Genomic DNA, 115,343 nt, shown 5'->3' on the forward strand with positions numbered 1-115,343 from the left:
GTGGAGCTGCATGACAAAGTCATCGGGCATTATCTGAACATAAAACACTATCAATAAGTTGGAGTCATTACCGCTTATTTTTATTTTTAAACAATGGACATCTATCCGGTGATAACGAACACTGGAAAATGGTTCTTTCAATAACTGGGCTTGATGGTTTTTTCTTGTATCGCATGCACAATTACTACCTTGTCGGCGAATGGTACACTGGGTATATTTTACTCACCTATCTTTTGTTTCCCTTCTTATTAATAGGTATTCGGTTTAACCCCATCATTACGTTTATAGTAGTTATGCTTATATTTGTCGGGCTCTATGTAAATTACAACAATCTATTTAAAGTGTATATAAATTGCAACCCTCTAATGCGTTTACCAGATTTTTTGTTTGGAATGTTATTCTCTCGCTTTATTTACCCTGTTCAAAAGCGATTCACTTATTGTGGAATTATCTCATGCATCACCTTTATTATATTGATCACTTTTTTTTAAAAATCTTCCTTCTCAATTATATATGCTTATCTTTGGATGTTGCCTGTACTCTATTCTGGCAATGTTATTTAACTTCTTGAAAGATGTAAAATTATTGGTTGCACCTGTCAATGAACTTGCAGGATTGACCTTTATTGCATTCCTGCTACATCACCAGATTATTTATTTTTTGTTTGCGAAGTTAAATTACAGCCAAATGAGCGCTATAGAAGCAATTTACTTTTTTTCCTCAATATGCATTTTAAGTTTAGGATCAGCTTATATTATTAAACCTTACATAGCCAAACTAGAGAATTCCTTTAGAAAAATGCTATTGAGATAACAAAATCCTGATCATTTTTATAAGCCATGGCTTTTTAATGCTATGGCTTATAACCAAAAAGCCAGCCTGCCCAATTAAGATAAAAATTATTTATAAAAAATAAAAATACACAACCAAGCAAATCTCATAATATCTTACGATATAAACTAAATGCTTTCACAAAGAATATGATAGAGACAGCTATATCTTGCTGGCAATAGATGCCCTATTGCCAGCATAACTATTTCCCAAGTAGTTTATATTAAATCCACTCGGTGTGGAACACACCTTCTTTATCGGTACGCTTATAAGTATGCGCGCCGAAGTAGTCACGCTGTGCCTGGATCAGGTTGGCAGGCAATACCGCTGCACGGTAGCTGTCGTAATACGCAATCGCAGCAGAGAAAGTCGGCGTAGGAATGCCGTTCTGTACTGCATAGGAGACCACATCACGCAGCGCCTGCTGGTATTCATCAGCAGCTTTCGTGAAGTAAGGCGCCAGTAGCAGGTTAGCAATGGAGGGGTTCTCTGCGTAAGCATCGGTGATTTTTTGCAGGAACTGGGCGCGAATAATACAACCAGCGCGGAAGATCTTCGCGATTTCGCCGTAGTTCAGATTCCAGTTGTGCTCTTGCGAAGCTGCGCGCAGCTGAGAGAAACCCTGAGCGTAAGAGACGATCTTACCGAGATACAGCGCGCGGCGTACTTTTTCGATAAATTCAGCTTTATCGCCAGCAAAAGGTTTTGCCTGCGGGCCACTCAGCACTTTAGAAGCGGCCACACGCTGCTCTTTCAGTGAAGAGATATAACGCGCAAAGACAGACTCAGTAATCAGGGACAGCGGTTCGCCCAGATCCAGAGAACTCTGGCTGGTCCATTTACCGGTGCCTTTGTTTGCCGCTTCATCTAGAATGACATCGACCAGGTATTTACCTTCTTCATCTTTTTTAGTGAAGATGTCTTTAGTGATATCAATCAGGTAGCTGCTCAGTTCGCCTTCGTTCCACTCAGAGAAGGTCTTCGCCAGCTCTTCGTTGGAAAGGTTAAGGCCATGCTTCAGCAGAGAGTAGGCTTCGGCAATAAGCTGCATATCGCCGTATTCAATGCCGTTGTGAACCATCTTAACGTAATGACCTGCGCCATCCGGACCGATATAGGTCACGCATGGCTCGCCTTCTGCCACTGCTGCGATTTGCTTAAGAATTGGCGCGACCAGTTCGTACGCTTCCTTCTGACCTCCAGGCATAATGGAAGGCCCTTTTAACGCCCCCTCTTCACCGCCTGAAACGCCAGTACCGATAAAGTTAAAGCCTTCTTCAGAGAGTTCCCGGTTGCGACGAATAGTGTCCTGGAAGAAAGTGTTGCCGCCATCAATGATAATGTCGCCTTTATCAAGATAAGGCTTCAGGGAATCGATGGCTGCATCAGTACCCGCGCCTGCTTTCACCATTAACAGGATGCGACGGGGCGTCTCAAGAGACTCAACAAATTCTTGCACCGTATAGTAAGGAACCAAGTTCTTGCCAGGGTTCTCAGCGATAACTTCTTCCGTTTTTTCACGGGAACGGTTGAATACGGAAACGGTATAGCCACGGCTTTCGATGTTGAGCGCCAGATTGCGCCCCATCACGGCCATACCAACAACACCGATCTGTTGCTTAGTCATTATCTACTCCTGTTAGGTTACGTTCGATACATTCATCGAAGTTACCATTAACATTATCATAATTTTCCCGCCCGGTAATCAACGGAAATTCATAAAAAGAGCTTTATCTGGAATATTTATTAAGGTATCGAAAATTTTTAAAATATAACAGGAATATGCTTTTAATATGCCACACTAAATGTCTATTTAGAATATTTCTATTTTGATGTTGCGTAAAATGTATCGCTTTAATGCTAGGCAAATAATATGCTTTGAAACCTTTCTTGTGCGCTCTCAAACAAAGGTCTAAATCTTCGCAGTACATAAAATATGATTCATCAAAACCCCCTATCGCTTCAAAAACATTACATTTAATGGCAATAAATGAACCAGCAAACCAATCAACTTTAGTAGGTTGTGTTATTTTGCTTCTATCCACTACACTTTTATTGACATTAAATAAAAAAGAAGAAATAAAATCACCTATTTTAGGAAACGAACGTATAGAAGGGTCTCTATTAATATATTTTTCGTCCGTATAAAGATCTATACTAAACAAATCGTATTTATTCTGCTTATGTATATATACAAGCTCCATTATTGATTTTTCAGTAATGATGACATCTGGGTTCAGAAAAATATAATAATCGCCTTGCTTTACAAAGTTATTGTTACGTAAATAATTAACAATTTCATTATTATTAGCAGAAAAACCCTTAGGTACACCTGAGAAGAAGTAGGGTATTTCCCTTTCAAAGCAATAATTTTTTAGAGCTGATGAACCGAGATTATCTTTGATATAAAATTTGTAATCTTGCGAATTAAGGACTCCTATGCCTTTTAGTAGATTTAAAATATAATCATCATGTCCATGACTGACTAAAATAAAATGAATCATGATTTTTTAAAGGCATCTCTAATTGATTTGACGTAATTATTCAAATACCTTTTATCTTTGGTGTTCAAGAATAGTATTGCCTGATGAATTAAAGAAAAAAGTATTTCCCTTAGAGACATTAATAATGGGACATGATGCATTCCCAGTAATCTAAAACCATTTCGGACTCGATAATAACGTCTCCATGGTGAATGCACGGGTATTCGATAACTTAAAAAACTGAAGTTAGCATCACCAATTTCATGTTCTAATTTAACATTAGGAGCCATAAAAATAGCATAACCTAGTGATTTACTTCTTAGACACCACTCAGTATCCACATAATCGATAAAAAGTTCCTCGTTCATTAAACCAATTGTGCTAATGCTGGCATTATTGATAAGCATCCCAGACGCAATTAGACATGATACTGGAACTGGACTCTTATGTGTAACATCAGGCACAAATTTTTTACGGAAGCCGTATTTATTCAATATTACAAATGAATAATTGAAATCATATCGTGAATCATACAGATTAGGGCCAATTGCACTTACTTTTCTAAATTCATTGATCTGATAATAACTAAAAACCAATTTCTCAATAAAATCATCTTGAGGCAAGCTATCCTGATCAAACAATAATGTAAATGAACAGCCCGAAGCTATTGATAATTTGATACCTTGATTCTGGGCCGCAGCTATTCCTAAATTGGTCTTATTAAATATGGGAGTGACCGTATCCTGGCTTGCCGAAATTTGCATTATTTCAGCTACATTATTACTATTATTGTCGACAAGATAAATTTGATTGCATTTATTGTTCAATGCAGCCAATAACAACTTTAACTTAACAAGTTCTGGATTAAAAGTAACAATCACGACAGCAACATCAATGCCGTGATTTTTGATAGAATTATTAAACATTATGCATTAATTCATTGATAATTCTGGAGCTACCCCACACTGCCGGTGAGTCATATTCTCGTGAAGGAAATACATTGTATTGTGGTTTGATTTTTAAATCATTATCTTTTATAAATTTCTCAACGGTAGTTTTCAAACTAATTGGTTTGCCACTACAGCAATTAATTACACCCGTAACTTTTTCTTGAGTAGCAGCTACAACAATTTGTTGTGCTAAAGTATCAATATTAATGAAATCGTAAAGCATTTCGCCACTATTCAATGGAAAAGTTTCTTTATGATCCTGCTCAGCTTTAAGGATTTTAGAAAATATAGAATTACTATTTATATCATCTCCTAATATATAATACATACGAAGCCATTTAATTTTGACATCGTATCTCTCTGCTAGGTATAAGCTTGCCTGACGAAGAAAATTTTTTGCTATTCCATATGGATTAATAGGATTACATGGCGTTGTACTATCTATTTCACCTACATAATAACCAATTTCATGCATAGTTCCAGCAACAGAAATATTCTTAACGCCAGCCATCATGAGATATTCAAGGAATTTAAGATGATGAATTACATTATTTAGATGGCAATCATCATGATGATTAAATCCCGACTGCCAAGCAAGATGGATCACCGCATCTATATTAGAAAATGTATTTATAACATCTTCTTTGGTGGCAGAAAGAATATCCATATCTATCAATTTTTCATTTTTCTCAATAAACTTATTTGGATAAACAACGCTTATTGGTTGATGACCATTTGCAATAATGGATTTGACTACATGTTTACCAATATATCCAGAGGCACCAGTAACTGCAATTTTATTCATCTTCAACGGTTCCATTTATAAGCAATTTTATAGAGTTTCAGTGCTACTTTATATGGCCATTTGAGAAGTTTACCACCGCGTGGATACCGACTCATAATTTTGTCTTTGAGAATGCTTACGGCCATTGCCATACATCCATGCAATGATCTCAGGCGCATATTGGCGAGGTTAGCTGTTTGATAACTTACATCCCCATTTGGAAGTTGAGACATTACACTTTGATATTTGAATTCTAATTTAGAATAATTCTTTTCTGCTGAACGCGTCGTCATAAAACAATAGTAGAAATAACCTGAACTGGCAGTAGCATAACCGATTAAGCGCTCGAGAACATGTGCCAGACCACCATCTACATGCGCCGGTTCTTCATTGAAATCTTCCCATTTCCATGGATAATTAAATATAGGTTCTAAAGCCTCCGGCTTAAACCAAAACATAGTGCCATAGGGCGCTACGGGCGTGTTATCATCAAACGGAATTTTAATTTTTAATTTATCTGCCCAATATTCGCAATTAGGTCGATTCGAGAACCAAGAGTGACCATGTGTAGGATATGAAATATGGACTACAGGTGGCATTGCTAACCCAATCTTATTCTTATCCATAAAGCTTATCAAATTACTAACATATTCTGGGCTTGCCAACAAGTTATCATAAAGATGTTCCTTAAAATGGTTAGCAGAGTTAACGCCATTTTGAGGAGATTTTTTTGAATGTAAGCGGCATATATAGTCGTAGATTCCGGGTTTGCAAATATCTTTAAAGGTTATGAACAGCGCAGACATATCACGTCCGCGATTCTTTTCGACTACCCTGACTTCACTTTTTTTAATAAAAACCAAATTCTTTAAGGCTTCTTCAAGAATAACCTTATTGGCTTTTGTTGCGGTAGATATATATATATCAAAAGGAACGGGAATGTTTCTGATATGTTTTTCAATCTCCGCAAACATTTCCGGATAATAAAGATGCGCAACTACGGCAATTCTTTTATCTTTTATTTCATATAATTTGCCATCTGTAGGTAATATTTTCAACAATTCCAAGTTTGTATATAGCGTCCTGGGCTTAACAGTTCTTAAAATGTTATCATTAATTAGATTGACATCATAATATCCACCATCTTGAATTTTTGAATATACTGCGTTTAAATCTATTGCGTTTATATCCAACCATAGCGGGTCATGAAAAAACAATCTTCTTTTAAGAATAGGACATCTATTTTCCAGCGCTTTATTAATATCTATGAAAGTTGCATAAGGTGAGGGATAATGCTCAGCTGGCAAATAACTGTAGGATTTAAAACCTTTATCTTCAAAATATTTAGTAAACCTGGACTCATGCTGTAAAATTGATTCCGTATAACTGTTAATCATTGGCATTGTTTGCCAATAATTAGAAAACTCTGGCGATGAAAGTAATTTCTTTTTTACAGCAATAAAATGCGATTGTATATGTTTAGGCAGTACACCATGTCCCGTGAAAGGGTTAGGTACCATTTTGTCATGCTCACTGATGCCCCAAAAATCGCAATCAGAGTTTCCGGCTGCTTCAAAAAGCTCTGCAAAAGGATATATTGGGCCAAAAAAAGTATAATTTAAAAGAATTAATTCATCATATTCTTCAGCAAGTTGCTGATAGCCATACAGCTCCATGCCTTCCTTATAGCCCCATACATCAAAACCGATATTTTCTCGACAAAATATTTGGTCAGCTACTTTTTCTAACTTATTACGTCCTTCGTATGTTAATGACGAGTTAGAAATAACAACGATCTTATCTACAAATTCACGTAGCGCAGACAACTTATATGGTATGTAATCATCAACTATACCATCCTGATCGTAAAATAAATAAAAAGCGATCCTTTTAGTCATTTATTGAAATTCCTTATTGAGATATCTTGTGATAATAATTTGGGGTTCACCATCTGCAATCAAATTCCCATGATCAAGCCAAATGACCCTGTTACACAATTCAAGAAGAAGATCTGTTTGATGGGATACAAAAACCATAATATTTGAATCCTCAATCATTGACTTCATTCTCGCCTGAGCTTTACTTACAAATTCTGCATCGCCACCAGCAAACAATTCATCCAATATCAATATATCAGGTTGCACTGCTGTAGAAATGGCAAACGCTAATTTTAAATACATACCTGTTGAGTAATATTTTACTGGAGTATCGATGAACTCTGCCAGTTCCGAAAAAGTGATAATCTCTTCTTCTATGCTTTTCAAATATTTTTTGTTATAGCCAAGGATGGCGCCATTTAAATAAATATTTTCTCGCCCACTTAATTCCGGATTAAAACCTGCCCCAATTTCCAAAAGCGGTGCTACATTTCCTTTTATCGATACCGAGCCTTTTGTTGGTTCATAGATCTTACATAATAACTTCAGTAAACTGCTTTTCCCTGCTCCATTATGCCCTACGATACCTATGCGATCCCCATGATTTATTTCTAAGCTTATATTATTGATTGCAGTGAAATTTTCAGTCGTACTGCCATGATATTTATCCTTAAAGGCATTAGCAAACATTTCCTTTAATGAACTCTGTTTATTCTTATGAAGATCAAATACAAGAGACACATTATTAAGAGTGATTTTAGAATTCATTTTAAAGCCTAAAAATAACTTTTGAACTATTTTTGTTAAAAAACCATACGCCTATAAATAAAGTTATAATACTTATACTAATGCATAGCATAAAGTTATCAAAACTCGGCAATTCACCATTATATATAGGCTTTCTAAACATTTCTAAGAAGTAGTAAAGTGGATTACATGTAAATACTTCATGAAACATTTCAGGAATAGCCGTTATAGGGTAAATAATAGGAGTTGCGAAGTATAGCGCTTGTAATATGACACCGATTAAATATTGCATATCACGGAAATATACTGACAATATAGACAATATCAGAGATATCCCAAGGGTAAACATCGTAAGAACTAAAAGTGAGATTGGCAAAAACAATAATGAAGATGTAAGCTTAGCACCTAAAAACAATGCTATTATAAACAAGCATATAGTACTTAAAAAGGAGTCGATTAGAGTAGTGGTTACTGTAGCAATTACAAAAATTTGTTTAGGAAGATATATTTTTTTAAAAAGCGATTCATTTGCTATTAAAGCTGAGGAGGATTGATTAAGTGAATTTGAAAACACTGCCCATGGTATCATTCCAGAAAAAAGAAATATAGCATAATCATTGATTTGAAACTTCATTACCATTGAAAATACTACCGCTATGATTGCCATATTCAGTAGTGGATTCAACAATGTCCATAAAAAACCAAATACTGTTCTACGATAACGCAGCGTAATCTGTTGATGAATCAACTGCAATAAAACTGTTCGAAATGCTATTGTTTCCCTAAAGAACTTCATACATTATCTCTCAACAAGTTCTAGATTATGAATTGCCAATTGAACTCCTTTTTCCAGGTTTGATAATTGAATACCTAAGTTTAATATTTTAGTGCAATCCATTACACTAAATTGTGGCCTTTTAGCTACACTTTGAAATTCATTCGATGAAACCTTCTGTATTATCGCATCTCTTTTGTTCATTGCGCTGGCTATCATTTTGGAAAAATCATACCAACTTAAGGAAGTATCTCCCGAATAGTGATAAATACCGCCAGGCAAGTTTTTAATATAAGAGAGTTGATATAACACCTTAGCGATATCGTTTGCATAAGTGGGACAGCCAATCTGATCAGCAACTACTTTAATTTCTTTTTCTTGATCTATTAGATTACTGATCGTCTTAAGAAAGTTTTGCCCATATTCACTATAAACCCAAGAAGTACGAAGAACTATAGCATCACCATTCTCTTCTAAAACTGCGATTTCGCCTTTCCTTTTACTATCACCATAAACATTAATAGGACAGCATTCGTCTGTTTCTTTATAGGGTAAAAATGATTGCCCATCGAAGACATAATCAGTAGACATATGAAAAAAACTAGCGCCACATAGCTTCGCCGCTCTTGCCATCAAGCGCGCGCCATTAACATTTACTGAGTAAGCTTTTTCTTTTTCGTTTTCTGCATTATCGACCAAGGTATAAGCGGCAGCATTGATAATTATTGTGGGCTTGAAATTACAGACTATTCTTTCAATATCGCTCTCACGAGTGATATCGAGCATAACCTTATCGGCAAAAAGCGTCTCCCACCCAGCGGGAGTATACTGGGTGAGACTATGACCTAACTGCCCTTTTGCTCCCGTAAGCAGCAATCTCATTTATAAAGATTCACCAAACTAATACCGTTTTTATCTTTTTCTGACAAAATAGGGTTTTCAATAGGCCAATCAATATTTACTGTTTTATCATTCCAGATAAGACATGCCTCATGCCGAGGATTGTAGTAATCGGTACATTTGTATTCAAAATCAGCAGAATCTGAAAGCACAACAAAGCCGTGTGCTAAACCAGGCGGGATCCAAAATTGTTTTTTATTTTCTTCCGAAAGAATGACACCTTCCCATAAACCATAAGTGGGCGAGTCTGGACGAATATCAACAGCAACGTCAAAAACTTTTCCGCTGACGACACGAACCAATTTCCCTTGCGGATTGATTCGTTGAAAATGTAAACCGCGCAAAACATTTTTTTGTGAGCGAGAATGATTGTCCTGGACAAATTCCAAATCAGTTTCTAACATTTCTTTATAACGAAGTCTTTCATAGGTTTCCAGAAAGAAACCACGTTCATCACCATAAACTTTTGGTTCAATTATTTTTACATCGGCTATTTTTGTATTCAGAACTTTCATTAATATCTACCTTTTGCCAAAAACTGTAAGTATTTCCCGTATGATGTTTTTTTAAGTTCTTCTGCTCGGGATAATAACTCGTCAATTCCAAGCCAACCATTACGAAATGCGATCTCTTCTAAACAAGCGACTTTAAGCCCTTGTCTATTTTCAATAGTATGTACGAAGTGAGATGCTTCTAATAAACTTTCATGTGTACCAGTATCAAGCCATGCGAAACCACGCCCCAATAATTCGACTTTCAAGGTTCCATGTTCTAAGTACATTTGATTAATGCTAGTAATCTCTAATTCTCCACGCTCAGAGGGTTTTACTTCCTTAGCATAATCAACAACATTTTCGTCATAGAAGTATAAGCCTGTCACAGCCCAATTTGATTTTGGATGGACAGGTTTTTCTTCAATTGACATGGCATTATAGTTTTTATCAAATTCAACAACACCAAATCTTTCAGGGTCCTGAACTTGATAACCGAATACTGTTGCGCCAGTGACAAGATTAGCTGCGGCTTCGAGTTTTTGACCAAAACTTTGACCAAAGAAAATATTGTCTCCAAGTATCAGGGCCGACTTGTCCCCACCGATGAAAGCCTCGCCTATTAAGAAAGCCTGAGCTAAACCATCAGGAGATTGCTGTATGGCATAGGAAAGGGAAATACCAAACCTGGAACCATCACCTAACAAACGCTGAAAACCCGATATATCCTCAGGCGTACTTATTAGAAGTATATCTCTGATGCCTGCTAACATTAACACAGAGATCGGATAATAAATCATCGGCTTATCATAAACAGGCAGTAACTGTTTCGATACACCTTGGGTGATAGGATACAAACGTGTTCCCGACCCGCCAGCCAATACAATTCCTTTCATATTTATAATCTCAGTTCGTTAAGCCTAAGCGTTCGCCTGCGTAAGAGCCATCCAACACACGCTGCCACCATTGTTTATTATCGAGGTACCAATGCACAGTTTTCTCGATACCGGTTTCAAAGGTTTCTTCTGGAACCCAACCGAGATCATTTTTGATCTTGGTTGCGTCAATAGCGTAGCGCATGTCGTGACCGGGACGATCGGTCACGAAGGTGATTAAATCAGCGAAGCTTGAAATACCGTTGGGTTTATTCGCGATCAGTTTATCGAGGATTGCACAGATGGTTTTAACTACGTCAATGTTTTTGCGTTCGTTATGACCACCAATATTATAGGTTTCACCGATTTTGCCCTCGGTGGCTACTTTGTATAGCGCCCGTGCATGATCTTCAACATATAACCAGTCACGGATTTGTGATCCATCTCCATACACAGGTAGAGGTTTACCAGCTAACGCATTCAATATTACTAGTGGAATGAGCTTCTCTGGAAAATGGTAAGGGCCATAGTTATTTGAGCAGTTCGTTATCACTGTCGGCAGGCCATATGTGCGATTCCACGCTCTTACCAGATGATCGCTGGATGCTTTTGATGCCGAATATGGACTACTCGGTGCATAAGGTGTCTCTTCCGTGAATAAATCATCGGTGCCATGCAGATCGCCATACACCTCATCAGTGGAAATATGATGAAAGCGAAAAGTGGCTTTCTTATCTGCTGCCAATTTTGAATAATAATTACGAGCAGCGTCTAAAAGCACAAAAGTCCCAATAACGTTGGTATGAATAAAATCGGCCGGACCATCGATTGAGCGATCAACATGGCTTTCTGCCGCGAGATGCATCACGATGTCTGGGGCATATTCATCAAATAATTGAATGATTTTTTTGCTATCTGTAATGTCTGTATGGGAAAAACGATAGCGTGAATCTTGTTCGATAGGTGCCAGCGATTCAAGATTGCCAGCATAGGTAAGGCTATCAACAACTAAAACCTCATCCTTTGTGTTATTGATAATGTTACGTACAACTGCGGAACCAATGAATCCCGCCCCACCTGTAACCAAAATCTTCATAGTATCGCTTGACCTGTGTAATTTTGCTTATTGATTTGATATTTAAGGTTAAATTTCCGTGCTAGCATGCCTGTTTAAGCACGCTACCGCCCCTGGCTATCGCAGCCAGAGCGCGTAAGGCTTCGTCGTTTATAAGTACACTTGGTAAAAATACCGATATTGCCTTAAATTAAGGCAAATAGGCTATGAAAAGTCACGTCAGGTATTTTTTTACGAAGGGCACTGTACCCACACATAATGAGTAGACATTAGAATCGGTGTCTTTGATCAGGAGAAACATAAATTTCACTTTCATGCAATAAATTTTTACACCAAAATATCACATCACTAACTACAGCTTTAGCGTTATGCAAGCTGGACGCCATTAGAATATCTCAAAACAAACGGTCGCCCCATAATTTCATGAGCAACCGTTTTTTCCATCCATGCTTATCAATTAAGCAAGCAGCTTCTTGATGCTTTCGCGGAACTTCTGCCCTTCTTTCAGATTACGAAGGCCATAGTTCACAAACGCCTGCATGTAGCCCATTTTTTTGCCGCAGTCGTAGCTTTCGCCCGTCATCAACATGGCTTCGACCGGCTGTTTTTCATTGATACGCGCGATCGCATCCGTTAACTGGATACGGCCCCACGCGCCCGGCTCGGTTTTCGCCAACTCTTCCCAGATATCTGCGGAAAGCACATAGCGCCCTACCGCCATCAGGTCGGAATTCAGCGTCTGCGGCTGATCGGGTTTTTCGATGAAATCAACGATACGGCTGACTTTGCCTTCGCTATCCAGCGGATCCTGAGTCGTAATAACCGAGTATTCGGACAGATCGCCCGGCATACGCTTCGCCAGAACCTGGCTGCGGCCGGTTTCGTTGAAACGCGCCACCATAGCGGCAAGGTTATAACGCAGCGGATCGGCAGTCGCGTCATCAAGAATGATGTCAGGCAGCACAACCACAAACGGATTATCACCGACAACCGGACGAGCGCAAAGGATAGAGTGACCAAGACCAAGCGGCTGCGCCTGGCGGACGTTCATGATAGTTACCCCAGGCGGGCAGATTGACTGCACTTCCGCCAGAAGCTGACGCTTAACACGCTGTTCGAGCAGCGCCTCAAGTTCATAAGAGGTGTCGAAATGGTTTTCCACTGCATTTTTCGAAGAGTGGGTCACCAGTACAATTTCTTTGATGCCCGCAGCTACAATCTCATCGACAATGTATTGAATCATTGGCTTATCGACGATCGGCAGCATTTCTTTCGGAATGGCTTTTGTGGCCGGCAGCATGTGCATACCTAAACCAGCCACCGGGATTACCGCTTTCAAATTAACCATTTACTTTGTCACCTCAAAATTGGGTTGATGAATTATAGACTTTTGAAATCTCATTACCAGCATGAAATGTCAAAAGTTGACGCTTTACCGAGGTGTGACTCATTTCTCTTTACTTAAAATATGATGCTTTCTTTTGAGCAGGTCTCAGAATCTTCGCAAAGTGGCGAAATGGCTATTTTTGCGCTACCGATAGCTTAAAATTCAGCCTTTGCGCGCTGACATGCTGCTGATCCACCCGGTCGATATCCACTGACTCTTGCCCTCTTTCGTTAATTGCATGAATATTCGCCAGTGAGAGCAGCGTGTCTTCCTTCGCCATGAAACGCCCCCGCACATCTTTTCGCAGGTCAAAGTGCATTTTCAGCGCCGGCCCCACGGCAGAGTCCTGCATAACGCTAATATTTCTCAGGAACAGGTGCTGCGGCTTATTGTGCAGCTCAAGCGTAGCGCGCTTCATCGTCACGTTAGTGATAGCGACGAACGAGGTGGCGTTGCCGGAAGAGATTTGGATGCCCCGGCTTTTATAGGGCATGTGGGTGTTGTCGAGATGGATATCGTTAAGCTTGAAGTTTTGCGGTATCGAAAGGTAGTTGCCTTTAATCACGCCATAGCCAATCAACATACCGGCGCTGTTAGTCATATTTACCTGATCGATAATAAAGTTATCGCAGCCGTAAATAGCCACGGTTGCGTTATCGATGCCCGCTTTTTTACTGAAGGTGTGGTTTATATTTTTGGCATTGATGTTACGAATCACGAAATGCTTGCCGTTTTCAACATGCACCAGTTGCCGGCAATTGCTGCCGGTAATATTGGCAACCACAAAGTTTTTTACCGCCTGGCTCTCCGGGTAGTCGTTGTCATAGGTGCTGCCCGCAAGGCCAATGCCGATGCCCCAGTTAATTTTGCCGTTCGTACAGTCAATATGGTCGATAACATGGTCGGAGATCAGGATGTCGCTGTCGTTGATAGCCACGTTCCACTCAATCGCGTCGCCCTGTAAGTGCGTAAAACGACCGTTGGTAATGCGCACCCCTTCCATCTTGTCGCGAAACCCCTGGCGCAAAATGCCGTAGTTCGCATCATGCACCGTGATGTTATCGATAAGAAGGTTACGCATCGTGACCGGCTCTTTCTGGCCGATATAAATCTGCGCCACCGGGCCAAAGCCGCTTAAATCGACCCCTTTAATAACGCAGTCGGAGCCGCGCACATCAAGGGTGATATTGTGCAGACGGCCGCCCTCTTCTCCCACCACCTGGCTGCCGTCCTGTAAAACAAAGCGGCCTTTACCGTTACCCTTTATGCCGCCGCGCACCAGCAGGGTTTTACCTGGTGGAATAAACACCGCGCCGTTAACGTTGTCACATACCGTATCGGCAGGCACTTCTACCGTCTGCGCCTGCGCAAAAGCCTGTTTAAAGGCGGCGATCATATCGGTTTTGTCATAGCGGGCGATGCTGACGCTATCAGCACGGGTTTGCGCACGGGCGGCAAGCGGGAAGAGCGGCAGGATAGCCAGCGCGGAGCTGGCTTGCAGAAGGGTGCGGCGGGAAAGGGAAGGTGACAATTTTATCTCTTTACGCATAGTACCTCAGGCTCTATAGCGCTTGCAGCAAACCGGCAAGCTCTCGATAAATGACCTGCTGATTGAAGTCGGTTTCTACTTTTTGTCGGGCATGGCGTAGCATGGGCCGAAGCTCTTCTTCGCGCAGGCTGGCGAATGTCTGTAAACGCTCCGCCAGCGCTTCGGCGTCGTTCTCCGGCACCAGCCAGCCCGATTTCCCCGCGTCGATAAGCTCAGGAATGCCGCTGTGCAGCGTGGAAACCACCGGAATGCCGACGGCCATCGCTTCCATTAACGCAACCGGGATGCCTTCCATATCGCCATCGGCGCCCGTTATGGAAGGGAGCAGGAAGAGATCGGCCTGGTCCAGCAGCGCCTTGACCTCATGGCTTGGCTTAAAGCCCGGCATAAAGACCTGGTCTTCCAGACCATGCTGCTGGATCAACGCGCGAAGGCGCTGCTCCCAGGGGCCGATGCCCAGAATGTTGTAACGAAAGTTCACCCCGCGCGCCTTCAGCAAACGGCAGGCCTCTATGGCCACATGCAGCCCTTTTTTCTCGGTCAACCGCGCAACAGAGATAATCTCAAGCGGCGAACCGGGCACCTTCAGCGGACGCAGGGAAAACTTATTCATGTCCACGCCCATGCGCGATACCACGATTTTTTCATCCGGGCAGCCCATCGCTTTCAGGCGGCTTGCCCACAGTTCGCTGATGGGCAACATCAGGTCGCCGCGGCGAAAAAGCTGTTGATACTCCGGCGTATAGCGCGCCAGCGCGTCGCGGTGAGAAATATCGATGCCGTGAAAAACAGTGGCGATTTTGCCGCGCAGAATGCCAAGCTCTCGCAGTTTGGCGGCCGTCACGCCTGCCGGGCCAAAATGTGCGATAAAAACATCGGCAACCACAGGCGCTTTTACTCGCCCGCAAATGGCGGAAAGGATCAGGTTACGCGCTTCGTCGCCGTAGCGTTTTTTATCAAGCGCCTTCCAGGTACGGGGGCGCAGCGCCCCCTTCAAGGTGTTGCCCGCCCGCGATTTCAGTTTCGCCAGTTTGCCTTCGGGCTCGTCCAGCAGCCAGGTGGTTTTTTGTGCAAGCCCATACTGCGTAAACGCCGCGTGGGTGTTCTGCATATCCCCTTTTTGCAGAGCGACAATCTCTACCTCGTACCCCATGTCGATAAAACCGACAATCTGATTAAGTACAAAGGTTTCAGATGCCAGCGGGAATTTCAGCAGAAAGAAACCGACCTTCATTTTCCCTCCCCGGCCCGCTGCAATACGTCCTGCACCATTCGCAGACCGTGTTCGCGCTCGGCCTGCACCGCCTGATCCAGGCGCTGGTTGATTTCCGGCAGTTTCTCCAGCGTTTCGCTAACCTTCTGCTGTAGCGAACCATCAAGCAGATTACGGATCTCAACCGCCATCTCCGGCATGCCGAGCTGTTTCATGATGCCGGCGGACTTGTGCTCGTAGTTGATGGCGATAGCCGGGGTGCCGAAATTCATTGAAATAATGGCCGAGTGCAGGCGGGTGCCTACCGTCAGCTGGCAGGCGCCCAGCAGCTTGCCCATTTCCAGGTCGTTAAGTTCGTCCATCACCACATGATAATGCTCTGGCTGTTCAATCATCGACTTCAGGTTGAGCGCCACCATCCGGTCATCTTTGTTATAGCTGCCGATGCCGGTGCAGGTAGAAAGCGCCAGCACCTGGTAACCGTCGGCGATCAGCTGGTTAACCATGATGGCAAAGGCTTTTTCGTAGGCCTGCTGCGTCGTACCCAGACGCTTGTCGAAAGGCGCGAGATTGCGAAGGGTGATGGCGACAGTTTTACGCTGGCGAATAATGTCCAGCCAGTGATTGACCGCGTATTCCAGCGTCAAATCGTTCGCGTCGCGATCCACCAGCCAGGCGGTATCCACGCCCTGCTCTACCTTTTGCGTACTGATGCCCGCTTCTTCCATTAAGTCGCGGCTCACCGTTTCGCGCAGCACCAGCGCATCGGCATTGCTGAAAACATGATTCGCCACTTCATTAAACTGCGGGTCGTTAAACGGGCCCACGCTGTGGCCAATCATGTAAATGGGTTTTTTCGCCATAAAGCTGCACAGCGCATGTTCAAACTGCGAAACACCGTAGAGATCGACAAAGAACGAGCCGCCCACCTGGATAATGGCGTCATACTGCTCAAGCGTATCAACAAAATCGGTAAAGGCTTTCGGTACGGAAACATTGCTGAGCCTGCCGCGCTGCGTCACTTTCGCCAGCAACACCTTATGCTGGTACTTACGGCGCAGCACTTTTTTTACCCGGCCCATGACGCCTGCGGCGTTATTAGCCTGTTTCATATGTTCATAGAGGCCATCTTTCATCACCGGTCGGCCCAACAAACTTGCGGAACTTACCGGATAGCGGCTCATCACATCGATGTCGACGCGCTTATCCAGCGTATGGATAGCGTCGATAAGGCCGCGGAGAATGGCGCTATCGCCGCGGTTGCCGCAGGTATGATTACCCAAAATTAAAATTTTCATTATGACCTCGTCATCTTAACTACAGCGCGCTTTGCCATTCAGCTCACGCGCAATAAGGCTTTCAACTTGTCGCTACGGCACAGCTGACGCTTAATCTCCAGCACCAGAGGTTCACGAGAAAAAAGCAAAGTCAGCGCAAACGCCGCGACGCCAGCAACCACCTGAAGGATCAGCAACGCCGCAAAAGGGAGTTGCCCTGGGAAAAAATATCCCAGTCCGCCACTCACCAGCACGGTGGGTATAGATAAGCGGAACGGTAACCAGATGCTGTAAATGTAGTCACGATAACTGGGTCCAAGTATCGGTTTGATAAGGACAAAATAGGTCAATACGGTATTTATTATCTGCACCGACAAAAAGCCGATGGTCACGCCCAAAACGCCGCCCCAATGGCCGCCAAGCACAATGGCGGGCACAAACAGCAACGTTTTAAACAGGTTGAACTTAAAGCTAATATCCATGCGCGCTTTCGCCATCAGCAGCGAACCGATAGGGTTGCCAATCGCCCGCAGCAGCCCAACGATGCACAGCAGTTGCAGCACCGGCGTTATAAACAGCCAGCGCTCGCCGAACACCACCCGCACGAAAGAGTCGGCAACCACCATCAGCCCCAGCAGCGCCGGGAAGTTAATAATGCCGACCATGGAGATAAGCTTGTAGTAATTCACCCGCAGCTTTTCCGTGTCGTCCTGAATTTTGGCGAAAGCCGGAAACAGCACGCGGGTAATAATCGGGTTGAGTTTGGCAGGCGGGATCACCGCCAGGTTATAGGCGAGGTTAAAGCCCCCTGCCGCGCCGGCACCGAGAATACGCGCCAGCACAAGCGTTGAGAGGTTGGTATTGATGTAGTTCACCACGCTGTCGGCTGTCAGCCAGGCGCCGAACTTCAGGTTCGAGGCGACGGAAGGCAGCGAGAAATGCAGGCCGGGCCGATAAATTTTGCGCCCGGCGAAACCAAACAACGCCGTGCGCACCACCGTATTGACCAGGTAACCAATAATCGCGGTCAGCGCCACCGGCCAGTAATGGGCGCTGATAACGGTAAAGGTGAAGCCCGACAACACCGCCAGGGTTTCAATCATGCCGATTTTGTTAAATTCCAGCTCCTTTTGCATCAGGGCGCGGAACTGCTGGCCGTGTGGGATCACCACAAACGCGAAGGCCAGCGTTTTAATCAGCGGTGAAAGATCGGGGTTGTGCAAAAGCGTAGCGATAACCCCGCTCAGCGAGAAAACCACCACGCAGACCAGTATGCCAAGCCCGACATTCAGCCAGTAGAGCGTCGTCAACTCAAGATGACTGATCTCTTTACGCTGGATAATCGAGTTGGCGATGCCGAAGTCGGAAAGCGTATCGGCCAGGGCGATGATCACCAGCGAAATAGTCAGCAAGCCGAACTGGTGGTTATCCATCAGGCGGGCCAGCCACGTCATCTGTAAAAGTCCAAGAACGATGATGATGACGGTGGAGATAGCGGACCATTTGGCGCCGCTGATGGTTTTTTCTCTAAGGCTCATGACAAATCCTTAATATGCCGCTTTGTTCACAAAGCCTTTGAAGATAGTGAGAAAGACGATTTTGATATCGAGCCACAGGCTCCACTCGCGAATGTACTCAAGGTCAAACTCGACGCGTTTCTCCATCTTCTCCAGAGTATCGGTCTCGCCGCGCCAGCCGTTGATCTGCGCCCAGCCGGTAATGCCAGGTTTCACTTTATGGCGCAGCATGTAGCCTTCAATCAGCGCGCGGTACTGCTCGTTATGCGCTACCGCATGCGGACGCGGGCCGACAATCGACATCCCGCCGGTCAGCACGTTGATAAACTGCGGCAGCTCATCAAGCGAGGTGCGGCGCAGGAAGCTGCCCACTCTGGTGACGCGCGGGTCGTTTTGCGTGGCCTGAACAACCACCGCATCGTTTTCCATCACCCGCATGGAGCGGAACTTCCACACTTTAATCGGCTTGCCGTCCATCCCGTAGCGGGTCTGGCGGAAGATAATCGGGCCGGGCGAGCTGGCTTTCACGGCAATGGCGATACACAGCAGCACCGGTGAAATCAGCAGCAGGATCAGCGAGGAGAGAATGATGTCCTCAATACGCTTGAGCACGCGGTTAATGCCGGAAAGCGGCGTATCAAACAGCGGCACCACCGGCACGCCGTTCACCTCATCCAGACGCGAATGCAGAATGTTGAAGGTGAACACGTCGGGGATCATCATCACCGAGCAGGTGGTGTCGGAAAGATCGCGCACCAGCTTTTTAATGCTCGCGGCGTCGTTCATCGACATGGCGATATAAACATTATGAATTTTGCCCGCTTTCGCATCTTCCACCAGCTGTTCGGTGGTGCCCGCCCACTGCGGCGGCACGCCGTCCGGCAGCGGATCGTGGTAAACGCCCATCACTTCAAAGCCAAGCCACGGCTCATTGCGAAAGCTTTCCGCCAGCTCCTGGCCCACAGGCAAGGTTCCGGCGATAGCAACCCGACGCGTGTTGTAGCCCAGGTTGCGCAGCCAGCCTGCGCCAAAGCGAATAAAGCTGCGACAAACCACCATGCCGACGCTGGAAAGCAGATACCAGGCAAGATAGGTGCCGAAACTGATATTGAAATCATCGTTAAACGCCAGCAAGCCCGAGCTAAAGACCAGCGCCAGCGTCCAGTTTTGCAACAGCAGCATCAGCTCAGTCGAAATCTTCACACCGCGCCATGAGCGGTAGAAATCGGTGATGCCGCCGATCATCTGAAACACCACCAGCGCAATCAGGGCCATCAGCAGATGCATATAAAAGAAAGGCAAGCCGCTGAGCTGACACACCAGCCAAAGCCCGGTAAACATAATGGTGATATCAGAGAGCCGTTGCACCATGGAGATTAACGATGCATTCGTTTTAGCTCGTTCGCGCTTTTTTAGATTTGCCATCGTTGTACCTGTAGGGCGCCCAAAGGCGCTGTTAAGCGATCTCACCTTAATGCCCCTCCTGCCCTCCCCGCGCCGGGGAGGGTTCCGTTCCTGGTTCCTGAGAAACCGTTTTTCTTTTTTCCCTCTCGACAGAAGGCGCTCTCCCCTTTTACCTGCCGGGGCGAAGGTTGTGGCCGCCTGGTTACTGGTTCAGCAGCGCCAGGATCTCCCGTGTTTTAACCTGCATTAATTCCGTATTGCCGCGGGATTCCACGTTCAGCCGCACCACCGGTTCGGTGTTCGAGCTGCGCAGGTTAAAGCGCCAGTCGATAAATTCCATGCTGATGCCATCGGTGCGGTCGACAGAAAGCGCTTGCGAAGAAAAGTGGTTTTCCACACGCCCGATAGCCTGCGCCGGTTCAGCGAGCTTGCTGTTGATTTCGCCGCTCGCCGGGAAGGCGGCCATGCGGTCGCGCACCAGTTCGCCAAGCGTTTGTCCTTTCAGACACAGCAGTTCGGCGACCAGCAGCCAGGGGATCATCCCGCTGTCGCAATAGGCGAAATCGCGGAAGTAGTGGTGCGCGCTCATCTCGCCGCCGTAAATGGCATCTTCGTGACGCATACGCTCTTTAATGAAAGCGTGACCGGTTTTCGACATCACAGGCGTGCCGCCTGCGGCCTTGACCACGTCTACGGTGTTCCAGGAAAGGCGCGGGTCATGAATGATTTTCGCGCCGGGGTGTTTTTCGAGGAAAGCTTCCGCCAGCAGGCCGACAATGTAGTAGCCCTCGATAAACTGCCCGGTTTCATCGAACAGGAAGCAGCGGTCGAAATCGCCGTCAAAGGCGATGCCCATATCCGCGCCGTGCTCAATCACCGCGTTGCGGGTGTCGTCGCGGCATTCCGGCAGCAGCGGGTTAGGAATGCCGTTAGGGAAATTGCCATCCGGCGTGTTGTGCACCTTAATAAAACTCACCGGCGCGTTGAGCGCCTTTAAGCGAGCTTCCAGCGCATCCACTACCGGGCCTGCCGCGCCGTTGCCTGAATTAATAACCAGCTTCAGCGGCTTGAGGTTGTTTACATCAATGTAAGAGAGCAGGTGATCGATGTAAGCATCGCGCAGATCGATACGCTTGTAGCTGCCGCGCTTCGCCTCGTTGACAGGCGGGAAGTCGTTAGCTTCCGCCAGACGCTGTACGTCGCGAAGGCCAGTGTCGCCGCTAATCGGACGCGCGCCCTCGCGCACCAGCTTCATACCGTTATAGTCCATCGGGTTGTGGCTGGCGGTCACTTCGATGCCGCCGTCCACGCCCAGGTGGAAGGTGGCGAAATAGATCTCTTCGGTGCCGGAAAGACCAATATCCAGCACATCGACGCCCGCGTCCTGCAACCCTTTTGCCAGCGCAAGCTTCAGCGCTTCGCTTGTCAGGCGCACGTCGCCGCCCAGTACAATGGTTTTCGGCTTGAGGAATTCGCCATAGGCGCGACCGATACGCCAGGCGATATCTTCGTTCAGCTCCTCGCCCAGGCGGCCGCGAATGTCATAGGCTTTAAAACAGGTTAACTTTTCCATTTTTATCTCTTGATTCGTCTTTTTTTCGGAAAACCGTAATGCGCAGGTCTGCGAACTTCACGTTGCAAAAAGGGGTTAGCCCGTCTGCAACGTGAAAAACGTTGCAGAATCAGACGCGGCCGTAGCGGTCGGCAAACCGCACCACGTCGTCCTCTTCCAGATAAGCGCCGGACCGCACTTCAATCAGGTCGAGGGGAATTTTCCCCGGGTTTTCCAGGCAATGGGTGGCGCCGAGCGGAATGTAAATCGACTCGTTTTCGCCCAGCAGCGTGATCTCGTTATTGATGGTGACCTTCGCGGTACCCGCCACCACAATCCAGTGCTCGGCGCGATGGTGATGCATTTGCAGCGAAAGCCCCTCGCCCGGCTTCACGGTGATACGCTTCACCTGATAGCGTTCGCCTTCGTCGATAGAGTCATATTTGCCCCACGGGCGGTACACTTCGCGGTGGATATGGTGTTCGCGGCGGCCGTCATGCTTTATCTGCTCCACCACCTTTTTCACATCCTGCACGTGGTTGCGGTCGGCGATCAGCACAGCGTCTTTGGTTTGCACCACCACCAGGTCTTTCACCCCTACGGTGGTCACCAGGCCCGATTCGGCGTAAACGTAGCTGTTCTCAGTGTTGTGGCTGATAACATCGCCGTGATGCACGTTACCTTCCGGCGTGCGGTTTGAGATTTCCCAAAGCGACGACCAGGAGCCGACGTCGCTCCAGCCCGCGTCCATGGGCACCACGACCGCGTCAGCGGTCTTTTCCATCACCGCGTAATCCACAGACTCATCCGGGCAGGCCAGGAAAGCGGCTTCGTCCACGCGGATAAAATCGAGATCCGGGTCGACGACGCTCATCGCCTTCTCGCACGCCTGCAAAATATCCGGGCGGTATTTGGCAAGCTCTTCCAGATAACGCCCGGCGCGGAACAGGAACATGCCGCTGTTCCAGTAATATTCCCCGGTATTCACGTAAGCGCGGGCGGTCTCGAGGTTCGGTTTTTCGACGAACTGCGCCACGCTGAACGCCACGGCGTCCACGTTCTGTTCCGGGTTCACTACCTCGCCGCGGCGAATGTAGCCATATCCTGTTTCCGGTTGATCCGGCACGATGCCGAACGTGACAAGCTTGCCGCTTTCGGCAAACGGCATCGCCGCGCGCACCGCCTCGCGGAACGCCTCTTCGTTCTGGATAACGTGATCCGCCGCCAGCACCAGCATCAACGGATCGGCGTTCGGGCTGTTGCGCTGCGCCGCCAGCGCCGCCAGCGCAATGGCTGGCGCAGTATTACGCCCGGCAGGCTCAAGAATGATGTTTTCGGTCAGCTTGTTCAGCTCGCGCAGCTGTTCGGCGACGATAAAACGGTGCTGCTCGTTGCAGATAACCACCGGGCTTTCGCATTGCACGCCGTTTAAGCGGCAGACCGTCGCCTGCAACATGGTCAGATCCCCTTTCAGACAGAGGAACTGTTTTGGGTAAAGCACGCGGGAAAGCGGCCACAGACGGCTGCCGGAGCCGCCCGCCATAATGACTGGATAGAGTGTCGACTGACTCATGCTTAACCCCGAATATCAGCGATAAATTGACTTAACACGTTCTCTTTTTCGAGCGTGCGTTCGGCATATTCACGTGCCACCGTGTTGAATTTGGGCAGTTCCAGACAGGCTTCGATGCCCTGCACCAGCGCGGGCGTCGATTCCGGCTCAACGCAGACGGCGATGCCCGGGTAATTCAGGCAAAGCTGGCCCAGCTCGGTTTCGCTCTCGGCGGTGATAACCGCATTGCCGCCCACTGCCAGAATATTGGTGAGTTTGGAAGGCAATACCGCATCCGCCGCGCCGCGCTTCTGGATAACCAGATGGCAGTCGGCCATCTTTAACAGCGCCGGCAAGGCCTCGTAAGGCTGAAGCGGGAAGAAGCGCACGTTCGAGAGGCCGCGTTCCGCCGCCATTTTCTCAAGCCGCGCTTTGCCGCCGCCCTGGCCGACAATCACAAATTCCCAGGGCTTGTCTTTCAGGCGTTCCGCCGCTTCGATGGCGGTTTCCAGCCCCTGCTTTTCTCCAATGTTGCCGGAGTAAAGAATGATTTTTTTATCCGCCGGCAGGCCAAGCTGCTGGCGAAGCGCCGCCGCTTCCGCCTGCGTGACGTCGCGAAAGCGGGAAACTTCCGACCAGTTGGGGAAGAAAATAACGCGATCGTCCGGTACGCCCTTCTCTCTGGCTTTATTCATCATTGAACGAGAGATGGTCGAGACGTTATCGACGTTATGCAGACCGCTGCGCTCAAAGCGGCTAGCCAGGCGAGCGACTTTGCCGCCTTTGCCCTTGCCCGCCATGCCAAGACCGAGCATGGCGTCCACTTCGTAATCCTGAATGTGCAGCAGCGTTTTCGCGCCGGAAAGCTTCGCCAGCAGGCGCATGCCCGGCGTGCAGAACAGCGTCGGCACAACGCCGATAATGCGGTCCGGCTTCCAGCTTCGCTGCGCCAGCAGCGGGAAAAACGAGCTCGCCGCAAAGCTGCCTAAATGAATTAAACGTTTCAGCGTTGAAGGCTGCTTCGGCACATAGAGCGGGCAGCGCCAGACGGTGGCGGCGCCCTGCTCTTTTTTCCAGCGCCAGGCGGAGTAATTTTCCCCCACCTGCCACTGCGGGTAATAAGGAGGTGCGGTGATGACCCGCACCTCATGGCCCTGACGGGCCATCCATTCCACCATCTCGCCGGTGTACTTACCGATACCGGTCAGCTCCGGCGAGTAGTTGATGCCATAGACCAGAATCTTCATAGTCCCGGCGCCTCCGCCTGGCGTTCGGCAAGGAAATAGGCGCGGCTGTTGTCATGCACCTCTTCGCTTGCCGTTAGCTGTTCGGGCTTCATCCAGCGGTACGCATTGTGCTGGTCTGTCGGCAGGCTTAACGCCTCCTCGTTCACCCGCAGGCGAAAGCCCAGCACGATGTAGTGCGTGGAGAAATCCGTACCGGAGAAGTTGTCGTCATAAAAGTGCTGCCAGACGCCATAAAACTCCCCTTCTCCCATAGCGAAACGCTTGCCAAGCTCGGCCTGAGTCAGGCGCTCGAAGGCGTGCGCGAGCGGTTCGTCCTTCTGCACGCGCCCGCCCGGCACAAACCAGTAACCCTGCGCCGGACGGTTGTTGCGCTTGCCCAGCAGAAACTCCCCGCGCTCGTTCTCCACGATAAGATCAATGGAGATAAGCGGCGTGGAACGCACCACGGTGGCAAAGTCTTGCTGGCTTAAAAACATCGCTTACCCCCGGAACCGTTGCTGGTTTTCAAGGAACCACTGATAGGTGCTGGCAAGACCGGCTTCCAGCGTTACCTCGTGATACCAGCCCAGGCTGTGCAGGCGCTGCACATCCAGCAGTTTGCGCGGCGTGCCGTCCGGTTTGGTGGCGTCGAACACCACGCGGCCTTTGTAGCCCACCACTTTAGCGATGGTCTGCGCCAGTTCGCGGATGGTGCAGTCCACACCGGTGCCGACGTTAATGTGGGAAAGCATCGGCTCGGTGTTTTCCAGCCACACTTCATGCGCCAGCTCCATAACGTGGATGCTGGCTGCCGCCATGTCATCCACGTGCAGGAATTCACGCATCGGCGTACCGCTGCCCCACACCACCACATCCGGCGTATTGTCCTGCGTCGCCTCGTGAAAACGGCGCAGCAGCGCCGGGATCACGTGCGAATTGCTTGGGTGAAAGTTATCGTTCGGCCCGTACAGGTTGGTCGGCATCACGGAGCGATAGTCGCGGCCATACTGGCGGTTGTAAGACTCGCACAGCTTAATGCCTGCAATCTTAGCGATGGCGTACGGCTCGTTGGTCGGCTCAAGCGTTCCCTGCAACAACTCGCTCTCTTTAATCGGCTGGTTCGCCATCTTCGGATAAATGCATGATGAGCCGAGGAACAGCAGCTTATTCACGTCGTTCTTATGCGCCGCGTGAATGATGTTGCTCTCGATCATCATGTTTTCGTAGATGAAATCCGCCGGATAGGTGTTGTTGGCGACAATGCCGCCCACTTTCGCCGCCGCCAGATAAACCTGGTCGAGCTTCGCGTCGGCGAAGAAGGCGTCGACCGCCTTCCCGTCCAGCAGGTTTAGCTCATCGCGGCTTTTCAACACCAGTTCAACGTCGTCGCGCTGCTCAAGCTGGCGGACGATGGCCGAGCCCACCATTCCGCGGTGGCCGGCGACAAAAATACGTTGTTTTTTCATCCTCAGGACTCCAGCGCGATGGCCACCTCGTAGCCGTGAGATTTGAGCAGCGAGTGTTTTTTGGCTGCTTCAAGATCTTTGGCTACCATCTCAGAAACCATCTCCTGGAGAGTGATTTCCGGCTTCCAGCCCAGTTTTTCGTGCGCTTTGGTCGGGTCGCCAAGCAGGGTTTCCACCTCTGCCGGACGGAAGTAGCGCGGGTCAACCTGAACGATAACGTCGCCCGGCTTCACGCCCGGCGCGTCGTGACCGGTTACGGAAACCACGATGCCTTTTTCTTCCACGCCTTTGCCTTCAAAGCGCAGCTTAATGCCAAGCTGTGCGGCGGCCATTTCGACGAACTGGCGAACGGAGTACTGCACGCCGGTCGCGATAACGAAATCTTCCGGCTGCTCCTGTTGCAGCATCATCCACTGCATTTTTACGTAGTCTTTGGCATGACCCCAGTCACGCAGGGAGTCCATGTTGCCAAGGTGCAGGCAAGACTCGAGGCCCTGGGCGATGTTGGCGATAGCGCGGGTAATTTTGCGGGTTACGAAGGTTTCGCCGCGGCGCGGGGATTCGTGGTTGAACAGAATGCCGTTGCAGGCATACATACCATAGGATTCACGGTAGTTAACGGTGATCCAGTAAGCGTAAAGTTTTGCCACTGCATACGGTGAACGCGGGTAGAACGGCGTGGTCTCTTTCTGCGGAATTTCCTGCACCAGACCGTACAGCTCAGAGGTGGACGCCTGGTAGAAGCGGGTTTTCTTCTCAAGGCCCAGGAAGCGGATGGCTTCCAGCAGGCGCAGGGTGCCGATGGCGTCTACATCTGCGGTGTATTCCGGGGATTCAAAAGAGACCGCTACGTGGCTCATCGCGCCCAGGTTGTAGACTTCATCCGGCTGCACTTCCTGAAGGATACGGGTCAGGTTGGACGTATCGGTCAGGTCGCCGTAATGCAGGTGGAATTTCGGGTTGCTGGTGTGCGGATCCTGATAGATATGGTCCACGCGCTCGGTGTTGAATGACGAGGCGCGACGCTTGATGCCGTGTACTTCGTAGCCTTTCTCAAGCAGGAACTCAGCCAGATAAGAGCCGTCTTGTCCGGTTACGCCGGTAATGAGAGCAACTTTACTCATAATGTCTATTTCCTCTGTTTAAATCGGACCTTGCCTGCTCGCCAGGCTGTTTCATAATCCAGGGTTCAGTAACCTGTTCCCCTCGTTCAGGCCCTCTCGCCCGGAGAGGGGAAAATCTTTTCGTTATTGCGGTTGCGAAGGCGTTTCCACGCGTTCGCGAATGACTTTTGCCGGGTTGCCGCGACAAATCGCATTGGCTGGCAGCGGTTTAAATACGCTGCTTCTTGCGCCTACTACCGTGCCGTCGCCAATGGTGACGCCAGGGGCGACAAACACATCGGTGGCCAGCCAGCATTTCTCGCCAATCACAATCGGCGTGGCGTTAATATCGAAATGGTCGGACAGATAATCGTGGCTGCCGGTGCAGAGATAACATTTCTGCGAAACCACCGAATTGGCGCCGATGGTAATATCGCCAAGGGTATATAAAACGGCCTCATCGCCGACCCAGGCATAATCCCCAAGCGTTAATTTCCAGGGGTAGGTTATTTTTACCGAAGGGCGAATAACCACCCCTTTGCCGATGCGTGCGCCGAAAAGTCTTAATAAAAAAGCGCGCCAGCGATAAAGCACTTGCGGAGACCAGGCAAATAATGTCGCCTGAACCGCCCACCACAGTTGAACCTTAATAGGGTGCCCGCCCCGGAAGCCTTTCGGCACCGAGAATCCGCTTAATTCCTGCATAGTTTTTCCTTATGCTTCAGGCGTTATGCTTTGTGATACATCGCCTTAGCTTTGCCGGTCGTGCGCAGGCGTAATAAATAAGATATTTCTGCCCAGAAGCCGGGCACGCCTAATATTTTGCGTTGTACGTTTTTTGCATCGCGGCATAATTCCAGATTATTCGAGGTTGACACGCCACCCATCGAAAATTCCGAAACCAGGCCTTTTAATTTTTTAAAACCGTAGCCTGCTTTGTAAAGGCGAGCGGTTAATGCGTAATCGGATGAGACTTTATATTGCAGATCGTAAGGATAATTGCGCAGCCCTTCCACCGGGAAGAAAATAGCCTGATGGCTGGCCGGGAGGCTGTGATAAATATACCAGCCATGCTTAGCGCCGCGGCGTACTTTGTTGCCATCGCCAAAATCAAGCAGCGCATCGCCAATATACATGGCGTGTTCGTCGGCAGGCGTAGCGGCGAGCTGGTGAGCAACGTCCGCCACTTCCGAATGAAACACATCGCCGGAATTAAGAAAAATAGCGTAACGGCCTTTGGCCATGGCGATGCCTTTATTCATTGCATCGTAAATGCCTTTATCTTTTTCGCTAACGTAGCGTAAATTATACTGGCCTTGCAGATTTTTCAGAAATTCCTCAGTGCCGTCATTAGAACCGCCGTCCACCACAATCCATTCAAACTCAATGTTTTTCGCTTTCGCCAGATGGGCCAGCGACTGCCAGGTTTTCACTACCCCTTCGTAATTGCGCCAGGCGACAGTAATTACACTCAAAAGCATCATGGCTGACCTCATCAGGAAGCTGTAATGTTTAACGCTTTACGCAGAATAAACGGACATACAATTAAAAAAGCATATTCCGGGCTGAATATCGAACCGGTAAAAAACAGCGACACCGGCGTGAAAAGCCACAGCTGAACGCGAAAATTCTGATTATTACCAAACGCGTTAAGCATCATTTTTACAACCCGGTACATATACCAGCAGGTTAATAAAACCGCGAACCAGGAAAAATAAATGATTAGCAGATACAGCCCATTGTCTATGGTTTTACCGACGTCCGCACCGTTAAAAATTCCGAATGATGCGACATATTCGTAAAGCGAACCAAAACGCACAACGCCGTCAATGTTTGTTAATGAATACCCCACCATCGCCAGCGGACCGATAATACGGTAATAAGATGACGATCCTTCGGTGCCGAGATCGCCCAGGCGGGTCGCGATATAGGGGAAAGCAAACACAACGCCGACAATAAAGACCGCCAGTGAAATAATTGCCAACGGTAACTTTTTACGGATCGCATTTTTGTTGAGGTACTGAAACGCCCATTCCAGCAAATAGAAGAGAATAAACGTCATTACCCCTGAAAACGACCCGGATAAAATTATCCCCAGCAGAATCATACCATCCGTCTTCGGCGTTTTGATACCAAACTGTTTGATACTGAGCCAAATTGAGATTAACGCCAGAGCGAAGAAGGCAGGTTCAAAATAAAGCGCCGTGGTGCGCCGCCCGCCAAACTTGATAAAATTCAGTACATAGCTGTTGCTGTAGATAAGAAATTTAGAAATATTCTCCATCAGGCTGCTGCCGCCAGTCAGAATAATCTGAGCCATTTCCATTGCCGCGAGCGCCACAATAATCCCAACCACAATGTAAAATATCCGTAATATTTTACGATAATTGCGCGGCGAAATGGTTTTGAAGCGGATACTCCAGGTCATGCCGATAATGATAACGATATAAACAAAGAGCATCGTCGACGTAACATACTTGCTGGCATCCAGCGACTTACCAAAAACGAAGTTGAAAAGCGTAAGCCCGGCGCCTACTCCCAGCGCAATAAGTAATTTCTTAACGCTTATTTTTTCCACGTACAGCAGCAAAATAAGCGGCAGAAACGTTACGATGGTAATGGGGAAGCTTTCGCCGAGTTGCAGAAGCTTCACGTTCACCACAAGGTAGATGAACGGCAGCAGCAGATAGCTACAGACTCTGATAGAACGAGACATATTCCTCCAGCATCTGTTCGCCGCTGTATGCCGCCCGGCTGCGCGCGGTAAAGTCTTCAAGGGAGGCGCCAAATACCGCCTGCGCTATGTCCGCTTTCCCCTGCTGCGCCAGTTGCAATGCGGTTTGCTCATCCACCGTCTGGCCGCCCGATTTTTGCAGCACTTCCCGCGCCGCGTCGCTGTGGGTGGCGATAACCGGCACGCCGATGGAAAGCGCTTCGCATAAAATCAGCGGGTAGTTATCCACGCGCGACGTAAACAGCAGCGCGTCCATTTGATTTAGCTCGCTCATTAACTGGCGCTTGTCGGTCAGGAAACCGTGGTTAACGACATTGCTTGCTTCAAAGGGCGAAAACTTGCCGAAGGTATGCACCTCCACCTTCTCGCCAAGCGACACCAGCTCGCGCACCAGACGCTGGTTAGTTTTGCCGTCGTAGCGCAGGTCATGGGCCACCACGGCGATTTTCGGCTTCGCCGACGCCGCCTGCCGGGGCGGCAGCTCCGCCAGGATAGCCTCCGTCGCCACATCGATACCGTTGTTAATAATGTGGCAGCGCCCTGCCCCGTACAGCTCGTTGAAGGCGTCCGCGACGTGCTGGCTTGGGGAGATAAAACGGCAACCCAGGGCCAGCATTTCACGAAACAGCTGGCGTTTGCCTGCCACCAGGCGGTGGGCGCGGTCAATCTTCACCGGCGGGTAATTACTCAGCGTCGGGCATTTGCCGCAGCCGCTCTTCCAGCCTTCGCAGCCGTCAAGAAAGGCGCAGCGGCCGGTTACGCTCCAGTGATCGTGCAGCGTCCAGACAAAAGTGACGTCCGCTTTATGCGCTTTCAGGCGCTGGCAGAAATCCACGACTTCTTGCAGATTCAGCCAGTAACTGTGCAGAACGTGAAAGTGCAGCACTACCGGCCCTTCGGTGCGCGTTACGCGACGGTAAAGCCCGTTAAGGTTGCCGAACAGGTCGCGGTTAAAAAGCCGGAACAGCGCAATATTGGCAATGGAAGTCAGGCGCGGGGTATGTTTTTCCACGTGTGCGAAGCGGTCATGGCTGACGCTTTTCTTGCCGCCCTTGCCATAGCCATAAATAAAGCGCGAACGCAGTCCCTTTTGCAGCGCGCGCTGGTGAAGATCCAGCGCCACGCCCGCCGCCCCGCCTTCGGCAAGGCGAACATTAAATTGCAGAATGTTCATTTAATTACCTTTACTCGCGCTTTTTCACCCACCACCAGCGCGTTGTCCGGCACGCTGTCCAGCACCACGCTGCCTGCGCCGACGGTAACGTTGTTGCCGATGGTGATATCGCCAATCATCACCACGTTCGCCCCCAGCTCAACGCCGTTGCCGATAACCGGACAAGCCAGGCTGTCGGCGCCGCGATTGCCGATGGTGACGCCGTGGCGAATAACAAAATCGTCTCCCGCCACCACGTTTTTATTGATGACGACCGCATAGCCATGATGAATAGTGAAACGGCGGCCGATGGTGGCGGCGGCCTGGATTTCATAACCAAACAGGCATTCGGTTATAAAGCGATAGAGCAGCAGCACGGGCGCCGCCCAAAGGTTGTTCAGGACATTTTTCTTGCGCCAGACCGAGCAAAAATGGGCCACGCGATAAGCGATTACCATGCAGCAGGGGCGAAGGTTCCATGAATTGGCGCGCAGATCCTCAAGCAGCATTATTTCCCCCGCAGTCCGTCAGCCAGTCGCTTGGTGTTGCGAACAGAAAGCAGCGTAAGCAGCGTGCGCCAGGTCATGCGTTTGTTGCGGATCTGGTAGAGCGTGAAGAGCTGATACTTCTTGCTTGCGCGGTCGAATTTGTCTTTGTGCTTGCGATAGAAGTGAAAATAGCCGGCAAACTTTTTCGCCGATTTGGTTATCTGCATTTCGCCATGGTTGATGTGCAGAATTTGCGTCGCCTCTTCCACTTTCCAGGGTTCGCCGTACTCCACAACCATGCGCAGGAAGATATCGTAATCCTGCGCCGCCGCGAGTTCGGTATCGAACAGGCAGCTTTTAAAGCGCCAGGCATAGGTAAAGACCTGGTTGCCGACAATATTGCGTTTGTAGAACAGCTTCAGCGACCAGGGCGATTTCGGGTAAAGCGGCAGGCTCGCGGGCTGGGAATAGACCTGGCCTTCGCACAGGTAGTCGTTGGCATACAAAAAGGCGTGCGTGACCAGCTGGTGTTTGTGCTCAAGAAAGGTTGAGAGGCGATCCGGCATCCATTCGTCATCGTCATCAATACCGGTAATAAACTCCCCTTTCGCCTGCAATATGGCCTGATTGCGCACCGCGCAAGCGCCGGAGTTGTAGTCGTTGCGGGTGTAACGCACGCGCGGATCGTTCAGTCCCTCAACAAAGCCTTGCAGTTGCTCATAAGAGGATGAACAGTCATCGACAATGATCATCTCCCAGTGTTCATAGTCCTGGCGCAGCACCGAGTTAATGGCGCGAATAGCCAGCTGTTGGCGATTCCATGTCGGCATATAAATGGAAATTAATGGGCGCGCTGTGCGGTTCATTGTTGTTTCTCCGAATGCAGATGGACGTTATGCACGTTAGCGGCGACTGCTTTTGGCTTCGGGCTATCGTTGGCAATGACAGCCCGAAGCATTCTCTTTTTTATTCCTCGTTCCGTGGCGAGGCGCATCTCGCCCTCCTCTCAGGAAGAGGGCTGGAACAAGGGCGGCCAGGTTATTTGTGGTCCGACTTATATTCGTACTCGTAATAGCCGTAATCCTGATAGCCCGTGGCACGACGGAAGATAGAGTTCAGGATCACCCCTTTCACCTGGATGCCGTTCTGCTCGAAGCGGCTCAGGCTGGTTTCCACCTCTTTAAGGGTGTTGACGGCGTAGCGCGCCACCATCAGCGTGGTGCCGGCGTGGCGGCCTACTACCGCCGCGTCGGTCACCGCCAGAATCGGCGGCGTATCAATCAGCACCAGGTCATACTGGCTGCTGGCCCACTTCACCAGTTCAGCGAAACGCTCGCTCATTAACAGCTCAGATGGGTTCGGCGGGATCTGCCCGCGCGGCACCAGGTCAAAACCGGGAATCGAGGTTTTTTGCGCGCAGCGGGCGATATCGCCCTGCCCGGAGAGCACATCAGACAGACCATTTACATTCGTGGTGCCAAGCAGCTCATGGGTGTAGCCCTTACGCATATCGCAGTCGATAAGCAGCACGCGTTTATTGGTCTGGCTGATCACCGCCGCCAGGTTGGCGCAAACGAACGTTTTACCGATGGAAGGGCTGACCCCGGTCATCATCAGCACGTTGTTTCGCGCCTGCATCATGGCGAAGTGCAGGCTGGTGCGCAGGCTGCGGATAGCTTCAACGGCAAGGTCGGTCGGGTTACCCACCGCCAGCAGTTGGCTCTGCTTGTAGCGCTTCACCCCTTTAACGGTTTTCACGCTGTCACGCTCTTTTTGCCATTCAGAAAGCGGGATGCTGGCGTAGACGTTGATGCCTGCCTCTTCCAGCACCTGCGGGCTTTCAATGCCGCGGTTAAAGAGGGAGCGCAGCAGCACAATCACCACCGAAAGCAGCAGGCCGAGAATAATGCTGCCAAGAATAATCAGCGCTTTTTTCGGCTTCACGATCCCCGGCTGGGTAATCGCCGGGTCGACGATGCGCACGTCGCCGACGGTGCTCGCCTGGGTGATTTTCAGCTCCTGCTGTTTATTAAGCAGCTGCATGTAGACCTGCTGGCCTGACTCGACATCACGCGTCAGACGAACGATCTCCTGCTGCGTTTTCGGCATGGCGGTAACGCGGTTATTCAGCTTCGCCTTTTCATCTTCCAGCGCCTGGCGCTTTTCCAGCAGCGTGCGGTAAGCCGGGTGCGCTTTGGTATAGAGCTTGGAAATTTCCGCTTCTTTGAAGGTCAGCTCGTTAAGCTGGGCGTCGATGTTAACCATCGAATCCAGCACCGATTTGGCTTCAAGCGGCAGGTCGACCGAGTCTTTTTCCTGACGGTACGCGTTCAGCTTGTTTTCGGCGTCATCCAGACGCGCGCGCACTTCGGGCAGCTGCTTGTCGAGGAAAGCCAGGCTTTTCGCCGCCTCTTCCGACTTGCGCTGCACGTTCTGCTCAAGGTAATTGCGGGTGATGCTGTTCAGGATGTCGCGGATTTTGTCGCGATCTTCGCCGGTAAAGGTAAGGCTTAACACGCCGGTGTCTTTACCGTTTTCGGTCACGGTCAGGTTGCCTTGCAGCTGATTGATCATGCCGAGCGTGGAGTATTTCGTGACGGTAAACTCGCTGCCTTCTGCGGCGCGAATGTCGCTTACCACCATTTGCACGCCCTCTTTCGACAGCGGCTGGCCGACGGTGCCGCGCGCGCTAAAGCCCGCGTCGCTGGTCAGCTGATACTGCTGCGGCCCCAGCACCTCAAGGGTAAAGACATCCTGGGCCATGCCTTTCGGCAGGTTGAAAGTCGTGACCTTCACCGTATCGTTGGCATGGCCGGTCAGGCGGTCCCAGCCTGCGCCGAAAATCGGGAAGTTGTTTTTTTCGACCGCGATATCAAGGTCAAGATCGTCGACCGTTTTACCCAGCACCAGACGCGACTGAATGAGCTGGATCTCCGCTTCAGAAGCGGGCGGCTTGTTGGTTAGCGCGCTGTTGATATCCTGCACCAGCGAATTGCCGGCATCCTGTTCTATCTGCACCAGCGCGTCGGCGCTGTAAATGGGCGTGGCGAACAGCACATAGATAAGCGCCAGCAGGCCGAAAAGCGCGGTGATGCCAAGCACCCACCACTTCGCTTCAATCACCGTGCCGATAAGGCGCCCGATATCAATTTCGTCACTGCCCTCGGACGAGGCGGCGGAGTGTCTTACTTTCTCTGTCATCGTTATCCCTGCTGCGTATTCAGTGCCTGCGCCCACTTGCGGGCCGACCGATCGAGAAGTGAATAGACCGCTTCAAACGCTTCGCGGCTTTTACGGTAAGGGTCCGGGATTTCGTTCTCGCCATCCCAGTGGCCAAACAGCATGACTTTGCCCCGCATTTCCGGCGCGATGTCGCACAGCGCGTGAATATGCCGCCGCTCCATAGTCAGAATCAGATCGTATTCACGGCACATGGCGGCGGTAAGCTGACGGGCGCTATGCCCGTCCAGCGACAAGTCATTGGCCTGCGCCACGCTTACTGCATTCGCGTCCGCGGGTTTTCCCACCAGCGCGCCAAGGCCCGCTGAGTGGACAGTCAATTCCGGCTGGTAGCGCTTAAGCAGGCGCTCCGCCGTGGGGGAACGGCAAATGTTCCCCACACACACCACAAGAATTTTGTTAAACATAGGCCGTTACCAGTTGTGGACGTCGCTTGCCGTATCCGTCATATAACGGACACCACTGATGGTCGGCAGCAGTTGGTTGATAAGGCGGTTCCAGCGGGCCACCGGCGCGGTTGTGACGTAAACCACATCGTACGGTTGCAGGCGGAACTCGGTCGCCATCACCAGCGACGTGGCGTCGGACATATCAAGCTGGTAGATGTTGGCAATCTTGCCGTTGCGCTGGCCTTCGCCTCTGAGCGGACGGATCACGAAGATGCCGCTGGCATTGGAGGTGTTGAGGTCGATGCCCTCTGCCTGGCCGAGCGCTTCGGTCAGCGTCATGCCGCTGAAGTCCATCTTGAGCGTGCTCTGTTTTTTCACTTCGCCCATCACGAAGACTTTAAGGTCGTCGTTACGCGGCACGAAAAGAATGTCGCCCGGATAAAGCAGGCGGTTTTGGCTCAGATCGCCGTTTTGCATCAGCGCCTGAAGAGAAATGCGATTTTCGCGCCCGTTATGGGTCAGCACTACGTTGCGCCAGTCGGCGTCTTCCGTCAGGCCGCCTGCGGCGTTAATGGCATCCAGCACCGTAAGCGGTACGTTGGTGATCGCCTGCTGACCCGATTTTTGCACCTGGCCTGAAACGTAGGCTTTTTGCGAGCGGAATGCGGCGATATTAACGTCCACCTGCGGATCGGCGATGTATTGCGCTAAACGGCCGGTAATATCACTACGAATTTCCGAAAGGGTTTTACCCGCTACGTGGACTCTGCCGATATAGGGATAGAACATGGAGCCGTCCGGTTGCACCCAGTTGCCGGTGTCGCTGGAGCTACGATACTGGCCTGCCGGCGTGGTCAGTTCAGGGTGATCCCAGACGGTGACGTTAAGCACGTCGCCCGGCCCTACCCGGTACTGATAATTAGAGATTTCCTGATCCAATGACATATTGGGCTGCGCGACATTGGGTCGGGGTCTTAATTGCTCAACCAGCCTTGGCGTAAGCGGATAAACATTTACCATCCGGTCAAGGTCAAAGTCTGCATCCTGTTGTTTGATCACATCTTTGCCCATCGTGGACATATTACTACCGGGAAAGACGGTGCAACCACCTAGCAAGGTTACAGACACCAATAAAGGCATCAATTTCAGTCTGGATCTCATCATTGAATATTTATCACTTAGGCAAAGTTATTATCCAGGATGTTTTAAATAAGCAACCCTGTTTTTCACTGCCCGCAATAGTGATACCTGCGGGCAAAGTTAATAAACAGAATCAATCCTAAAATTGCTTATTTAACCGCATATCGTTGACAGAAAAATTATCGTCGCATCTCTGTGCGCGGGCATGCTACCGCCCTTGGCTCACAGCAACCAACCCACTGAAATTACGAAAATAATGTAGAGTGTATGAATTAAACCAGAATTATCTTATTTAACGATTTCATCAGTAAAACAGCGCTGCCCAGCCCCACAAAGCGTGCGGAAGAAAAAAGAATAGCCGGAGCCTGATAACGAATATCGAAAGTTAGTTTTACAGTTCCTGACCCTCCAGGCAAGGCGCGTGACCGGGAACGATTCATTTTAAGAAAATCCCGGTAAATACCCCTCAGCTTTTAGGATTATCCTCAACTTGACGAAATAGAGTTCATAAATTAAGGCAGGTTTATTGCCGAAGACGCCACATGCGGAAAATCTTAAAATAATGTACGCAGCAACGCGCGCTGCGAAATAATAATTAAAGGTTAATGGCAGAGAGGTGATTAAATAATGACAAATTTATCTCGCCGCGAAATTAATAAGATAAATCTCAGTAATGATTGATTTTCAGCGCGCCATTAACCATGATCATGACAGACATTTGTCATACAACACAGGTAAATAACCCCTTATGGAATGGATTGCCGATCCGTCAATCTGGGCAGGGCTTGCGACATTGATAGTGCTTGAGCTGGTGCTCGGGATTGATAACCTGGTGTTTATCGCCATTCTCGCCGAGAAACTTCCGCCCGCCCAGCGCGACCGCGCACGTATCACCGGCCTGCTGCTCGCCATGGGAATGCGTTTGCTTTTGCTGGCCTCAATCTCCTGGCTGGTCACGCTTACCCAACCGCTGTTTACCCTGTACGGCCACGCTTTCAGCGCCCGCGATTTGATCATGCTTATCGGCGGACTCTTTCTGCTGTTTAAAGCCACGGTCGAGCTTAATGAAAGGCTGGAGGGAAAAGACACGCACGGGCCTACGCAGCGGCGCGGGGCTAAATTCTGGGCGGTTGTGACCCAAATCGTTATTCTTGACGCCATTTTCTCGCTCGATTCGGTTATCACCGCAGTGGGGATGGTGGATAAACTCGCGGTAATGATGGCGGCGGTGGTCATCGCCATCTCGCTGATGATGCTCGCCAGCAAGGCGCTGACCCGCTTCGTCAACAGCCATCCGACAATTGTTATTCTCTGCCTGAGCTTTTTGCTGATGATAGGCTTCAGCCTGATTGCCGAGGGCTTTGGCTATCACATCCCAAAAGGCTACCTCTACGCCGCTATCGGCTTCTCCATCATGATTGAAGCGCTTAATCAGCTGGCTATCTTCAACCGTCGGCGGTTTCTTTCCGCCACCAGCCAGAACCTGCGCCAGCGTACGGCGGAAGCGGTGCTGCGGTTGTTGAGCGGCAATAAAGAAGAAGCGGATTTGGACGCGCAGACCGCTTCGCTGATTGCCGATTACGACAACACGCCGGTGTTTGATCCGCAGGAGCGACGGATGATCGCCCGCGTGTTGCACCTTAACCAGCGCCGCGTTGGCAGCATCATGACGCCGCGTCATGATATCGAACATATCGAACTCAGCGCGCCGGAAGAGCAGGTCCGCGCCCTGCTGGATAAAAACCAGCACACCCGCGTGGTGGTTACGGGCGGTGAAGAAGACTTGCTGGGCGTGGTGCATATTCTCGATCTGCTACAACAATCCTTGCATGGCCGCCCGCTGGATTTGCGCGCGCTGATTCGCCAGCCGCTGGTCTTTCCCGAATATCTGCCGCTGTTGCAGGCGCTTGAGCAGTTTCGCAATGCGCGAACGCACTTCGCTTTTGTGGTGGATGAATTTGGCTCGGTGCAGGGAGTGGTGACGCTCAGCGACGTGATGGAAACCATTGCAGGCAATCTGCCCAATGAGGTCGACTCGCTGGACGCGCGTCATGATATTCAAAAAAACCAGGATGGCAGCTGGACTGCCAACGGGCATATGCCGCTTGAGGATCTGGTGCAGTATGTGCCGCTGCCGCTGGAGGAGAAACGCGATTACCACACGCTTGCCGGGCTGATTATGGAATATTTGCAGCGCATTCCTGAAGAGGGGGAAGAGGTGCAGGTAGGCGACTACCAGCTTAAAACGCTGGAGGTGGAACACCACCGGATACAGAGAGTGCGAATTGTGCCGCTTGCCCAGCCGGAGCTGGATTACGAAGTGTAACGCATAAAAAAACCGGGAGTCAGGCTCCCGGTTTTTCATCACAGTTTATCAAGCAGCTTTTTCAAATCCTTGCCTTTACTGCTCTCCTGATGGCGATCCGCCCAGTCGTTCAGCCGACGTTTAGCTTCATTTTGCAGTCGCTTACGCAGCATGTCGTCAACCTCAAGGTTGTAGTTGAGCTGCTGCCACGGACCGTAAACCCGCAGCGGCACCGGCGTTTCTTTCAGCCAGGCGACCAGTTTGTCGTCGCCCTGCCAGCCGCCGCTAACCTGCACATTAAATCGCGTATCGCACTGCTCGCGCACCAGATCAAGCGTTCCTTCGCCGGTCAGCGCCAGCAGCGACGAGCGCCCCTGCATCGCTTTCAGCGTTAGCGCGCCGTTATCCAGCGTGGCTGCCGCGCTGAACTGCTCAAGCGTGGTGGCGTTGTCATAATCCTGCTGCGCTTTTACGCCGCCGTTGCTGCGCGCCACCGCCTGCTGGATAAGCTGCTGGAAGTTCATGCCTTCAAGCCGGGAATCGGTCATCATGACCGAAGCCTGTCCAGCCCAGCGCTCGCGAAAAGCCTTCGCGTCTATTCTGTCGCCCTCAAATTCGCCGTTAAGCGAAAGTTTGCCGGTTAAGGCAATGGGGTAATCGAACGCTTTAAGAATCGACCCGACTTCAATGTTTTCAATCTGCGCGCTAAATGCGGCATGGGGTACATCGTTTCGCGCGTCCAGGCTGCCCGGCAGCGAAAGCTTGCCGTCGCCCAGCTGGCCTTCAAGTTTTGACAGGGTTAATAACCCCGCGTCGTTGGCAAGCTGCGCGTCGACATTTTTAAACTCCAGCCCGCGCCAGCGCACCGAGCGCGCATGAACCGTGGCTCTGGCGGTAAAACCGCGCAGTTCGCTGTATTGCGCCTCTTCCACCTCGCTTGCCACCACCGGGCGCGGCAGCGAAGGCTGCCCCTGTCCCTGCTGGCGAACCCGGCTATCGGTCGCCGCATCGGCGACAACCAGGTTTTCAAAATTAAGCAGATCGGCGTGCAGATCCAGGTTCCACTGCGGCTCATCCGTCAGCACCACGCTACCCTGCCCGCTCAGCGTACTGTCATTAGCTTTAAGATTAAGCTGCGTAAAAGAGAGGGTTTTTGACGGTTCCTGCCACTGCGCCTGGAACGTCGCCTGCCCGCTGATGCCCTGACGCGGGAGATCGGCGCCCTGCAACTGCCAGTTGAACTGCGAAACCGAAGCCAGAAGCCGCTGCGGGTAATCCGCGGCGTTAAGGTTTGCGGTGAGCGAGAAGGTCAGATCGCGCTGATCGCGATTGACGCGCGCGCTCATCTCAACCGTCGCCTGATGCTTCTCGTCCTGCTCCATTTGCAGATTAAGGCTGCGTACCGTTACCTGTTCTTCATCCTCATGCTGAAAAACCAGCAGGCTGTCGGCCACCTTCAGGCGAGAAATATCAAACGACCAGCCGCGCTCCTCTTCCCGCGGCGCGACGCCGCCTTTCGGCCCTACCGGCGCGCCTTGCGGATGGCGCTCTTCGCTTTGCGGCGTAAGCTGCACAACGGCGCCTTTAAGCATCACCTGACGCACTTCCAGACGGTGCGAAAGCAGCGGCAACAGCGCCACGTCAAGGCGCATATTGTCGGCGCTGACCACCGGCACGCTCGCCCCCGGCGCCGTCAGGCTCATCCGGTTTGACAGAATGCTAAGCTGGGGCCAGACGTGCCAGCGCAGCGGGCCGTCAAGCTTCAGCTGATAGCCGCTGCGCGCTTCCACCTGGCGAACCATATAGGCGCGAAAATCGTTAGGATTGACCAACAGGACAAGCGCGGAGAGACCGGCGAAAAATACCACCAGCAGAATCATCAGCGCGGTCAGAAGTCGTCTCATGGCATCCTCAGTTGACTGTCCCGCCAGGCTCAGTCTTTATCAATTCGACTGGCGACCGCACCCTGCTGATCGCGATATTTGGCATCCTGGCGGCGGTTATAAGGCCGCGCAGCCGGGCCTGAAAGCGGCTCGAAGCTCAGCGCGCCGATGACCATACCAGGGCGCAACGCCAGCGGCAGCTTACCCGAGTTATAAAACTCCAGCACAATGCAGCCCTGCCAGCCGGGATCGATACGGTGCGCCGTAACATGCACCATCAACCCGAGGCGCGCCAGCGACGAGCGGCCGTCAAGCCAGCCGACCAAATCCGCAGGCAGCGTGACGGATTCATAGGTTACCGCCAGCGCCAGTTCGCCCGGATGAAGGAAAAATGCCTCGCCGTCGTTAAGAACGATTTCATCGCTCATGACGCGATCGAGCGCGGCGCTTACTTCATCTTTCGGCCCGCTGAGATCGATATACGCGGCGGTATGGCCGCTGAAAGTACGAAATTTATTGCCAAGGCGCACATCCACGGTCGCGCCATTGATGCGCTCCACCGGTGGACGCGGGGTGATCGACAAACGGCCTTCGTCAAGCCAGGCTTCTATATCGCGGTCACAAAGACGCATCGCACGCTCTCCTGTTGTGCTGTTGTCCCGGTCTGCGGACCGGGAGCGGAGGTAACTCTTTGAACGTTACACGCAAAATCTGCGTTATTCAAAAAACTGGCTGATTTTTGCCTTAAGAATATCAATCGCGATACGGTTTTTCCCGCCGCGCGGCACGATGATATCGGCATACTGTTTAGAAGGGTCGATGAACTGCAAAAACATCGGACGCACGGTTTTTTGATACTGCGCCATTACAGAATCCATTGAGCGTCCGCGTTCGTTCACGTCGCGCTTGATGCGGCGCATCAGGCAGATATCCAGCGGCGTATCGACGAAAATGGAAAAGTTCATCTCCTCGCGCAGGCGCGCGTCAGTCAACAGCAGGATCCCTTCCAGAATGATGACTTTTTTCGGTTCGATATGAACGGTTTCTTTCATGCGGGTGTGTTCAACATAGCTGTAAACCGGGAGTTCAATAGGTTTCCCCGCCTTAAGCATTTGCAGATGCTGAAACAACAGGCTGTGATCCATCGCGCTCGGATGGTCGTAGTTGGTTTTTACCCTTTCTTCCATCGACAGATGACTTTGATCTTTGTAATAGCTGTCTTCCGGAATAACACCAATGTGTTCATCACCTACCTGTTCACGTAACTCCCGATAGAGCGTACTGGCGATCAAACTCTTACCTGAAGCCGATGCGCCGGCGATACCGATAATGACGCATTGATGGGACTTGTCAGTCATAAATTAGCGACCTGGTTTACTTAATTGTTAAGGAAGGAAGACGCGGGGGGCGTCAAACGCCGCAATTATAGGGATTTCCCCGGGGTGATACCAGCAAGAGCTTATGACCGGCAGGACAACTGCAAAAAATGTACTGAAAAAACAATAGTCCCAAAGTCGCAAATGTAGAAAAGCGACTACGAAATATTTATCAAGGCGAAGCGTTAATTTCTGAGCGTACGCCATAGGAATTGTAAATTGTTTGTACTAGCATACCGAAAACACTTTTTTAGATGCGTCCGGGCCTTGCTCCTGACGGCAATGCTTTCGCGGATTATGCGGTAATGACTAATAAAAAGAATAAGCGCGCTTTAGTTGCTACGCCACGGCCCCTGCTGCGCTGCCTGACGCTTGGGTTGCTTTCCTTTATTTTGACCCTGTTTTCCCTTGAATTAACGTTGCTCGGCACCATGCTGGCCCCGGTGTGGTTTCCTACCGCCCTGATGATTGTGGCGTTTTATCGCCACCCGCTGCGGCTGTGGCCCGGCATTGCCGCCGCCTGTTCGCTTGGCAGTATTGCCGCCACTATTACGCTTTATTCCGCAGAACATGTATTGCTCAGTTATACCTTTATTAATTTGTTTGAAGCGTTAATCGGGGCGGTTTTGCTGCGTAAGCTGCTTCCCTGGTACAACCCGTTGCAGAACCTGAACAACTGGCTGCGTCTGGCGCTTGGCAGCGCCGTTATTCCACCGCTTATCGGCGGCCTGGTGCTGATTACCTTTACCCACCCGGTTAACCCGCTGCGCAGCTTTTCCGTCTGGGTGCTTTCTGAAGCTATCGGCGTGTTGTCGCTGGTGCCGCTGGGGCTGCTTTTTAAAAGCCATTATCTGTTACGCCACCGCAACCCGCGCCTGTTGCTGGAAACGCTGGGCACGCTCGCAGCAACGCTTTTTTTAAGCTGGCTCGCCCTGCATTACCTTCCCTGGCCTTTTACCATAATCATTGTTCTGCTGATGTGGAGCGCCATCCGGCTGCCGCGCCTTGAAGCCTTTGTGGTTTTCCTTGCCACGGTCATGGCCGTTTCTTTTATGCTGGCCTCCCAGCCAGACATGGTGCGCCTGCCTAATCCTGGCGTGATGTCCAATGCGCCCTGGCTGCCGTTTTTGATGATCCTGCTGCCCGCTAATATCACGACAATGGTGATGTACGCGTTTCGCGAAGAACGAAAGCATATCTCTGAAAGCGAGGCGCGCTTTCGCAACGCCATGGAATATTCCGCCATTGGCATGGCGCTGGTTTCAACCGAAGGGCAGTGGTTGCAGGTCAATAAAGCGCTCTGTCATTTTTTAGGCTATACCCCGGAGCAGCTTCGCTCGCTGACGTTTCAACAGCTAACCTACCCGGAAGACCTGCACGCCGACCTGGAACAGATTGATATGCTCACCCAGGGCGCCATCAACAGCTACTCCCTTGAGAAAAGGTATTACACCAGCAAAGGGGATGTGGTCTGGGCGCTGCTGGCGGTTTCAGTGGTACGGCACACGGACGGCTCGCCGCTGTATTTTATCGCCCAGGTGGAAGACATAACCGATCTCAAGCATACCGAGTGGGTGAATAAGCGCCTGATGGAGCGCATTACGCTCGCTAACGAAGCAGGCGGCATCGGCATCTGGGAGTGGGAGCTTGGACCCGATCTCATCACCTGGGATAAGCGCATGTTTGAGCTTTACGACGTGCCGCCGCATGCGAAGCCGACCTGGCAGCTCTGGCGAGAGAGAGTAATAAAAGAAGATCGTCCACTGGCTGAAAAGACCATCCAGGAAGCGCTGCGCAACCGCATCCCGTTCAAACTTGAGTTCCGTATTCAGGTTCAGGGCGGTATCCGCCATATCCGCTCGCTCGCCAACCGCGTACTGGGCAAAAACGGCGAAGTGGAGCGTCTGCTTGGGGTCAATATGGATATGACCGAAGTGAAGCAGCTTAACGAAGCGCTGTTTCAGGAAAAGGAGCGGCTGCATATTACGCTGGATTCTATCGGCGAGGCGGTTATCTGCGCCGATCAGGAGCTTAACGTTACCTTCATGAACCCTGTCGCGGAAAAAATGAGCGGCTGGACGCAGGAACAGGCGCTGGGGCAACCGCTCGCCAGCGTGCTGCGCATTACGGTGGGAGATAAAGGCCCGCTGCTGGACGATCTCCATAACGGCGACTCTTCCCGCATCAGCGCCATTGAGCAGGATATCGTTCTGCACTGTCGCAGCGGCGGCGCTTATGATATTCACTACACTATCACGCCGTTAAGCACGCTGGACGGGCAAAACATCGGCTCCGTGATGGTAATCCATGACGTGACAGAGTCGCGCAAGATGCTGCGCCAGCTAAGTTACAATGCCTCCCACGATGCGCTGACCCATCTGTCCAACCGCGTCAGCTTTGAAAATCACCTTAAGCGCCTGCTGCAAAGCGTAAACGACAATCATCAACGCCACGCGCTGGTATTCGTCGATCTTGACCGCTTTAAAGCGGTCAACGACACCGCAGGCCACGCCGCTGGCGACGCGCTGCTGCGGGAACTTGCCTCCCTGATGCTCGGCATGCTGCGCACTACCGATATTCTCGCACGCCTTGGCGGCGACGAATTTGGCCTGCTGCTGCCCGATTGCAGCGTGGAGAATGCGCGCACGATTTCTGAACGGCTGATTGCCGCGGTTAACGACTATCACTTTATCTGGGAAGGCCGCCTGCACCGCATCGGCGCCAGCGCTGGCATCACCATGATCGACGCGTCGAATAACCAGGCTTCCGAGGTGATGTCGCAGGCGGATATCGCCTGTTACGCCTCTAAAAACAGCGGCCGTGGCGTGGTAACGCTTTATGAACCGCAACAGCAGCGGTTGCAGCACAGCCGCGACGCGCTGCCGCTTGATGAACAGTGGCGGATGATAAAAGAAAACCCAATGGCGCTGGTGGCCCGCCCTGTCGTTTCGCCCCGCGTGCCGGAAAGCACCAGTTTCCTGCTGCTTTCCGTTCGCCTGTGGACCAGCGAAGGAACGGTTATGGAAGAGCAGGCGTTTCGCGCCACCATCAACGAAGCGGAGCTGCTGCATGCGCTTGACCGCCGCGTCGTGCACGATTTCTTTCGCGACCATGCCGCTGATGTCGCGCGTAAAGGGTTTGGCGTCGCGCTGCCGCTTTCCGCAGGGATCACAGGGCCGCGCCTGGTGGACGAGCTGCTGGATTTTCTTGATGCCGGCCCCTTCCCGCCTCGCCTGCTGCACCTGGTCATTAACAGCGACGCGTTTGAAAAAGATGCCCGCATGACAAGCCGCCAGCTCGACAGGTTGCGCCAGGCGGGTTGCCATATCATCCTCAGCCACGTCGGCCGCGATCTGGAAATATTCAACCATATCAGCCGCGCCGTGGCGGACTACGTCATGCTTGACCCGGAAGTGGTGACAAACATTCATACCAACCTGATGGATGAAATGCTCGCCACCATTGTGCTTGGCCACACCCGCCGCCTGAAGCTGATTTGCATCGCCGGGCCCGTTAACCAGCCGATGATGACAGAGACGCTGGCGGGCATCGGCGTCGATATGATTTACGGCGATGCGCTGGCGCCAGGACAGCCGCTCGGCCTGCTGCTCAACAGCAGCTATTTCGCTATTAACTGACCTCAGGCCGCCAGCCATAGCTGAACCAGATATGCAGCAGCGCATACGATCGCAAGGGCTGCCAGCGCAGCGCATAGCGACGAATTTGCGCAGGCGTCATACCGGCGAAGCGCTGCTTAATGGCGTAATCATCGGCCAGAAATACATCCGGCGCCTGCCAGCCGCGCAGCGCAAAATAGTTGGCCGTCCAGCGCCCTATCCCCGGCATCTGCATTAATGCCTTCATGCCCTGCTCCACATCCGCCGGACGCGCTAAGGGAAACCGACCCGCTTCGCATTCGCGCGCTAAATGAATAAGCGCCTCGGCGCGCTTGAGCGGCATGCCCTGCGCCTTCAACACCTGCGGGTCGGCCAACGCAAGCTGCGCCGCGGTGGGGAAAAGCCGCCACTCGCCGTGTTCATCCAGCGGCGCGCCGTAAGCCGCCACCACTTTCCCGGTAAGCCGCGCCGCCTGCGCCACGCTTACCAGCTGGCCGAGAATGGCGCGCACGCCCTGTTCAAACACATCCATGCAGCCCGGCAACCGCAGACCGGGACGGCCCTCCGCCAGCTCGCCCAGCGTCTGGTGAATCACGTTTGGGTCTGCATCCAGATCCAGCAGCCGACGCACGCGCTCAATAACGTTTTCGGCAACAGGCTGCAACCCTTCGCTGATCTCTAGCTCAAGCTGATGCCTTTCGGGGCGCGGCGTCAGCGTCAGCCAGCCGTGGCGGCCTTCAATGGCGAGGGTGCGACGGTAGCGCTCAGAAGTCACGTTTTCCACGCCCGCCACGGCGCGATCGCCCAGAAACGCGAACATCCACGCCCAGTCATAAGGCGGCTGATAGCTGAGGGTTATCATGTCGTCTCCTTTGTTAATGATTTCCTTAGCATAATGGGTAATCGCCTTTTTCGCTTTGCGCATATATTCCGTTTGCCCGTTAGCCCACATTCCGCTAAAGTCGCCCCCCTTCTTCACTGGCATGGGGATAGCAATGTTTATTGGTTTTGACTACGGCACCGCCAACTGTTCGGTTGCCGTAATGCGCGATGGCGCGCCGCAGCTGTTAACGATGGAAAATGGCTCTGCGCTTTTACCTTCAATGATCAGCGCGCCGACGCGCGAAGCGGTCAGCGAATGGCTTTATCGTCACCACGGCGTTGATGCGCAGGAAAAAGAGACCCAGGCGCTGTTAAGACGCGCCATCTCTTACAACCGCGAAGAAGATATCGACGTGACGCCGGGCAGCGTGCTGTTTGGCCTGAATGCGCTACAGCACTATATGGTCGACCCGGAAGAGGTCTGGTTCGTGAAATCGCCGAAATCGTTTCTCGGCGCAAGCGGGCTTAAGCCGCAGCAGGTGGCGCTGTTTGAAGATCTGGTCTGCTCCATGATGCTGCACATCCGCAATACCGCGCAGGCTCAGACCACAGAAGAGATCAATCAGGCGGTGATCGGCCGGCCGATTAACTTCCAGGGACTCGGCGGCGAAGAGGCGAACGCCCAGGCGCAGGGCATTCTGGCGCGCGCGGCAAAGCGCGCCGGCTTTCAGGATGTGGTGTTTCAGTTTGAGCCGGTTGCGGCCGGTCTTGATTTTGAAGCCACCCTGCGCGACGAAAAACGGGTGCTGGTGGTGGATATCGGCGGCGGTACGACCGACTGCTCGCTGCTGTTGATGGGGCCGCAGTGGCATGCGCGTCGCGATCGCGAAGCGAGCCTGCTTGGCCATAGCGGTTGTCGCGTGGGCGGCAACGACCTGGATATCGCGCTGGCGTTCAAACAGCTTATGCCATTGCTGGGCCTTGGCGGACTGACGGAAAAAGGCACTGCTCTGCCGGCGCTGCCCTGGTGGAACGCCTGCGCCATTAACGACGTTCCGGCGCAAAGCGATTTCTACAGTTCGGCAAACGGCCGCCTGCTGGCAGACCTGGCGCGCGATGCGCGGGAAAGCGAAAAAGTGGCGCGGCTGCAAAAAGTGTGGCGCCAGCGTCTGAGCTACCGGCTGGTGCGCGCGGCGGAAGAGAGCAAAATCGCCCTTTCCGATGCCCGCGAAACCCGCGCGCTGCTGCCGTTTATCGCCGAGGCGTTACAGACCGATATCACGCAGGACGCGCTGGAGGCGGCGCTCGACCAGCCGTTAAGCCGCATTCTTGAGCAGGTGACGCTGGCGCTGGAAACCAGCAGCGAACGCCCGGATGTGATTTACCTCACCGGCGGCAGCGCTCGCTCCCCGCTGATTAAAAAAGCGCTGGCGCAGCAGTTGCCTGGCATCCCCATCGCGGGCGGCGACGACTTCGGCTCGGTCACCGCCGGGCTTGCACGCTGGGCGCAGGTGGTATTTCGTTAAGCGTTAAAGGGGAAACACAGAGGTTTCCCCGTTTAGTTCCACTTTAAGCGAGAGTTTGCCGCCCAGCGCCTCAATATAACGTTTAAGCGTAATGAGTTTTATATCCACGCCGCGCTGTTCCAGCGCGGCGATGGCAGGCTGGGTCACGCCCATGACCTCCGCCACTTGCTGCTGAGAGATCTCAAGTGTTTCACGCAGCCGCTGGAGTTCAACTTCCAGAACGCTCTCTTCCGCCATCTTTTTCACCCGTTTTTGCCGTTCCGTAGGCATTTGAGCAATAACATCCTGCAATGTCTTCATTTTGTCTTCTCCAGTGAATAAAGATGGCGGGAAAACGCCTCGTCAGCAAGACAGATATACGTTTCGTAAAACCGTTTTTGATCTGATTTATCGCCTGCGCACAGCATGACAGCCCGGCGCAACGGGTCAAAAGCATAAAAAAGGCGATAAGGCGCACGTGAAAACAGAAAACGCAGCTCTTTCATATTGATATAAGCCGAACCTTTTACCTGGTCGGCCCACGGGCGGCCTAACAAAGGGCCATATCGTTCAAGCTTCGCCAGCTCTGCAATCACTTTGTCCTGTAGCTCCGGGTGTTGCTGCTGATACCAGTGCATAAAATCCGGGCTAAAAAGCACAGTCCATGTCATGTGCGCTCCATAAATTGTAGTTTATGTTTTATCGATAAACCACACCTTAACTACGGATAAAAAACAGCGCGAGCTAAGCGCAGCAAATGTGCGAGGCATTTCCCATGGCCTGAGCCATTCGGACTTATCCTGACTTTGTTTCATATTTCCTCCATTATTCTCCGGCCTCGCGTTACTAAACTAGTATCATTACGCCTAATCGTTTCAGGAAAAGAAGACGTTTAACTTATGAAAGGCAAAAAGAGTTCCCGCTGGTGGCTGGCCGCAGGGGTTGCGGTCGTGGTTATTGCCGCCGTGCTGTACTGGCGCCATGCGAATAACAGCGCGCCTGCGCAGTCGCAGGCCTCTGCGCAGCAGCGCCCGGCGTCTGGCGGCCGTAAAGGCATGCGCGGCGCCGCTCTGGCGCCAGTACAGGCTGCCGCCGCCACCAGCCAGACCGTGCCGCGCTATCTCACCGGCCTTGGCACCATTACCGCCGCCAATACCGTCACAGTGCGCAGCCGCGTCGACGGCCAGCTAATGGCGATTCATTTCCAGGAAGGGCAGCAGGTCAAAGCGGGCGATCTGCTCGCAGAAATCGACCCGAGCCAGTTTAAAGTGGCGCTGGCGCAGGCGCAGGGCCAGCTCGCCCGCGATAAAGCCACGCTCGCTAACGCCCGCCGCGACCTTGCCCGCTATCAGCAGCTTTCTAAAACCAACCTGGTTTCCCGCCAGGAGCTGGACGCCCAGCAGGCGCTGGTGAGCGAAACCGCAGGCACCATCAAGGCCGACGAAGCGGCCGTCGCCAGCGCGCAGTTGCAGCTCGACTGGAGCCGCATTACCGCGCCCATTGACGGCCGCGTTGGTTTAAAGCAGGTGGATATCGGCAACCAGATCTCAAGCGGCGACACCACCGGCATCGTGGTGCTGACGCAAACGCACCCTATTGACCTCGTTTTTACCCTGCCGGAGAGCGAAATCGCCACCGTCGTGCAGGCGCAGAAAGCGGGACAGCGCTTAACCGTGGAAGCCTGGGATCGCACCAATAAGCAGAAACTGAGCACTGGCGCGCTGCTGAGCTTTGATAACCAGATAGACGCCACCACCGGCACCATCAAGCTAAAAGCGCGCTTTGAAAACCAGGATGACGCGCTCTTCCCCAACCAGTTTGTTAATGCCCGCATGCTGGTGGCGAAAGAAGAGAACGCCGTGGTTATCCCCACCGCCGCGTTGCAGATGGGTAACGAAGGCAACTTTGTCTGGGTGCTGAACGATAAAAACCAGGTCAGCAAGCACACCGTCACCACGGGTATTCAGGACAGCGAAAAAGTGGTGATTACCGCAGGCTTATCCGCAGGCGACCGCGTGGTCACCGACGGCATTGACCGCCTGACGGAAGGCGCGAAAGTGGAAGTGGTGCAGCCTGAGACGCAGGCCAGCGGCGAGCGGAAAAACGCGCCAGCCACAGGCGATCGCGCAAGCCAACGCGGCGAAGGCGCGCGTCCGGGAGCGGCTTCCTGATGCAGGTATTGCCTCCAGGGTCCACAGGCGGCCCGTCGCGCCTGTTTATTATGCGGCCTGTCGCCACCACGCTTTTGATGGTGGCTATCCTGCTTGCGGGGATCATCGGCTATCGCTTCTTGCCCGTTTCGGCGTTGCCGGAAGTGGACTACCCGACCATCCAGGTGGTGACGCTCTACCCGGGCGCCAGCCCGGACGTTGTGACATCCGCCATTACCGCGCCGCTTGAGCGCCAGTTCGGCCAGATGTCGGGCTTAAAGCAGATGGCTTCGCAAAGCTCCGGCGGCGCGTCGGTCGTCACATTGCAGTTTCAGCTAACGCTGCCGCTGGATGTGGCCGAACAGGAGGTGCAGGCTGCGATTAACGCCGCCACTAACCTGCTGCCGAACGATTTGCCGAACCCGCCGGTTTACAGCAAAGTCAACCCGGCGGACCCGCCTGTTATGACGCTCGCCGTGACCTCCTCCGCCCTGCCGATGACGCAGGTGGAAGATATGGTCGAAACGCGCGTGGCGCAGAAAATCTCCCAGGTAGCTGGCGTAGGGCTGGTAACGCTGTCGGGCGGCCAGCGCCCGGCCGTGCGGGTAAAGCTTAACGCCCCGGCGCTGGCCTCGTTAGGGCTGACCAGCGAAACCGTACGCACCGCCATCAGCAACGCCAACGTAAACTCGGCAAAGGGCAGCATGGACGGGCCGACCCGTGCGGTCACGCTCTCCGCCAACGATCAAATGACCTCCGCCGCGGAGTACCGCAACCTTATCATCGCTTACCAGAACGGCGCGGCGATCCGCCTTGGCGATGTAGCGACGGTCGAGCAAGGCGCGGAAAACAGCTGGCTTGGCGCCTGGGCTAATAAGCAGCAGGCAATAGTGATGAACGTGCAGCGCCAGCCGGGCGCGAACATCATTACCACCGCCGACACCATTCGTAAGATGCTGCCGACCCTGACGCAAAGCCTGCCGAAGTCGGTGAAAGTGGAGCTGCTGACCGACCGCACCACCAATATCCGCGCCTCGGTAGACGATACTCAGCATGAGCTGATGCTCGCTATCGCGCTGGTGGTGATGATTATCTATCTCTTCCTGCGCAACGTGCCGGCGACCATTATTCCCGCTGTCGCCGTGCCGCTCTCGCTGGTAGGCACCTTTGCCGTAATGGTTTTTCTGGATTTCTCCATCAACAACCTGACGCTGATGGCGCTGACCATCGCCACCGGCTTTGTGGTGGATGACGCCATCGTGGTGATTGAGAACATCTCGCGTTATATCGAAAAGGGCGAGAAGCCGCTGGCCGCGGCGCTGAAAGGCGCGGGGGAAATCGGCTTCACCATTATTTCGCTGACCTTTTCGCTGATTGCGGTGCTGATCCCACTGCTGTTTATGGGCGATATCGTAGGGCGTCTGTTCCGCGAGTTCGCCGTGACGCTGGCGGTCGCGATTTTGATTTCCGCCGTGGTCTCGCTGACGCTCACGCCGATGATGTGCGCGCGTATGTTGAGCCACGAATCGCTGCGCAAGCAAAACCGCTTTTCACGGGCTTCCGAGCGCTTTTTCGACCGCGTTATCGCAGGCTATGGGCGTCTGCTCAAGCGAGTATTAAGCCACCCGTGGCTGACGCTTGGCGTGGCGTTCGGCACGCTGGCGCTCACTGTTTTGCTGTGGGTGTTTATCCCGAAAGGCTTTTTCCCGGTTCAGGATAACGGCATTATCCAGGGCACGTTGCAGGCGCCGCAGTCCGCGTCGTTCTCCAGCATGGCGCAACGCCAGCGGCAGGTGGCGGACGTCATCCTTAACGATCCGGCGGTGGAAAGCCTCACGTCGTTTGTGGGCGTGGACGGCACCAACCCTTCGCTTAACAGCGCTCGCCTGCAAATTAACCTCAAAGCGCTGGATGAACGCGACGACCGGGTGCAAACGGTTATCGATCGTCTGCAACAGGAAGTGGCGAAAGTGCCGGGCGTGCAGCTTTATCTGCAACCCATTCAGGATTTGACTATCGACACCCAGGTGAGCCGCACCCAGTATCAGTTCACGTTGCAGGCCACCTCGCTTGAGGCGCTCAGCACCTGGGTGCCGAAGCTGATGGACGAACTGCGCACGCGCCCGGAACTGGCGGACGTCAGCAGCGACTGGCAGGACCAGGGTCTGGTGGCGTATGTGAATGTGGATCGCGCCAGCGCCAGCCGCCTTGGCATCAGCATGGCGGATGTTGACAACGCGCTGTATAACGCTTTCGGCCAGCGTCTGATCTCCACTATTTACACCCAGGCGAACCAGTATCGCGTGGTGCTGGAGCATAATGCTGACGCCACGCCGGGCCTTGCCGCGCTGGACAACGTGCGCCTCGCCAGCAGCGAAGGCGGCGCGGTGCCGCTCAGCAGCATTGCGAAAGTGGAACAGCGCTTCGGGCCGCTGTCGATAAACCATCTGGACCAGTTCCCTTCCACGACCATTTCCTTCAACGTGCCGGAAGATTACTCGCTGGGCGATGCGGTGCAGGCGGTGACCGAGGCGGAACAGGCGCTCGCCTTCCCGACGGATATCACCACCTCTTTCCAGGGCAGCACGCTCGCATTCCAGGCCGCGCTCGGCAGCACCATCTGGCTGATTGTCGCCTCGGTTGTGGCGATGTACATCGTGCTTGGCGTGCTTTATGAGAGCTTTATCCACCCGATAACCATTCTCTCTACGCTGCCTACCGCAGGCGTCGGCGCGCTGCTGGCGCTGTTGCTGGCTGGCAGCGAGCTGGATGTTATCGCCATTATCGGCATCATTTTGCTTATTGGCATCGTGAAGAAAAACGCCATCATGATGATCGACTTCGCGCTGGCGGCGGAGCGCGAGCAGGGAATGTCGCCTTATGAAGCCATTTACCAGGCCTGCCTGCTGCGCTTTCGGCCCATTCTCATGACCACGCTTGCGGCGCTGCTGGGCGCGCTGCCGCTGATGCTCAGCAGCGGCGTGGGCGCGGAACTCAGGCTCCCGCTCGGCATCGGCATGGTGGGCGGTCTGCTGGTAAGCCAGGTGCTGACGCTCTTTACCACGCCTGTGATTTATCTGCTGTTCGACAGACTTTCGCACTACGCCCGCAGCCGCTTCCCGAAGCGTGAAGAGGAGGCGTAAGTGAAGTTTTACGCCCTCTTTATTTACCGTCCGGTGGCGACGATTTTGCTGACCGTCGCCCTGACGCTTTGCGGCGTGCTGGGGTTTCGCCTGCTGCCGGTCGCCCCGCTGCCGCAGGTCGACTTTCCGGTGATCATGGTCAGCGCTTCGCTCCCGGGGGCGTCGCCGGAAACCATGGCGTCATCGGTGGCGACGCCGCTTGAGCGGGCGCTCGGGCGCATCGCGGGCGTTAACGAAATGACCTCGTCAAGCTCGCTTGGCAGCACGCGCATTATCCTGGAGTTCAACTTCGACCGCGACATCAACGGCGCGGCGCGGGACGTGCAGGCGGCCATCAACGCCGCGCAGAGCCTGCTGCCAAGCGGCATGCCCTCGCGTCCCACCTATCGCAAGGCCAACCCCTCCGACGCGCCGATCATGATCCTGACGCTGACCTCGGACACCTACTCCCAGGGCGAGCTTTATGATTACGCTTCAACGCAGCTTGCGCAGACCATCGCGCAGATTGACGGCGTGGGCGATGTGGACGTGGGCGGCAGTTCGCTGCCTGCCGTGCGGGTGGCGCTTAACCCGCAGGCGCTGTTTAATCAGGGCGTCTCGCTGGATGCGGTGCGAAGCGCCATCAGCGACAGCAACGTGCGTCGCCCGCAGGGTGCAGTGGAAGACGCCAGCCGCCGCTGGCAGTTGCAGACCAACGACGAGCTGAAAACCGCCGCTGAGTATCAGCCCGTGATTGTGCATTACAACAATGGCGCGGCGGTGCGTTTAAGCGACGTGGCGACCATCACCGACTCGGTGCAGGATGTGCGCAACGCGGGCATGACCAACGCCAAACCCGCCATTCTGCTGATGATCCGCAAGCTTCCCGAAGCCAATATCATCCAGACAGTCGACCGCATCCGCGCAAAAGTACCGGAGCTTCGCAACACCATTCCCGCGGCTATTGATTTGCAGATAGCCCAGGACCGCTCGCCGACTATCCGCGCCTCGCTCGCAGAGGTGGAGCAGACGCTGGCTATCTCTGTTGCGCTGGTTATTCTGGTGGTCTTTTTGTTCCTGCGCGACGGGCGCGCCACTTTTATTCCGGCGGTAGCGGTGCCGGTCTCGCTGATTGGCACCTGCGCGGCAATGTACCTGTGCGGATTCAGCCTGAATAACCTTTCGCTGATGGCGCTGACTATCGCGACCGGCTTTGTGGTGGATGACGCCATCGTGGTGCTGGAAAACATTGCCCGTCACCTGGAAGCGGGGATGAAACCGTTGCAGGCGGCGTTGCAGGGGGTGCGGGAAGTCGGCTTTACGGTGCTTTCCATGAGCCTGTCGCTGGTGGCGGTGTTCCTGCCGCTGCTGCTGATGGGCGGCCTGCCTGGCAGGCTGTTCCGCGAGTTCGCCGTGACGCTTTCGGTAGCGATAGGCATTTCTATGGTGGTTTCGCTTACGCTTACCCCAATGATGTGCGGCTGGCTGCTGAAAAGCGAAAAGCCGCACCGCCCCGCCCGCAAGCGCGGCGTAGGCCGGCTGCTTGTCGCGCTCCAGGAAAGGTATGCGCGCTCGCTGAAATGGGTGCTTAACCATGCGCGGCTGGTGGGCGTGATTTTCATCGCCACCATCGCCCTTAACGTCTGGCTTTATATCGCCATTCCGAAAACCTTCTTCCCGGAACAGGATACCGGCCAGCTGATGGGCGGCATCCAGGCGGATCAAAGCATCTCTTTCCAGGCGATGCGCGGCAAGCTGCAAAACTTCATGAAGATTATTCGCGACGACCCGGCGGTGGATAACGTCACCGGCTTTACCGGCGGCTCGCGGGTGAACAGCGGCATGATGTTTATTACGCTTAAGCCGCGCGATGAGCGCAACGAAAGCGCCCAGCAGGTTATTGACCGGCTGCGTAAAAAACTCGCTAAAGAGCCGGGCGCCAGCCTGTTTCTGATGGCGGTGCAGGATATCCGCGTCGGCGGGCGTCAGGCTAACGCCAGCTATCAGTACACGCTGCTTTCCGACGACCTCGCCGCGCTGCGGGAATGGGAGCCGAAGATCCGCGCCGCCTTCGCGAAGCTCCCGGAGCTTGCCGACGTGAACTCCGATCAGCAGGACAACGGCGCGGAGATGAACCTGATTTACGATCGCGAAACGATGTCGCGGCTTGGCATTAGCGTGCAGGACGCCAACAACCTGCTGAATAACGCCTTCGGCCAGCGGCAAATCTCCACTATCTATGAGGCGCTGAACCAGTACAAAGTGGTGATGGAGGTCGACCCGCGCTACACCCAGGATATCAGCGCGCTGAATCAGATGTTTGTGGTGAACAGCGAAGGCAAACCTATCCCGCTCTCTTATTTCGCGAAGTGGCAGCCAGCCAATGCGCCGCTCTCCGTAAACCACCAGGGCTTGTCGGCCTCGTCCACCATCGCCTTTAACCTGCCGACCGGCGTGTCGCTGTCGCAGGCAAGCGAGGCGATTGAGCGCGCCATGGTTTCTCTTGGCGTGCCCTCAACAGTGCGCGGCAGCTTCGCCGGCACCGCGCAGGTCTTCCAGGAGACGATGAATTCGCAGGTGATCCTGATCCTCGCCGCCATCGCCACGGTGTATATCGTGCTGGGCATACTCTATGAGAGCTATGTGCATCCGCTGACGATCCTTTCCACCCTGCCCTCGGCGGGCGTGGGGGCGCTGCTGGCGCTGGAGTGGTTCGGCGCGCCGTTTAGCCTGATCGCGCTCATCGGTATTATGCTATTGATTGGCATAGTGAAGAAGAACGCCATCATGATGGTGGATTTCGCCATCGAGGCGCAGCGCAACGGCAACCTGACGCCGCAGGAGGCCATTTTCCAGGCGAGCCTGCTGCGTTTTCGCCCCATCATGATGACCACGCTTGCGGCGCTGTTCGGCGCGCTCCCGCTGGTGCTCTCCGGCGGCGACGGCTCGGAACTGCGCCAGCCGCTCGGCATCACTATCGTCGGCGGCCTGGTCATGAGCCAGCTACTGACGCTCTACACCACGCCGGTGGTATATCTTTTCTTTGACCGCTTACGGCTGCGCTTTGCGCGTAAGCCAAAACAGGATGAACCATTATCGATAAGTGAGTAAGCCTATGACAGACCTGCCCAACAGCGTGCGCTGGCAACTGTGGATTGTCGCTTTCGGCTTCTTTATGCAGTCGCTCGACACCACTATCGTCAATACCGCCCTCCCCTCCATGGCGCAAAGCCTGGGGGAGAGCCCGCTTCATATGCACATGGTGATAGTCGCCTATGTGTTGACGGTGGCGGTCACGCTGCCCGCCAGCGGTTGGCTGGCGGACCGGGTAGGGGTGCGCAATATCTTCTTTTGCGCCATTGTCATTTTTACGCTCGGCTCGCTGTTTTGCGCCCAGGCTAACTCGCTTAATGGTCTGGTGGCGGCGCGGGTGGTGCAAGGGATAGGCGGGGCGATGATGGTGCCGGTGGGCAGGCTGACGGTGATGAAAATTGTGCCGCGCGAGCAATACATGGCGGCGATGACTTTCGTTACCCTGCCAGGCCAGGTCGGGCCGCTGCTCGGCCCGGCGCTCGGCGGCGTGCTGGTGGAATATGCCTCGTGGCACTGGATTTTTTTAATCAACCTGCCGGTGGGCGTTGTGGGCGCTATCGCCACCTTATGGCTGATGCCCAATTACACCATGCAGACCCGGCGCTTTGATTTTTCCGGCTTTTTACTGCTGGCCGTGGGAATGGCGGCGCTGACGCTGGCGCTGGACGGGCAAAAAGGGCTCGGCATTTCGCCCCTGTCGCTGAGCCTGCTTATCTCTGCGGGCGCCGCCGCCCTTCTCTTTTACCTGTGGCATGCGCGCGGCAATGAATCAGCGCTCTTTAACCTGCGGCTTTTCGACACCCGAACCTTTTCGCTGGGGCTGTTCGGCAGCCTGTGCGGACGCATCGGCAGCGGCATGCTGCCCTTTATGACGCCGATTTTCCTGCAAATCGGCCTTGGCTTTTCGCCCTTTTACGCCGGGCTGATGATGATCCCGATGGTGCTTGGCAGCATGGGGATGAAGCGCATTGTGGTGCAGGTGGTGAACCGCTTTGGCTACCGCAAAACGCTGGTGGCCTCAACGCTTGGGCTTGCGCTTATCAGCCTGCTGTTTATGTGGGTGGGGCTGATGGGCTGGTATTATCTGCTGCCGGTGGTGCTGTTCTTCCAGGGAGTAATCAACTCGGTGCGTTTCTCCTCAATGAACACCCTGACGCTGCGCGATCTGCCGGACGAGCTGGCGAGCGGCGGCAACAGCCTGCTGTCGATGGTGATGCAGCTCTCCATGAGTATTGGCGTCTCGGTCGCCGGGATCCTCCTTGGCGCCTTCGGCCATAACCAGCTGGCGGCGGACAGCGGCATTGCCCACCAGGTCTTTCTTTATACCTATATGTGCATGGCGGTGATTATCGCCCTGCCCGCGCTGGTGTTCGCCCGCGTGCCGAAGGACACGATGAAAAACGTCGTTATCGCACGGCGTAAAAGGAGCCATAAGTAAATGAAACTCTGGCGGCCGGGTATTACCGGCAAGCTTTTTTTAGCGATCTTCGCCACCTGCATTTTGCTGCTTATTACCATGCACTGGGCGGTGCGCCTGAGCTTTGAGCGCGGCTTTATCGATTATATTAAGCGCGGCAACGAACAGCGGATGTCGATGCTCAGCGACGCGCTCGCCGACCAGTATATTTTGCACGGCAACTGGCTTTTTCTGCGCCATAACGATCGCTTTGTTTTCCAGATCCTGCGTTCATTTGAGCGCGAGAACGATCATGAAGATGGCCCGCCGCCGAACGGCCCGCGGCCAGACCTGCCGCCTCACGGCTGGCGCACGCAGTTCTGGGTGGTCGATCAGGACTACAAGGTGCTGGTCGGCCCGCGCGCCCCGGTGCCGCCGGACGGCGCGCGCCACGCCATCCAGGTTAACGGCAGCACGGTGGGCTGGGTTATCGCTTCGCCGGTCGAACGGCTGACCCGCAGCACCGACATTAATTTTGATAAACAGCAGCGGCGCACCAGCTGGCTGATTGTCGCGCTCGCAACGCTTCTCACGGCGCTCGCCACGTTTCCGCTGGCGCGTGGGCTGCTTGCGCCGGTCAAAAAGCTGGTGGAAGGCACCCATAAGCTGGCGGCGGGCGATTTTACCACCCGCGTCGCTTCCACAAGCCAGGATGAGCTTGGCAAGCTGGCGAACGATTTCAACCAGCTTGCCAGCACGCTGGAGAAAAACCAGACTATGCGCCGCGCCTTTATGGCGGACATTTCACACGAGTTGCGCACGCCGCTTGCGGTGCTGCGCGGCGAACTCGAAGCGATACAGGACGGGGTGCGGCAGTTTACGCCGGAGTCGGTCGCCTCGCTCCAGGCGGAAGTGGGCACGCTTACCAAACTGGTTGACGATCTGCATCAGCTTTCGCTCTCCGATGAAGGGGCGCTGGCCTACCAGAAAGCGCCGGTGGACGTGGTGAACCTGCTGGAGATGGCCGCAGGCGCCTTTCGTGAACGTTTCGCCGCGCGCGGGCTTTCGATGGCGCTCTCCCTGCCGGACAGCGCGCAGGTCTTCGGCGACCGCGACCGCCTGATGCAACTCTTTAATAACCTGCTGGAAAACAGCCTGCGTTATACCGATGCGGGCGGACAGCTGTTGATTCAGGGCGAAACAGAACAAAAACAGCTGCGGCTGACCTTCGCCGACAGCGCGCCGGGCGTCAGCGATGAACAGCTTGGGCTGCTGTTTGAGCGCTTCTACCGCGCCGAAGGATCTCGCAACCGCGCCAGCGGCGGCTCCGGCCTTGGCCTCGCCATTTGCACCAATATCGTTGAAGCGCACGGCGGGAAGATCTACGCCGCGCATTCGCCTTCGGGCGGGGTAAGCATTACAGTGGCTTTACCGCTCGATTCTGACCTGACGAGAAACGTATGACCGAAATACCTATTGATGACAACGCGCCGCGTATCCTGATTGTGGAAGATGAGCCGAAGCTTGGACAGTTGCTTATCGACTATTTACGCGCCGCCAGCTACGCCCCGACGCTCATCAACCACGGCGACAAAGTGCTGCCCTGGGTGCGCCAGACGCCGCCGGATCTTATCCTGCTTGACCTGATGCTGCCCGGCACCGACGGCCTGACGCTGTGCCGTGAGATCCGCCGTTTTTCTGAAGTGCCGATTGTTATGGTGACGGCAAAAATTGAAGAGATTGACCGTCTGCTTGGGCTTGAAATCGGCGCGGATGATTATATCTGCAAACCGTATAGCCCCCGCGAGGTGGTGGCCCGCGTGAAAACTATCCTGCGCCGCTGCCGTCCGCAGCGTGATTTGCAGGCGCTGGACGCGCAAAGCCCGCTGCTTGTCGACGAAAGCCGTTTCCAGGCAAGCTGGCGCGATAAAGCGCTGGACTTAACGCCGGCGGAGTTTCGCCTGCTGAAAACGCTCTCCAGCGAGCCGGGCAAGGTTTTCTCCCGCGAGCAGTTGTTAAACCATCTGTATGACGATTATCGCGTGGTCACGGACCGCACCATCGACAGCCATATTAAAAACCTGCGCCGCAAGCTGGAAGCGCTGGACGCCGAACAGTCGTTTATTCGCGCCGTATATGGAGTGGGTTACCGGTGGGAGGCGGATGCCTGTCGGATGGGGTGAAGCGCTATCTGCTCCAGCTCTCAGAAAGGCGGGTTGTTCCTTCCTTTCAGCGAAAGCTTCGGCCCGATCATTATCGCCCATTGAAGCGGGGACATTATCCGGCCTCAAAATCGCCTCAGCTTTTTCACGGTGGCCGGGTCGCACCGGCTGGACCCGGTGCGAGGGCATGTCGGCACAGGGATGTGCCGTCATGCCCGACCCGAAGCCAGCGGGGAAAAGATGAGGTTTCCCGCTTCAGCGGGCGATTTTGCGTGCCGGGAGCCGGGGTCGCCAGGGGGCTGGCGGCGAAGCCCCCTGGCACGTTCGCAGGAGTAGCACTTGCATAGTGAGCCAGCGCATCGCGAACGTAATATCAACCGCTCCGCCATAGACTCACAGAAGCATAATCGATACCACCCTGGCTAACCGAAGCGCCGTTTGCACGCCGCACTGCCTGGCGCTACAATTCCCGCCCTTAACGTGGGGGTAAATGTACCTCCGTCCGCCTGATTCCAGGCGGGTCTGACCTGTCATCAGAACGAGAACGCCATGTTTAAACCAGAACTCCTTTCGCCCGCGGGCACCCTCAAGAATATGCGTTACGCTTTCGCGTACGGCGCCGACGCCGTTTATGCGGGCCAGCCGCGCTATTCCCTGCGCGTGCGTAATAACGAATTCAACCATGAGAATTTACAGCTCGGCATTAACGAGGCGCACGCGCTCGGCAAAAAATTCTACGTGGTGGTGAATATCGCCCCGCACAACGCCAAGCTGAAAACCTTTATCCGCGACCTGCAACCGGTGGTGGATATGGGGCCGGACGCGCTGATTATGTCCGACCCGGGGCTGATTATGCTGGTGCGCGAGCACTTTCCGCAGATGGATATTCACCTCTCGGTGCAGGCGAACGCCGTTAACTGGGCGACGGTGAAGTTCTGGAAACAGATGGGACTCACCCGCGTTATCCTCTCCCGCGAGCTTTCGCTGGAAGAGATTGCCGAGATCCGCGAGCAGGTGCCGGAAATGGAGCTGGAAATTTTTGTGCACGGCGCGCTCTGCATGGCCTACTCCGGCCGCTGCCTGCTTTCGGGTTATATCAATAAGCGCGATCCAAACCAGGGCACCTGCACCAACGCCTGCCGCTGGGAATATAAAGTGCAGGAAGGCAAAGAGGACGACATCGGCAATATTGTGCACATCCATGAGCCCATTCCGGTGCAGACCGTTGAACCCACGCTCGGCGTCGGCGCGCCGACGGATAAAGTCTTTATGCTGGAAGAGGCGATGCGCCCGGGCGAGTACATGACCGCCTTTGAGGACGAGCACGGCACTTACATCATGAATTCCAAAGACCTGCGCGCTATTCAGCACGTTGAGCGCCTTACCAGAATGGGCGTCCACTCGCTGAAAATCGAAGGTCGCACTAAATCGTTCTACTATTGCGCCCGCACCGCGCAGGTTTATCGCCGCGCTATTGATGACGCCGCTGCCGGCAAACCGTTCGACCCAGGCCTGCTGGAGACGCTCGAAGGCCTGGCGCACCGCGGCTATACCGAAGGTTTTTTGCGCCGCCACACGCATGATGATTACCAGAACTATGAGTACGGCTACTCGGTTTCCGACCGCCAGCAATTTGTCGGCGAGTTTACCGGCGAGCGCAAAGGCGACCTTGCCGCCGTGGCGGTGAAAAATAAGTTTTCGCTGGGCGATAGCCTGGAGCTAATGACGCCGCAGGGCAACGTGAGCTTCACGCTTGAGCACATGGAAAACGCGAAAGGAGAAAAAATGGACGTGGCGCCCGGAGATGGTTATACCGTCTGGCTGCCTGTTCCGCAGGATATGTCGCTGGAATATGCGTTGCTTATGCGCAACCTCACTGGACAGACCACGCGTAATCCGCACGGTAAATAATTAATCTTAGTTATTTTTTCGGCGTGAATGATTTTAGAATCGGATCACATACGGTTACGATTGATCCGGTTATTATCTCCCGCGCTGAAAAACATAACCGATAAATGCCAGCAGTACCAGGAACCACCTCCTTCGCCTGCGTAATCTCCCTTACGCAGGCTTATTTTTTTCTGCCGCTTTTCAGCCTCTTCTGACTGGCTGCGATAAACTCTGCGGTAGACTCTTTTCAGTGGGCTTTCAGAGGTCGCAATGGAAAACTATCCGGTTTCACTCATTATTCTTAACGGCAAGAGCGCCGATAACGAGCTGCTGCGCAGCGCCGTTGAAATGCTCCGTGAAGAGGGCTTTACGCTGCACATTCGCGTAACCTGGGAAAAAGGCGACGCCATCCGCTTTGTTGCCGAAGCGACGAAGCTTGGGGTCGATACGGTGATTGCCGGGGGCGGCGACGGCACGATTAACGAAATCGCCACGGCGCTGGCGAAACTGCCAACGGAAAAGCGCCCGGCGCTGGGCATTCTGCCGCTGGGAACAGCGAATGATTTCGCCACCAGCACCGGTATTCCCGTTGAACTGGACAAAGCGTTGCAGCTGGCGATTATCGGCAAAGCTACGCCGATAGATATTGTGCAGGTAAACGACGACGCCTTTTTTATCAACATGGCGACCGGCGGCTTCGGCACGCGCATTACCACGGAAACGCCGGAGAAACTGAAAGCGGCGCTGGGCGGCGTCTCTTATTTAATTCATGGCCTGATGCGCATGGATACGCTTAAGCCCGACAGCTGCGAAATTCGCGGCGAAAACTTTCAGTGGCAGGGCGACGCGCTGGTTATCGGCATCGGTAACGGTCGCCAGGCGGGCGGCGGCCAGCAGCTTTGTCCACAGGCGCTGATTAACGACGGTCTGCTGCACCTGCGTATTTTTACTGGCGAAGAGTTGCTGCCTGCGCTGTTTACCACCTTAACCCGCCCGGAAGAGAGCCCGAATATTATCGACGGCAAATCAGCCTGGTTTGAGATAACCGCGCCGCACGACATTACCTTTAACCTCGACGGCGAGCCGCTGAGCGGCCAGCATTTTCGCATTGAGGTGCAGCCCGGCGCGCTAAGCTGCCGCCTGCCGCCCGACTGCGAACTGCTGAAATAATCGCTGTGGCGGGTAACGCTTTGTCTGCCCGCCCGACAAAAGCCCCCTCCTTTGGGGAAAAGGGATAGCAAGAGAAGCCCGCCGTTCCCCAGACATAAAAAAACGCGCCCGCAGGCGCGTTTTCCTCAGACGTTACCGTGAATCAGGCAATCGTCACTTTGGCGTCCAGATAAACATCTTGCACCGCGTTAATCAGCTTCACGCCGTCGGCCATGGTTTTCTTAAACGCTTTGCGACCGAGGATAAGCCCCATGCCGCCCGCGCGTTTGTTGATAACCGCCGTGCGCACCGCCTCTTCAAGGTCAGTTTCGCCGCCTGACGCGCCGCCGGAGTTGATCAACCCCGCCCGGCCCATATAGCAGTTCGCCAGTTGATAACGCACCAGATCGATCGGGTTATCGGTGGTCAGCTTGCTGTAGACGCGCTCGTCGGTATAGCCGAATTTCACCGCGTTGTAGCCGCCGTTGTTTTCCGCCATTTTCTGTTTAACGATATCCGCCCCGATAGTGGCGGCAAGATGGTTGGCCTGGCCGGTGAGGTCGGCGCTTGCGTGATAATCCACACCATCCTTTTTAAAAGACGCGTTACGCAGATAGGCCCACAGCACCGTCACCATGCCAAGCTCGTGCGCGCGCTCGAAAGCGGCGGAAATCTCTTCAATCTGGCGGCGCGACTCTTCGGAGCCGAAGTAAATGGTCGCCCCGACAGCGACCGCGCCCATATTAAACGCCTGCTCTACGCTTGCATAAAGCGTCTGGTCATACTGGGTGGGATAGCTCAGGGTTTCATTGTGGTTAAGCTTCACCAGGAAAGGAATGCGGTGGGCGTAGCGACGCGAAACCGAAGCCAGCACGCCGTAGGTGGAAGCGACACAGTTGCAGCCCGCCTCAATAGCCAGTTCAACGATGTTTTTCGGGTCGAAGTAGCGAGGGTTTGCCGCAAACGACGCGCCCGCCGAGTGCTCCACCCCCTGATCGACCGGTAAAATGGAAAGGTAGCCGGTGCCTGCCAGCCGCCCGGTGTTGTAAAGCGTCTGCATGTTACGCAACACCGCTGGCGGACGATTATTGTCGATCATAACGCGGTCGACATAATCTTCGCCGGGCAGGTAGAGCTGCTCTGCCGGAATAGTCATACAACGATGCTGTAACAGGCTTTCGGCATCTTTGCCAAGCAACTGCGCAATATCTGTCATAACTTTCTCCCGTAATTGCGACGGGCTCCATACCCGTCGGCATGATGATTCCCGCCCACGCGTTCATGGGCAGCAATCATCATGATACTGAACAGCAAGAATTGCCATACGAAAGAAGTTTTTCAGTTCATTCTGCTGGCTCGCTTCACCACCAGGCATGAAAATGATGGACCGGCCCGATGCCTTCGCCTACTTCCAGCGTATCCGCCTGCGCAAGCGCCTGCGACAGCCATATTTTCGCCGCCGCTACGGTCTCTTCCCAGTTTGCATAGCGCGGACGCAGCGCCGCTAAGGCGCTGGAGAGGGTGCAGCCGGTGCCGTGCGTGTTTTTCGTTACAATGCGCGGCGCGGTGAACCGCCGCGCGCCTGCGCGGGTGAACAGCCAGTCCGGGCTTTCTTTATCTTCCAGATGCCCGCCCTTCATTAATACCGCCTCGCAGCCGAGCGCCAGCAATGCTTCGCCCTGCTGATGCATCTCCTGTTCGTTTCGCGCATGCGCGGCGCCAAGCAGCGCTGCCGCCTCCGGCAAATTCGGCGTGATTATCGACACCTGCGGCAGCAGGCGCTGGCGAAGGGTGGCGACCGCCCCGGCTGAAAGCAGCGGATCGCCGCTTTTCGCCAGCATGACGGTATCCAGCACCACGTTTTTCACCTGGTAGCGCGCCAGCCGCTCTGCCACCGCCTCCACGATGTCGCTTTGCGCCAGCATGCCGATCTTTGTGGTGTCGATACGCACATCGCTGAAGACTGAATCCAGTTGCGCCGCCACAAACGCCGGTTCGATACGATAAACGGACTGCACGCCGCGGGTGTTTTGCGCCACCAGCGCCGTGATGACCGAGCAGCCGTAAGCGCCGAGGGCGGAAAAGGTTTTGAGATCGGCCTGGATACCCGCGCCGCCGCTCGGATCGGTACCTGCGATAGTCAAAGCGTTGATGCGTTTCATGCGCGGCCCTCCCCGTTGAGCTGGTAAAGGGCGTCGAGGAAAGCGGGCGTGAAAGAGCCGGGCCCGGCGCTTCGCTCCAGCGCAAGGCTGCCTGCGCGCTTCATTATCCAGCACCCCGCCGCCACATTCTCAAGCCGGTTTCCGGGAAGCGACGCGCAGGCGGCGACGACGGCGGAAAGCGCGCAGCCGGTGCCGACAACCCGCGTCATCAACGCATCGCCGCCGCGCACCGCCAGCGTGCGTTCGCCGTCAGTAATATAGTCCGCCTCGCCGGTTACGGCGACGATGGCGCCGCTGCGCCCGGCGAGCGTTTGGGCGGCATGCAACGCCGCCTCGGCGCTGGCGGTGCTGTCGACCCCTCGCCCGCCCTCGCTCAGCCCGGCCAGTGCAAGGATTTCCGAAGCGTTAGCGCGTATCGCCGCCGGACGCTGCGCCAGCACGTCCTGAGCAAAGCCGGTGCGAAAATCCAGCGCGCCGACAGCGACCGGGTCGAGCGTCCAGGGTTTGCCGGCGTGGTTTGCGCTCTCAATCGCGGCCTGCATCGCTGTTGCCCGTTCGCGGGTAAGCGTGCCGATGTTGATCAGCAAAGCGTCGGCAAGCCTCGCGAACTGGGCGGCTTCATCCGGCTCTATGACCATGGCGGGCGACGCGTTAAGCGCCAGCAATACGTTAGCGGTAAAGGTTTGCACCACATCATTGGTCAGGCAATGAACGAGGGGGGAACGGGTACGAAGTTGGGTTAACACAGCGGCCGCTTGCGGGCCGGACAGCAGGTCAGGTTGCATCACTCTCTCCTGCCAGGCTTAAAAGAAGGGATACCGGGCAGGCATCTGACTTCCCTACGCTGGCATTATCCAGATCAGGTAATACGGGTATTTCTCAGCCTTCACAAAGAAGGGCACCCCGAGTCATGTACAGCAATAAGTGTTCCGGCTTTTGGCCGTGGTGAAGGAGGATATTCGTGAAGCATGCGGAAGTAAAGGCGCAGGGGGAAGTTCACTAACAAGCCAGGATAACTCTCAAAACGCAGCGAACCCCCCGCCGGTAGCGCGTCGGACATGATAAATATTCTCTTCACTTATGTATGTCATATTTCTATACACACAAAACCTTGCAAGGCGTTGGCCTGGCAGGGAAAGATAATCTGGCGAACCGTGTGACAAGCCCTGTACAACGTGGAGAATACATGAACAAAACAAAAATGATGCTTCTGGGCGCGCTGCTTACCGTAGCGGGAACTGTCTTTGCCGCGCAGCCTGCGGCGCCGAAAGGGCTGGATGCCTACGAAGTGAAGGAGTTCCATTCCGACTCGCGCAAATTCGTTATTGGCGACATCGTGCCGGATATGTACCGCACAGAAGAGTACAACATCAAAAAATGGCAGCTTCGCAACCTGCCTGCGCCTGAAGCCGGCAGCCACTGGACTTATATGGGCGGCAACTATGTGCTGATAACCGACGCAGAAGGCAAAATTCTTAAGGCGATGAACGGCGATATTTTTTATCACCACTAATCCCTTCAGGCTGCCTTTTCGCTTTTGTCCCCCTTCTCAGGCGGCGCTTTCTGTAAGCGTCGCCTGGCGCTCCGCCTTATCTTTTTCCCCCCCATTTCTGACGGCTTATCGCGCGCGTCATTTCTTTATAAATTAAAGCCCTGCTTTACGGTGCCGATACTTATTCAAACAATTCACAGTAAGGATGCTTTATGAAACGCGCGCTTGTTCCCGTTGCGCTGGTGATGCTGAGCGCCGCCGGCGCCGCTGTGGCGAAACCGCTTACCGAAAGTTTGCTGCGCTGCGACAGTCAGTTTTTCAGCGAGCTTTATGCTCAACAGGCAAAATTCACTCACACCGCCCCGCTGGTAAAAGATAACCAGCGTCACGCCTGGTTTGCCCCGCCCAAAAATGATGCCGGGATAGTCTGGTTCGCCCAGCCGGTTCATATGCAGCAACTGACGCTTTCAGGCTTTTATCTCCAGCAAAACAACCTGGATAAGTTGGGCAACTATTTTTACTGGGGATGGGTGATTAAGGAATCGCCGCAGGCGGTGATGGCTGCGCTGCCAGAGGTGAACTGGCAATCTACAGGCGACGGGTATATTACCAACGCCATGATTAAACGCCCCGGCGACAGTAAATGGCAGGTTAACAACACAGCGGTGAGCGGCATAGCGCCTGCCGAAGGCAGCGTGGAAAAGCTGGCTATCTTAAGCGTGAACAAAGATAAAACCCTGCTGCTGTGTACGTTGCAGGGTAGCGTGACCGATGAAATTTTACTGCCGTTGCGCCCGGATTTAGCAGGAGGCAAAAAATGATCAAACCCCTTTTACTCTGCGGCGCTGTCGCGTTGCTCACGGCTTGCGCAGGGGCAGGCAAATCGCCGTCGGCGGGAACCAGCGAACCGCAAGCGGTAGCGGCAGGCGATCCGCCGCACGGCGTTATTAAGCTGCTGCTTGATGACGAGGGGGGCACTTACGCCGATCTGCGCGCCGTTTCTACCTGGCAGGGCAACTCCCGTCTGCGTCGCTTCTATATTATTAATAATTACAGCAAGCAGACCGTTATCCACCAGGATCCGCCGCTTATCATTACCAGCTCGCGCGCCAATAGCGTCATTAACTGCGATACGCAGGAGCGCACGCTGTTTGATCGCATCTATTTCTCAAAGCCTTATGCGCAGGGTGATGCCATCGCCTCGTCCCGGCAGGACGCCGTCGGCCAGTGGAGCGCGTTTCCCAAAGAGTCGCTGATTGGCATTGTCGCCGGCATGGTTTGCCAGCTGGATCCGTCCCGTCTGAAGCCTGAGCCGCCAGCGCAAAGCGAGCCTACGCGACTGGGCGCGCTCTGACGCCACAGCAAAAAGCCGCTTAACAGCGGCTTTTTTATGCTTACGCCGGGCGCAGCCTCGCCGCTAACCCACGCAAGAAGTTACGCAGAAACTGGTCGCCGCATTCGCGGTAGTTTTTATGATCGGGCGCCCGCATCATCGCCGTCACTTCCGGCAGGGAGATGCGGAGTTTTTGCTCCAGCATGATAGCCACAATGTCATCGGTTTTCAGTGCGAACGCCACGCGTAACTTCTTGAGGATAATATTGTTATTCGTTTTACGCTCGGCGCGCAGCGCAGGCTTGCTTTCATCTTTGCCGCGTCGCGAGTAGATAAGCCCGTTGAGAAAAGCGTTCAGCACCACATCCGGGCAACGCTGAAAACCTTCCTCTTCCTCTTTTTTGGTATAAGCGACCATTTGCTCTACCGGCACCGGGCTGTCCGCCAGCGCCAGGATCGCGACCATGTCGTTATTGCTGAGTTTCAGCATGTAGCGCACGCTACGTAATACATCATTATTTATCATTGCGGGCTTATCTCACCGTTTCGACTTGCGGGGGCGGCAGTATAGCCGCATGAAGGAAATACCCTAAGCGGTTTTCAGTCCCAGCGTCTCTTTTAGCTTTTTCAGGTAACGACGGCTTACCGGCACCGTTTGCCCATGGCGCAGCAGCAGCTCCGCCTGGCCATTCTCTTCAAGACGAATCTCTTTCAGGTGCGACATATTCACCAGATACTGACGATGGCAGCGCAGCAGCGGCGTGCGGCTTTCCAGCGTGCGCAGCGTGAGTTCGGTAAACCCCTCCTGCCCTTCACTGCTGGTGACGAAAACGCCGCTCATGCGGCTGGTCACAAACGCCACTTCTTCCATTTGCAGCAGGTAAATGCGGCTGTGGCCGGTGCAGGGAATATATTTAAGCCCCTCTTCCCCTGGATTAAGCACCGAAACATCCTGCGTGGTGCGCTCGCTGCGCAAGCGGTTCAGCGTGCGGGAAAGCCGCGCATGTTCAATGGGCTTCAGGAGGTAGTCAAAGGCGTGCTCTTCAAACGCCTGCACCGCGTATTCATCAAAAGCGGTGAGAAACACTATCCAGGGGCGCTGCTCCGGGTCAAGCATGCCTGCCATCTCCAGCCCGGAAATGCGCGGCATCTGGATATCCAGAAAGAGCACGTCGGGGCGCAGGCGATGCACGGCGCCGATAGCTTCCACCGCGTTAGCGCACTCGCCGACGATTTCAATATCGCTCTCGTCCTGCAACAGCACGCGCAGGTTCTCGCGCGCCAGCGGTTCATCATCCACGATCAGCACTTTAATCATGCTGTCTCCTCCAGAGGTAAGCGTAGGGTAATACGGGTAAAACAGTCGGTTTTATAGTTAACCGAAATACCGCACTCGTCGCCGAAGCGGGCGCGAAGGCGCTTATCCACAAGGCTCATGCCAAGGCCGTTTTGCCCGGGCGTTGGCTGATAAAGCCCCGCGTTATCTTCTATTTCCACCAGCAAATGGCCCCCTTCGCAGCGGGCGTTAAGCATAATCTCGCCCGGGCCCAGTAGCTGTGAAGTGCCGTGCTTGATGGCATTTTCCACAATCGGTTGCAGCGTAAAAGCCGGCAGCCTGACATGCGTATGTTCTTGCGGCAGGTTTATTTGCACCCGTAAATGAGACTGAAAACGCGCCTGCTCAATTTGCAGGTAAGCGTTCACATGTTCTATCTCATCCGCCAGGGTAACAATTTCCGCCGGGCGCTTAAGGTTTTTACGAAAGAAGGTCGACAGGTACTGCACCAGCTGGCATGCCTGGTTGCTGTCGCGGCGGATCACCGCCATCAGCGTGTTGAGCGCGTTAAACAGAAAATGCGGGTTGACCTGGGCGTGCAGCAGCTTAATTTCCGACTGCGCCAGCAGCGCGTTCTGGCGCTCATACTGGCCCGCCAGGATTTGCGCGGAAAGCAGCTGCGCAATGCCCTCGCCCAGCGTGCGATTTATGGAACTAAAAAGACGGTTTTTCGCTTCATAAAGCTTGATGGTGCCGATAACCCGGCGGTTCTCGCCGCGCAGCGGAATAACCAGCGTCGAACCCAGCTTACAGTTAGGGTGCAGCGAACAGCGGTACGGCACTTCGTTGCCGTCGGCGTAGACGACTTCGCCCGTCTCCAGCGCGCGCTGCGTCCAGCGGGACGAAATAGGGTTGCCGGGCAGATGGTGATCGTCGCCGATGCCGGTAAACGCCAGCAGCTTTTCCCGGTCGGTGATCGCCACCGCGCCGATATCCAGCTCCTTATAAAGCACCTGCGCCACCTTCATGCTGTTCTCGACGTTAAAGCCCTGGCGCAGGATCCCCTCCGTCGAGGCGGCGACTTTCAGGGCAGTGGCGGAAAACGCGGTGGTGTATTTTTCAAACATGGCGCGCTTGTCGAGCAAAATGCGCATAAAGAGCGCGGCGCCGACGGTATTGGTGACCATCATCGGCGCGGCGATGTTCTTGACTAACGCCAGCGCATCGTCGAACGGCCGGGCTATCAGCAAAATAATGCCCATCTGCACCAGCTCCGCCACGAAAGTAATGGCGCCTGCGGTCAGCGGCCTGAAAACTTTGTCGCTGCGCCCGCGCCGCGCCAGCACGCTGTGCACCAGTCCGCCAAGCAGCCCTTCGACAATGGTAGAGACCATGCAGCTCAGCGCCGTCATGCCGCCGAGCGAATAGCGGTGCAGACCGCCGGTCAACCCCACCAGCCCGCCCACCAGCGGACCGCCGAGCAGCCCGCCCATCACGGCGCCGATGGCGCGGGTGTTGGCGATGGAGTCCTGAATATGCAGGCCGAAATAGGTGCCCATAATGCAGAAAATGGAAAAGGTGACGTAGCAGAGCAGCTTGTGCGGCGGGCGCACCGTCACCTGCATTAGCGGAATAAAGAGGCGGGTTTTGCTCATCAGCCAGGCGATGACCAGAAAGACGCACATCTGCTGAAGCAGCAACAGCACCAGATTGAACTCGTACATCATCCCACCCCTTCGTTCGAAAGGGCGTAAAATACCCCGCCGCGCTATAACTTTCTATGAAGGTATACAAAAAATTAATTTCATTAGGCGTAACTTAAGAAAAAGGAGCGGATGTGGAGATCAGAGCCTGGCAGGAGAGCGACAGACCTTTTTTACGCACGCTGTATCTGCACGCGCGGCGTGAAAGCTGGCGCTGGCTGGATGGCGAGCGCTGGCGGCTTGAGGATTTCGATAGCGAAACGCTGGGCGAAAAAATTTGGGTCGCGGTGGATAAAGGCCGCCGCGTCGGTTTCGCCTCGGTGCTGGAGAGCGACAATTTTCTCCATTGCCTGTTTGTCGACCCGCAGGCCCAGGGGCGCGGCGTCGGCGGCGCGCTACTCAAACACGTGGAACAACAGTTCAGCGGCACGGGGGCGCTGAAGTGCCTGGCGAAAAACAACCGGGCGCTGGCCTTTTACGAACGGCACGGCTGGCAACCGCAGGCGCGGGGAGAGAGCGAACAGGGAGAATATGTGCTGATGCATTACCGGCTGCCCTGAGATAAGGGCAGCCGTAACGGTTACACCGCGCGGAAAGCGATGTCGCCGGGGATGATCTCACCCTGCCAGTAGAGCTGAGCCGCCACGCGTCCCGCCAGCTGGCGATAAAGCGTGGTGAATTCGCTGTCCGGGCGGGCGATAACGGTCGGCGTGCCGTTATCCAGGTCTTCACGCAGCGAGATGTGCAGCGGCAACTGGCCCAGCAACTGGGTATGGTAGGTTTCCGCCAGCTTCTGCGCGCCGCCGGTGCCGAAAATCGGCTCGTGGTGGCCGCAGTTGCTGCACACATGCATGCTCATGTTTTCCACGATGCCAAGCACCGGCACTTCCACTTTCTCGAACATCACAATGCCTTTTTTGGCGTCGATAAGCGCGATGTCCTGCGGCGTGGTGACGACGACCGCGCCAGTAACCGGGATATTCTGGGCAAGCGTAAGCTGAATGTCGCCAGTGCCCGGCGGCATATCCAGCACCAGATAATCGAGATCCGGCCACATGGTTTCCTGCAACAGCTGTAACAGCGCTTTGCTCGCCATCGGACCGCGCCACACCATGGCGTTATCGTCAGTCACCAGATAGCCAATAGAGTTGGTGGCGAGACCGTGCGAGACAATCGGCGCCATGTGCGTGCCGTCCGGCGACGTAGGACGCTGGCCTTCGGCGCCCAGCATGGTCGGCACAGAAGGGCCGTAGATATCGGCGTCGAGAATGCCCACTTTTGCCCCTTCGGCGATAAGCGCCAGCGCCAGGTTTACGGCAGTGGAGGATTTCCCCACCCCACCCTTGCCGGAGCTAACGGCAATGATGTTCTTCACACCGTTTACGCCGGGCTGGTTTTTCACGCGCTTTAAGGTCGCCACGTTATGCGAAAGCTTCCAGTCAATCGCTTTTGCACCGGTCATGCGCAGCAGTTCAGCGCTGCATTGCTCTTTGAGATCTTCAAACGCGCTGTTCCAGGCGAAGGGCATCTGCAACTCAATGTGGATGGTGTCGTCGAGCCATGCCACGTGGTGCAGCGCCTTAAGGGCCGTGAGGTTGTGCTTTAACGTCGGGTGTTGAAAGTTAGCCAGCGTCCCGGCAACCATGGCGCGCAGGGCTTCCGGTGAAGTGGTCTGGGATTGCGAACTCATCCCGTCTCCTTTGTTTACTTATTTGAATGAGGATTGTAACGACCAAGTTTATCACAGGTGATGATTATCTATTTACCAATCAGCGGCCCAATAAGCGGCCTAATCTTTACCTTTTCACGCCGGGAAGCCCTACTTTTATGGCTGAGTTATTACCTTTTTGGTAACATCGAAAACCCTTTTTACAACTGAAGATGCAATATTCACTATGGATCAGGTCGCAAAAAAAATTCTGGTAACGTGCGCGCTGCCGTACGCCAACGGCTCCATTCACCTCGGCCATATGCTGGAGCACATCCAGGCTGATGTCTGGGTGCGTTACCAGCGAATGCGCGGCCATCAGGTGAATTTTATCTGCGCGGACGACGCCCACGGCACGCCCATCATGCTCAAAGCCCAGCAGCTTGGCGTAACGCCAGAGCAGATGATCGCGGAAATGAGCCAGGAGCATCAGACCGATTTCGCCGGCTTCAACATCAGTTATGACAACTATCACTCCACCCACAGCGACGAAAACCGCGTGCTGTCGGAGCTGATTTACACGCGCCTGAAAGAGAACGGTTTTATTAAAAACCGCACCATCTCCCAGCTTTACGACCCGGAAAAAGGCATGTTCCTGCCGGACCGTTTCGTGAAAGGCACCTGCCCGCGCTGTAAATCGCCGGATCAGTACGGCGATAACTGCGAAGTGTGCGGCGCGACCTACAGCCCGACCGAGCTTATCGAGCCGAAATCGGTGGTCTCCGGCGCCACGCCAGTCATGCGCGAGTCTGAGCACTTCTTCTTCGACCTGCCGTCCTTTAGCGAAATGTTGCAGGCGTGGACCCGCAGCGGCGCGTTGCAGGAGCAGGTGGCGAACAAAATGCAGGAGTGGTTTGAGTCCGGGCTGCAACAGTGGGATATCTCCCGCGATGCTCCCTACTTCGGCTTTGAAATTCCGAATGCGCCAGGCAAATATTTCTACGTCTGGCTGGACGCGCCTATCGGCTACATGGGCTCGTTCAAAAACCTGTGCGACAAGCGCGGCGATCTGAACTTCGACGACTGGTGGAAAAAAGATTCCGACGCGGAGCTTTACCACTTTATCGGCAAAGATATCGTTTACTTCCACAGCCTGTTCTGGCCGGCGATGCTGGAAGGCAGCGGCTATCGTAAGCCGACCAACCTGTTCGTACACGGCTACGTAACGGTGAACGGCGCGAAGATGTCTAAATCCCGCGGCACCTTCATTAAAGCGAGCACCTGGCTGAACCACTTCGACGCCGACAGCCTGCGTTACTATTACGCCGCGAAGCTCTCTTCCCGCATCGACGATATCGACCTTAACCTGGAAGATTTTGTGCAGCGCGTGAATGCCGACATCGTGAACAAAGTGGTAAACCTGGCGTCGCGCAACGCGGGCTTTATCGCAAAACGTTTTGACGGCGAACTGGCCGCTGAGCTTGCCGACCCGGCGCTCTATAAGACCTTTACCGACGCCGCCGCAGTGATTGGCGAGGCGTGGGAGAGCCGCGAGTTCGGCAAAGCCATCCGTGAAATTATGGCGCTGGCTGACCTCGCTAACCGCTACGTTGACGACCAGGCGCCATGGGTCGTGGCGAAACAGGAAGGCCGCGACGCCGACCTGCAAGCTATCTGCTCCATGGGCATTAACCTGTTCCGCGTGCTGATGACTTACCTCAAGCCGGTGCTGCCTTCCCTGAGCGAGCGCGCTGAGGCGTTCCTCAACACCACGCTTGAGTGGGACGCCATTGCCCAACCGCTGCTGAGCCATAAAGTGAACAACTTTAAGGCGCTCTATAACCGTATTGAAATGAAACAGGTAGAAGCCCTCGTGGAAGCCTCCAGAGAAGAAGTAAAAGCGGCAAGCGCGCCGGTCACTGGCCCGCTGGCGGACGACCCGATCCAGGAAACCATTACTTTTGACGATTTCGCAAAAGTAGACCTGCGCATCGCGCTGATTGAAAACGCCGAATTTGTGGATGGCTCCGATAAGCTGCTGCGCCTGACGCTGGATCTCGGCGGCGAGAAGCGCAACGTCTTCTCCGGCATCCGCTCCGCGTATCCTGATCCGCAGGCGCTGATTGGCCGTCTTACCGTGATGGTGGCGAACCTTGCGCCGCGTAAAATGCGCTTTGGCCTCTCGGAAGGAATGGTAATGGCCGCAGGTCCTGGCGGGAAAGATATCTTCCTGCTGAGCCCGGACAGCGGCGCGCAGCCTGGTCAACAGGTGAAATAAATCCGTCATACTTTGCCAGCGCCCTCATTCTGAGGGCGTTTTTTTGGCACTTCTTACAAAAAAATAAGCTTTTCTCCTGGTACACAAACAACCGTCTACAGTTAAAGAGGGGTGTCCCGGGCGAAACGAGAATGAAATATGGCGCTTTACACCATCGGTGAAGTGGCGGAGCTTTGTGAGGTCAATCCTGTCACCTTACGCGCGTGGCAAAGGCGTTATGGCCTGCTTAAACCTCAGCGGACAGACGGCGGGCACCGGCTGTTTAACGAGCAGGATATTGACCGCATCCGTGAGATAAAACACTGGATCGACAACGGCGTGCAGGTCAGCAAAGTTAAAGCGCTGCTAAGCAGTGAAAACCCGGATCCGCAGGACGACAGCTGGCGCGAGCGACAGGAAGCCTTGCTGCATGTGCTGCGCGAAGGTAGCCCGGCCCAGCTGCGCCACTGGATAAGCGACATCGGGCGCGACTACCCCGCCGGTACGCTGGTCGACCATCTCTTCAACCCGCTGCGCCGCCGTTTGCAGTGCCAACAGGGCACGCTTCAGGCATTGCTAAGCCTGCTGGACGGCGCGCTGATCAATTACATCGCTTTGTGCCTGCACTCTTCGCGTAAAAAGCCAGGCAAAGACGCGCTGGTGGTGGGATGGAACGTTAACGACGCCACCCGGCTATGGCTGGCGGCCTGGGTCGCCACACAGCAGGGCTGGCGGGTCGATGTGCTGGCGAATCCCCTTTCGCAATTACGCCCGGAGGCCTTTAACGGCAGAACGTTGCTGTTATGGTGCGGCGAAGCGCCGGGGCAACAGGTGCTCAATCAGCTCGATCGCTGGCGAGAAAAAGGGCATACGTTAATTCCTTTACATGAACAGAACGCCATTTAAAGGTTCATTAACAGCCCCGCTTCACCTTATAATCAGCCGGCTAACAAAGGAGCAAAGGATGAAATTAGTCAAAATGAGCCTGGTGACAGGCATGGTCCTGATGGCCATTGGCGGGATAGGCGGCGTAATGCTGGCAGGCTACACCATCATCCTGCATTCCGTGTCATAACCCGCTCCAGCCGGTCGAAAGCACGGTCGACGATAATCGCCGCCAGCCCTACCAGAACTGCGCCCTGTACCACGTAAGCGGTGTTGAAGCCGCTTAAGCCGATAATAATCGGCGTGCCGAGCGTATTTGCCCCCACGGTAGAGGCAATGGCGGCGGTGCCGATATTCACAATGGTTGAGGTGCGAATACCCGCCAGGATCACCGGCGCGGCGAGCGGCAACTCCACTTTGAACAGACGCTGCGCATCGCTCATTCCCACCCCTTTCGCCACCTCTTTCGCCCCCTGCGGCACGCTGGCAAGCCCGGCGAGCGTTCCCTGCAAGACAGGCAGCAAGCCGTAAAGAATAAGCGCAATGATGGCAGGCTCGCGGCCAAACCCCATTACCGGCACGGCGACCGCCAGTACCGCGACAGGCGGAAAAGTTTGCCCCGCCGCGGCGATGGTTTCCACCAGTTGCCGGAACTCCGCGCCTGCCGGGCGCGTAACCGCCACCCCCAGCGCCACGCCGGTCGCCGCGGCGATAAAGCTTGAAACCCCCACCAGCAGAAAATGCGCAAGCGTCAGCGTAACGAAATTTTCCTGCTGGTAGAGCGGGCGCGGCTGCTCCGGGAACAGCCAGCCAAAAAAGGCGCTACTGTGCGGCAGCCAGATAAGCAGCGCAACGTAAGCGGCGATAAGCCACCAGAGCGGGTCAACGAAGCGACGCATCGGCGCTCCCCCGTTCATCTGTGAGCAAATCCTGAAAATGCAGCACGCCCGCTGGTTTGCCCTGCGCCGGTTTGACGGGAAGCTGCTGGCACTGGCGCTCAACAAAAATCGAAAGCGCTTCGCGCAGAGAAAGATGCGGCTCGATGGCCTCGCCAGCGCACACGCCGGGCTTCATCGCCTCGCCCACCGTGCGCAAGGAGAGCAGCCGCACGCCGCGCTCGCTGCGCCCGAAAAAGTCGCTGACAAAACGGTTCGCCGGGTGCAGCAAGATCTCCAGCGGCGTGCCCTGCTGCACCACCCGGCCTTTATCCATCACCACGAGGTGCTCCGCCAGCAGCAGCGCTTCGTCGATATCATGCGTCACCAGCACGATGGTGCGCCCCAGCAGACGGTGGATGCGGCGCATCTCCTGTTGCAGCGCGCTGCGGGTTACCGGGTCGAGCGCGCCGAAGGGTTCGTCCATCAGCAACACTTCCGGGTCCGCCGCCAGCGCCCGCGCCACCCCGACGCGCTGCTGCTGCCCGCCGGAAAGCTCATGGGGCGCGCGATGGCGAAACGCATCCGGCGCCAGGCCGAGCAGCTCAAGCAATTCATCTACGCGGGCGTTAATGCGCGCCTTCGGCCATTTCAGCAGTTGCGGCACCGTGGCGATGTTTTGCGCCACAGTCCAGTGGGGAAAAAGCCCGATAGACTGAATGGCGTAGCCCATACGCCGACGCAGGCTCTCCGGCGAGAAATTCCGGATCTCCTCCCCGGCGAAGCGAATGCGTCCCTCATCATGCTCCACCAGCCGGTTGATCATCTTAAGCGTGGTGGATTTACCCGAGCCGGAAGTGCCCACCAGCACCGAAAATGCCCCTTCCCGAAAGGTAAGCGACACATCATTAACCGCAGGCTGGCCCTGAAAATATTTGCTGACGTTATCGAATTCAATCATGGCGCTTCGCCTCCAGCCCTGCGATCAGCAGGTTAAATAATGCATCCACTACCACTGCCAGCGCGATAGTGGGGATCACGCCAAGCAGCACTAAATCGAGCGCGCTGCTGAGCAGCCCCTGAAAGACCAGCGCGCCGAAGCCGCCTGCGCCAATAAGCGCCGCTACCACCGCCATGCCGACGGTCTGCACCGCCACCACTTTGAGGCCGCGCAGCAACACCGGCAGCGCCAGCATCACCTCAACCTGCCAGAAAATCTGGCCGCGGGTCATGCCCATGCCGCGGGCGCTCTCGCGCACCGTCTCCGGCACCTGGTTTAGCCCCGCCACGACGCTTCTCGTCAGCGGCAGCAGCGCGTAAAGCACCAGCGCAATAAGCGCTGGCGCCATGCCGATGCCGGAAATACCCAGCTCGCCAAGCCAGGGCAGCGCGCGGGAAAGCCCGGCGAGCGGCGCGATAAGCAGGCCGAAGAGCGCCACCGAAGGCACGGTCTGAATAACATTCAGCACGCCGAAAATGGTCGGCTGGCGTCGCGGGTTGCGGTAAGCGGCAAGCCCCAGCGGCACGCCAATCACCTGCGCCGGAACAAGCGTGCCAAAGAGCAAGGTAAGATGGCGCGTCAGCGCATCATCAAAGACATCCTGGCGGTTGGCATACTCTTTCAGTAGCGAGAGATCCTGGAAATGGCCGCTCAGCAAAAGCAGCGTGGGGATGACCCACAGTTGCGCCTGCAATAACCAGCGGCGCAGGGGGCGCGCCGTCAGGCGGCTAATGACATCGCTGCACAGCAAAAGCGAGAGTGCGAGCATCAGCCACAATCCGCTGCCGAAGGAGGTTCGCGCCACCGCGCTGCCCTCTTGCGCCAGTCTTGTCGCCGCCGCGCCGCCAAGAAACAGCAGCAGAATAAAAAGCAGTTGCGAGACGACAAGCGTAGCCGTAAGCGCCGCACGTCCCGGCGTAAAGGCAAGCGCGAAAAGCAGCCCGGCGGGCAAAGCAAGCCAGCCAAAATAAACCGGGAAAGCCTGCGGTAAAGTTAAAGGCGCGCCGGAAACCAGGCGGTTCGGCGCATAAGTGAGGACAGGCAACAGGGCGGCTCCGACCAGCAGTACAGCCAGCAGCAACGCCACCCGGTTATAGCAACGTAAAGACAAAAGTCATTCCTTGTACGGTCGCTTACTTCACGAACCCTTTCTGTTTCAGGTAATCCGCCGCCACTTTTTTGGCGTCCAGCCCTTCCACGGCGATGCTGGCGTTAAGCTTCTGCAACGTTTTTTCATCAAGCGAGGCGAAAACCGGGTCCAGCCACGTCGGCAGGTCCGGATAGGCTTTCAGCACCGCGTCGCGCACGACCGGCGCCGGGGCATAGATAGGCTGAACGCCTTTCGGATCGGTCAGGGTTTGCAGCCCCAGCGCCGCCACCGGGCCGTCGGTGCCGTAAGCCATCGCCGCGTTAACGCCGGAAGTTTGCTGCGCGGCGGCCTTAATAGTTACCGCCGTATCGCCGCCCGCCAAAGAGAGAAGCTGGTTCTGGTTAAGGTCGAAACCGTAAGCTTTCTCAAAGGCCGGCAGCGCGTCCGGGCGCTCAATAAATTCTGCCGAAGCGGCAAGCTTAAAGTCACCGCCCTCTTTCAGGTAGCGGCTCAGATCCTCAAGCGAGGCGAGTTTGTTTTTCTTCGCCAGGTCTTCGCGCACGGCGATAGTCCAGGTGTTGTTAGCGGGCGCGGCGGCAAGCCAGGTCAGCTTGTTTTGCTGCTGGTCGAGCTTTTTCACCTTTTCATAGCCCTGCTGCGCGTTTTTCCACGCCGCGTCTTTTTCATCTTTAAAGAAGAACGCGCCGTTGCCGGTGTACTCCGGGTAAATATCCAGCTCGCCGGAAGTGATAGCGCCGCGCACCACCGGCGTGGTGCCAAGCTGCACCTTATTCACGGTTTTTACGCCGTGGCTTTCCAGCACCTGCAAAATAATGTTGCCGAGCAGCGCGCCCTCGGTGTCGATCTTCGAGCCAACCTTAACCGGTTCCGCGGCCTGTGCGCCCGCAGCCAGCATAAGCAAACCTGCCGCGCTCCATTGCTGAAGTAATTTCATGTCGGTTCCTCATTGTTATTGTGATGCCTGGATTCAGGGCTTTGCAAAAAGCGTAGTTGAGAATCGTGCGGGAAGATATTTTCAGCTCAGAATTTGCGGTTTTAGATTAGACGAAGCGGTTATATCACTGAAAAGCGGCAATAAAAAAGGCCGGTTCGACCGGCCTTTTTGTCAGGGGAAAACTCAGAGCAATTCAAAAGCGCCCTGTTTCACCCGGGCGGAATCAAGCCCGATAAAGACGTTGAACTTGCCCGGTTCGGCATCGTACTTCATGCGCGCGTTCCAGAATTTCAGCGCGTCGATGTCGATGGGGAAGCTCACGGTCTGGCTTTCGCCTGGCTTCAGCGTCACTTTCTCAAAGCCGCGCAACTGCTTCACCGGACGGCTGATTGACGCGGTCACGTCCTGCAAGTACATCTGCACCGCCGTCGCTCCTTCCCGCTTACCGGTATTAGTGACCGTAACGCTTGCCGTTACCGTGCCGTCGCGCTTCATGGTGGGGGCGGAAAGCTTCACGTCAGACACGCTGAAAGTGGTGTAGCTCAGGCCGTAGCCGAACGGATAAAGCGGGCCGTTGGCTTCATCAAAGTAGCGTGAGGTGTACTTGTTCGGTTTTTCCGGGTTATACGGGCGACCGGTATTCAGGTGGCTGTAATAAACCGGGATCTGCCCTACCGAGCGCGGGAAAGAGATCGGCAGCTTGCCGGAAGGGTTGTAGTCGCCAAACAGGACGTCGGCAATGGCGTTGCCGCCCTCGGTGCCGGCAAACCACGTTTCAAGGATCGCATCCGCCTGCTGATTTTCTTTCACCAGCGCCAGCGGGCGACCGTTCATCAGCACCAGCACCAGCGGTTTGCCGGTGGCTTTCAGCGCGGCAATCAGGTCGCGCTGGCTCTGCGGGATGGTGAGATCGGTACGGCTGGAGGCTTCATGCGCCATGCCCTGCGCCTCGCCGACAGCGGCCACCACCACATCCGCCTGCTGCGCCGCTTTGACCGCTTCGTCAATCATCGCCTGCGGTGAGCGCTCGTCCACTTTCACCGCCTCTTCATACTGGTTCAGGAAGGTGACGATCTCTTTATCATTGGTAAGGTTAGCGCCTTTGGCGTAAATAATTTTTGCTTTATCGCCCACGGCGTTTTGCATGCCGGTCAGCAACGTGACGGATTGATCGGTTACGCCAGCGGCGGACCAGCTGCCCATCATGTCGCGCTTGCTGTCGGCAAGCGGCCCTACCACGGCGATGGTGCCCGATTTTTTCAGCGGCAGCGTATCGAGACGGTTTTTCAGCAATACCACGCTTTCACGCGCCACCTTGCGGGCATCGTCGCGGTGCAGGCGGCTTTCCGCGTTGGTATCCTGCGGGTCGGAGCCTTTCGGGCCCAGATGGCTGTACGGATCGTTAAACAGCCCCATGTCATATTTCACATTCAGCACATGGCGGGCGGCTTCATCCAGTTCAGCCATGGTGACTTTGCCGCTTTTGATGAGATTGGGTAAGTATTTGCTGTAATACTCATCGGCCATGCTCATGTCGACGCCAGACTTAATCGCCACGCGCACCGCATCTTCCGGGTCGGACGCCGTCCCGTGTTTGATGAGCTCTTTGATGGCGCCATGGTCGGAAATAGTGATGCCTTTAAAGCCCCACTCGCCGCGCAGCAAATCTTTCAACAGCCATGGATCGGAAGAGGCAGGCGAGCCGTTCAGCGAGTTAAGCGCAATCATCACCCCGCCGCTGCCCGCATCCAGCGCCGTCTTATAAGGCGGCATATAGTCGTTGAACAGGCGTTGCGGGCTCATATCAACCGTGTTGTACTCTTTGCCCCCTTCCACCGCGCCGTAAGCGGCAAAGTGCTTAACGCTGGTCATAACCGAATAGCGGTCCGCCGGGCTTTTGCCCTGCATCGCTTCGACCATGGTTTTGCCCATCATGGCGGTCAGGTATGTATCCTCGCCAAACCCTTCCGAGCCACGGCCCCAGCGAGGGTCGCGGGTAATGTCCACCATCGGCGCCCAGGTCATATTCAGACCGTCGTCCGCCGCTTCATAAGCGGAAATGCGGCCAACGTTTTTCACCGCCTCCAGGTTAAAGGTAGAAGCAAGGCCAAGGCTAATGGGAAAAACGGTGCGCTGGCCATGTACCACGTCGTAGGCGAAGAAGAGCGGGATTTTGGTGCGGCTCAGTTCCATGACCTGATCCTGCATCACGCGGATATCAGGACGCGTCACCGTGTTAAAAATCGCCCCTACCTGGCCCTGTTTAATCATTTCACGAACGGCTTCTTTCGGGGTGTCCGGCCCGACGCTGATTAACCGCAGCTGGCCGATTTTCTCATCGGTGGTCATTTTTTTGAGTAAATCGGTAACAAACGCATCCCGCGCTTCGGGCGTCAGCGGATGGTTGCCGAACATTTCGGAAGCCAGAGCCGGTTGCAGCGCGAGGCTGACGGCCATACCTACAGAACAAAGCCATTTCATAGGATTAACTCTCTTTGGTAAGCATCCGCGCCGCAAAGCGACACGGTAAAAATAAGGAGTGCAGTGTGCCATAAGCATAACAAGGTAAGAAGATTCGTTGCGATTTGTGCGCTGATTTTTCGACGTTTTAAGACTCCTGGCCAAATTCAGCGCTATGCTTAGAGACGATGATTTTTCCCGCCACAAGGAGTGGAACATGTCCCTCAGCGCACAGCACAATCCGCATCCCTTCATCAGCGAATTAACCCGCCTCGTTGGCGCCAGCCAGCTGCTCACCGACCCGGCGAAAACCGCCCGCTACCGTAAAGGCTTCCGCTCAGGCCAGGGCGACGCGCTGGCGGTGGTTTTTCCGGGTACGCTGCTCGAATTATGGCGCGTTCTGAACGCCTGCGTGCAGCACGACAAAATTATTCTGATGCAGGCGGCCAATACCGGGTTGACCGAAGGTTCGACGCCGAACGGCAATGATTACGACCGAGAGATCGTCATCATCAGCACGCTGCGTCTTGATAAGCTTCACCTGCTGGATAAAGGCAAGCAGGTGCTGGCTTACCCCGGCACCACGCTCTATCAGCTCGAAAAGGCGCTCAAGCCGCTCGGGCGCGAACCGCACTCTGTTATCGGCTCTTCGTGCATCGGCGCTTCGGTGATTGGCGGCATTTGCAATAATTCCGGCGGCGCGCTGGTGCACCGCGGCCCCGCTTATACCGAAATGTCGCTCTACGCGCAGATAGATGCCCAGGGCAAGCTGCATCTGGTTAACCATCTCGGCATTGAGCTTGGCGCCACGCCGGAGCAAATCCTCGGCGCGCTGGATGACGATCGCCTGAAAGAGGAGGCGGTGCGCTACGACAACCGCCAGGCCTCCGATCACCACTATATTGAGCGCGTGCGCGATATCGAGGCCGATACCCCGGCGCGTTATAACGCCGACCCGGACCGGCTTTTCGAAGCCTCCGGCTGCGCTGGCAAACTGGCGGTTTTCGCCGTGCGGCTGGATACGTTCGAAGCCGAAAAACGCCAGGGCGTGTTTTACATCGGCACCAACCAGCCGGAAGTGCTGACGGAAATTCGCCGCCACATTCTGGCGAATTTCAAAAACCTGCCGGTGGCGGGCGAGTATATGCATCGCGATATCTATGACATTGCCGAGCGCTACGGCAAAGATACCTTCCTGATGATAGATAAACTCGGCACCGACAAAATGCCCCTGTTCTTTACCGCCAAAGGCCGCACCGACGCCTGGCTGGAAAGGGTGCCTTTTGTGAAGCCGCATTTCACTGACCGCATGATGCAGACGCTTGGCAATCTCTTCCCGCGCCACCTGCCGCCGCGCATGAAAAGCTGGCGCGATAAGTATGAGCATCATCTGCTGTTGAAAATGGCGGGCGACGGCATTGCCGAAGCGCGCGACTGGCTGGCGGACTTTTTCAAAACCGCCGAAGGCGATGTGTTTGCCTGTACCGCGGAAGAAGGCAGCAAGGCGTTCCTGCACCGCTTTGCCGCGGCGGGCGCGGCGGTGCGCTATCACGCGGTGCACGCGGATGAAGTGGAAGATATTCTGGCGCTGGATATCGCCCTGCGGCGCAACGACACCGACTGGTTTGAAACCCTGCCGCCGGAAATCGACAGCAAGCTGGTGCATAAGCTCTATTACGGCCACTTTTTCTGCCACGTTTTCCATCAGGATTACATTGTGAAAAAAGGCGTTGACGCGCATGCGCTGAAAGAGCAAATGCTCGCCCTGCTGCGCGAGCGCGGCGCGCAATACCCCGCCGAGCATAACGTAGGGCACCTTTATGAAGCCCCGGCGAGCTTAAAACAATTTTATAAGGCGAACGATCCGACAAACAGCATGAACCCCGGCATTGGCAAAACCAGTAAGCAAAAATACTGGGGCGAAGGGGTTACGTCTCCTGAAGGTGCTGAGAAACATCGGGCGATATAGTGCGCAAGACAACGGACGCGCTGTTTTCGGATTATTTTTCGTACTAGAGTAACGGCTCCTGCCGCAGGCGCCTTGTCTGCGGCTCACACAGCAAGGGAAGGAGCATAATATGTCCGTTGTCGAAATCCTGCCGACGACTGAGATAGCAATCCGCGACGTTACAGCGGAAGACGTAGATGCTATTACCTCAATTTATGGCTGGCACGTGCGTCATGGGCGCGCCTCGTTTGAAGAGATGGCGCCGGATGCCGCGCAGATGGCCGGGCGCATTGAGCAAATCCAGCGTCAGGGGCTACCCTGGCTGGTCGCCACCCTCCACGGGGTGGTGGTCGGCTACTGCTACGCCACCCTTTACCGTTCCCGTCCCGCCTACCGCTATACAGTGGAAGAATCTATTTATGTGGAAAACAGCATGCGCGGGCGCGGTATTGGCAGCGAACTGCTGGCGGCGTTAATTCACCGCTGCGAGGAGGGGCCGTGGCGACAGATGATCGCGGTCATTGGCGATGGCGAAAATAACCAGGGCTCGCACCGGCTGCACCGTCAGCAGGGTTTTGAGGTGGTGGGACACCTCAAAAGCGTGGGCTTCAAGCATGGCGACTGGCGCGATACCCTGATCATGCAGCGTCCGCTCAACAAAGGCGACTGGACGCTGCCGGGGAACTAATCGTCCTGGGCGTTACCACCTGCGGCGCTGTTGCTTGCCATCTGCGCCGCTTTTTGTTTTTTGTAGCTTAACGCGGAAGCAGGAACCGGCGTCACTTTGCCCGTTTCAAGCCAGGTGCGCAGGCGGCTGGCATCGGCAAAATGGGTATACTTGCCAAACGCATCCATTACCACCAGCGACACCGGGCGGCCTTTAATTACCGTACGCATCACCAGACAATGGCCCGCCGCGTTGGTAAAGCCGGTTTTGGTCAGCTGGATATTCCAGTTCGGGCGATAAACCAGATGGTTGGTATTGCGAAACGGCAGCGTATAGGCGGGATTAGAGAAGGTCGCCATATCTTCATGCGTGGTGCTGAGCTGGCCTATCAGCGGATACTGCTTGCTGGCAATGAGCAGCTTAGTGAGATCCCGCGCCGTTGAAACGTTATGAATGGACAGCCCCGTCGGCTCTACGTATCGGGTATGCGTCATGCCCAGCGCTTTCGCTTTGGCGTTCATGGCGCGGATAAACGCATCGTAGCCGCCCGGGTAATGGTGCGCCAGGCTCGCCGCCGCGCGGTTTTCGGAAGACATCAGCGCCAGCAGCAGCATATTTTTGCGGCTTATTTCGCTGTTCAGGCGCACGCGGGAGTAAATGCCTTTCATCTCCGGCGTGTGGCTGATATCCACCTTCAGCTTTTCATCGAGCGGCAAATGCGCATCCAGCACTACCATCGCGGTCATTACTTTGGTGATGGAGGCTATCGGGCGGATGAGATCCGGGTGGCTGGAATAGAGCACCTTGTTGGTTTCAAGGTCGACAATCATGGCGCTGCCGGAAGCGATTTCCGGCTGGGCCGCCGTCACAGCAGCGGCAGGCGTTTTAGCGGCGAAGGCGTGCGGCGCAAAAGGCGCAGCCAGCATAAGCGTCAATGTTAACAACGAATGGCGGATTTTTTTCGGCATGGTGTTTGTTCAGATTATTATTCACAAGCGTAATGACGCACACCGTTACCGTTCAACATATTTATAACGGCAGCGGGCGCGGCATGATACTCCGGCGCCCTGCTAAACCGCTACTGGAGAATCGTGTCGAAAGCTTACGTTGCCGGCGCTAACGCCAGCAACGCGCTTTCCTCAGAATAGCCGATATCCATAACCCCACAACACCACGGTCAGCGCCAGCAGGACTTCCAGCACCAGCACGCCGATAGCAAGCGTCGAGCCCGAGAAATTCAGCCCCTCTTCCCGGTTGATGTTAAGGAAGGTAGGAATACCGATATAAAGCAGATAACCGGTGTAAAAGAGCGCAAGGGTACCTACCAGCGCGCAAAGCCAGACCACCGGATAAAGTGCCACCACGCCGCTTAAAAAGAGCGGAGTTGCGACATAGCCGGCAAAGACCATACAGCGCGCCAGCGAGGGACGCTGCGGCAGGCTGCGCGCCATCCACCAGATAACGCGGCCCATCACGGCCACGCCTGCCAGCATCAGCGCATAAAAGAGTATGGCCAGAGAAAAACCGGTAACGAGCGAGAGCCGCACGACGTTGCCGTCGTCAAAATCCCAGCCGATCTGCGTAGTGCCGATAAAAGCGCAGACGACCGGAATAGCGGCCATTAACAGAACATGATGAGTGTAATGATGCGAAACGGTTTCGTTTTCGCGCCGGATGGTTTGCATTTCACGATCGGGATGGGAGAAGAGTCCCCAGACATGGTTCATAACGCCCCCTTAAGTCGCCCAGATAATGCGATGTTAAGTATAACGCACACAGCGATTAAAAATTGAGCAAAGCGCATTTTCCAGGCAGACAAACCCGTCGTTGAGCCCGTTGTGAATTTCAGGGTATATGCTTTAAGGAAAGCGTTAACAGGAGAACCGCTTACACCGATGGATATCAACGCGTTAATTGCCCAGTATGGCTATGCAGCGCTGCTGGTCGGCAGCCTCGCGGAAGGCGAAACCATTACGCTTTTGGGCGGCGTGGCCGCGCATCAGGGATTATTGAAGTTCCCCCTGGTGGTGCTGGCGGTGGCGCTTGGCGGAATGATTGGCGACCAGGCGCTCTATCTTTTTGGCCGTCGCTTCGGCAACCGCGCGCTGACGCGTTTTTCCCGCCACCAGAAGAAAATTGACCGCGCCCAGCGGCTTATCCTGCGTTATCCGGTGTGGTTTGTTATCGGCACGCGCTTTATGTACGGCTTTCGCGTTATCGGCCCGCTGCTGATCGGCGCAAGCCGCGTACCGCCGAAACTCTTTTTGCCGTTGAATATTGTCGGCGCGCTGTTGTGGGCGCTGATTTTCACAACGCTTGGCTACGCGGGCGGTGAAATTATCGCCCCCTGGCTTGAGCGCATCGACCAGCATCTTAAACACGCAATCTGGCTGGTGCTTGCCGTAGGGATCGTCTTGCTGCTGCGCCTTTTGTTAAAACGGCGCAGCAGGAAGCGGGAAAATCAGGACTGAGGTTTAAACTGCGGGTTAGCGAGCATAAAGCCGCCGTCGACAATAAACGACTGACCGGTGGTATAACTGGCGTCTTCAGAACAAAGCCAGGCCACCAGGCTTGCAATCTCTTTGGTTTCACCCGGGCGCGCCAGCGGCACATTGGGTAATGAGCCCGGTTTCGCGTCGCCTTCCTGCATGTCGTTCATCGGCGTGGCAATCGCGCCCGGCGCGACGGAATTAACCAGTATGTTGTAACTAACAAGCTCCAGCGCCATCGATTTTGTCAGCCCGCCCAGCGCATGCTTCGCAGCGGTATAGGCGCTTGCTTCCGGCAGCGGCGTGTGTTCATGCACTGAGGTGATGTTGACAATGCGCCCGCCCTGCCCTTGTTTTACCATCGCCCGCGCGGCGATTTGCGAACAAAGAAACGCGCCGTGTACGTCAACGGTAAAAATTTGCTGCCAGTCGTTAAAATCGACCTCCAGAAACGGCGCTTTGTTCATGGCGCCCGCGTTATTAACCAGCGCGTCGATACGGCCAAAACGATCGATAAGCGTCTGAATGGCGTTCGCCCCGTCGGGCAGGTCGCTCAGGTTAAGCTGGATGGTTTCGGCGCGGCGTCCAAAGCTTTCCACCTCTTTCGCCGTCTCTTTCGCCCCGGATTCATCTTTATGCCAGGTGATCCCGACGTCGTATCCCTGTTTTGCGAGGTAAACCGCGCACTTCTTGCCAATGCCCGAATCTGACGCAGTGACAATCGCCACCTTGTTTGCAGAACTCATTGCGACCTCCGGTGTTTTCCAAAGAAGGAATAAGTATAGAAGAGGCCGGGAAACTGACCGCGTAAGTGAAAAAGCTTTTCAGTTCGCTTGTCATGCGGGGCTGCGCGCCAGCCATGCTTGCACAAGAGCGACTGCGCTCGCCAATGCCCTCGCTTTGCGCCATAACTATCGCCCCGTCCACCCGCAGCGCCAGCCGTTTCGCCGGCACCAGCTTACCGAAAGCGAGCGCCGCTTTTTCTGGCCGCAGGGCCGCCGTCCAGACGACTATCCGGGCCTGAGCGACCACGGCTTTTAACGCCTGGAGCAGGAAAGCGAGCGTAAGCCGGGCGGAGAAAACTGCCCGCAGCTGCCTGTTTTTCACGCAACCGAACGTCATCGGGACGGCAAGCTCGCCACAAAAGGCTACGCTTTCCTTGTAGCATCAATATTTTGCTCACTACACAAGGAGAATTAGAGATGATGAAGCTACTGCTGTGGGCCATTCTGATTATTTTTATTATCGGGTTACTGGTGGTCACGGGCGTCTTTAAGATGATCTTCTGACCAGAAGGGCGCCGCCTGCGCGGCGTCCTGCTTACTGGCTTTGCAGGCTGCTGTAGTTAACCGGCACCCAGCGATACCCTTCCCCTGCTTTCTTCACCTTGCCAATACCCGGAAACGCAATGTGCGCCGAGGCGATCCAGACATTTTCGCGCGCCGCCATCGCCAGCGTCGCTTTACGTCTCTCCACCGCTTTCGCCTGATCGACATCAAAATGAATGGCCACGTCGGGCTGGGGCATCTGCACCGCCTGTACATGGATGATATCGCCCCACAACAGCATGGTTTCCCCGCCGCGGCTGACCTGGTAAATCACGCTGCCCGGCGTGTGCCCGCCTGCCGGCAGCGCCTTAATACCCGCTATGATTTCAGCAGGCGCGGTGAAAGGCTTAAGCTTACCGGCATCGATAACCGGGCGCAGCGAACGCGCCGACTCGGCAAAGGTATGTCGCTGGCTCTGTTCAACGTCACTTTCATGCGCCGGGTTCAGCCAGAAATCGACGTCGCGCTGATCCACGCGCACCGTGGCGTTGGGGAAAGCGGGCTTTCCGTCGTGCTGAACGCCGCCTGAGTGATCGGCATGAATATGCGTCAGCAGCACCGTATCAATCTGTTCCGGCGCAATGCCTGCCGCTCTCAGGTTCTCCAGCAGATGACCGCCCGCCTTACCAAAAAGCGGGCCTGCGCCGGTGTCGACCAGGATAAGCTGTTTGCCGGTGTTTATCACATAAGCGTTAACAGAGGTTTCTGTTTGCGGCGTCATTGCCTGATCCGCCATTCGCTTTGAGAGCGTAGCGTGGTCGATATGCGTAAGCAGCTTTTCGCTGTCGATAACCACGGTGCCGTCAGAAACTGCGGTGATCTGCCAGTCGCCGAGCATCATGCGATAAAAGCCAGGCGCCTGGCTCGTCGCCATCGGCAGCGGTTTAGCCGTAACGCTAAAGGCGCACAGCAGAAGAGTGGCAAGCGTCAGCGTAAATTTCATAATGCGTCTCCGGGTTGATTTGTCTTGTCGAAGTATCCGCCCGGCGATACTATCACTCCAATTGATTGGAGAGATTATGACTATCAAAGAAAATGATTTTCGTAAAATCGACCTGAACTTGCTTATCGCCTTTGCGGTGCTGTTTCGCGAACAAAGCGTGTCGCTGGCGGCGGATAAACTGCATCTCGGCCAGCCAGCGGTAAGCGGCGCGCTGTCGCGGCTCAGGGAGATGTTCGACGACCCGCTGTTTGTGCGCAGCGGCCACCGCATGCAGCCTACCGCGCGAGCGCAGGCGCTGCATGGCGAGCTAATGCCGTTGCTTGAACAGCTGCAAAGCGCGCTGTTTCAGCAGGCAGAGTTCCACCCGCAGCAGGCGAACGCCACCGTAACGCTTGGCATGACAGACTGGGTGGAGATGTGGCTGATGCCGCAGCTTATTCCGGCGCTGCGCGATGCCGCGCCGGGCCTGCGCCTGAACGTGGTGGCGAGCGATCCTTTCACCGACGCGCAGCGCCTGGAAGGGGGCGAGCTCGACATGGCGATAAGCGTGGCGCAGGCTTCCGCCCGCTGGCAGGAGCGCGAAGCGCTGACGCAAATGCCGTTCGTCACGCTCTGGCACCCTGAGCAAATCACGCTGAATAATCCGCTTTCGCTGGAAAGCTACGCCGCGCAGCCGCACCTGCTGGTAACTTACCGTGAAGCGTCCAGCAGCCAGATAGATACGCTGCTGGCAAAGCAGGGGCAGCGGCGCACCGTATGCTACACCACGCCCCATTTCGCCGCCCTGCCCGGCCTGCTTCGACAGATGCCCGCCCTTGCCACCGTTCCCGCCGGGTTATCGGCAAGCTGGCAGCGCAACTGGGGGCTGACGGCGAGCCCGGTGCCGCTGGAAGTGCCGCCAATTGAAGTGGCGATGCTCTGGCATCAGCGGCATAACAGCGACCCGGCGCTGATGTGGCTGCGGGAATTTATTCGCCAGCGCTTTGGTTAATGGCGGTTGATGGCTTCGGCTATCGCCGCTGAGGTGGTTAAGGTGCGAATTTCGCGAAACAGCTCTGTCGCTTCGCTGTATTCCTGACGCAAATAGCCGAGCCACTGCTTGATGCGCGCTACGTGATACATGCCGGTGTCACCCTGCTTTTCCAGCCGGGTATATTTTTGCAGCAGCCGCACGACTTCGGGCCAGGCCATACGCGGCTCGTTATATTTAATCACCCGGCTCAGGTTGGGCACATTCAGCGCGCCGCGGCCTATCATCACCGCATCGCAGCCGGTGGCCTGCATGCACGCCCGGGCGCTCTGCCAGTCCCAGATTTCCCCGTTGGCGATAACCGGAATGGCGAGCCGCTCGCGAATTTCGCCAATGGCCTGCCAGTTAATGCGCTCGGCCCGGTAGCCATCTTCTTTGGTGCGGCCATGCACCACCAGCTCCGTCGCGCCTGCCTGCTGCACGGCGTCGGCGATTTCGAAACGCCGCTCGCCGCTGTCCCAGCCAAGCCGCACTTTTACCGTCACCGGCAGATGCGAAGGCACCGCCTCGCGCATCGCCTTCGCGCCGCGGTAAATCAGTTCCGGATCTTTAAGCAGCGTCGCCCCGCCGCCGCTGCCGTTGACAAGCTTTGACGGACAGCCGCAGTTTAAATCAACGCCCCAGGAGCCAAGCTCTACCGCCCGCGCCGCATTTTCACCAAGCCACTGCGGATGCTGCCCAAGCAATTGCACGCGAACCCGCGTGCCGGAAGGCGTGCGGCTCTGGTGATGCAGCTCCGGGCAGAGCCTGTAGAAGGATTTCACCGGCAGCAGCTGGTCCACCACGCGTAAAAATTCAGTGATGCAAAGATCGTAATCATTCACTTCTGTCAGGAGTTCGCGCACAAGCGAATCGAGCACTCCTTCCATCGGCGCCAGTAAAACGCGCATATCGTTACCCGTGAGAAAAAGAGGCGCTATGGTAGCGCCTGCGGCGGCTGGCTGAAAGAGGCCTCAGGCGCCGCTTACGGTTATTTAGCAGAGATAAGCCGCGTCGCGGTTGCGCGCTACGTTCCACAACTGTGCCTTGCAGGAATATCAGGTATGCTGACAATTCATGGTGTGATCGGTAGCACAGTTTACGCTTTAATTGTATGATGAATGCATTCCGCAAAGGGTGACTTTCATGAGTATTACGCTGACGACTCTCTGGCAATTCATACGCGCTTTTCTGTTAATTTACGCCTGCTTATATGCGGGCATCGCCATCGCCGCTTTACTGCCGATCACCATTCCCGGCAGCATTATCGGCATGCTCATTCTCTTCTTACTGCTTTCGTTGCAAATCCTCCCGGCAAAGTGGGTTAAGCCGGGTTGCCACGTGCTGATTCGCTATATGGCGCTGCTTTTCGTGCCGGTGGGTATCGGCGTGATGCAGTATGTCGACGTGCTTCGCGCGCAGTTCGGCCCGGTGGTGGTCTCCTGCTTTATCAGCACGCTGCTGGTGTTTCTGGTGGTGAGCTGGAGTTCGCACCTGGTACATGGCGAGCGCAAAGTGGTCGGTCAGAAGGAGAAAAAGTGATGCTTGAGAATATCTGGTGGTCGCTGCCGCTGACGCTGGCGGTTTTCTTCGGCGCGCGCAAACTGGCGGCGAAGCTGAAATCGCCGCTGCTTAACCCGCTGCTGGTGTCGATGGTCATCATCATTCCTTTTCTGGTGGCGACGGGCATCTCCTATGAGCGCTATTTCGCCGGCAGCAAAATTCTGAACGATCTTTTACAGCCCGCCGTGGTGGCGCTGGCGTTTCCGCTTTATGAGCAATTGCACCAAATCCGCGCACGCTGGAAATCCATTATTACTATCTGCTTTATCGGCAGCATGGTGGCGATGATAACCGGCACTTCCGTCGCGCTGCTGATGGGCGCAAGCCCCGAAATCGCCGCCTCGGTGCTGCCTAAATCGGTTACCACGCCAATTGCGATGGCGGTAGGCGGCAGCATCGGCGGCATTCCGGCTATCAGCGCCGTGTGCGTGATCTTCGTGGGTATTCTCGGCGCGGTTTTCGGCCATAGCCTGCTGAACCTGATGCGTATTCGCACTAAAGCGTCCCGGGGTCTTGCAATGGGTACGGCCTCGCACGCTTTAGGCACGGCGCGTTGCGCGGAGCTGGATTACCAGGAAGGTGCGTTCAGCTCTCTGGCGCTGGTGATTTGCGGCATTATTACCTCGCTTATCGCGCCGTTTTTATTTCCGCTGATCCTGACGGTTTTCGGCTAAAAGTTGCGATACGTCGCGCAATTTCTTTTGAAATTTCATTTGTTGCATAGGCAGTGAGACGAAAATCACATATAAAGCCCATCGAGGCCCGTAAACTACGGTTCCAGTAAACTGATAAGAGGCTTAGCCCATGCATTCACGTTTTGAATCTGCTTTTGCACAGCTTCCCGCCGCGTTGCAGGATGTCCTGGCGCCGTGGCTTAATGATGACCACTTCCCGGCCATGCTGAGCGCAAGTCAGGTTGAAGCGGTAAAACGCCACAGCGGGCTGGACGACGAAGCGCTGGCTTTCGCGCTGTTGCCGCTGGCGGCCGCCTGCGCGCAAACGGATATCTCCCATTTTAATGTCGGCGCCATTGCGCGCGGGCTGAGCGGCGCGCTCTATTTCGGCGCCAATATGGAATTTACCGGCGTGGCGATGCAGCAAACCGTGCATGCAGAGCAAAGCGCCATCACTCACGCCTGGATGCGCGGCGAAAAAGGCCTGAGCGCCATTACCGTGAACTACACGCCCTGCGGCCATTGCCGCCAGTTTATGAACGAGCTGAACAGCGGCCTGACCCTGCGTATTAACCTGCCAGGACGCGCCCCTTCGAAGCTTGGCGATTATTTGCCAGACGCCTTCGGCCCGCGCGATCTGGACATCAAAACATTGATTTTCGATGCAGAGGATCATGCTTTCGCCTTAAAAGGCGAAGCGTTCGCCGACGCGGCCATTAAAGCGGCCAGCCGCAGCCACGCGCCTTACAGCCAGTCGCCTTCCGGTATCGCGCTGCAAACCGCTGACGGCCAGATCTTTACCGGCAGCTATGCGGAAAACGCCGCGTTTAACCCTTCTCTTCCCCCTTTGCAGGCGGCGCTCAATCTGCTGAGCCTGAACGGCTACGGCTGGCGCGATATTCAGCGGGCCGCGCTTGCGGAAAAAACCCAGGCGAATATCGTTCAGTGGGATGCCACCGTAGCTACGCTACGCGCTGTTGGCTGCCATGCGGTGGAACGCATAGCGCTCGATTAATCAAAGCCCTGCGGATGAACTGTCCGCAGTGGTGAAATTTCCTTCAACCGATTCGCTGTTTCTTGCTCTTGCCCCACGGGTAAAGTAGCCTTGGATGACATTTCACCCCTGCTCCGAGTGCCTGAATGTTGAAGCGTTTGTTATACAGCCTGCTGGTTCTGATTAGCCTGGTGCTGTTAACTGCGCTTGGGCTTGATCGCTGGATCAGCTGGAAAACGTCGCCCTACGTTTACGATGAATTGCAGGATCTTCCCTACCGCCAGGTGGGGGTAGTGCTGGGGACGGCGAAATATTATCGCACCGGGGTGATCAATCAGTATTACCGCTATCGTATTCAGGGCGCGCTGAACGCCTATAACAGCGGCAAGGTGAATTACCTGCTGCTTTCCGGCGATAACGCGCAGCAAAGCTATAACGAGCCGATGACGATGCGCAAAGACTTGATCGCCGCAGGCGTCGACCCGGCGGATATCGTGCTGGATTACGCGGGTTTTCGCACGCTGGATTCCATCGTGCGCACGCGCAAAGTCTTTGATACCAACGACTTCATTATCATTACCCAGCGATTCCACTGCGAACGCGCGCTTTTTATCGCCCTGCATATGGGCATTCAGGCGCAGTGTTATGCGGTGCCTTCACCGAAAAATATGCTGCCGGTGCGCATCCGCGAATTCGGCGCCCGCCTGGGGGCGCTTGCGGATCTCTATATCTTCAAGCGCGAACCGCGCTTTTTAGGGCCGCTTATTCCTATCCCCTCCCTGCATGAAGTGCCCGACGACGCCCAGGGTTATCCGGCGGTAACGCCAGAGCAGCTGCTGGAGTTGCAGAAGAAGAAATAGCGCCGGGTTTTTCGTGTCCGGGCAAAGTAAAAGATGAGGTTGCCCGTAAACGCGCCCGCAGCGCAACGCCTTCGGTTGTTGGCTTTCTCTTCAGAGGAGGAGAAAAAAGGCTCTGGCCGGTTACGCTGCGGCGTTTATCAGGAAGGTTATTTATCGCCGCCCGCAATGCATGCAAAAACAAAAGACAGCCCTGTTTACCTGCCCTGCCCTGCCCTGGCGTTACCCATAAAAAAGCCCCCGTCTCCGGAGGCTTTTTCACAGGGTGAGCTATTACTTCTTACGCGCGTATTTCAGTGAGTCCAGCGCAACTGCGAAGATAATAATGGCGCCCTTGATGATGTACTGCCAGTAAGGGTTCACGCCGATATAGGTCAGGCCGTAGTTGATAACGGTGAAGATGATCACACCGGTTACCACGCCGAGCACCGTGCCCACGCCGCCGCTGAAAGAGACCCCGCCCACTACGCAGGCTGCGATAGCGTCAAGTTCATACATAAAGCCCAGGTTGTTGGTTGCAGAACCGATACGGCCCGCTTCCAGCAGCCCGCCGAAGGCGTAGAACACGCCAGAGAGCGCATAAATCATCAGCAGGTTCAGCGCGACGTTCACACCAGAGACCTTTGCTGCTTCAGGGTTGCCGCCGATGGCGAAGATGTTTTTGCCAAAGCGAGTTTTATTCCACAGGATCCAGACGAACGCTACCGCGATTAACGCATAGAAGGTGATATAGGAGAGCCTGAAGCTGCCTATGGCAAGAAACCCTTGCGTAAAGGTCGAGAAGCCGCTGTCGAAGCCGGAAATCGGCGACGCGCCCACGAAGTCGTAATACAGGGAGTTAATACCGTAAACGATAATCATGGTGCCGAGGGTGGTAATAAACGGCGTTACGTTCAGGTAAGCGATAACAATGCCGTTAATCAGGCCGATAATGGCGCCGATGGCGCAGACGATAAGAATCACCACCGGAATCGGCATGGTCGCCATTTCCGGGAAGACTTTGTTGGCGTTTTCCATAGACTGCAAAAGCGTTGCCGCGACTACCGCCGCCAGGCCAACCTGGCGCCCCGCAGAAAGGTCGGTCCCCTGCGTCACAATAAGCCCCGCCACGCCGAGCGCGATGATAATACGCACTGAAGACTGGGTCAGAATGTTACTTAAGTTAAGCAGGCTTAAAAAAGTGGGATCCTGGAAAATAATAATGGCCAGCAACACTAAAAGAACGACGTAAATACCGCCTTCTTTCAGATAAGTGAGAAAACTCTTCTTATTTAACGCACTCATGAGGAGCCCCTGATATTAAAGGTGCAAAGACGCAAGACGCAAAATTTCATTTTGCGTTGTCGTTTTGGTGTCAACAATTCCGGAGACGAGGCCATTGCTCATTACCAGAATACGATCGGTTATCCCTAACAGCTCTGGCATTTCGGAGGAGATAATAATGATCCCTTTGCCTTTTTTCGCCAGTTCAGCAATAAGCTGATAAATTTCAAATTTCGCGCCTACGTCAATGCCGCGCGTTGGTTCATCGAGCATTAATATTTCCGGTTGCGTCAGCAGCCAGCGGCCAATAATTACTTTTTGCTGGTTGCCGCCGGAAAGCGAACCAATTTGCGTGCGGTGTCCTGGCGTTTTTACGCGCATGGAATCGATAACCCACTGGGTATCGCTTTTCATGCGGGAATTATCCAGCAGACCGATTTTGTTTTTGTAGTTGCGAATATTGGAGATCAGGGAGTTAAAACCGATGTCCAGATAAGCGTAAATCCCCGTTGAGCGACGCTCCTCGGTCACCAGCGCAAAGCCGTGATTAATGGCTTCGTTCGCGGTGTGGTTATTAATCTGTTTGCCGTGCAGGGTAATGGTGCCCGCCGATTTTTCGCGGATGCCAAATAATGTTTCCACAATGTCGGTGCGTCGTGCGCCTACCAGGCCTGCGATGCCGAGAATTTCTCCTTTATGCAAGTCAAAGGAGACATCGCGGATAGAAGGCTGGCGCAGCGAAGTCAGGTTGCGCACTTCAAGAATCACTTCGCCCGGTTTGTTCTCTTTATCCGGGAAGCGCTGGTTGAGCGAGCGGCCTACCATCATGGCGATGATCTTATCCATATCCAGCCCTTCCAGCGGCTGGGTGGCGATCCACTGTCCGTCGCGCAAAATCGTAATTTCGTCGCAGAGCTGGAATATCTCTTCCATTTTATGGGAGATATACACAATGCCGCAGCCGCGCTCTTTCAGCTTGCGGATAATTTTAAAGAGATGGTTTACCTCTTTTTCCGTCAGCGAAGAGGTCGGCTCATCCATGATGACGATTTTGGCGTCGTAGGAGAACGCTTTGGCGATTTCAATCATCTGCATCTGTGAAACAGAAAGCGTGCCGACGCGCGCGCGGGGATCGATATCAATATCCAGCTCGTCGAAAATCGCTTTGGTATCACGATACATTTTGTCCTGATCGACAAAAACCCCTTTGGTGGGGTAGCGACCAAGCCACATATTGTCCATAACGGAGCGCTGAAGAACCAGGTTTAATTCCTGATGCACCATGGAAATACCATTTTCCAGCGCTTCTTTGGCCGAATGAAAATCAATTTCTTTTCCCAGGAAAAGAATGCTGCCGGAATCTTTTTGATAGATCCCAAAAAGACACTTTAATAACGTTGATTTACCCGCGCCGTTCTCCCCCATTAATGCATGAATGGAGTGAGGACGAACTTTTAAATTAACGTTATCGAGTGCCTTAACGCCCGGGAAAGACTTGTTGATATTGGTCATTTCCAACAAGTATTCGCCTGACGACTGCGTAGTATTGCTGACCATAATTATACCTGGCTGCGAGAGTGTTGGCTTTGCATGGCACGGTTTAAAAGGGGCGCCTGCGCGCCCCAAAAAAGTATTACTTAATCTTATTTGCTGGAGAACTGCGCCAGATTGTCTTTATCAACGCCGACGTAAGGAATACGTACGACTTTGTTTTCAATTTTCCAGTTGGTGCCGTCAGCAGCGCCTTTGCCCTGCGCCAGGTTTTTCGCCAGATCGAAAGTCGCTTTCGCCTGGTTGTTGGCGTCGTTCAGCACGGTGCCGGCCATCGCGCCGGATTTCACCAGCGCCAGCGCTTCCGGCAGGGCGTCAACGCCGAAGACCGGGACGGAAGATTTGTTGTGCGCTTTCAGCGCTTCTACCGCGCCCATCGCCATTGCGTCGTTGTTAGCAATCACGACTTCAATTTTGTTCGCGTTCGGGCCGGAGAGCCAGGCGTCCATTTTGTCTTTCGCCTGAGCGGTGTCCCACATAGCGGTATCTAACGCCAGCTGCTGGGTTTTGATGCCTTTATCGTTCAGCTCTTTGATAACGTAAGTGGTACGCGCTTCGGCATCCGGGTGGCCCGGTTCGCCTTTCAGCAGCACGAACTGGATCTGGCCGTCTTTGTTCAGGTCCCAGTTTTTGTTAGCGCCCCAGTGCTTGGCGATGAGATCGCCCTGGATAACGCCGGATTCTTTGGAGTCGGTCCCTACATAAAAAGCTTTGTCGTAGCTGTCGAGCGCTTTGCGTGAAGGTTCTTTGTTATAGAAAACCACCGGCACGTTCTGGCCGCGCGCTTTTTCAATCACGGTGCCTGCCGCAGCCGGGTCAACCAGGTTGATGGCCAGCGACTTCACGCCTTTAGCCAGCAACACGTCAATCTGGTCATTCTGCTTGGACTGGTCGTTCTGCGAGTCGTTCATCAGCAGTTCAACGTCCGGAGTGGCTTTTGCTTCTTTTTCAATGGCCTTGCGTACTACGGACATGAAGTTATCGTCATACTTATAAATGGTCACGCCAATACGGTCAGCAGCCTGAGCAGCGGTGCCAAACAGCATGCAGGACATAACGGCAGACAGAGTAAGGACCTTCTTATTCATGGTATCTCCGGTTTTATGCAGGGTAGTTCTGATGAAAAACGGGCGGCGGGGTAGTAATGTTAAAAGAGTGTTACTAACCACCGAAGCTCACTTTAAAATTTTCTTCCCTGATCGATAACGCTCCAGCACTGCTTTTTTTGATTGTTTTTGGACCGTAAACCATGCTCTTAGCGCAACGCTGCTGTTACATAGTGTTTCAGCCTTTAAAACGCTGACATCATAGACCAGCGTAATGTTAATATACTGTGAATTTACTCACAGATTGAAAGCGGTTACATCACGCTCGTTTATAAACTAGTGATCGGCCCCACACTTTGCTTCACCGCCACGGAATGGCGACGCACCAGGGTCGGCATAAAACAGTGGCTGGCCTGTAAATCCAGCTCTCCTGCGGCGCCAAGCAGCGCCAGTTCTGTCGCGAGCCGCGCCATTGAAACAATGGGATAGCGCACGGTAGTGAGTTGCGGATCGGTGTAACGGGCGATGGGAATATCATCAAAACCAATAAGTGACAAATGCTGCGGCACCGCAATGCCGTTATCTTTAAGCGCCGTGAGCGCGCCCGCCGCCATGCTGTCGTTATAGGCAAACACGGCGGTGAGTTGCAGATTGCGGCCTAACAGTTCCACCATCGCCGCCTCGCCGCCCTGCATATCCGGGCTACCCATGCCGATCCAGCTTTCCGGCGCAGACACCCCCTGCTCCGCCAGCGCCCGCAGCCAGCCTTCTTTACGCTGGTCGTCATCTTCAATGCGGTGAGCGGAAGCCAGATAGCCGATGCGCTGATGGCCGTTGCTTTGCAGCATGCGGGTTGCCATCATCGCCCCGCTGATGTTATCAAGCCCTACGCAGCGATGCGCATAGCCCGGCACGATGCGGTTGATAAGCACCATACCGGGAATTTGCTCAAGAAAGCTGGCAAGTTCTTCATCGCAAAGCGCTTTTGCGTGCACGATTAACGCGCTGCAACGCTGGCGAATCAGCACTTCAATGGCATGACGCTCTTTTTCCGCTTCGTGATAGCTGTTGCCGATGAGCACATATTTATTATGCTGCTGAGCGACCGTATCCACCGCTTTCACCAGCGCGCCGAAAAAGGGGTCGGAAACATCCATGACCACGACGCCGATGGTGTCGCTGACCTGCGTGGCCAGCGCCTGGGCATTAGCGTTTGGCCGGTAGCCAAGCTGGCTGACCGCCTGCATAACGTTTTCACGCGTTTCAGGACTCACCAGCGCGCTGTTATTGAGGACTCGGGAGACGGTAGCGACAGAGACGCCCGCAAGCCTTGCGACGTCACGAATAGTGATCATGGCGATCACCTTTAAGTAATTGGCAGCGATTCACGAATACCCCCTGTGTAAGCCTGGGGGCTATTCTCGCAGCGCAAAGCCAGGCGCTACGTGAAGCGCATCACAGCGCTGGAAACGGTTACATGCGAAATGTTAACGATTGTGATCCAGATCGTTATCTGGTTGTTTGCGAGAGGGAGACGCCAGAGGCCCGGGCGGTAAGCTGGCGCCACAGCCATTCAACCGGCCCCTGCCGGAAACGACGCAGCCAGAGCACGGAGAAAAGCAGGTTAACGCTCCAGACCGCAGGCACGAAAGCCAGCAGCTGCAACCGGTCGAACTTCATAAACAGGCCGAAGCGATGAAACAGCGTGATGCAAATCAGCGATTGCAGCAGGTAGTTGGTCAGCGCCATGCGTCCAACGCACGCCAGCGCGCCGGTGAACTTTAGCTTTGCGAGCGAAGGCCAGAAGCTGTAAATCAGCGCCGCGTAGCCAAGGGTCTGTAACGGCGCGCTGATTTCACGCGGCGCCTGCAAATAAAACGCGGTCCAGCGGTAATCCCAGCCAAGCCGCCACTGCGCGATGACCGCAGGCAGATTAATCAGCAGACCTGCGGCAATAAGGATCAGGCCGGTGCGGCGATAGTGTTGCAGGCTGAACTCGCCGCGCAACCAGCCGCTGCGCATCAGCGCCGCGCCGATAAGCATCATGCCCGCCAGTTGCCAGCCATACTGCGCGCCCAGCGCGAGCAAACTTGAAGAGAGCAAATCAAGCCGGTTGTCGATAGCTTCCAGGCCGCCCTTCAGCTTCCAGTACTGCTCGTATTGCAGGTTTGCCGCGTCCGGCAGCCACGAGCGATTTATCTGATCGCCTGTGATGGCGCCAAGCAGGAGCAAGATCCCCACGCCCATGAGGTAGAGCATCACGCCGGTATTAAACAGCGATTTCGCCCCCGGCGCGTCGCGCACCATTCGCCAGCTGACAAGCCCCACCAGCCCGTAAGCCAGCAGGATATCGCCATCCCAGAGGAAAACGGCATGCAGTAAGCCGAAGATCGCAAGCAGGCTTAAACGCGCCTGGATCCAGCGTTTTCCGCGCACCAGCAGCATTTGCAGGCCCGCGCCGAACAGCAGAGCAAACAGGGTGAGGAATTTAACCTGCGCGAAGAGATCCATCAGCGCCCAGGTCCAGGCGTCGCGGCTTGTCGCCTCGCCATACCAGGCGGGATTGAGGTAGGCCGCCTTCGGCAAGCCGAAGGCGTTAATGTTTAACAGCAGGATGCCAAGAATGGCGACGCCGCGAACCACGTCCAGCGTGACGTTTCTTGCCATGGCAGCCTGCCCTGTCGCTTAGCTGGAGTGGCGCACGGCGCGCAGAAACTCCTGGCGCGTGTTCTGACTGGACTTGAACAGCCCGCCAAGCGAAGTCGTGGTGGTAGCGCTGGTCGCATCGCGAATGCCGCGCGCTTTCACACAGTAATGCACCGCATCAATTGAAACCGCCACGTTGTTGGTGCCAAGCAGCGTTTGCAACGCGACCAGCACCTGCTGCGTTAAGCGCTCCTGCACCTGCGGGCGCTGAGCGAAGAACTGTACGATACGGTTGAGTTTTGACAGGCCAATCACCGAATCTTTCGGGATATAAGCCACGGTGGCTTTGCCATCGATAGTCACAAAATGGTGTTCGCAGGTGCTGGTCAGCGTGATATCGCGCACCGTGACCATCTCATCCACGTTCATTTTGTTTTCAATGACGGTGATTTTCGGGAAATTCGCGTAGTCCAGGCCGGAGAAAATCTCGTCGACATACATCTTGGCGATGCGGTGCGGCGTTTCCATCAGGCTGTCATCGCTCAGATCGAGATTAAGCAGTTGCATAATCTCGGTCATATGACCGGCGATAAGGCGCTTGCGGGTTTCGTTATCCAGCTCGTGCAATGGCGGGCGCAGCGGCGTCTCCAGCCCACGCGCAACCAGCGCCTCGTGTACCAGGGCAGCTTCTTTTGAGAGTAATGACATCTTTATTTTTCTCCAGCAGGTGTGACCAGCCTTTGCCGCAGGGGCAAAGTGAGCGTTCATTGTGCGTGAGCGGACGCACATAATCCAGTAGCGGGACCGATAATTATTGGGATTGACGATTCCTTTGATCGTCGCGCCGCCAGACCAGCGCGCCGCCGATGACCAGCGCAGCGCCGGCAATCCATAGCGCAGGCTCCAGCCTGCCGGTGAGAAAAGTGGAAACGGCTGAGGTCATCGGCCCCACAAGCTGACCCACCGCATAGCCGGTGGTAAGCAGCCCTGCGAGATACCGCGTATGCTCCGGCGCCAGTTCCCGCCCGTAGTGTAACGAAAGCTGCACGGCGCAAAGAAAGCCGCCGCCCACCAGCAGCGCGCCGATAACCAGCCCGTTAATGCCCGGCAGCCATGCGGCGGCCACCACGCCCGCCGCCTGTAGCCACAGCACCACCGCCAGCCGCTGATTGCTTTGCAACACGCCGCGAAGCAGGATGCTGAGCGCGATGCCGATGACCGAAGCGCCGCCGAACACAGGCCAGACAAACTGCGCGAACAGGCTGCCGGGAAAACGCGCCGCCGCCATTTGCGAAAGAAAAGTAGCAGGCAGTATGTAACCAAACCCGGCAAGGCTGTAGCTCCAGACCAGCTTTTTCAGGCCGGAGGTTAAGCGCAGCGGCGCAGGCTGGCTGCCGGGGCGGTGAAGTTGCCCCCGGCGCGGCAGGTTGCGGGCGACAAGCGCGATAAACAGCAACGCCAGCACGCCGTAAATAAGCCAGCCCTGCTGCGCGCTAAGCCCGGCGCCGTGTATCCAGACGGCCAGCAGACCGCTGATGGCGATGCCTGCGCCTGGTCCTGCGAACACGGCCGCGCTAAGCCCGGGCCTGCCGAAATGCGCGAGCTGCTCGTTGGTCCAGGCGGCCATTAACACCAGCCCCCAGCCGCTCATACAGCCAATCGCAAAGCGTAGTAGCGCGTGCGGCCAGGGCCCGGCGACAAAGGCGGAAAGCAGCGTCAGCAAGACCGCGCCGCCGATGCCCGCCCACAGGCGAAGCTCCACCCGCGTTTTTGCCCGCATCGCATCCCATGCGCCTGCCAGATACCCCAGATAGTTGGCGGCCGCCACCAGACCCGCGCTGGTGAGCGTTAACTGCCCCTCCCCCACCATCAAAGGCACCTGCGGCGTAAAGGCGAAACGTCCAATCCCCATGACGACAACCAGTGCAAGAAATCCGGTGAGTGCAATCCGCAGCGCCACAGCGCCCCCATTTGTTAAAATAAAGTTACCGCTATGATGCAGCATGGCTTCTGGAAGGTGAAGTGAAACTTGTTCACCCGCCAATGAGCGTTTGCGCTATGCTGTTCAGCTACTTATAAGGAGCCGCCTATGGAACTGCTCGACGAGCATCGCTGTTTTTCCGGCCAGCAGCAGCGCTGGCGACATCATTCTGAGACGCTCAATTGCGCCATGATCTTCAGCATTTTTCTGCCGCCTGAAGCCGACTCCCCGCCGCCGGTGCTTTACTGGCTCTCCGGCCTGACCTGCACCGATGAAAATTTCACCACCAAAGCGGGCGCGCAACGCGTGGCGGCTGAACTTGGCATTGCGTTAGTGATGCCGGATACCAGCCCGCGCGGCGACGACGTGGCGGACGCCGAGGGGTACGACCTCGGCAAAGGCGCTGGCTTTTATCTTAACGCCAGCGAAGCGCCGTGGGCATCGCACTATCGCATGTATGATTACCTGCGCGATGAGCTGCCGGGGGTTATCGCTGAAAACTTCAGGGTCGCTGACCGCTGTTCCATTAGCGGCCATTCCATGGGCGGCCACGGGGCGCTGATTATGGCGCTGAAAAATCCGGGGCGCTTTCGTTCCGTTTCCGCTTTCGCCCCTATCGTCAACCCGGCGGCCGTGCCGTGGGGGAAAAAAGCGTTCACCGCGTATCTGGGCGAAGATGAAAATCTGTGGCGGGAGTGGGACAGCTGCGCGCTGATGGAAAACGCCGCGCCTGAACAGGCTATCCCTACGCTTATCGACCAGGGCGACAGCGATCCGTTCTTTGGCGAGCAGCTCCAGCCGGAGCGGCTTGATGAAGCGGCGCGCGAAGCGGGCTGGCCGTTAACCCTGCGCATGCAGCCGGGCTACGACCATAGCTACTGGTTCATCGCGACCTTTATTGAAGAGCATTTGCGCTTTCACGCGCAGCATTTGCGTTAAGCGCGCAGCCGCGGTCACGGCGGACGGCGCATTGCTGAGCGCCTCTGCCAATACGGTGCGGCACCACAATAAAAAAGGGCGCTTATCGCGCCCTTTTCATTACTTCTTCAGATGTTCCGGAAAGGTCATTTCGCTGTAGCGTACGAAATGGGTTCCCCGGGTCCACTTGTAGCCGAACCAGATAATCAGGAACAGCGGAATGCCGATATAGGTTGCCGCGACCGCCGTCCAGTCAATGGTATCTTCCAGGAAAGCCTGATAGTTCTGGCCCAGCGTGATGATAAGACAGAGCACGAAGGCGAAAATCGGCCCCAGCGGGAAGAAACCGGAGCGGTACGGCAGATCGTTAATGTCATTGCCCTGCATCACATAGCCGCGACGGAAGCGGTAGTGGCTGATGGCAATGCCAAGCCAGGCGATGAAGCCCGTCATCCCGGACGTATTAAGCAGCCACAGGTAAACGGTCTGGTTGCCAAACATAGAGGTGAGGAAGCAAAGCCCGGCAACCACCGTGGTGGCATACAGCGCGTTGCGCGGCACGCCGCCTTTTGAAAGCTTTGAGAAAATGCGCGGCGCTTTGCCGTCGCAGGCCAATGTATAAAGCATGCGGGTGGAGGCATACATGCCGGAGTTACCCGCAGAAAGTACTGCCGTGAGGATAACCGCGTTCATGATAGCCGCTGCGCCCAACAGGCCGGCATGTTCAAACACCAGGGTGAACGGGCTGACGCTGATGTCTTTAACATCATTGCGCAGCAGGCTCGGGTCGGTATACGGAATAATCAGGCTGATGATAAGAATGGCGAAGACATAGAACAGCAGGATACGCCAGAAAACCTGACGCACCGCGCGCGGAATGTTTTTCGCCGGATCTTCAGATTCACCCGCCGCGATGCCGATAAGCTCGGTGCCCTGGAAAGAGAAGCCGACAATCATCGCCACGCCAATCATCGCGGCAAAACCGCCAGCAAACGGCGCTTCGCCCACTTGCCAGTTGCTCCAGCCCGCCGGTTCGGCGCCTTTGAAGATGCCGACGATCATCGCAATGCCGACCAGGATAAAGATAATGACGGTCGCCACTTTGATGAGCGAGAACCAGTACTCCGCCTCGCCAAAGCCTTTTACCGAAATGTAGTTAAGCAGGAACATAATGCCGAGGAAGACAGCGCTCCAGATCCAGCCTGGCGTATCAGGGAACCAGTAGCTCATCACAAGCTGCGAGGCCACGAGATCGACGGCGATCGTCACCGCCCAGTTGTACCAGTAGTTCCAGCCCAGCGCGAAACCGAAGCCTTCTTCCACGTAATTCTGGCCATAGGTCGCGAACGAGCCGGATACCGGCATATAGGCCGCCAGCTCGCCGAGGCTGGTCATCAGGAAATAGACCATCAGGCCGATGAGTATGTAGGAAAAGAGCGCGCCGCCGGGGCCCGCCTGAGAAATCGTCGCGCCGGATGCGACAAAAAGCCCTGTGCCGATGGAGCCGCCGATGGCGATCATCGTCAAATGACGCGCCTTCAGTTCACGGCGTAGCGCAGGCGCTTGTGTGGTTTTAGATTCGGAAACCATATAAAAATAATGCCCATCCATCAAAAGAGGCGCGATTGTAGCAGACTCAAACCGAAGCGCCTGGTGGAAATACGCTGTTATAAGAGACGTTCATGATAGCCGCTGGATCATAAGTAAAGCAGCGGCGCGAAGGAAATGTGCAAATTTTTTCTTATGACCGACGGCGCCAGTAAGCCGCCGGGTTCAGGGCTCGCAATAGCGCAAAAAGCGCTGCAACGCGTTGGAAAGGTGCTTCTGACGATGATGAATGCGGTAAAGCGTGCGCGTCAGGCGCGGCAACGGCGCGTTTATCTCCACCAGCGAGCCGGTTTCCAGCTGCTCGGCAATGACCCGGCGCGACAGACAGCTTATGCCAAGCCCGTGGCGAACCGCGTGCTTAATGGCTTCGGAGTTGCCAAGCTCCATCGCCAGCACGAACTGCGGCAGGTGCGATAACAACAGATAGTCGACGATTTCGCGCGTGCCGGAGCCTTTCTCGCGCAGGATCCAGGGCGCGGCGGCGAGGCGCTCCAGCGTGACCTCTTCATTTAATAGCGGGCTGGCGGGCGAGGCGAAGATCACCAGTTCATCTTCAAGCCAGGGTTCAGTCACAATCTCCGCCATATGGCACGGCCCTTCAATAAGCCCGATGTCGACGCGAAAATCGGCGACGGCGTTGATCACATCCTGACTGTTGCCAACGCTCATCTCCAGCGGCAGCGAGGGAAAGTCGCGGCGATAGCGGGCAATCACTTCCGGCAAAATGTAGTTGCCAATCGTGCTGCTGGCGTAAACGCGAATAGCGCCATTTTCTTCGCGAAAGAGCTGCTCTATTTCGCCCGCCTGCTCAAGCAGCGCGACCGCGCGCGGATAAAGCAGCCTGCCATGTTCATTGACCACCAGTCGTTTGCCCACGCGGTCAAAAAGCTGTACGCCGAGCTGGCCTTCTAAATCGGTTAACGCCGCGCTGACGGCCGATTGCGACAGCGCCAGCATTTGCGACGCCTGCGTGGTGGAACCGCTTTTCAACACTTCGGCAAACACCTCGAGCTGACGCAGAGTGATATGCATGGTTGGCCTCAACAGTAAGCTTTCTTACCACTTATGATGATTAATTATAAATATATAATCAATTTTATTTTTAAGCCGCCGGGCCTTACGCTTCTGCTGACAAAAGGAGAAGGCTATGACAACACAGATACTTCATAAACGGCGGCACACACTAGTGCATTATCTCCCGGGTCTGGCGCTTACTGCGTTGATAACCGGCCTGGCGCTGTGGGCAGGCGCTATTCCGGCGGTTTCGGCCACGGGCTTCAGCGCCCTGACGCTCGCTATTCTGGGCGGCATGGTCATCGGCAATACGGTTTACCCTCGCCTCTGGCAGCCGTGCGACGCTGGCGTGCTGTTCGCCAAACAGCATTTACTACGACTGGGCATTATTCTTTATGGCTTTCGCCTGACTTTTGCGCAAATCGCTGATGTCGGCGCGAGCGGGTTGCTCATTGATATTCTCACGCTCAGCAGCACTTTTTTCCTCGCCTGCTGGCTTGGAAAAAACGTTTTCCGGCTTGACCGTGAAACCAGCTGGCTGATTGGCGCGGGCAGCAGCGTCTGCGGCGCGGCGGCCATTCTCGCCACTGAGCCAGTCATTAAAGCGCAGGCCAGTAAAGTAACCGTAGCGGTGGCGACGGTAGTGATTTTCGGCACCCTGGCCATCTTTCTCTACCCCATAATGTGGCCCTGGCTTAACGCCTTTTTCTCGCCTGAAACTTACGGCGTTTATATGGGTTCAACCATGCATGAGGTGGCGCAGGTGGTGGCCGCAGGCCATGCCGTAAGCCCCGAGGCGGAAAATGCGGCGGTTATCGCGAAAATGCTGCGCGTCATGATGCTCGCCCCCTTCCTGCTTTTCCTGGCGGCGCGGGTAAAACAGCTGGCCCCTGCGGGCGACGGCAAGCGCAGCGCCATCACGATCCCGTGGTTCGCTATCCTGTTTATTCTGGTGGCGGTGTTTAACTCTTTCCATCTGCTGCCGCAAAAAGCGGTGGATGCGCTGGTGCTGCTCGACACCGTGCTGCTGGCGATGGCGATGGCCGCGCTCGGCATCACGACGCACCTCAGCGCGCTGAAAAAAGCGGGCGTGCGGCCGCTGCTGATGGCGCTTACGCTCTTTTTCTGGCTGATCGCGGGCGGCGGCGCGATTAATGTTGTGGTGCATCGATTGATGGCATAAACCGGCACGCGCTTTCCCGGCCTTTCCCGCTATGATAAAACGTTCCCCCTTTGCGGGTATGACAGGAGAGAAAGATGAAGTTTATTGGAGCGCATGTCAGCGCCTCCGGCGGGCTTGCCAACGCCGCCATCCGCGCCGCCGAGATTGGAGCAACAGCCTTCGCGCTGTTTACTAAAAACCAGCGTCAATGGCGTGCCGCCCCGCTCACTCCGGCCATTATTGAGGAATTTAAAGCCGCCTGTGAAAAACATGGCTATGGCCCGGGACAGATCCTGCCGCACGACAGCTTTTTGATTAACCTCGGCCATCCGGAAGCGGAAGCGCTGGAAAAATCGCGCAAGGCGTTTATTGATGAGCTGACGCGCTGCCAGCAGCTGGGGCTAACGCTGCTGAACTTCCATCCGGGCAGCCATTTACAGCAGATAAGCGAAGAGGCGTGCCTGTCGCGCATTGCGGAATCGGTCAATATCGCGCTTGACCAGACCGAAGGGGTGACCGCCGTGATTGAAAATACCGCGGGTCAGGGAAGCAACCTCGGTTTTCGTTTTGAACATCTGGCGGCGATTATCGACCAGGTGGAAGATAAATCTCGCGTCGGGGTCTGCATCGATACCTGCCACGCTTTTGCGGCGGGTTACGACCTGCGTAGCGAAGAAGCGTGCGAAAAAACGTTCGCCGAGTTTGAGCGTATCGTCGGCTTTAAGTATTTACGCGGCATGCATTTGAACGACGCGAAAAGCGCTTTTGCAAGCCGGGTAGACCGCCATCACAGCCTCGGCGAGGGCAATATCGGCCATACGCCGTTTCGCTGGCTGATGCGCGACAGCCGCTTCGACGGCATACCGCTGGTACTGGAAACCATCAACCCGGATATCTGGGCAGAAGAGATTGCCTGGCTTAAGGCGCAGCAAATCGATACCGCTACCGCCTGAAATGCGTGGCCAAAAAAAAGCTCCCCGAAGGGAGCTTTTTTATTGCGCGAACCTTACGCGGTTTTGGCCGCCAGCTCCGCTTCCGGACGCTTAAGGAAAGCGTAAGCCAGACCCGACACCAGCGTACCGGCGACGATGGCGATCAGATAACCCAGCACCGGTGTGATGGCGCCCGGGATAAGCAGTACGAAGAGACCGCCGTGCGGCGCCATCAGCTTCGCGCCTACCGCCATGGAGATAGCGCCGGTTACCGCCCCGCCCACAATGCAGCACGGGATAACGCGCATCGGGTCGCGGGCCGCGAACGGAATAGCGCCTTCGGAGATAAAGCACAGGCCCAGCACCAGCGCCGCCTTGCCCCCTTCCTGCTGGCCTTTGTCGAACTTACGACGCGCCACCAGGGTCGCAATGCCCATCGCCAGCGGCGGAACCATACCGGCCGCCATAATCGCCGCCATCGGCGCGTAAACCTGGGAACTCAGCAACCCTACGCCAAATGCGTAAGCCGCTTTGTTCACCGGGCCGCCCATATCAGTACACATCATGCCGCCAAGAATGGCGCCCAGCAGTACTGCGTTTGCGGTTCCCATGCTTTGCAGCCATGCGGTCAGGCCAGCCAGAATTTTCGCCACCGGCGTACCGATAACGTAAATCATCGCCAGACCGACAATCAGGCTTGAGAACAGCGGGATAATAAGGATAGGCTTCAGCGCCTCCATGCTCGGCGGCAGCTTCAGCTTGCCGCTGATCGCTTTCGCGACATAACCGGCAAGAAAGCCTGCGAGAATACCGCCGATAAAACCGGAGCCGGTGCTGACAGCGAGCATGCCGCCAATCAGCCCTGGCGTCAGACCCGGACGGTCTGCGATAGAAAAGGCGATAAAACCGGCCAGAACCGGCACCATGAGAGCAAACGCCGAGCCGCCGCCGATTTTCATCAGCGCCGCCGCCAGCGTCCCTTCCTGTTTGAACGCTTCAATACCGAAGACAAACGAAAGCGCAATCAGCAGGCCGCCTGCGACAACCATCGGCAACATGTAAGAGACGCCGGTCAGCAGGTGACGATAAGCGCCGCCGCCCTGCGATTTCTGGTCCGCAGACGCGGAAGATGCCTGGCCGGAAGGCTGATACGGTTTCGCTTCAGCCAGCGCTTTATCGAACTCCTGGGCGGTTTTTTTCAGCGCCAGACCCGTAGAGGTGCGGTACATCGGTTTGCCGGCAAACTTCGCCAGGTCCACTTCGATATCCGCCGCGACGATCACCAGATCCGCCTGCGCCACCTCTTCCGGCGTAATAGCGTTGCCTGCGCCTACGGAGCCGCGGGTTTCCACTTTGGCCCACCAGCCGCGTTTTTTCGCTTCGGTTTCGATGGCTTCCGCCGCCATAAAGGTATGCGCGACGCCGGTCGGGCATGCGGTTACCGCGACAATGCGTTTCTGACCGCCAGCCGTCGGCGCAGCGACCGGCGCTGCGACGGCCGGTGCGCGGTAAGGCTGCGCTTTTTCTTTGGCCTCGCCAAGGAAAAGCGCCGGATGCGCGACGGCGCGATCGATTTCGCCGACGAACACGTTTTTGCCGTTGAGCGAGCTGTCGGACGGCAGGTTTTTGCCAAGGACGATAACCAGTTCCGCGTCGTTCGGATTATCAGTCAGTTCAAGATGCGCTTTCTGCGCCGCCGCACCGAGCAGGGTCTTCGCCATATAGGCGCGAGCCTGGCCGAGCGCGGAGTCAATAATCAGCAGCGTTTTCATTATGCCTCTCCTGCTGTCAGTTAAAAGGTTGTAAGTCGACGCGCGCCATCATCGCCGCCAACTGAGTGCGATCGGTCACCCCGACATTGCTCTGGCTGACGGCAAGGGCCGCCACCGCCGTGGCAAGACGTAACGTGTGCTCGCTTGATTCACGCATCAGCAGACCGTAAATCAGGCCGCCGACCATAGAGTCGCCGGCGCCAACCGTGCTGACCACTTCGCAGGCAGGCGGTTTGGCTATCCATTCACCGGATGCGTTAACCCATAAAGCGCCTTCCGCGCCGAGCGAGATAACCACATGGGCGATGCCTTGATCGCGCAGGGCGTGAGCCGCTTCAATCACGTCTTTCAGCTCCGGCAGCTTGCGCCCTGCCCAGATTTCCAGCTCGCGACGGTTAGGCTTCACCAGCCACGGCGCGGCTTTCAGGCCCGCCACCAGCGCTTCGCGGCTGCTGTCGAAAATAATGCACGGACACTGGCTGCGCAGGCGCGTCATCCAGTCGGTGAAGGCTTCCGGGCTGACGCCCGCCGGCAGGCTGCCGCTGACGCAGACCATGTCGAACTGACCAAGCCAGCTCAGAGAGTCATTAACAAACCGCTCCCAGTCCGCGCCGGTGACGTCAAAGCCGGAGAAGTTGAAGTCGGTCACTTCGCCATCTTTTTCCGTCAGCTTGACGTTAATGCGGGTGCGGCCCTGAACCACCTGAAAACGGTTGGCGATGCCCAGTTCGCTGAAAAGTTGCTGAAAGCCGTCCTGGTTATCTTTGCCAAGGAAGCCGCCGACGGTCACGTCGATGCCTAAGTCCTTCAGCACTTTTGCAACGTTGATGCCTTTACCCGCTGCGTGCAGGCCGGTGGTGCGCACGAGGTTGACTTCGCCGCGCTCGATTTCCGGCGTAAAGCCGACAAGATCATAGGCGGGGTTAAGGGTAATAGTAGCGACGCGTCTGCTCATGCTGCGCCCTCCCCGAGACCAGAAGCGATGGCTTCGCCGATGGCTTTCAGCGCGGCTTCAGCATCGTCGCCCTGCGCGGTAAAGCGCAGACGGTGGCCTTTCTTCACGCCAAGCGCCACCACCTTCATCAGGCTGCGGCCATTGGCCGGTTTGCCCGTACCGTCAAGGTTGACGACGGTGATATCGCTATTGAATTGCTTAATGGTATTTACCAGCATGGTGCCCGGACGCGCATGCAAACCGTGTTCGTTGCGTACGGTAAACTCAGCGCTCAGCACATCTTCTTTCAGCGCGTCGTCGCTGGTCAGCAACGCAAGCAGCGTCGGCGCATCGGCGCTCAGCAGACGGTCAGCTTTCTCGCTTAAGAGTATGTCGCTCAGGCGCTTAAGCACCGGCAGCGGCTGCTCATCCGCCATGGCGATCGTCACCAGCAAACCGACTTTTTCGCCGTTCGCTTCAAAAGCGTTTGCCGGGCGGCTTACCGCTACAGCGCTGGCAAGGTTGCCCTGCGCGCTGTCGGCAAACCAGACGCCCTGCCCTAAATTCAGCGGCGCGTCGGTGATTGCCTGGCTTACGAAGGCGGCATCCACTGCGCCGACGGCTTTCAGACGACCTGCGTTCAGCGCCTGCAACGTAACCAGATCGGTTGCGGCGACATCAAGGCTGAACATGTCATTATCAAGCTTCAGCGAATCGCCCTGTTTCTCGCCCATCAGCAACGCGCGCAGCTCTTCCGCGCTGGTGGTGGTTTTAAGCTGTTCAGCAATGGCGTCATCGCTTAACACATGCGTTAACTGACGCAACAGCCCCAAATGCTCATCGGAACTGGCGGCAATGCCGATAGCCACATAAGCCACCTGATCTTCGCCCCAGCGAATGCCCTGCGGAAACTGAAAAACCTGTACGCCGGTTTTCAGCACCTGGTCGCGGGTGTCGGTAGTGCCGTGCGGAATGGCGATGCCGTTGCCTAAGTAGGTGGAGGTTTGCTGTTCGCGGGCGAGCATGCCATTAACATAGCCTTCAGCCACATTGCCTGCTTTCACCAGCGCGTCAGCAACCTGACGGATGGCTTCTTCTTTATTGTTGGCGCTGGCGCCGGGATGGATATCCTGAACAGATAACTGGAACATGGTCTCCTCGCTTGCTGAAAGTGAATCGTTTCAGCCTTTCTGAGAAAAAAGGCGTTACCTTAAGTTTGTGAAAAGCTGAAGATAACGCTGAAACGTTTCAAGAAGTGTGAGGACTTCCGATACGCTCCGCAAGAAAAGCCGTTAAAGCGATGTTGATTTTTAGATGTGTCGCACATTTCCAGATCTTTACACTCTGTTAGCTGAACCGTTCTTCACCAATACCCTTTCTTCCTTTATGGATTTCAGCTTCACTTCAGCAAAAATTAAAACGCCTTTTTGATTATTCGTGTGGCGTATGATCCAGACCGCTGTTTATTTGTCAGCAAGGCGCGTAAACTTCGCCTTCCCTTGTGAACATGTTCGATTTTTATGCAAAACATTCCTGCTGCGGCGCGCCCGCGCTCGCTGGATGCGGCTTCCGCCTCTTTTTTAATTGTAGCTTTTTTAACCGGCATTGCCGGGGCGCTGCAAACTCCTACGCTTAGCCTGTTCCTGACAGAAGAAGTGCATGCGCGCCCGGCGATGGTGGGCTTCTTTTTTACCGGCAGCGCTATCATCGGCATACTGGTCAGCCAGTTTCTGGCGGGCCGTTCGGATAAAAAAGGCGACCGTAAATCGCTTATTTTCGTCTGCTGCCTGCTGGGCGCGCTTGCCTGCGTGCTTTTTGCATGGAACCGGAACTACTTCATTTTGCTGTTCGTCGGCGTTTTTTTGAGCAGCTTCGGCTCTACCGCGAACCCGCAGATGTTTGCGCTGGCGCGCGAGCATGCCGACCGGACCGGCCGCGAAGCAGTGATGTTCAGTTCAATATTGCGCGCGCAGGTGTCGCTGGCCTGGGTCGTGGGGCCGCCGCTGGCTTATGCGCTGGCGATGGGCTTCGGCTTTGAAGTGATGTATTTGAGCGCGGCAGCAGCGTTTGTTGTCTGCGCCCTGATGGTGTGGGGTTTTCTGCCTTCAATGCGTAAAGAGCCGCAGGCGACCTCCACCACGCTTGAAGCGCCGCGCCGCAATCGTCGTGACGCCCTTTTGCTGTTCGTTATCTGCACGCTGATGTGGGGCACCAACAGCCTTTATATTATTAATATGCCGCTTTACATCATCAATGAACTGCACCTGCCGGAAAAGCTGGCCGGGGTGATGATGGGAACCGCCGCCGGGCTGGAAATCCCCACGATGTTGATAGCGGGCTACTACGCAAAGCGCTTCGGTAAGCGTTTTTTGATGCGCGCGGCGATTGTCGGCGGCGTGCTTTTTTATATTGGCATGATCACGCTGACCAACCCGATAATGTTGCTCGCGCTGCAACTGCTGAACGCGATTTACATCGGTATTCTCGCCGGTATCGGCATGCTCTATTTTCAGGATCTGATGCCGGGCCAGGCGGGCGCTGCCACCACGCTTTATACTAATACAACGCGCGTAGGCTGGATTATCGCCGGTTCGCTTGCCGGGGTGATTGCGGAAATCTGGAACTATCACGCCGTTTTTTACGTGGCGCTGGTAATGACTGCCGCCGCGGTATGGTGTCTGTGGCGAATCAAAGATGTTTAGGGCGCGGTGAGCGCTTCAAGATGGATGAGATAGTCCATCGCCTGCTGGCGGCTGGCGCCGCACATCTCAAGCGCGGGTTGCAAACCGCCGCATACCTTCGGGCGCAGCGGAGAGCCGAACAGCTTACAGCGCTTGCGCTCGTCAAGCTGCACGCAGGGGGTATTCGCCGGCTTGCCCTCTGGCATTCCCGGAATGGGGCTCGATATTGAAGGCGCGGTACAGCAGGCACCGCAGTCGGGACGACATTCCATAATGACCTCAGCCGGGCAAACAGGCGCGGACTTTATCAGGCGCCGCCCGCAAAGACTATCGACTTTTTGCGCAACGCTGCGAAAGCGGTGAAATCCGCTTGCCTGGCTGGCGCCTCGCGAGTACCTTGTCGCGATATTTTCGCTATCCCAAATTAACAGGACACTTCGATGCCAAGAGCTAACGAAATTAAAAAAGGTATGGTGCTCAATTACAACGGCAAACTGCTGATTGTAAAAGACATTGATATTCAGTCACCGAGCGCGCGCGGCGCCGCCACGCTTTACAAGATGCGTTTTTCCGATGTGCGTACCGGTCTGAAAGTCGAAGAACGTTTTAAAGGCGACGACATTGTCGATACCGTAACCCTGAACCGCCGCTTCGTGGATTTCTCCTACATAGACGGCAACGAATACGTGTTCATGGATAAAGAAGACTACACGCCTTATACCTTCACGAAAGATCAGATTGAAGAAGAGTTGCAGTTTATGCCGGAAGGCGGCATGCCGGACATGCAGGTGCTGCTGTGGGACGGCCAGCTGCTGGCGCTGGAGCTGCCGCAGACCGTAGACCTGGAAATTGTGGAAACCGCGCCGGGCATTAAAGGCGCTTCAGCAAGCGCGCGCAACAAGCCAGCGACGCTGACGACTGGTCTGGTGGTGCAGGTGCCGGAATACCTCTCTGCGGGTGAGAAGATCCGTATTCATATTGAAGAAAAACGTTATATGGGCCGCGCAGACTAACAGGCCCGCGCGCCTGGCAGCATTTCGCTTGCCGGGCAATAAAAAACCGGCACGCTCGCCGGTTTTTTTATGCTTTTCTCAGGCCTGGTTGAGCCAGCCCGATTACAGCAGTTCAGGATATTTCGTCATTTTCAGCGCCAGCTCAACGCCGCGCACTTCAGCCATCCCCTTAAGACGCCCAATCGCCGAATAGCCGGGATTCGTTTTCTTACGCAGATCGTCAAGCATCTGGTGTCCGTGATCGGGACGGAACGGGATAGGACGCAAGTCGCCCGCTTTTTTACGGCGCAGTTCTTCCGTCAGGATCGCATTCACCACCGCCACCATGTTGACATCGCCGTTCAGGTGCGCCGCCTCATGGAAGGTTTTCGGGTTCGTTTCACGGCAGGTTGAACGCAAATGGGTGAAATGAATACGGTCGCCAAAAGTTTCAATCATCCGCACCAGGTCGTTATCCGCGCGTACGCCGTAAGAGCCGGTGCACATAGTGAAGCCGTTGTTAATGCTGTCTACGGTTTCTTTCAGCCACTGCATGTCTTCAATGGTCGAGACAATGCGCGGCAGAC

At 54.9% G+C, this 115,343-nt stretch carries 102 protein-coding genes, 1 pseudogene and 1 riboswitch (1 of these 104 running past the window's edge); of the genes and pseudogenes, 34 read left to right on the top strand and 69 right to left on the bottom strand.

From position 1 onward, the window contains the following. Positions 1-57, top strand: coding sequence for an IS1 family transposase (locus tag DW56_RS23170; protein ID WP_003032489.1), 57 nt, complete (start codon positions 1-3; stop codon positions 55-57). Positions 58-1,054: 997 nt separating this feature from the next. Here the strand turns inward: DW56_RS23170 and gndA are convergent. The 32 genes from gndA to DW56_RS12690 all read right to left on the bottom strand — a co-directional run bounded on the left by gndA (position 1,055) and on the right by DW56_RS12690 (position 36,202). Beyond that, positions 1,055-2,458, bottom strand: coding sequence for an NADP-dependent phosphogluconate dehydrogenase (gene gndA / locus DW56_RS12535; RefSeq protein ID WP_024553483.1), 1,404 nt, complete (start codon positions 2,456-2,458; stop codon positions 1,055-1,057). A gap of 103 nt (positions 2,459-2,561) precedes the next feature. Beyond that, positions 2,562-3,335, bottom strand: a complete 774-nt coding sequence (locus DW56_RS12540) for a glycosyltransferase family protein (protein WP_024553484.1) — start codon at positions 3,333-3,335, stop codon at positions 2,562-2,564. Next, positions 3,332-4,240 (bottom strand): glycosyltransferase family 2 protein, encoded by a 909-nt coding sequence (locus tag DW56_RS12545; protein ID WP_024553485.1) that lies wholly within the window; start codon positions 4,238-4,240, stop codon positions 3,332-3,334. Before DW56_RS12545 ends, DW56_RS12540 begins: the two co-directional genes overlap by 4 nt. Continuing rightward, a complete protein-coding gene (locus tag DW56_RS12550; protein ID WP_024553486.1) occupies positions 4,233-5,069 on the bottom strand; it encodes an NAD-dependent epimerase/dehydratase family protein in 837 nt (278 codons plus the stop codon). Before DW56_RS12550 ends, DW56_RS12545 begins: the two co-directional genes overlap by 8 nt. 2 nt (positions 5,070-5,071) lie before the next feature. Then, positions 5,072-6,946, bottom strand: a complete 1,875-nt coding sequence (locus DW56_RS12555; RefSeq protein WP_024553487.1) for a rhamnan synthesis F family protein — start codon at positions 6,944-6,946, stop codon at positions 5,072-5,074. Beyond that, positions 6,947-7,693 (bottom strand): ABC transporter ATP-binding protein, encoded by a 747-nt coding sequence (locus DW56_RS12560; protein ID WP_024553488.1) that lies wholly within the window; start codon positions 7,691-7,693, stop codon positions 6,947-6,949. Position 7,694: 1 nt separating this feature from the next. Then, positions 7,695-8,468 (bottom strand): ABC transporter permease, encoded by a 774-nt coding sequence (locus DW56_RS12565; protein WP_024553489.1) that lies wholly within the window; start codon positions 8,466-8,468, stop codon positions 7,695-7,697. A 3-nt stretch (positions 8,469-8,471) separates the two neighbouring features. Further along, on the bottom strand, positions 8,472-9,329 hold the full coding sequence (gene rfbD / locus DW56_RS12570) for a dTDP-4-dehydrorhamnose reductase (protein ID WP_024553490.1): 858 nt from the start codon (positions 9,327-9,329) through the stop codon (positions 8,472-8,474). Next, positions 9,326-9,862 (bottom strand): dTDP-4-dehydrorhamnose 3,5-epimerase, encoded by a 537-nt coding sequence (gene rfbC / locus DW56_RS12575; protein WP_029589826.1) that lies wholly within the window; start codon positions 9,860-9,862, stop codon positions 9,326-9,328. The genes rfbD and rfbC overlap by 4 nt, the downstream gene beginning before the upstream one ends. Further along, entirely contained in the window at positions 9,862-10,734 is an 873-nt protein-coding gene (gene rfbA / locus DW56_RS12580; RefSeq protein ID WP_024553492.1) for a glucose-1-phosphate thymidylyltransferase RfbA, read from the bottom strand. Before rfbA ends, rfbC begins: the two co-directional genes overlap by 1 nt. A gap of 10 nt (positions 10,735-10,744) precedes the next feature. Further along, complete coding sequence (rfbB, locus tag DW56_RS12585) at positions 10,745-11,809, bottom strand: dTDP-glucose 4,6-dehydratase (RefSeq protein WP_024553493.1); 1,065 nt, start codon at positions 11,807-11,809, stop codon at positions 10,745-10,747. Positions 11,810-12,245: 436 nt separating this feature from the next. After that, entirely contained in the window at positions 12,246-13,136 is an 891-nt protein-coding gene (gene galF / locus DW56_RS12590; protein ID WP_024553494.1) for a UTP--glucose-1-phosphate uridylyltransferase GalF, read from the bottom strand. Between the two features lie 172 nt (positions 13,137-13,308). Further along, positions 13,309-14,724, bottom strand: coding sequence for a colanic acid biosynthesis protein WcaM (gene wcaM, locus DW56_RS12595; RefSeq protein WP_024553495.1), 1,416 nt, complete (start codon positions 14,722-14,724; stop codon positions 13,309-13,311). Between the two features lie 13 nt (positions 14,725-14,737). Next, positions 14,738-15,958 (bottom strand): colanic acid biosynthesis glycosyltransferase WcaL, encoded by a 1,221-nt coding sequence (gene wcaL / locus DW56_RS12600; protein WP_024553496.1) that lies wholly within the window; start codon positions 15,956-15,958, stop codon positions 14,738-14,740. Next, positions 15,955-17,235 (bottom strand): colanic acid biosynthesis pyruvyl transferase WcaK, encoded by a 1,281-nt coding sequence (wcaK, locus tag DW56_RS12605; RefSeq protein ID WP_024553497.1) that lies wholly within the window; start codon positions 17,233-17,235, stop codon positions 15,955-15,957. The genes wcaL and wcaK overlap by 4 nt, the downstream gene beginning before the upstream one ends. 38 nt (positions 17,236-17,273) lie before the next feature. Beyond that, positions 17,274-18,752, bottom strand: coding sequence for an MOP flippase family protein (locus DW56_RS12610; protein WP_024553498.1), 1,479 nt, complete (start codon positions 18,750-18,752; stop codon positions 17,274-17,276). Positions 18,753-18,761: 9 nt separating this feature from the next. Further along, positions 18,762-20,156 carry an undecaprenyl-phosphate glucose phosphotransferase gene (gene wcaJ / locus DW56_RS12615; RefSeq protein ID WP_024553499.1) on the bottom strand — a complete coding sequence of 465 codons (1,395 nt, stop codon included), beginning with the start codon at positions 20,154-20,156 and terminating at the stop codon, positions 18,762-18,764. A 181-nt stretch (positions 20,157-20,337) separates the two neighbouring features. Continuing rightward, positions 20,338-21,708 carry a colanic acid biosynthesis phosphomannomutase CpsG gene (gene cpsG / locus DW56_RS12620; RefSeq protein WP_024553500.1) on the bottom strand — a complete coding sequence of 457 codons (1,371 nt, stop codon included), beginning with the start codon at positions 21,706-21,708 and terminating at the stop codon, positions 20,338-20,340. A gap of 109 nt (positions 21,709-21,817) precedes the next feature. Beyond that, complete coding sequence (gene cpsB / locus DW56_RS12625) at positions 21,818-23,260, bottom strand: mannose-1-phosphate guanyltransferase (RefSeq protein WP_024553501.1); 1,443 nt, start codon at positions 23,258-23,260, stop codon at positions 21,818-21,820. Between the two features lie 2 nt (positions 23,261-23,262). Then, complete coding sequence (gene wcaI / locus DW56_RS12630) at positions 23,263-24,486, bottom strand: colanic acid biosynthesis fucosyltransferase WcaI (protein WP_024553502.1); 1,224 nt, start codon at positions 24,484-24,486, stop codon at positions 23,263-23,265. Beyond that, the gene (locus DW56_RS12635; protein ID WP_024553503.1) at positions 24,483-24,962 is read right to left on the bottom strand and encodes a GDP-mannose mannosyl hydrolase; all 480 of its coding nucleotides are present in this window, start codon (positions 24,960-24,962) and stop codon (positions 24,483-24,485) included. Before DW56_RS12635 ends, wcaI begins: the two co-directional genes overlap by 4 nt. 3 nt (positions 24,963-24,965) lie before the next feature. Further along, on the bottom strand, positions 24,966-25,931 hold the full coding sequence (gene fcl, locus DW56_RS12640; protein ID WP_024553504.1) for a GDP-L-fucose synthase: 966 nt from the start codon (positions 25,929-25,931) through the stop codon (positions 24,966-24,968). Positions 25,932-25,933: 2 nt separating this feature from the next. After that, positions 25,934-27,055, bottom strand: coding sequence for a GDP-mannose 4,6-dehydratase (gene gmd, locus DW56_RS12645; RefSeq protein WP_024553505.1), 1,122 nt, complete (start codon positions 27,053-27,055; stop codon positions 25,934-25,936). Between the two features lie 123 nt (positions 27,056-27,178). Further along, on the bottom strand, positions 27,179-27,739 hold the full coding sequence (gene wcaF / locus DW56_RS12650) for a colanic acid biosynthesis acetyltransferase WcaF (protein ID WP_024562059.1): 561 nt from the start codon (positions 27,737-27,739) through the stop codon (positions 27,179-27,181). Between the two features lie 23 nt (positions 27,740-27,762). Then, complete coding sequence (gene wcaE / locus DW56_RS12655) at positions 27,763-28,515, bottom strand: colanic acid biosynthesis glycosyltransferase WcaE (protein ID WP_024553506.1); 753 nt, start codon at positions 28,513-28,515, stop codon at positions 27,763-27,765. Positions 28,516-28,529: 14 nt separating this feature from the next. Continuing rightward, the gene (gene wcaD / locus DW56_RS12660; RefSeq protein WP_024553507.1) at positions 28,530-29,750 is read right to left on the bottom strand and encodes a colanic acid polymerase WcaD; all 1,221 of its coding nucleotides are present in this window, start codon (positions 29,748-29,750) and stop codon (positions 28,530-28,532) included. Beyond that, positions 29,725-30,942, bottom strand: a complete 1,218-nt coding sequence (gene wcaC, locus DW56_RS12665) for a colanic acid biosynthesis glycosyltransferase WcaC (RefSeq protein ID WP_024562058.1) — start codon at positions 30,940-30,942, stop codon at positions 29,725-29,727. The genes wcaD and wcaC overlap by 26 nt, the downstream gene beginning before the upstream one ends. Continuing rightward, a complete protein-coding gene (gene wcaB, locus DW56_RS12670; RefSeq protein ID WP_024553509.1) occupies positions 30,939-31,427 on the bottom strand; it encodes a colanic acid biosynthesis acetyltransferase WcaB in 489 nt (162 codons plus the stop codon). The genes wcaC and wcaB overlap by 4 nt, the downstream gene beginning before the upstream one ends. Before the next feature lie 2 nt (positions 31,428-31,429). Beyond that, entirely contained in the window at positions 31,430-32,275 is an 846-nt protein-coding gene (wcaA, locus tag DW56_RS12675) for a colanic acid biosynthesis glycosyltransferase WcaA (protein ID WP_024553510.1), read from the bottom strand. A 172-nt stretch (positions 32,276-32,447) separates the two neighbouring features. Continuing rightward, positions 32,448-34,610 (bottom strand): tyrosine-protein kinase Wzc, encoded by a 2,163-nt coding sequence (gene wzc, locus DW56_RS12680; protein WP_035890008.1) that lies wholly within the window; start codon positions 34,608-34,610, stop codon positions 32,448-32,450. A 2-nt stretch (positions 34,611-34,612) separates the two neighbouring features. Continuing rightward, on the bottom strand, positions 34,613-35,056 hold the full coding sequence (gene wzb, locus DW56_RS12685; protein WP_024553512.1) for a low molecular weight protein-tyrosine-phosphatase Wzb: 444 nt from the start codon (positions 35,054-35,056) through the stop codon (positions 34,613-34,615). A 6-nt stretch (positions 35,057-35,062) separates the two neighbouring features. After that, positions 35,063-36,202: a polysaccharide export protein gene (locus DW56_RS12690; RefSeq protein WP_035890011.1), complete on the bottom strand. Its 1,140-nt coding sequence runs from the start codon at positions 36,200-36,202 to the stop codon at positions 35,063-35,065. 724 nt (positions 36,203-36,926) lie between these two features. Here DW56_RS12690 and DW56_RS12695 point away from each other — a divergent pair. Beyond that, positions 36,927-38,504: a TerC family protein gene (locus tag DW56_RS12695; protein WP_024553514.1), complete on the top strand. Its 1,578-nt coding sequence runs from the start codon at positions 36,927-36,929 to the stop codon at positions 38,502-38,504. Between the two features lie 38 nt (positions 38,505-38,542). Here DW56_RS12695 and asmA read toward each other — a convergent pair whose 3' ends face one another. The 3 genes from asmA to udk form a co-directional block, all read right to left on the bottom strand. Continuing rightward, on the bottom strand, positions 38,543-40,387 hold the full coding sequence (asmA, locus tag DW56_RS12700; RefSeq protein ID WP_024553515.1) for an outer membrane assembly protein AsmA: 1,845 nt from the start codon (positions 40,385-40,387) through the stop codon (positions 38,543-38,545). A gap of 29 nt (positions 40,388-40,416) precedes the next feature. Next, positions 40,417-40,998 (bottom strand): dCTP deaminase, encoded by a 582-nt coding sequence (dcd, locus tag DW56_RS12705; RefSeq protein ID WP_024553516.1) that lies wholly within the window; start codon positions 40,996-40,998, stop codon positions 40,417-40,419. Between the two features lie 84 nt (positions 40,999-41,082). Continuing rightward, entirely contained in the window at positions 41,083-41,724 is a 642-nt protein-coding gene (udk, locus tag DW56_RS12710) for a uridine kinase (RefSeq protein ID WP_024553517.1), read from the bottom strand. Positions 41,725-42,047: 323 nt separating this feature from the next. Here udk and DW56_RS12715 point away from each other — a divergent pair, with 323 nt between their 5' ends. After that, on the top strand, positions 42,048-45,380 hold the full coding sequence (locus tag DW56_RS12715; protein WP_029698130.1) for a diguanylate cyclase: 3,333 nt from the start codon (positions 42,048-42,050) through the stop codon (positions 45,378-45,380). Here DW56_RS12715 and alkA read toward each other — a convergent pair. Further along, positions 45,373-46,221 carry a DNA-3-methyladenine glycosylase 2 gene (alkA, locus tag DW56_RS12720; protein ID WP_024561937.1) on the bottom strand — a complete coding sequence of 283 codons (849 nt, stop codon included), beginning with the start codon at positions 46,219-46,221 and terminating at the stop codon, positions 45,373-45,375. The two genes, DW56_RS12715 and alkA, sit on opposite strands and share 8 nt — an antisense overlap. Before the next feature lie 133 nt (positions 46,222-46,354). Between alkA and yegD the strand changes: the two genes are divergently transcribed. After that, entirely contained in the window at positions 46,355-47,707 is a 1,353-nt protein-coding gene (gene yegD / locus DW56_RS12725) for a molecular chaperone (protein WP_024554087.1), read from the top strand. A 3-nt stretch (positions 47,708-47,710) separates the two neighbouring features. Here yegD and DW56_RS12730 read toward each other — a convergent pair whose 3' ends face one another. Together DW56_RS12730 and DW56_RS12735 are read right to left on the bottom strand one after the other, a co-directional pair. Beyond that, the gene (locus DW56_RS12730) at positions 47,711-48,007 is read right to left on the bottom strand and encodes a helix-turn-helix domain-containing protein (RefSeq protein WP_024554086.1); all 297 of its coding nucleotides are present in this window, start codon (positions 48,005-48,007) and stop codon (positions 47,711-47,713) included. Further along, a complete protein-coding gene (locus tag DW56_RS12735) occupies positions 48,004-48,357 on the bottom strand; it encodes a type II toxin-antitoxin system RelE/ParE family toxin (protein WP_024554085.1) in 354 nt (117 codons plus the stop codon). Before DW56_RS12735 ends, DW56_RS12730 begins: the two co-directional genes overlap by 4 nt. A gap of 228 nt (positions 48,358-48,585) precedes the next feature. Here DW56_RS12735 and DW56_RS12740 point away from each other — a divergent pair, with 228 nt between their 5' ends. From DW56_RS12740 to yegS, 8 genes are all read left to right on the top strand, one after another. Next, positions 48,586-49,857 carry an MdtA/MuxA family multidrug efflux RND transporter periplasmic adaptor subunit gene (locus tag DW56_RS12740; RefSeq protein ID WP_024554084.1) on the top strand — a complete coding sequence of 424 codons (1,272 nt, stop codon included), beginning with the start codon at positions 48,586-48,588 and terminating at the stop codon, positions 49,855-49,857. Then, positions 49,857-52,979, top strand: coding sequence for an MdtB/MuxB family multidrug efflux RND transporter permease subunit (locus DW56_RS12745; RefSeq protein WP_024561938.1), 3,123 nt, complete (start codon positions 49,857-49,859; stop codon positions 52,977-52,979). Before DW56_RS12740 ends, DW56_RS12745 begins: the two co-directional genes overlap by 1 nt. Next, positions 52,980-56,069, top strand: a complete 3,090-nt coding sequence (mdtC, locus tag DW56_RS12750; RefSeq protein WP_024561939.1) for a multidrug efflux RND transporter permease subunit MdtC — start codon at positions 52,980-52,982, stop codon at positions 56,067-56,069. 4 nt (positions 56,070-56,073) lie between these two features. Then, positions 56,074-57,489 carry an MFS transporter gene (mdtD, locus tag DW56_RS12755; RefSeq protein ID WP_024561940.1) on the top strand — a complete coding sequence of 472 codons (1,416 nt, stop codon included), beginning with the start codon at positions 56,074-56,076 and terminating at the stop codon, positions 57,487-57,489. Then, a complete protein-coding gene (gene baeS / locus DW56_RS12760) occupies positions 57,490-58,911 on the top strand; it encodes an envelope stress sensor histidine kinase BaeS (protein ID WP_024553725.1) in 1,422 nt (473 codons plus the stop codon). It abuts the gene before it with no gap. After that, a complete protein-coding gene (gene baeR, locus DW56_RS12765; protein WP_024553724.1) occupies positions 58,908-59,630 on the top strand; it encodes an envelope stress response regulator BaeR in 723 nt (240 codons plus the stop codon). Before baeS ends, baeR begins: the two co-directional genes overlap by 4 nt. A gap of 528 nt (positions 59,631-60,158) precedes the next feature. Then, the gene (trhP, locus tag DW56_RS12770) at positions 60,159-61,520 is read left to right on the top strand and encodes a prephenate-dependent tRNA uridine(34) hydroxylase TrhP (protein ID WP_024552462.1); all 1,362 of its coding nucleotides are present in this window, start codon (positions 60,159-60,161) and stop codon (positions 61,518-61,520) included. Between the two features lie 249 nt (positions 61,521-61,769). Beyond that, the gene (gene yegS / locus DW56_RS12775) at positions 61,770-62,669 is read left to right on the top strand and encodes a lipid kinase YegS (protein ID WP_024552463.1); all 900 of its coding nucleotides are present in this window, start codon (positions 61,770-61,772) and stop codon (positions 62,667-62,669) included. 142 nt (positions 62,670-62,811) lie between these two features. Here yegS and fbaB read toward each other — a convergent pair whose 3' ends face one another. From fbaB to thiM, 3 genes are all read right to left on the bottom strand, one after another. Continuing rightward, positions 62,812-63,864 carry a class I fructose-bisphosphate aldolase gene (gene fbaB, locus DW56_RS12780; protein WP_024552464.1) on the bottom strand — a complete coding sequence of 351 codons (1,053 nt, stop codon included), beginning with the start codon at positions 63,862-63,864 and terminating at the stop codon, positions 62,812-62,814. A gap of 145 nt (positions 63,865-64,009) precedes the next feature. Further along, a complete protein-coding gene (thiD, locus tag DW56_RS12785; protein ID WP_024552465.1) occupies positions 64,010-64,810 on the bottom strand; it encodes a bifunctional hydroxymethylpyrimidine kinase/phosphomethylpyrimidine kinase in 801 nt (266 codons plus the stop codon). Then, positions 64,807-65,595, bottom strand: coding sequence for a hydroxyethylthiazole kinase (thiM, locus tag DW56_RS12790; protein ID WP_024552466.1), 789 nt, complete (start codon positions 65,593-65,595; stop codon positions 64,807-64,809). Before thiM ends, thiD begins: the two co-directional genes overlap by 4 nt. Positions 65,596-65,629: 34 nt before the next feature. Then, a riboswitch (TPP riboswitch) is annotated at positions 65,630-65,726 on the bottom strand. 270 nt (positions 65,727-65,996) lie between these two features. Between thiM and DW56_RS12795 the strand changes: the two genes are divergently transcribed. From DW56_RS12795 to DW56_RS12805, 3 genes are all read left to right on the top strand, one after another. Then, a complete protein-coding gene (locus DW56_RS12795; RefSeq protein WP_024552467.1) occupies positions 65,997-66,323 on the top strand; it encodes an RcnB family protein in 327 nt (108 codons plus the stop codon). Positions 66,324-66,514: 191 nt separating this feature from the next. Continuing rightward, on the top strand, positions 66,515-67,123 hold the full coding sequence (locus DW56_RS12800) for a hypothetical protein (protein ID WP_029589827.1): 609 nt from the start codon (positions 66,515-66,517) through the stop codon (positions 67,121-67,123). Further along, entirely contained in the window at positions 67,120-67,656 is a 537-nt protein-coding gene (locus DW56_RS12805) for a surface-adhesin E family protein (RefSeq protein ID WP_024552469.1), read from the top strand. The genes DW56_RS12800 and DW56_RS12805 overlap by 4 nt, the downstream gene beginning before the upstream one ends. Before the next feature lie 40 nt (positions 67,657-67,696). Here DW56_RS12805 and DW56_RS12810 read toward each other — a convergent pair whose 3' ends face one another. From DW56_RS12810 to DW56_RS12820, 3 genes are all read right to left on the bottom strand, one after another. After that, the gene (locus DW56_RS12810; protein WP_024552470.1) at positions 67,697-68,161 is read right to left on the bottom strand and encodes a YehS family protein; all 465 of its coding nucleotides are present in this window, start codon (positions 68,159-68,161) and stop codon (positions 67,697-67,699) included. 63 nt (positions 68,162-68,224) lie between these two features. Beyond that, positions 68,225-68,953, bottom strand: a complete 729-nt coding sequence (gene btsR, locus DW56_RS12815) for a two-component system response regulator BtsR (RefSeq protein ID WP_024552471.1) — start codon at positions 68,951-68,953, stop codon at positions 68,225-68,227. Beyond that, the gene (locus DW56_RS12820; protein ID WP_024552472.1) at positions 68,950-70,635 is read right to left on the bottom strand and encodes a sensor histidine kinase; all 1,686 of its coding nucleotides are present in this window, start codon (positions 70,633-70,635) and stop codon (positions 68,950-68,952) included. The genes btsR and DW56_RS12820 overlap by 4 nt, the downstream gene beginning before the upstream one ends. 113 nt (positions 70,636-70,748) lie before the next feature. Between DW56_RS12820 and DW56_RS12825 the strand changes: the two genes are divergently transcribed. Beyond that, positions 70,749-71,174 (top strand): GNAT family N-acetyltransferase, encoded by a 426-nt coding sequence (locus DW56_RS12825; RefSeq protein ID WP_024552473.1) that lies wholly within the window; start codon positions 70,749-70,751, stop codon positions 71,172-71,174. 20 nt (positions 71,175-71,194) lie between these two features. On the opposite strand, the gene apbC is transcribed toward DW56_RS12825, so the two are convergent. After that, positions 71,195-72,304: an iron-sulfur cluster carrier protein ApbC gene (gene apbC, locus DW56_RS12830; protein ID WP_024552474.1), complete on the bottom strand. Its 1,110-nt coding sequence runs from the start codon at positions 72,302-72,304 to the stop codon at positions 71,195-71,197. Between the two features lie 205 nt (positions 72,305-72,509). Here apbC and metG point away from each other — a divergent pair, with 205 nt between their 5' ends. From metG to DW56_RS22445, 3 genes are all read left to right on the top strand, one after another. Then, positions 72,510-74,540, top strand: coding sequence for a methionine--tRNA ligase (metG, locus tag DW56_RS12835; protein WP_024552475.1), 2,031 nt, complete (start codon positions 72,510-72,512; stop codon positions 74,538-74,540). Positions 74,541-74,678: 138 nt separating this feature from the next. After that, positions 74,679-75,425, top strand: coding sequence for a MerR family transcriptional regulator (locus DW56_RS12840; protein ID WP_029589828.1), 747 nt, complete (start codon positions 74,679-74,681; stop codon positions 75,423-75,425). 73 nt (positions 75,426-75,498) lie between these two features. Next, the gene (locus tag DW56_RS22445; RefSeq protein WP_373289696.1) at positions 75,499-75,594 is read left to right on the top strand and encodes a hypothetical protein; all 96 of its coding nucleotides are present in this window, start codon (positions 75,499-75,501) and stop codon (positions 75,592-75,594) included. Here the strand turns inward: DW56_RS22445 and DW56_RS12845 are convergent. The 5 genes from DW56_RS12845 to bglX form a co-directional block, all read right to left on the bottom strand. After that, positions 75,572-76,303 (bottom strand): ABC transporter permease, encoded by a 732-nt coding sequence (locus DW56_RS12845; RefSeq protein WP_024552478.1) that lies wholly within the window; start codon positions 76,301-76,303, stop codon positions 75,572-75,574. The two genes, DW56_RS22445 and DW56_RS12845, sit on opposite strands and share 23 nt — an antisense overlap. Next, entirely contained in the window at positions 76,287-77,240 is a 954-nt protein-coding gene (locus tag DW56_RS12850) for an ABC transporter ATP-binding protein (protein WP_024552479.1), read from the bottom strand. The genes DW56_RS12845 and DW56_RS12850 overlap by 17 nt, the downstream gene beginning before the upstream one ends. Next, positions 77,233-78,390 (bottom strand): ABC transporter permease, encoded by a 1,158-nt coding sequence (locus tag DW56_RS12855; RefSeq protein ID WP_024552480.1) that lies wholly within the window; start codon positions 78,388-78,390, stop codon positions 77,233-77,235. The genes DW56_RS12850 and DW56_RS12855 overlap by 8 nt, the downstream gene beginning before the upstream one ends. Positions 78,391-78,412: 22 nt before the next feature. Beyond that, positions 78,413-79,324 (bottom strand): glycine betaine ABC transporter substrate-binding protein OsmF, encoded by a 912-nt coding sequence (gene osmF / locus DW56_RS12860; RefSeq protein ID WP_024552481.1) that lies wholly within the window; start codon positions 79,322-79,324, stop codon positions 78,413-78,415. A gap of 183 nt (positions 79,325-79,507) precedes the next feature. Next, entirely contained in the window at positions 79,508-81,805 is a 2,298-nt protein-coding gene (bglX, locus tag DW56_RS12865) for a beta-glucosidase BglX (protein WP_024552482.1), read from the bottom strand. 196 nt (positions 81,806-82,001) lie between these two features. Here bglX and dld point away from each other — a divergent pair, with 196 nt between their 5' ends. Then, positions 82,002-83,753 (top strand): D-lactate dehydrogenase, encoded by a 1,752-nt coding sequence (gene dld, locus DW56_RS12870; protein WP_024552483.1) that lies wholly within the window; start codon positions 82,002-82,004, stop codon positions 83,751-83,753. 109 nt (positions 83,754-83,862) lie between these two features. Further along, entirely contained in the window at positions 83,863-84,420 is a 558-nt protein-coding gene (locus DW56_RS12875; RefSeq protein ID WP_024552484.1) for a GNAT family N-acetyltransferase, read from the top strand. Here DW56_RS12875 and pbpG read toward each other — a convergent pair. Continuing rightward, entirely contained in the window at positions 84,417-85,367 is a 951-nt protein-coding gene (gene pbpG, locus DW56_RS12880; RefSeq protein WP_024552485.1) for a D-alanyl-D-alanine endopeptidase, read from the bottom strand. The two genes, DW56_RS12875 and pbpG, sit on opposite strands and share 4 nt — an antisense overlap. Before the next feature lie 171 nt (positions 85,368-85,538). After that, positions 85,539-86,126 carry a Yip1 family protein gene (locus DW56_RS12885; protein WP_024552486.1) on the bottom strand — a complete coding sequence of 196 codons (588 nt, stop codon included), beginning with the start codon at positions 86,124-86,126 and terminating at the stop codon, positions 85,539-85,541. 168 nt (positions 86,127-86,294) lie between these two features. Between DW56_RS12885 and DW56_RS12890 the strand changes: the two genes are divergently transcribed. Beyond that, entirely contained in the window at positions 86,295-86,870 is a 576-nt protein-coding gene (locus DW56_RS12890; RefSeq protein ID WP_024552487.1) for a DedA family protein, read from the top strand. Here the strand turns inward: DW56_RS12890 and DW56_RS12895 are convergent. Continuing rightward, positions 86,861-87,634: an SDR family oxidoreductase gene (locus tag DW56_RS12895; protein WP_024562298.1), complete on the bottom strand. Its 774-nt coding sequence runs from the start codon at positions 87,632-87,634 to the stop codon at positions 86,861-86,863. The two genes, DW56_RS12890 and DW56_RS12895, sit on opposite strands and share 10 nt — an antisense overlap. Positions 87,635-87,845: 211 nt before the next feature. Between DW56_RS12895 and DW56_RS22455 the strand changes: the two are divergent. Together DW56_RS22455 and yohP are read left to right on the top strand one after the other, a co-directional pair. Next, positions 87,846-87,929: pseudogene (locus DW56_RS22455) on the top strand (DUF1348 domain-containing protein); the annotation flags it as partial. 164 nt (positions 87,930-88,093) lie between these two features. Then, entirely contained in the window at positions 88,094-88,177 is an 84-nt protein-coding gene (gene yohP / locus DW56_RS23225; protein WP_125454249.1) for a small membrane protein YohP, read from the top strand. A gap of 31 nt (positions 88,178-88,208) precedes the next feature. On the opposite strand, the gene DW56_RS12900 is transcribed toward yohP, so the two are convergent. Next, positions 88,209-89,159: an MBL fold metallo-hydrolase gene (locus tag DW56_RS12900; protein ID WP_024555360.1), complete on the bottom strand. Its 951-nt coding sequence runs from the start codon at positions 89,157-89,159 to the stop codon at positions 88,209-88,211. Between the two features lie 76 nt (positions 89,160-89,235). Here DW56_RS12900 and DW56_RS12905 point away from each other — a divergent pair, with 76 nt between their 5' ends. Next, complete coding sequence (locus tag DW56_RS12905; protein ID WP_024562038.1) at positions 89,236-90,150, top strand: LysR family transcriptional regulator; 915 nt, start codon at positions 89,236-89,238, stop codon at positions 90,148-90,150. Here DW56_RS12905 and dusC read toward each other — a convergent pair. Then, positions 90,147-91,079, bottom strand: a complete 933-nt coding sequence (gene dusC / locus DW56_RS12910; RefSeq protein WP_024552904.1) for a tRNA dihydrouridine(16) synthase DusC — start codon at positions 91,077-91,079, stop codon at positions 90,147-90,149. The genes DW56_RS12905 and dusC overlap by 4 nt on opposite strands. Before the next feature lie 235 nt (positions 91,080-91,314). On the opposite strand from dusC, the gene DW56_RS12915 reads away from it, so the two are divergent. The 4 genes from DW56_RS12915 (at position 91,315) to sanA (ending at position 94,259) form a co-directional block, all read left to right on the top strand. Continuing rightward, positions 91,315-91,710: a CidA/LrgA family protein gene (locus DW56_RS12915; RefSeq protein WP_024552905.1), complete on the top strand. Its 396-nt coding sequence runs from the start codon at positions 91,315-91,317 to the stop codon at positions 91,708-91,710. Beyond that, positions 91,710-92,405, top strand: coding sequence for a CidB/LrgB family autolysis modulator (locus DW56_RS12920; protein ID WP_024552906.1), 696 nt, complete (start codon positions 91,710-91,712; stop codon positions 92,403-92,405). Before DW56_RS12915 ends, DW56_RS12920 begins: the two co-directional genes overlap by 1 nt. 130 nt (positions 92,406-92,535) lie before the next feature. Continuing rightward, positions 92,536-93,420 carry a cytidine deaminase gene (cdd, locus tag DW56_RS12925; protein ID WP_024552907.1) on the top strand — a complete coding sequence of 295 codons (885 nt, stop codon included), beginning with the start codon at positions 92,536-92,538 and terminating at the stop codon, positions 93,418-93,420. Between the two features lie 125 nt (positions 93,421-93,545). After that, positions 93,546-94,259 carry an outer membrane permeability protein SanA gene (gene sanA, locus DW56_RS12930; RefSeq protein ID WP_024552908.1) on the top strand — a complete coding sequence of 238 codons (714 nt, stop codon included), beginning with the start codon at positions 93,546-93,548 and terminating at the stop codon, positions 94,257-94,259. Positions 94,260-94,529: 270 nt separating this feature from the next. Here sanA and mglC read toward each other — a convergent pair whose 3' ends face one another. The 7 genes from mglC to DW56_RS12965 form a co-directional block, all read right to left on the bottom strand. Continuing rightward, positions 94,530-95,540, bottom strand: coding sequence for a galactose/methyl galactoside ABC transporter permease MglC (gene mglC, locus DW56_RS12935; protein ID WP_024552909.1), 1,011 nt, complete (start codon positions 95,538-95,540; stop codon positions 94,530-94,532). A gap of 15 nt (positions 95,541-95,555) precedes the next feature. Next, on the bottom strand, positions 95,556-97,076 hold the full coding sequence (gene mglA / locus DW56_RS12940; protein ID WP_024552910.1) for a galactose/methyl galactoside ABC transporter ATP-binding protein MglA: 1,521 nt from the start codon (positions 97,074-97,076) through the stop codon (positions 95,556-95,558). An 86-nt stretch (positions 97,077-97,162) separates the two neighbouring features. Continuing rightward, positions 97,163-98,158, bottom strand: coding sequence for a galactose/glucose ABC transporter substrate-binding protein MglB (gene mglB / locus DW56_RS12945; RefSeq protein ID WP_024552911.1), 996 nt, complete (start codon positions 98,156-98,158; stop codon positions 97,163-97,165). Between the two features lie 287 nt (positions 98,159-98,445). Next, positions 98,446-99,471, bottom strand: a complete 1,026-nt coding sequence (gene galS, locus DW56_RS12950) for an HTH-type transcriptional regulator GalS (protein WP_024552912.1) — start codon at positions 99,469-99,471, stop codon at positions 98,446-98,448. A gap of 154 nt (positions 99,472-99,625) precedes the next feature. Further along, positions 99,626-100,783 (bottom strand): DUF418 domain-containing protein YeiB, encoded by a 1,158-nt coding sequence (yeiB, locus tag DW56_RS12955; protein WP_024552913.1) that lies wholly within the window; start codon positions 100,781-100,783, stop codon positions 99,626-99,628. A gap of 18 nt (positions 100,784-100,801) precedes the next feature. Further along, positions 100,802-101,470 carry a GTP cyclohydrolase I FolE gene (gene folE / locus DW56_RS12960; RefSeq protein WP_024552914.1) on the bottom strand — a complete coding sequence of 223 codons (669 nt, stop codon included), beginning with the start codon at positions 101,468-101,470 and terminating at the stop codon, positions 100,802-100,804. 103 nt (positions 101,471-101,573) lie between these two features. Next, positions 101,574-102,722 carry a YbfB/YjiJ family MFS transporter gene (locus DW56_RS12965; RefSeq protein WP_024552915.1) on the bottom strand — a complete coding sequence of 383 codons (1,149 nt, stop codon included), beginning with the start codon at positions 102,720-102,722 and terminating at the stop codon, positions 101,574-101,576. A gap of 129 nt (positions 102,723-102,851) precedes the next feature. Between DW56_RS12965 and fghA the strand changes: the two genes are divergently transcribed. Then, a complete protein-coding gene (gene fghA, locus DW56_RS12970) occupies positions 102,852-103,682 on the top strand; it encodes an S-formylglutathione hydrolase (RefSeq protein WP_024552916.1) in 831 nt (276 codons plus the stop codon). Positions 103,683-103,781: 99 nt separating this feature from the next. On the opposite strand, the gene DW56_RS12975 is transcribed toward fghA, so the two are convergent. Together DW56_RS12975 and yieE are read right to left on the bottom strand one after the other, a co-directional pair. After that, positions 103,782-105,251: an amino acid permease gene (locus DW56_RS12975; protein ID WP_024552917.1), complete on the bottom strand. Its 1,470-nt coding sequence runs from the start codon at positions 105,249-105,251 to the stop codon at positions 103,782-103,784. Between the two features lie 183 nt (positions 105,252-105,434). After that, positions 105,435-106,301, bottom strand: a complete 867-nt coding sequence (yieE, locus tag DW56_RS12980; RefSeq protein WP_024552918.1) for a DNA-binding transcriptional regulator YeiE — start codon at positions 106,299-106,301, stop codon at positions 105,435-105,437. A 115-nt stretch (positions 106,302-106,416) separates the two neighbouring features. Here yieE and DW56_RS12985 point away from each other — a divergent pair, with 115 nt between their 5' ends. Both DW56_RS12985 and nfo read left to right on the top strand, forming a co-directional pair. Beyond that, positions 106,417-107,466, top strand: coding sequence for a YeiH family putative sulfate export transporter (locus DW56_RS12985; RefSeq protein ID WP_024552919.1), 1,050 nt, complete (start codon positions 106,417-106,419; stop codon positions 107,464-107,466). A gap of 74 nt (positions 107,467-107,540) precedes the next feature. Further along, positions 107,541-108,398: a deoxyribonuclease IV gene (nfo, locus tag DW56_RS12990; protein ID WP_024552920.1), complete on the top strand. Its 858-nt coding sequence runs from the start codon at positions 107,541-107,543 to the stop codon at positions 108,396-108,398. Between the two features lie 53 nt (positions 108,399-108,451). On the opposite strand, the gene fruA is transcribed toward nfo, so the two are convergent. The 3 genes from fruA to fruB are packed head-to-tail and all read right to left on the bottom strand — an operon-like array spanning position 108,452 to position 112,234. Then, positions 108,452-110,149 (bottom strand): PTS fructose transporter subunit IIBC, encoded by a 1,698-nt coding sequence (gene fruA / locus DW56_RS12995; protein WP_024552921.1) that lies wholly within the window; start codon positions 110,147-110,149, stop codon positions 108,452-108,454. Between the two features lie 16 nt (positions 110,150-110,165). Next, positions 110,166-111,104 (bottom strand): 1-phosphofructokinase, encoded by a 939-nt coding sequence (gene fruK / locus DW56_RS13000; RefSeq protein ID WP_024552922.1) that lies wholly within the window; start codon positions 111,102-111,104, stop codon positions 110,166-110,168. Then, entirely contained in the window at positions 111,101-112,234 is a 1,134-nt protein-coding gene (fruB, locus tag DW56_RS13005; RefSeq protein ID WP_024552923.1) for a fused PTS fructose transporter subunit IIA/HPr protein, read from the bottom strand. Before fruB ends, fruK begins: the two co-directional genes overlap by 4 nt. Before the next feature lie 369 nt (positions 112,235-112,603). Between fruB and setB the strand changes: the two genes are divergently transcribed. Further along, positions 112,604-113,785: a sugar efflux transporter SetB gene (gene setB, locus DW56_RS13010; protein WP_024552924.1), complete on the top strand. Its 1,182-nt coding sequence runs from the start codon at positions 112,604-112,606 to the stop codon at positions 113,783-113,785. Here the strand turns inward: setB and DW56_RS13015 are convergent. Next, on the bottom strand, positions 113,782-114,036 hold the full coding sequence (locus DW56_RS13015) for a YkgJ family cysteine cluster protein (protein ID WP_024552925.1): 255 nt from the start codon (positions 114,034-114,036) through the stop codon (positions 113,782-113,784). The genes setB and DW56_RS13015 overlap by 4 nt on opposite strands. Positions 114,037-114,204: 168 nt before the next feature. Here DW56_RS13015 and yeiP point away from each other — a divergent pair, with 168 nt between their 5' ends. Further along, the gene (yeiP, locus tag DW56_RS13020; protein ID WP_024552926.1) at positions 114,205-114,777 is read left to right on the top strand and encodes an elongation factor P-like protein YeiP; all 573 of its coding nucleotides are present in this window, start codon (positions 114,205-114,207) and stop codon (positions 114,775-114,777) included. Positions 114,778-114,879: 102 nt separating this feature from the next. Here the strand turns inward: yeiP and uxuA are convergent, their stop codons facing one another. Further along, on the bottom strand, positions 114,880-115,343 hold the final stretch of the coding sequence (uxuA, locus tag DW56_RS13025; RefSeq protein WP_024552927.1) for a mannonate dehydratase. Its footprint extends 727 nt past the window's final position; 464 of the gene's 1,191 nt are visible here — the last part of the coding sequence; its start codon lies beyond the right edge, outside the window — the gene reads right to left on this strand; it ends in the stop codon at positions 114,880-114,882.

Origin of the sequence: Franconibacter helveticus LMG 23732, from assembly GCF_000463115.2 — a bacterium.
Classification (GTDB): domain Bacteria; phylum Pseudomonadota; class Gammaproteobacteria; order Enterobacterales; family Enterobacteriaceae; genus Franconibacter; species Franconibacter helveticus.

What these genes read in the sequence shown, in the direction of transcription:
- wcaI (WP_024553502.1), bottom strand. Translation starts at nt 24,486, where the DNA reads ATGAAGATTCTGGTCTATGGCATCAACTACTCGCCGGAGCTGACCGGT.
- fruK (WP_024552922.1), bottom strand. Translation starts at nt 111,104, where the DNA reads ATGAGCAGACGCGTCGCTACTATTACCCTTAACCCCGCCTATGATCTT.
- wcaE (WP_024553506.1), bottom strand. Translation starts at nt 28,515, where the DNA reads ATGCTTTTGAGTGTAATTACTGTCGCCTGGCGCAATTACGAAGGGGTA.
- DW56_RS12805 (WP_024552469.1), top strand. Translation starts at nt 67,120, where the DNA reads ATGATCAAACCCCTTTTACTCTGCGGCGCTGTCGCGTTGCTCACGGCT.
- DW56_RS12840 (WP_029589828.1), top strand. Translation starts at nt 74,679, where the DNA reads ATGGCGCTTTACACCATCGGTGAAGTGGCGGAGCTTTGTGAGGTCAAT.
- DW56_RS12820 (WP_024552472.1), bottom strand. Translation starts at nt 70,635, where the DNA reads ATGTACGAGTTCAATCTGGTGCTGTTGCTGCTTCAGCAGATGTGCGTC.
- apbC (WP_024552474.1), bottom strand. Translation starts at nt 72,304, where the DNA reads ATGAGTTCGCAATCCCAGACCACTTCACCGGAAGCCCTGCGCGCCATG.
- nfo (WP_024552920.1), top strand. Translation starts at nt 107,541, where the DNA reads ATGAAGTTTATTGGAGCGCATGTCAGCGCCTCCGGCGGGCTTGCCAAC.
- DW56_RS12795 (WP_024552467.1), top strand. Translation starts at nt 65,997, where the DNA reads ATGAACAAAACAAAAATGATGCTTCTGGGCGCGCTGCTTACCGTAGCG.
- yeiP (WP_024552926.1), top strand. Translation starts at nt 114,205, where the DNA reads ATGCCAAGAGCTAACGAAATTAAAAAAGGTATGGTGCTCAATTACAAC.
- mglA (WP_024552910.1), bottom strand. Translation starts at nt 97,076, where the DNA reads ATGGTCAGCAATACTACGCAGTCGTCAGGCGAATACTTGTTGGAAATG.
- DW56_RS12905 (WP_024562038.1), top strand. Translation starts at nt 89,236, where the DNA reads ATGACTATCAAAGAAAATGATTTTCGTAAAATCGACCTGAACTTGCTT.
- baeS (WP_024553725.1), top strand. Translation starts at nt 57,490, where the DNA reads ATGAAACTCTGGCGGCCGGGTATTACCGGCAAGCTTTTTTTAGCGATC.
- DW56_RS12730 (WP_024554086.1), bottom strand. Translation starts at nt 48,007, where the DNA reads ATGAAGACATTGCAGGATGTTATTGCTCAAATGCCTACGGAACGGCAA.
- DW56_RS12985 (WP_024552919.1), top strand. Translation starts at nt 106,417, where the DNA reads ATGACAACACAGATACTTCATAAACGGCGGCACACACTAGTGCATTAT.
- DW56_RS12885 (WP_024552486.1), bottom strand. Translation starts at nt 86,126, where the DNA reads ATGAACCATGTCTGGGGACTCTTCTCCCATCCCGATCGTGAAATGCAA.
- DW56_RS12900 (WP_024555360.1), bottom strand. Translation starts at nt 89,159, where the DNA reads ATGAAATTTACGCTGACGCTTGCCACTCTTCTGCTGTGCGCCTTTAGC.
- DW56_RS12745 (WP_024561938.1), top strand. Translation starts at nt 49,857, where the DNA reads ATGCAGGTATTGCCTCCAGGGTCCACAGGCGGCCCGTCGCGCCTGTTT.
- thiD (WP_024552465.1), bottom strand. Translation starts at nt 64,810, where the DNA reads ATGAAACGCATCAACGCTTTGACTATCGCAGGTACCGATCCGAGCGGC.
- rfbB (WP_024553493.1), bottom strand. Translation starts at nt 11,809, where the DNA reads ATGAAGATTTTGGTTACAGGTGGGGCGGGATTCATTGGTTCCGCAGTT.
- metG (WP_024552475.1), top strand. Translation starts at nt 72,510, where the DNA reads ATGGATCAGGTCGCAAAAAAAATTCTGGTAACGTGCGCGCTGCCGTAC.
- yieE (WP_024552918.1), bottom strand. Translation starts at nt 106,301, where the DNA reads ATGCATATCACTCTGCGTCAGCTCGAGGTGTTTGCCGAAGTGTTGAAA.
- DW56_RS12715 (WP_029698130.1), top strand. Translation starts at nt 42,048, where the DNA reads ATGACTAATAAAAAGAATAAGCGCGCTTTAGTTGCTACGCCACGGCCC.
- osmF (WP_024552481.1), bottom strand. Translation starts at nt 79,324, where the DNA reads ATGAAATTACTTCAGCAATGGAGCGCGGCAGGTTTGCTTATGCTGGCT.
- DW56_RS12895 (WP_024562298.1), bottom strand. Translation starts at nt 87,634, where the DNA reads ATGAGTTCTGCAAACAAGGTGGCGATTGTCACTGCGTCAGATTCGGGC.
- rfbD (WP_024553490.1), bottom strand. Translation starts at nt 9,329, where the DNA reads ATGAGATTGCTGCTTACGGGAGCAAAAGGGCAGTTAGGTCATAGTCTC.
- baeR (WP_024553724.1), top strand. Translation starts at nt 58,908, where the DNA reads ATGACCGAAATACCTATTGATGACAACGCGCCGCGTATCCTGATTGTG.
- sanA (WP_024552908.1), top strand. Translation starts at nt 93,546, where the DNA reads ATGTTGAAGCGTTTGTTATACAGCCTGCTGGTTCTGATTAGCCTGGTG.
- fcl (WP_024553504.1), bottom strand. Translation starts at nt 25,931, where the DNA reads ATGAAAAAACAACGTATTTTTGTCGCCGGCCACCGCGGAATGGTGGGC.
- asmA (WP_024553515.1), bottom strand. Translation starts at nt 40,387, where the DNA reads ATGAGACGACTTCTGACCGCGCTGATGATTCTGCTGGTGGTATTTTTC.
- DW56_RS12740 (WP_024554084.1), top strand. Translation starts at nt 48,586, where the DNA reads ATGAAAGGCAAAAAGAGTTCCCGCTGGTGGCTGGCCGCAGGGGTTGCG.
- DW56_RS12695 (WP_024553514.1), top strand. Translation starts at nt 36,927, where the DNA reads ATGGAATGGATTGCCGATCCGTCAATCTGGGCAGGGCTTGCGACATTG.
- folE (WP_024552914.1), bottom strand. Translation starts at nt 101,470, where the DNA reads ATGTCATTACTCTCAAAAGAAGCTGCCCTGGTACACGAGGCGCTGGTT.
- thiM (WP_024552466.1), bottom strand. Translation starts at nt 65,595, where the DNA reads ATGCAACCTGACCTGCTGTCCGGCCCGCAAGCGGCCGCTGTGTTAACC.
- mglC (WP_024552909.1), bottom strand. Translation starts at nt 95,540, where the DNA reads ATGAGTGCGTTAAATAAGAAGAGTTTTCTCACTTATCTGAAAGAAGGC.
- DW56_RS12800 (WP_029589827.1), top strand. Translation starts at nt 66,515, where the DNA reads ATGAAACGCGCGCTTGTTCCCGTTGCGCTGGTGATGCTGAGCGCCGCC.
- yeiB (WP_024552913.1), bottom strand. Translation starts at nt 100,783, where the DNA reads ATGGCAAGAAACGTCACGCTGGACGTGGTTCGCGGCGTCGCCATTCTT.
- fghA (WP_024552916.1), top strand. Translation starts at nt 102,852, where the DNA reads ATGGAACTGCTCGACGAGCATCGCTGTTTTTCCGGCCAGCAGCAGCGC.
- wcaL (WP_024553496.1), bottom strand. Translation starts at nt 15,958, where the DNA reads ATGAAGGTCGGTTTCTTTCTGCTGAAATTCCCGCTGGCATCTGAAACC.
- DW56_RS12565 (WP_024553489.1), bottom strand. Translation starts at nt 8,468, where the DNA reads ATGAAGTTCTTTAGGGAAACAATAGCATTTCGAACAGTTTTATTGCAG.
- gmd (WP_024553505.1), bottom strand. Translation starts at nt 27,055, where the DNA reads ATGAGTAAAGTTGCTCTCATTACCGGCGTAACCGGACAAGACGGCTCT.
- DW56_RS12550 (WP_024553486.1), bottom strand. Translation starts at nt 5,069, where the DNA reads ATGAATAAAATTGCAGTTACTGGTGCCTCTGGATATATTGGTAAACAT.
- rfbC (WP_029589826.1), bottom strand. Translation starts at nt 9,862, where the DNA reads ATGAAAGTTCTGAATACAAAAATAGCCGATGTAAAAATAATTGAACCA.
- pbpG (WP_024552485.1), bottom strand. Translation starts at nt 85,367, where the DNA reads ATGCCGAAAAAAATCCGCCATTCGTTGTTAACATTGACGCTTATGCTG.
- wcaJ (WP_024553499.1), bottom strand. Translation starts at nt 20,156, where the DNA reads ATGGCAAATCTAAAAAAGCGCGAACGAGCTAAAACGAATGCATCGTTA.
- bglX (WP_024552482.1), bottom strand. Translation starts at nt 81,805, where the DNA reads ATGAAATGGCTTTGTTCTGTAGGTATGGCCGTCAGCCTCGCGCTGCAA.
- rfbA (WP_024553492.1), bottom strand. Translation starts at nt 10,734, where the DNA reads ATGAAAGGAATTGTATTGGCTGGCGGGTCGGGAACACGTTTGTATCCT.
- galS (WP_024552912.1), bottom strand. Translation starts at nt 99,471, where the DNA reads ATGATCACTATTCGTGACGTCGCAAGGCTTGCGGGCGTCTCTGTCGCT.
- DW56_RS12735 (WP_024554085.1), bottom strand. Translation starts at nt 48,357, where the DNA reads ATGACATGGACTGTGCTTTTTAGCCCGGATTTTATGCACTGGTATCAG.
- alkA (WP_024561937.1), bottom strand. Translation starts at nt 46,221, where the DNA reads ATGATAACCCTCAGCTATCAGCCGCCTTATGACTGGGCGTGGATGTTC.
- DW56_RS12810 (WP_024552470.1), bottom strand. Translation starts at nt 68,161, where the DNA reads ATGATAAATAATGATGTATTACGTAGCGTGCGCTACATGCTGAAACTC.
- DW56_RS12920 (WP_024552906.1), top strand. Translation starts at nt 91,710, where the DNA reads ATGCTTGAGAATATCTGGTGGTCGCTGCCGCTGACGCTGGCGGTTTTC.
- dusC (WP_024552904.1), bottom strand. Translation starts at nt 91,079, where the DNA reads ATGCGCGTTTTACTGGCGCCGATGGAAGGAGTGCTCGATTCGCTTGTG.
- yohP (WP_125454249.1), top strand. Translation starts at nt 88,094, where the DNA reads ATGAAGCTACTGCTGTGGGCCATTCTGATTATTTTTATTATCGGGTTA.
- dld (WP_024552483.1), top strand. Translation starts at nt 82,002, where the DNA reads ATGTCCCTCAGCGCACAGCACAATCCGCATCCCTTCATCAGCGAATTA.
- cpsG (WP_024553500.1), bottom strand. Translation starts at nt 21,708, where the DNA reads ATGGAAAAGTTAACCTGTTTTAAAGCCTATGACATTCGCGGCCGCCTG.
- cpsB (WP_024553501.1), bottom strand. Translation starts at nt 23,260, where the DNA reads ATGAGTCAGTCGACACTCTATCCAGTCATTATGGCGGGCGGCTCCGGC.
- DW56_RS12540 (WP_024553484.1), bottom strand. Translation starts at nt 3,335, where the DNA reads ATGATTCATTTTATTTTAGTCAGTCATGGACATGATGATTATATTTTA.
- fbaB (WP_024552464.1), bottom strand. Translation starts at nt 63,864, where the DNA reads ATGACAGATATTGCGCAGTTGCTTGGCAAAGATGCCGAAAGCCTGTTA.
- trhP (WP_024552462.1), top strand. Translation starts at nt 60,159, where the DNA reads ATGTTTAAACCAGAACTCCTTTCGCCCGCGGGCACCCTCAAGAATATG.
- DW56_RS22445 (WP_373289696.1), top strand. Translation starts at nt 75,499, where the DNA reads ATGAGCCTGGTGACAGGCATGGTCCTGATGGCCATTGGCGGGATAGGC.
- udk (WP_024553517.1), bottom strand. Translation starts at nt 41,724, where the DNA reads ATGACTGACAAGTCCCATCAATGCGTCATTATCGGTATCGCCGGCGCA.
- DW56_RS12610 (WP_024553498.1), bottom strand. Translation starts at nt 18,752, where the DNA reads ATGAGCCTTAGAGAAAAAACCATCAGCGGCGCCAAATGGTCCGCTATC.
- DW56_RS12555 (WP_024553487.1), bottom strand. Translation starts at nt 6,946, where the DNA reads ATGACTAAAAGGATCGCTTTTTATTTATTTTACGATCAGGATGGTATA.
- DW56_RS12545 (WP_024553485.1), bottom strand. Translation starts at nt 4,240, where the DNA reads ATGTTTAATAATTCTATCAAAAATCACGGCATTGATGTTGCTGTCGTG.
- DW56_RS12975 (WP_024552917.1), bottom strand. Translation starts at nt 105,251, where the DNA reads ATGGTTTCCGAATCTAAAACCACACAAGCGCCTGCGCTACGCCGTGAA.
- galF (WP_024553494.1), bottom strand. Translation starts at nt 13,136, where the DNA reads ATGGTTAATTTGAAAGCGGTAATCCCGGTGGCTGGTTTAGGTATGCAC.
- wcaA (WP_024553510.1), bottom strand. Translation starts at nt 32,275, where the DNA reads ATGAACCGCACAGCGCGCCCATTAATTTCCATTTATATGCCGACATGG.
- mdtD (WP_024561940.1), top strand. Translation starts at nt 56,074, where the DNA reads ATGACAGACCTGCCCAACAGCGTGCGCTGGCAACTGTGGATTGTCGCT.
- DW56_RS12890 (WP_024552487.1), top strand. Translation starts at nt 86,295, where the DNA reads ATGGATATCAACGCGTTAATTGCCCAGTATGGCTATGCAGCGCTGCTG.
- cdd (WP_024552907.1), top strand. Translation starts at nt 92,536, where the DNA reads ATGCATTCACGTTTTGAATCTGCTTTTGCACAGCTTCCCGCCGCGTTG.
- fruA (WP_024552921.1), bottom strand. Translation starts at nt 110,149, where the DNA reads ATGAAAACGCTGCTGATTATTGACTCCGCGCTCGGCCAGGCTCGCGCC.
- btsR (WP_024552471.1), bottom strand. Translation starts at nt 68,953, where the DNA reads ATGATTAAAGTGCTGATCGTGGATGATGAACCGCTGGCGCGCGAGAAC.
- DW56_RS13015 (WP_024552925.1), bottom strand. Translation starts at nt 114,036, where the DNA reads ATGGAATGTCGTCCCGACTGCGGTGCCTGCTGTACCGCGCCTTCAATA.
- DW56_RS12560 (WP_024553488.1), bottom strand. Translation starts at nt 7,693, where the DNA reads ATGAATTCTAAAATCACTCTTAATAATGTGTCTCTTGTATTTGATCTT.
- wcaF (WP_024562059.1), bottom strand. Translation starts at nt 27,739, where the DNA reads ATGCAGGAATTAAGCGGATTCTCGGTGCCGAAAGGCTTCCGGGGCGGG.
- wcaD (WP_024553507.1), bottom strand. Translation starts at nt 29,750, where the DNA reads ATGTCTCGTTCTATCAGAGTCTGTAGCTATCTGCTGCTGCCGTTCATC.
- fruB (WP_024552923.1), bottom strand. Translation starts at nt 112,234, where the DNA reads ATGTTCCAGTTATCTGTTCAGGATATCCATCCCGGCGCCAGCGCCAAC.
- DW56_RS12635 (WP_024553503.1), bottom strand. Translation starts at nt 24,962, where the DNA reads ATGTTTTTAAGCCAGCAAGACTTTGCCACCGTGGTGCGTTCCACGCCG.
- DW56_RS12875 (WP_024552484.1), top strand. Translation starts at nt 83,863, where the DNA reads ATGTCCGTTGTCGAAATCCTGCCGACGACTGAGATAGCAATCCGCGAC.
- wcaC (WP_024562058.1), bottom strand. Translation starts at nt 30,942, where the DNA reads ATGAACATTCTGCAATTTAATGTTCGCCTTGCCGAAGGCGGGGCGGCG.
- mglB (WP_024552911.1), bottom strand. Translation starts at nt 98,158, where the DNA reads ATGAATAAGAAGGTCCTTACTCTGTCTGCCGTTATGTCCTGCATGCTG.
- DW56_RS12850 (WP_024552479.1), bottom strand. Translation starts at nt 77,240, where the DNA reads ATGATTGAATTCGATAACGTCAGCAAATATTTTCAGGGCCAGCCTGCG.
- wcaM (WP_024553495.1), bottom strand. Translation starts at nt 14,724, where the DNA reads ATGCGTAAAGAGATAAAATTGTCACCTTCCCTTTCCCGCCGCACCCTT.
- yegS (WP_024552463.1), top strand. Translation starts at nt 61,770, where the DNA reads ATGGAAAACTATCCGGTTTCACTCATTATTCTTAACGGCAAGAGCGCC.
- yegD (WP_024554087.1), top strand. Translation starts at nt 46,355, where the DNA reads ATGTTTATTGGTTTTGACTACGGCACCGCCAACTGTTCGGTTGCCGTA.
- wcaK (WP_024553497.1), bottom strand. Translation starts at nt 17,235, where the DNA reads ATGAAAATTTTAATTTTGGGTAATCATACCTGCGGCAACCGCGGCGAT.
- setB (WP_024552924.1), top strand. Translation starts at nt 112,604, where the DNA reads ATGCAAAACATTCCTGCTGCGGCGCGCCCGCGCTCGCTGGATGCGGCT.
- DW56_RS12690 (WP_035890011.1), bottom strand. Translation starts at nt 36,202, where the DNA reads ATGATGAGATCCAGACTGAAATTGATGCCTTTATTGGTGTCTGTAACC.
- gndA (WP_024553483.1), bottom strand. Translation starts at nt 2,458, where the DNA reads ATGACTAAGCAACAGATCGGTGTTGTTGGTATGGCCGTGATGGGGCGC.
- dcd (WP_024553516.1), bottom strand. Translation starts at nt 40,998, where the DNA reads ATGCGTCTTTGTGACCGCGATATAGAAGCCTGGCTTGACGAAGGCCGT.
- wzb (WP_024553512.1), bottom strand. Translation starts at nt 35,056, where the DNA reads ATGTTTAACAAAATTCTTGTGGTGTGTGTGGGGAACATTTGCCGTTCC.
- DW56_RS12915 (WP_024552905.1), top strand. Translation starts at nt 91,315, where the DNA reads ATGAGTATTACGCTGACGACTCTCTGGCAATTCATACGCGCTTTTCTG.
- wzc (WP_035890008.1), bottom strand. Translation starts at nt 34,610, where the DNA reads ATGACAGAGAAAGTAAGACACTCCGCCGCCTCGTCCGAGGGCAGTGAC.
- DW56_RS12845 (WP_024552478.1), bottom strand. Translation starts at nt 76,303, where the DNA reads ATGCGTCGCTTCGTTGACCCGCTCTGGTGGCTTATCGCCGCTTACGTT.